General features: G+C 69.1%; 108 protein-coding genes, 1 tRNA gene and 1 pseudogene (1 of these 110 running past the window's edge). 67 read left to right on the forward strand and 43 right to left on the reverse strand.

What is annotated here, in order from left to right; translation table 11 throughout:
• From FHS55_RS06870 to FHS55_RS06885, 4 genes and pseudogenes are all read left to right on the forward strand, one after another.
• Positions 1-1,531: the 3' portion of a hypothetical protein gene (locus FHS55_RS06870; RefSeq protein ID WP_183188954.1), read on the forward strand. Its footprint begins 590 nt before the window's first position; only the last 1,531 of its 2,121 coding nucleotides appear in the window; its start codon lies off the left edge, out of view; its stop codon occupies positions 1,529-1,531.
• A gap of 144 nt (positions 1,532-1,675) precedes the next feature.
• Entirely contained in the window at positions 1,676-2,809 is a 1,134-nt protein-coding gene (gene rffA, locus FHS55_RS06875) for a dTDP-4-amino-4,6-dideoxygalactose transaminase (protein ID WP_183188955.1), read from the forward strand.
• A gap of 61 nt (positions 2,810-2,870) precedes the next feature.
• Positions 2,871-3,590 carry a WbqC family protein gene (locus tag FHS55_RS06880; protein ID WP_183188956.1) on the forward strand — a complete coding sequence of 240 codons (720 nt, stop codon included), beginning with the start codon at positions 2,871-2,873 and terminating at the stop codon, positions 3,588-3,590.
• A gap of 69 nt (positions 3,591-3,659) precedes the next feature.
• A pseudogene (locus FHS55_RS06885) lies at positions 3,660-4,418 on the forward strand (IS5 family transposase).
• 110 nt (positions 4,419-4,528) lie between these two features.
• Here FHS55_RS06885 and FHS55_RS06890 read toward each other — a convergent pair.
• Positions 4,529-5,209 (reverse strand): class I SAM-dependent methyltransferase, encoded by a 681-nt coding sequence (locus tag FHS55_RS06890; protein WP_183188957.1) that lies wholly within the window; start codon positions 5,207-5,209, stop codon positions 4,529-4,531.
• A 49-nt stretch (positions 5,210-5,258) separates the two neighbouring features.
• A complete protein-coding gene (locus tag FHS55_RS06895) occupies positions 5,259-6,257 on the reverse strand; it encodes a glycosyltransferase family 2 protein (RefSeq protein ID WP_246339908.1) in 999 nt (332 codons plus the stop codon).
• A gap of 169 nt (positions 6,258-6,426) precedes the next feature.
• Between FHS55_RS06895 and FHS55_RS06900 the strand changes: the two genes are divergently transcribed.
• Positions 6,427-6,855: an EamA family transporter gene (locus FHS55_RS06900; protein WP_183188959.1), complete on the forward strand. Its 429-nt coding sequence runs from the start codon at positions 6,427-6,429 to the stop codon at positions 6,853-6,855.
• A 21-nt stretch (positions 6,856-6,876) separates the two neighbouring features.
• On the opposite strand, the gene FHS55_RS06905 is transcribed toward FHS55_RS06900, so the two are convergent.
• The gene (locus FHS55_RS06905; protein ID WP_183188960.1) at positions 6,877-7,023 is read right to left on the reverse strand and encodes a hypothetical protein; all 147 of its coding nucleotides are present in this window, start codon (positions 7,021-7,023) and stop codon (positions 6,877-6,879) included.
• A 612-nt stretch (positions 7,024-7,635) separates the two neighbouring features.
• Here FHS55_RS06905 and FHS55_RS06910 point away from each other — a divergent pair.
• Positions 7,636-7,860: a DUF2093 domain-containing protein gene (locus tag FHS55_RS06910; RefSeq protein ID WP_183188961.1), complete on the forward strand. Its 225-nt coding sequence runs from the start codon at positions 7,636-7,638 to the stop codon at positions 7,858-7,860.
• Between the two features lie 33 nt (positions 7,861-7,893).
• Here FHS55_RS06910 and lpxK read toward each other — a convergent pair whose 3' ends face one another.
• Genes lpxK through FHS55_RS06935 form a run of 5 tightly spaced genes read right to left on the reverse strand, consistent with a single transcriptional unit; the run spans position 7,894 to position 12,174 of the window.
• A complete protein-coding gene (lpxK, locus tag FHS55_RS06915) occupies positions 7,894-8,898 on the reverse strand; it encodes a tetraacyldisaccharide 4'-kinase (protein ID WP_183188962.1) in 1,005 nt (334 codons plus the stop codon).
• Between the two features lie 5 nt (positions 8,899-8,903).
• The gene (locus tag FHS55_RS06920) at positions 8,904-10,199 is read right to left on the reverse strand and encodes a 3-deoxy-D-manno-octulosonic acid transferase (protein WP_183188963.1); all 1,296 of its coding nucleotides are present in this window, start codon (positions 10,197-10,199) and stop codon (positions 8,904-8,906) included.
• Positions 10,192-10,905 (reverse strand): lysophospholipid acyltransferase family protein, encoded by a 714-nt coding sequence (locus FHS55_RS06925; protein ID WP_183188964.1) that lies wholly within the window; start codon positions 10,903-10,905, stop codon positions 10,192-10,194. Before FHS55_RS06925 ends, FHS55_RS06920 begins: the two co-directional genes overlap by 8 nt.
• An 18-nt stretch (positions 10,906-10,923) precedes the next feature.
• Entirely contained in the window at positions 10,924-11,160 is a 237-nt protein-coding gene (locus FHS55_RS06930; RefSeq protein WP_183188965.1) for a DUF4170 domain-containing protein, read from the reverse strand.
• 57 nt (positions 11,161-11,217) lie between these two features.
• The gene (locus FHS55_RS06935; protein ID WP_246339910.1) at positions 11,218-12,174 is read right to left on the reverse strand and encodes a 3'(2'),5'-bisphosphate nucleotidase CysQ; all 957 of its coding nucleotides are present in this window, start codon (positions 12,172-12,174) and stop codon (positions 11,218-11,220) included.
• 147 nt (positions 12,175-12,321) lie between these two features.
• Here FHS55_RS06935 and FHS55_RS06940 point away from each other — a divergent pair, with 147 nt between their 5' ends.
• On the forward strand, positions 12,322-12,921 hold the full coding sequence (locus FHS55_RS06940) for a DUF6101 family protein (RefSeq protein ID WP_246339912.1): 600 nt from the start codon (positions 12,322-12,324) through the stop codon (positions 12,919-12,921).
• Between the two features lie 144 nt (positions 12,922-13,065).
• Entirely contained in the window at positions 13,066-13,416 is a 351-nt protein-coding gene (locus tag FHS55_RS06945) for a hypothetical protein (protein ID WP_183188966.1), read from the forward strand.
• A 167-nt stretch (positions 13,417-13,583) separates the two neighbouring features.
• Here the strand turns inward: FHS55_RS06945 and FHS55_RS06950 are convergent, their stop codons facing one another.
• Both FHS55_RS06950 and FHS55_RS06955 read right to left on the reverse strand, forming a co-directional pair.
• The gene (locus tag FHS55_RS06950; RefSeq protein ID WP_183188967.1) at positions 13,584-14,264 is read right to left on the reverse strand and encodes a YoaK family protein; all 681 of its coding nucleotides are present in this window, start codon (positions 14,262-14,264) and stop codon (positions 13,584-13,586) included.
• Positions 14,265-14,381: 117 nt separating this feature from the next.
• Positions 14,382-14,756 (reverse strand): hypothetical protein, encoded by a 375-nt coding sequence (locus tag FHS55_RS06955; RefSeq protein ID WP_246339914.1) that lies wholly within the window; start codon positions 14,754-14,756, stop codon positions 14,382-14,384.
• Positions 14,757-14,944: 188 nt separating this feature from the next.
• Here FHS55_RS06955 and FHS55_RS06960 point away from each other — a divergent pair, with 188 nt between their 5' ends.
• Both FHS55_RS06960 and FHS55_RS06965 read left to right on the forward strand, forming a co-directional pair.
• Positions 14,945-15,646, forward strand: coding sequence for an AIM24 family protein (locus tag FHS55_RS06960; protein ID WP_183188968.1), 702 nt, complete (start codon positions 14,945-14,947; stop codon positions 15,644-15,646).
• Positions 15,643-16,302, forward strand: coding sequence for a glutathione S-transferase N-terminal domain-containing protein (locus FHS55_RS06965; protein ID WP_183188969.1), 660 nt, complete (start codon positions 15,643-15,645; stop codon positions 16,300-16,302). Before FHS55_RS06960 ends, FHS55_RS06965 begins: the two co-directional genes overlap by 4 nt.
• Before the next feature lie 13 nt (positions 16,303-16,315).
• On the opposite strand, the gene FHS55_RS06970 is transcribed toward FHS55_RS06965, so the two are convergent.
• From FHS55_RS06970 to FHS55_RS06980, 3 genes are read right to left on the reverse strand one after another with little or no spacing between them, the layout of a single operon-like run.
• Positions 16,316-16,861, reverse strand: a complete 546-nt coding sequence (locus FHS55_RS06970) for a chromate transporter (RefSeq protein ID WP_183188970.1) — start codon at positions 16,859-16,861, stop codon at positions 16,316-16,318.
• Positions 16,858-17,514, reverse strand: coding sequence for a chromate transporter (locus FHS55_RS06975; RefSeq protein ID WP_183188971.1), 657 nt, complete (start codon positions 17,512-17,514; stop codon positions 16,858-16,860). Before FHS55_RS06975 ends, FHS55_RS06970 begins: the two co-directional genes overlap by 4 nt.
• 10 nt (positions 17,515-17,524) lie before the next feature.
• A complete protein-coding gene (locus FHS55_RS06980; RefSeq protein ID WP_183188972.1) occupies positions 17,525-18,364 on the reverse strand; it encodes a hypothetical protein in 840 nt (279 codons plus the stop codon).
• Positions 18,365-18,555: 191 nt separating this feature from the next.
• Between FHS55_RS06980 and tal the strand changes: the two genes are divergently transcribed.
• Positions 18,556-19,521, forward strand: a complete 966-nt coding sequence (tal, locus tag FHS55_RS06985) for a transaldolase (RefSeq protein ID WP_183188973.1) — start codon at positions 18,556-18,558, stop codon at positions 19,519-19,521.
• 39 nt (positions 19,522-19,560) lie between these two features.
• Positions 19,561-20,316 (forward strand): sulfite exporter TauE/SafE family protein, encoded by a 756-nt coding sequence (locus tag FHS55_RS06990; RefSeq protein ID WP_183188974.1) that lies wholly within the window; start codon positions 19,561-19,563, stop codon positions 20,314-20,316.
• On the opposite strand, the gene FHS55_RS06995 is transcribed toward FHS55_RS06990, so the two are convergent.
• Both FHS55_RS06995 and FHS55_RS07000 read right to left on the reverse strand, forming a co-directional pair.
• Positions 20,317-21,558 carry an MFS transporter gene (locus FHS55_RS06995; protein WP_183188975.1) on the reverse strand — a complete coding sequence of 414 codons (1,242 nt, stop codon included), beginning with the start codon at positions 21,556-21,558 and terminating at the stop codon, positions 20,317-20,319.
• Between the two features lie 14 nt (positions 21,559-21,572).
• Positions 21,573-22,730 (reverse strand): M20 aminoacylase family protein, encoded by a 1,158-nt coding sequence (locus FHS55_RS07000; protein ID WP_210286903.1) that lies wholly within the window; start codon positions 22,728-22,730, stop codon positions 21,573-21,575.
• Positions 22,731-23,035: 305 nt separating this feature from the next.
• Here FHS55_RS07000 and FHS55_RS07005 point away from each other — a divergent pair, with 305 nt between their 5' ends.
• From FHS55_RS07005 to FHS55_RS07015, 3 genes are all read left to right on the forward strand, one after another.
• Positions 23,036-23,542, forward strand: a complete 507-nt coding sequence (locus tag FHS55_RS07005) for a YciE/YciF ferroxidase family protein (protein WP_183188977.1) — start codon at positions 23,036-23,038, stop codon at positions 23,540-23,542.
• Positions 23,543-23,716: 174 nt separating this feature from the next.
• Entirely contained in the window at positions 23,717-23,923 is a 207-nt protein-coding gene (locus FHS55_RS07010; RefSeq protein WP_183188978.1) for a DUF3008 family protein, read from the forward strand.
• Between the two features lie 51 nt (positions 23,924-23,974).
• On the forward strand, positions 23,975-24,445 hold the full coding sequence (locus FHS55_RS07015) for a low affinity iron permease family protein (protein WP_183188979.1): 471 nt from the start codon (positions 23,975-23,977) through the stop codon (positions 24,443-24,445).
• Here FHS55_RS07015 and FHS55_RS07020 read toward each other — a convergent pair.
• A complete protein-coding gene (locus FHS55_RS07020; RefSeq protein WP_183188980.1) occupies positions 24,442-25,650 on the reverse strand; it encodes an ROK family protein in 1,209 nt (402 codons plus the stop codon). The two genes, FHS55_RS07015 and FHS55_RS07020, sit on opposite strands and share 4 nt — an antisense overlap.
• Positions 25,651-25,822: 172 nt before the next feature.
• Between FHS55_RS07020 and FHS55_RS07025 the strand changes: the two genes are divergently transcribed.
• The 5 genes from FHS55_RS07025 (at position 25,823) to FHS55_RS07045 (ending at position 31,958) form a co-directional block, all read left to right on the forward strand.
• Positions 25,823-26,434, forward strand: a complete 612-nt coding sequence (locus FHS55_RS07025; RefSeq protein ID WP_183188981.1) for a sigma-70 family RNA polymerase sigma factor — start codon at positions 25,823-25,825, stop codon at positions 26,432-26,434.
• Positions 26,418-27,206, forward strand: a complete 789-nt coding sequence (locus FHS55_RS07030; RefSeq protein WP_183188982.1) for an anti-sigma factor family protein — start codon at positions 26,418-26,420, stop codon at positions 27,204-27,206. The genes FHS55_RS07025 and FHS55_RS07030 overlap by 17 nt, the downstream gene beginning before the upstream one ends.
• Before the next feature lie 87 nt (positions 27,207-27,293).
• Complete coding sequence (locus FHS55_RS07035; protein WP_183188983.1) at positions 27,294-28,016, forward strand: Bax inhibitor-1/YccA family protein; 723 nt, start codon at positions 27,294-27,296, stop codon at positions 28,014-28,016.
• 51 nt (positions 28,017-28,067) lie between these two features.
• Positions 28,068-28,922, forward strand: a complete 855-nt coding sequence (locus FHS55_RS07040; protein WP_183188984.1) for a DUF2076 domain-containing protein — start codon at positions 28,068-28,070, stop codon at positions 28,920-28,922.
• Between the two features lie 252 nt (positions 28,923-29,174).
• Complete coding sequence (locus FHS55_RS07045) at positions 29,175-31,958, forward strand: HAD-IC family P-type ATPase (protein ID WP_183188985.1); 2,784 nt, start codon at positions 29,175-29,177, stop codon at positions 31,956-31,958.
• An 18-nt stretch (positions 31,959-31,976) separates the two neighbouring features.
• Here FHS55_RS07045 and FHS55_RS07050 read toward each other — a convergent pair whose 3' ends face one another.
• Complete coding sequence (locus tag FHS55_RS07050) at positions 31,977-32,972, reverse strand: AraC family transcriptional regulator (RefSeq protein ID WP_183188986.1); 996 nt, start codon at positions 32,970-32,972, stop codon at positions 31,977-31,979.
• Between the two features lie 81 nt (positions 32,973-33,053).
• Between FHS55_RS07050 and FHS55_RS07055 the strand changes: the two genes are divergently transcribed.
• Positions 33,054-34,298 carry an MFS transporter gene (locus FHS55_RS07055; protein ID WP_183188987.1) on the forward strand — a complete coding sequence of 415 codons (1,245 nt, stop codon included), beginning with the start codon at positions 33,054-33,056 and terminating at the stop codon, positions 34,296-34,298.
• Positions 34,299-34,342: 44 nt separating this feature from the next.
• Here the strand turns inward: FHS55_RS07055 and FHS55_RS07060 are convergent, their stop codons facing one another.
• Both FHS55_RS07060 and FHS55_RS07065 read right to left on the reverse strand, forming a co-directional pair.
• The gene (locus FHS55_RS07060) at positions 34,343-35,014 is read right to left on the reverse strand and encodes a DedA family protein (RefSeq protein WP_183188988.1); all 672 of its coding nucleotides are present in this window, start codon (positions 35,012-35,014) and stop codon (positions 34,343-34,345) included.
• A gap of 212 nt (positions 35,015-35,226) precedes the next feature.
• Positions 35,227-35,303 (reverse strand) — tRNA-Arg (locus FHS55_RS07065).
• Positions 35,304-35,570: 267 nt separating this feature from the next.
• Here FHS55_RS07065 and FHS55_RS23700 point away from each other — a divergent pair.
• Complete coding sequence (locus FHS55_RS23700; RefSeq protein ID WP_183188989.1) at positions 35,571-36,425, forward strand: thermonuclease family protein; 855 nt, start codon at positions 35,571-35,573, stop codon at positions 36,423-36,425.
• 50 nt (positions 36,426-36,475) lie between these two features.
• Entirely contained in the window at positions 36,476-37,939 is a 1,464-nt protein-coding gene (locus FHS55_RS07075; RefSeq protein ID WP_425485799.1) for a M48 family metalloprotease, read from the forward strand.
• 240 nt (positions 37,940-38,179) lie between these two features.
• Here FHS55_RS07075 and FHS55_RS07080 read toward each other — a convergent pair whose 3' ends face one another.
• From FHS55_RS07080 to FHS55_RS07095, 4 genes are all read right to left on the reverse strand, one after another.
• A complete protein-coding gene (locus FHS55_RS07080; RefSeq protein WP_183188990.1) occupies positions 38,180-39,061 on the reverse strand; it encodes an RNA polymerase factor sigma-32 in 882 nt (293 codons plus the stop codon).
• Between the two features lie 219 nt (positions 39,062-39,280).
• Entirely contained in the window at positions 39,281-39,883 is a 603-nt protein-coding gene (locus tag FHS55_RS07085; RefSeq protein ID WP_183188991.1) for a CarD family transcriptional regulator, read from the reverse strand.
• Positions 39,884-40,278: 395 nt separating this feature from the next.
• Positions 40,279-40,614, reverse strand: a complete 336-nt coding sequence (gene fdxA, locus FHS55_RS07090) for a ferredoxin FdxA (protein ID WP_183188992.1) — start codon at positions 40,612-40,614, stop codon at positions 40,279-40,281.
• A gap of 146 nt (positions 40,615-40,760) precedes the next feature.
• On the reverse strand, positions 40,761-42,002 hold the full coding sequence (locus tag FHS55_RS07095; protein WP_246339962.1) for a glutamate-5-semialdehyde dehydrogenase: 1,242 nt from the start codon (positions 42,000-42,002) through the stop codon (positions 40,761-40,763).
• A gap of 396 nt (positions 42,003-42,398) precedes the next feature.
• On the opposite strand from FHS55_RS07095, the gene FHS55_RS07100 reads away from it, so the two are divergent.
• From FHS55_RS07100 to FHS55_RS07145, 10 genes are all read left to right on the forward strand, one after another.
• Positions 42,399-43,232, forward strand: coding sequence for a YhjD/YihY/BrkB family envelope integrity protein (locus FHS55_RS07100; protein ID WP_183188993.1), 834 nt, complete (start codon positions 42,399-42,401; stop codon positions 43,230-43,232).
• 145 nt (positions 43,233-43,377) lie between these two features.
• Positions 43,378-43,833 (forward strand): host attachment protein, encoded by a 456-nt coding sequence (locus FHS55_RS07105; protein WP_183188994.1) that lies wholly within the window; start codon positions 43,378-43,380, stop codon positions 43,831-43,833.
• A gap of 128 nt (positions 43,834-43,961) precedes the next feature.
• The gene (locus tag FHS55_RS07110) at positions 43,962-44,906 is read left to right on the forward strand and encodes a hypothetical protein (RefSeq protein WP_183188995.1); all 945 of its coding nucleotides are present in this window, start codon (positions 43,962-43,964) and stop codon (positions 44,904-44,906) included.
• Positions 44,907-45,023: 117 nt separating this feature from the next.
• The gene (locus tag FHS55_RS07115) at positions 45,024-45,500 is read left to right on the forward strand and encodes a TspO/MBR family protein (protein ID WP_183188996.1); all 477 of its coding nucleotides are present in this window, start codon (positions 45,024-45,026) and stop codon (positions 45,498-45,500) included.
• A gap of 36 nt (positions 45,501-45,536) precedes the next feature.
• Positions 45,537-45,740: a twin transmembrane helix small protein gene (locus tag FHS55_RS07120; RefSeq protein ID WP_183188997.1), complete on the forward strand. Its 204-nt coding sequence runs from the start codon at positions 45,537-45,539 to the stop codon at positions 45,738-45,740.
• A gap of 24 nt (positions 45,741-45,764) precedes the next feature.
• The gene (locus tag FHS55_RS07125; RefSeq protein ID WP_183188998.1) at positions 45,765-46,352 is read left to right on the forward strand and encodes a cob(I)yrinic acid a,c-diamide adenosyltransferase; all 588 of its coding nucleotides are present in this window, start codon (positions 45,765-45,767) and stop codon (positions 46,350-46,352) included.
• 9 nt (positions 46,353-46,361) lie between these two features.
• Entirely contained in the window at positions 46,362-47,081 is a 720-nt protein-coding gene (locus tag FHS55_RS07130; protein ID WP_183188999.1) for a rhomboid family intramembrane serine protease, read from the forward strand.
• A gap of 232 nt (positions 47,082-47,313) precedes the next feature.
• Positions 47,314-48,063: an electron transfer flavoprotein subunit beta/FixA family protein gene (locus FHS55_RS07135; protein ID WP_183189000.1), complete on the forward strand. Its 750-nt coding sequence runs from the start codon at positions 47,314-47,316 to the stop codon at positions 48,061-48,063.
• A 2-nt stretch (positions 48,064-48,065) separates the two neighbouring features.
• Entirely contained in the window at positions 48,066-49,010 is a 945-nt protein-coding gene (locus tag FHS55_RS07140; RefSeq protein WP_183189001.1) for an electron transfer flavoprotein subunit alpha/FixB family protein, read from the forward strand.
• Between the two features lie 51 nt (positions 49,011-49,061).
• Complete coding sequence (locus FHS55_RS07145; RefSeq protein ID WP_183189002.1) at positions 49,062-49,943, forward strand: 3-hydroxybutyryl-CoA dehydrogenase; 882 nt, start codon at positions 49,062-49,064, stop codon at positions 49,941-49,943.
• 11 nt (positions 49,944-49,954) lie between these two features.
• Here the strand turns inward: FHS55_RS07145 and FHS55_RS07150 are convergent, their stop codons facing one another.
• From FHS55_RS07150 to tlpA, 4 genes are all read right to left on the reverse strand, one after another.
• Entirely contained in the window at positions 49,955-50,362 is a 408-nt protein-coding gene (locus FHS55_RS07150) for an OsmC family protein (protein WP_183189003.1), read from the reverse strand.
• 95 nt (positions 50,363-50,457) lie between these two features.
• Entirely contained in the window at positions 50,458-51,426 is a 969-nt protein-coding gene (locus FHS55_RS07155; protein ID WP_183189004.1) for a DMT family transporter, read from the reverse strand.
• A 156-nt stretch (positions 51,427-51,582) separates the two neighbouring features.
• Positions 51,583-52,536 (reverse strand): alpha/beta hydrolase, encoded by a 954-nt coding sequence (locus tag FHS55_RS07160; RefSeq protein ID WP_183189005.1) that lies wholly within the window; start codon positions 52,534-52,536, stop codon positions 51,583-51,585.
• Positions 52,537-52,580: 44 nt separating this feature from the next.
• Complete coding sequence (tlpA, locus tag FHS55_RS07165) at positions 52,581-53,375, reverse strand: thiol:disulfide interchange protein TlpA (RefSeq protein WP_183189006.1); 795 nt, start codon at positions 53,373-53,375, stop codon at positions 52,581-52,583.
• Between the two features lie 26 nt (positions 53,376-53,401).
• Here tlpA and argH point away from each other — a divergent pair, with 26 nt between their 5' ends.
• Together argH and FHS55_RS07175 are read left to right on the forward strand one after the other, a co-directional pair.
• Positions 53,402-54,790 carry an argininosuccinate lyase gene (gene argH, locus FHS55_RS07170; RefSeq protein WP_183189007.1) on the forward strand — a complete coding sequence of 463 codons (1,389 nt, stop codon included), beginning with the start codon at positions 53,402-53,404 and terminating at the stop codon, positions 54,788-54,790.
• Between the two features lie 41 nt (positions 54,791-54,831).
• Positions 54,832-55,476, forward strand: coding sequence for a septation protein A (locus tag FHS55_RS07175; protein WP_183189008.1), 645 nt, complete (start codon positions 54,832-54,834; stop codon positions 55,474-55,476).
• A gap of 77 nt (positions 55,477-55,553) precedes the next feature.
• Here the strand turns inward: FHS55_RS07175 and FHS55_RS07180 are convergent, their stop codons facing one another.
• The 3 genes from FHS55_RS07180 to FHS55_RS07190 form a co-directional block, all read right to left on the reverse strand.
• Entirely contained in the window at positions 55,554-56,600 is a 1,047-nt protein-coding gene (locus FHS55_RS07180) for an aldo/keto reductase (RefSeq protein WP_183189009.1), read from the reverse strand.
• Positions 56,601-56,723: 123 nt separating this feature from the next.
• Entirely contained in the window at positions 56,724-58,778 is a 2,055-nt protein-coding gene (locus tag FHS55_RS07185; protein ID WP_183189010.1) for an acyltransferase family protein, read from the reverse strand.
• A gap of 116 nt (positions 58,779-58,894) precedes the next feature.
• On the reverse strand, positions 58,895-59,629 hold the full coding sequence (locus FHS55_RS07190; RefSeq protein ID WP_183189011.1) for an arylesterase: 735 nt from the start codon (positions 59,627-59,629) through the stop codon (positions 58,895-58,897).
• Between FHS55_RS07190 and FHS55_RS07195 the strand changes: the two genes are divergently transcribed.
• The 3 genes from FHS55_RS07195 to FHS55_RS07205 all read left to right on the forward strand — a co-directional run bounded on the left by FHS55_RS07195 (position 59,628) and on the right by FHS55_RS07205 (position 63,920).
• Positions 59,628-60,380 carry an ABC transporter ATP-binding protein gene (locus tag FHS55_RS07195; RefSeq protein ID WP_183189012.1) on the forward strand — a complete coding sequence of 251 codons (753 nt, stop codon included), beginning with the start codon at positions 59,628-59,630 and terminating at the stop codon, positions 60,378-60,380. The two genes, FHS55_RS07190 and FHS55_RS07195, sit on opposite strands and share 2 nt — an antisense overlap.
• Complete coding sequence (locus FHS55_RS07200; RefSeq protein ID WP_183189013.1) at positions 60,377-62,974, forward strand: ABC transporter permease; 2,598 nt, start codon at positions 60,377-60,379, stop codon at positions 62,972-62,974. Before FHS55_RS07195 ends, FHS55_RS07200 begins: the two co-directional genes overlap by 4 nt.
• Before the next feature lie 163 nt (positions 62,975-63,137).
• Positions 63,138-63,920 carry a Bax inhibitor-1/YccA family protein gene (locus FHS55_RS07205; RefSeq protein WP_183189014.1) on the forward strand — a complete coding sequence of 261 codons (783 nt, stop codon included), beginning with the start codon at positions 63,138-63,140 and terminating at the stop codon, positions 63,918-63,920.
• A gap of 88 nt (positions 63,921-64,008) precedes the next feature.
• Here FHS55_RS07205 and FHS55_RS07210 read toward each other — a convergent pair whose 3' ends face one another.
• Complete coding sequence (locus tag FHS55_RS07210; RefSeq protein WP_183189015.1) at positions 64,009-64,275, reverse strand: hypothetical protein; 267 nt, start codon at positions 64,273-64,275, stop codon at positions 64,009-64,011.
• A 222-nt stretch (positions 64,276-64,497) separates the two neighbouring features.
• On the opposite strand from FHS55_RS07210, the gene FHS55_RS07215 reads away from it, so the two are divergent.
• From FHS55_RS07215 to FHS55_RS07225, 3 genes are all read left to right on the forward strand, one after another.
• A complete protein-coding gene (locus tag FHS55_RS07215) occupies positions 64,498-65,004 on the forward strand; it encodes a VOC family protein (protein ID WP_246339915.1) in 507 nt (168 codons plus the stop codon).
• A gap of 44 nt (positions 65,005-65,048) precedes the next feature.
• Positions 65,049-65,408 carry a DUF1428 domain-containing protein gene (locus FHS55_RS07220; RefSeq protein WP_183189016.1) on the forward strand — a complete coding sequence of 120 codons (360 nt, stop codon included), beginning with the start codon at positions 65,049-65,051 and terminating at the stop codon, positions 65,406-65,408.
• A gap of 202 nt (positions 65,409-65,610) precedes the next feature.
• The gene (locus FHS55_RS07225) at positions 65,611-67,053 is read left to right on the forward strand and encodes an NAD-dependent succinate-semialdehyde dehydrogenase (protein ID WP_183189017.1); all 1,443 of its coding nucleotides are present in this window, start codon (positions 65,611-65,613) and stop codon (positions 67,051-67,053) included.
• A 90-nt stretch (positions 67,054-67,143) separates the two neighbouring features.
• Here FHS55_RS07225 and FHS55_RS07230 read toward each other — a convergent pair whose 3' ends face one another.
• Both FHS55_RS07230 and rutR read right to left on the reverse strand, forming a co-directional pair.
• Entirely contained in the window at positions 67,144-67,779 is a 636-nt protein-coding gene (locus FHS55_RS07230; RefSeq protein ID WP_183189018.1) for a DsbA family protein, read from the reverse strand.
• A gap of 25 nt (positions 67,780-67,804) precedes the next feature.
• The gene (rutR, locus tag FHS55_RS07235) at positions 67,805-68,536 is read right to left on the reverse strand and encodes an HTH-type transcriptional regulator RutR (protein ID WP_425485790.1); all 732 of its coding nucleotides are present in this window, start codon (positions 68,534-68,536) and stop codon (positions 67,805-67,807) included.
• A gap of 191 nt (positions 68,537-68,727) precedes the next feature.
• On the opposite strand from rutR, the gene FHS55_RS07240 reads away from it, so the two are divergent.
• Positions 68,728-69,195: a cytochrome b gene (locus FHS55_RS07240; RefSeq protein ID WP_183189019.1), complete on the forward strand. Its 468-nt coding sequence runs from the start codon at positions 68,728-68,730 to the stop codon at positions 69,193-69,195.
• 22 nt (positions 69,196-69,217) lie between these two features.
• Positions 69,218-70,219: an esterase-like activity of phytase family protein gene (locus tag FHS55_RS07245; protein WP_183189020.1), complete on the forward strand. Its 1,002-nt coding sequence runs from the start codon at positions 69,218-69,220 to the stop codon at positions 70,217-70,219.
• Between the two features lie 84 nt (positions 70,220-70,303).
• Here the strand turns inward: FHS55_RS07245 and FHS55_RS07250 are convergent, their stop codons facing one another.
• Together FHS55_RS07250 and rpmB are read right to left on the reverse strand one after the other, a co-directional pair.
• Entirely contained in the window at positions 70,304-70,930 is a 627-nt protein-coding gene (locus FHS55_RS07250; protein WP_183189021.1) for a queuosine precursor transporter, read from the reverse strand.
• A gap of 5 nt (positions 70,931-70,935) precedes the next feature.
• Positions 70,936-71,229 (reverse strand): 50S ribosomal protein L28, encoded by a 294-nt coding sequence (gene rpmB, locus FHS55_RS07255; RefSeq protein WP_183189022.1) that lies wholly within the window; start codon positions 71,227-71,229, stop codon positions 70,936-70,938.
• Between the two features lie 284 nt (positions 71,230-71,513).
• On the opposite strand from rpmB, the gene FHS55_RS07260 reads away from it, so the two are divergent.
• The 12 genes from FHS55_RS07260 to FHS55_RS07315 all read left to right on the forward strand — a co-directional run bounded on the left by FHS55_RS07260 (position 71,514) and on the right by FHS55_RS07315 (position 87,371).
• Positions 71,514-72,356 carry a DUF3108 domain-containing protein gene (locus FHS55_RS07260; protein ID WP_183189023.1) on the forward strand — a complete coding sequence of 281 codons (843 nt, stop codon included), beginning with the start codon at positions 71,514-71,516 and terminating at the stop codon, positions 72,354-72,356.
• A gap of 151 nt (positions 72,357-72,507) precedes the next feature.
• Positions 72,508-76,107 (forward strand): helicase-related protein, encoded by a 3,600-nt coding sequence (locus tag FHS55_RS07265; RefSeq protein WP_183189024.1) that lies wholly within the window; start codon positions 72,508-72,510, stop codon positions 76,105-76,107.
• Positions 76,108-76,215: 108 nt separating this feature from the next.
• On the forward strand, positions 76,216-76,857 hold the full coding sequence (locus FHS55_RS07270; protein ID WP_183189260.1) for a nicotinate-nucleotide adenylyltransferase: 642 nt from the start codon (positions 76,216-76,218) through the stop codon (positions 76,855-76,857).
• A 131-nt stretch (positions 76,858-76,988) separates the two neighbouring features.
• Entirely contained in the window at positions 76,989-77,399 is a 411-nt protein-coding gene (gene rsfS / locus FHS55_RS07275; RefSeq protein ID WP_183189025.1) for a ribosome silencing factor, read from the forward strand.
• Positions 77,400-77,415: 16 nt separating this feature from the next.
• A complete protein-coding gene (rlmH, locus tag FHS55_RS07280; RefSeq protein WP_210286904.1) occupies positions 77,416-77,889 on the forward strand; it encodes a 23S rRNA (pseudouridine(1915)-N(3))-methyltransferase RlmH in 474 nt (157 codons plus the stop codon).
• A gap of 103 nt (positions 77,890-77,992) precedes the next feature.
• Positions 77,993-79,387, forward strand: a complete 1,395-nt coding sequence (locus FHS55_RS07285; protein WP_343056038.1) for a murein hydrolase activator EnvC family protein — start codon at positions 77,993-77,995, stop codon at positions 79,385-79,387.
• Complete coding sequence (locus FHS55_RS07290; RefSeq protein ID WP_183189028.1) at positions 79,384-80,733, forward strand: S41 family peptidase; 1,350 nt, start codon at positions 79,384-79,386, stop codon at positions 80,731-80,733. Before FHS55_RS07285 ends, FHS55_RS07290 begins: the two co-directional genes overlap by 4 nt.
• A gap of 162 nt (positions 80,734-80,895) precedes the next feature.
• Positions 80,896-81,291: a hypothetical protein gene (locus FHS55_RS07295; RefSeq protein ID WP_183189029.1), complete on the forward strand. Its 396-nt coding sequence runs from the start codon at positions 80,896-80,898 to the stop codon at positions 81,289-81,291.
• 235 nt (positions 81,292-81,526) lie between these two features.
• Entirely contained in the window at positions 81,527-82,039 is a 513-nt protein-coding gene (locus FHS55_RS07300; protein WP_183189030.1) for an RNA pyrophosphohydrolase, read from the forward strand.
• A gap of 117 nt (positions 82,040-82,156) precedes the next feature.
• Positions 82,157-82,873 (forward strand): TetR/AcrR family transcriptional regulator, encoded by a 717-nt coding sequence (locus FHS55_RS07305; RefSeq protein ID WP_246339916.1) that lies wholly within the window; start codon positions 82,157-82,159, stop codon positions 82,871-82,873.
• Positions 82,870-84,135: an efflux RND transporter periplasmic adaptor subunit gene (locus FHS55_RS07310; RefSeq protein WP_183189031.1), complete on the forward strand. Its 1,266-nt coding sequence runs from the start codon at positions 82,870-82,872 to the stop codon at positions 84,133-84,135. Before FHS55_RS07305 ends, FHS55_RS07310 begins: the two co-directional genes overlap by 4 nt.
• Positions 84,135-87,371, forward strand: a complete 3,237-nt coding sequence (locus FHS55_RS07315) for an efflux RND transporter permease subunit (RefSeq protein ID WP_183189032.1) — start codon at positions 84,135-84,137, stop codon at positions 87,369-87,371. The genes FHS55_RS07310 and FHS55_RS07315 overlap by 1 nt, the downstream gene beginning before the upstream one ends.
• A gap of 162 nt (positions 87,372-87,533) precedes the next feature.
• On the opposite strand, the gene FHS55_RS07320 is transcribed toward FHS55_RS07315, so the two are convergent.
• From FHS55_RS07320 to FHS55_RS07340, 5 genes are all read right to left on the reverse strand, one after another.
• Positions 87,534-88,211 (reverse strand): LON peptidase substrate-binding domain-containing protein, encoded by a 678-nt coding sequence (locus FHS55_RS07320; protein ID WP_183189033.1) that lies wholly within the window; start codon positions 88,209-88,211, stop codon positions 87,534-87,536.
• A 257-nt stretch (positions 88,212-88,468) separates the two neighbouring features.
• Positions 88,469-89,395 carry a thioredoxin gene (gene trxA, locus FHS55_RS07325; protein ID WP_183189034.1) on the reverse strand — a complete coding sequence of 309 codons (927 nt, stop codon included), beginning with the start codon at positions 89,393-89,395 and terminating at the stop codon, positions 88,469-88,471.
• 97 nt (positions 89,396-89,492) lie between these two features.
• A complete protein-coding gene (locus tag FHS55_RS07330) occupies positions 89,493-90,053 on the reverse strand; it encodes a prolyl-tRNA synthetase associated domain-containing protein (protein ID WP_183189035.1) in 561 nt (186 codons plus the stop codon).
• Positions 90,054-90,142: 89 nt separating this feature from the next.
• Positions 90,143-91,267 carry an alginate O-acetyltransferase AlgX-related protein gene (locus FHS55_RS07335; protein WP_183189036.1) on the reverse strand — a complete coding sequence of 375 codons (1,125 nt, stop codon included), beginning with the start codon at positions 91,265-91,267 and terminating at the stop codon, positions 90,143-90,145.
• A 13-nt stretch (positions 91,268-91,280) separates the two neighbouring features.
• Complete coding sequence (locus FHS55_RS07340; RefSeq protein WP_183189037.1) at positions 91,281-92,699, reverse strand: MBOAT family O-acyltransferase; 1,419 nt, start codon at positions 92,697-92,699, stop codon at positions 91,281-91,283.
• Between the two features lie 298 nt (positions 92,700-92,997).
• On the opposite strand from FHS55_RS07340, the gene FHS55_RS07345 reads away from it, so the two are divergent.
• Positions 92,998-93,801, forward strand: a complete 804-nt coding sequence (locus FHS55_RS07345; protein ID WP_183189038.1) for a gamma-glutamyl-gamma-aminobutyrate hydrolase family protein — start codon at positions 92,998-93,000, stop codon at positions 93,799-93,801.
• 36 nt (positions 93,802-93,837) lie between these two features.
• Here the strand turns inward: FHS55_RS07345 and FHS55_RS07350 are convergent, their stop codons facing one another.
• Positions 93,838-94,512 (reverse strand): GntR family transcriptional regulator, encoded by a 675-nt coding sequence (locus FHS55_RS07350; RefSeq protein WP_183189039.1) that lies wholly within the window; start codon positions 94,510-94,512, stop codon positions 93,838-93,840.
• 178 nt (positions 94,513-94,690) lie between these two features.
• Between FHS55_RS07350 and FHS55_RS07355 the strand changes: the two genes are divergently transcribed.
• Positions 94,691-94,921, forward strand: coding sequence for a Trm112 family protein (locus tag FHS55_RS07355; RefSeq protein ID WP_183189040.1), 231 nt, complete (start codon positions 94,691-94,693; stop codon positions 94,919-94,921).
• A 38-nt stretch (positions 94,922-94,959) separates the two neighbouring features.
• On the opposite strand, the gene FHS55_RS07360 is transcribed toward FHS55_RS07355, so the two are convergent.
• Entirely contained in the window at positions 94,960-96,180 is a 1,221-nt protein-coding gene (locus FHS55_RS07360) for a ubiquinone biosynthesis hydroxylase (RefSeq protein ID WP_183189041.1), read from the reverse strand.
• A gap of 184 nt (positions 96,181-96,364) precedes the next feature.
• Between FHS55_RS07360 and FHS55_RS07365 the strand changes: the two genes are divergently transcribed.
• The 10 genes from FHS55_RS07365 to FHS55_RS07410 all read left to right on the forward strand — a co-directional run bounded on the left by FHS55_RS07365 (position 96,365) and on the right by FHS55_RS07410 (position 110,144).
• Positions 96,365-97,258, forward strand: coding sequence for an acyl-CoA thioesterase (locus tag FHS55_RS07365; protein ID WP_183189042.1), 894 nt, complete (start codon positions 96,365-96,367; stop codon positions 97,256-97,258).
• A 303-nt stretch (positions 97,259-97,561) separates the two neighbouring features.
• The gene (locus tag FHS55_RS07370; protein ID WP_183189043.1) at positions 97,562-97,900 is read left to right on the forward strand and encodes a P-II family nitrogen regulator; all 339 of its coding nucleotides are present in this window, start codon (positions 97,562-97,564) and stop codon (positions 97,898-97,900) included.
• 51 nt (positions 97,901-97,951) lie between these two features.
• Positions 97,952-99,316 carry an ammonium transporter gene (locus FHS55_RS07375; protein ID WP_183189044.1) on the forward strand — a complete coding sequence of 455 codons (1,365 nt, stop codon included), beginning with the start codon at positions 97,952-97,954 and terminating at the stop codon, positions 99,314-99,316.
• Between the two features lie 305 nt (positions 99,317-99,621).
• Positions 99,622-100,866 carry an aminotransferase class I/II-fold pyridoxal phosphate-dependent enzyme gene (locus FHS55_RS07380; protein WP_425485791.1) on the forward strand — a complete coding sequence of 415 codons (1,245 nt, stop codon included), beginning with the start codon at positions 99,622-99,624 and terminating at the stop codon, positions 100,864-100,866.
• Positions 100,867-101,045: 179 nt separating this feature from the next.
• Positions 101,046-103,538 carry a DNA translocase FtsK gene (locus FHS55_RS07385; RefSeq protein ID WP_246339968.1) on the forward strand — a complete coding sequence of 831 codons (2,493 nt, stop codon included), beginning with the start codon at positions 101,046-101,048 and terminating at the stop codon, positions 103,536-103,538.
• A gap of 306 nt (positions 103,539-103,844) precedes the next feature.
• The gene (locus FHS55_RS07390) at positions 103,845-104,582 is read left to right on the forward strand and encodes an outer-membrane lipoprotein carrier protein LolA (protein ID WP_183189046.1); all 738 of its coding nucleotides are present in this window, start codon (positions 103,845-103,847) and stop codon (positions 104,580-104,582) included.
• Between the two features lie 172 nt (positions 104,583-104,754).
• On the forward strand, positions 104,755-105,573 hold the full coding sequence (locus tag FHS55_RS07395) for an exodeoxyribonuclease III (RefSeq protein ID WP_183189047.1): 819 nt from the start codon (positions 104,755-104,757) through the stop codon (positions 105,571-105,573).
• A gap of 82 nt (positions 105,574-105,655) precedes the next feature.
• A complete protein-coding gene (lptM, locus tag FHS55_RS07400; protein WP_183189048.1) occupies positions 105,656-105,868 on the forward strand; it encodes an LPS translocon maturation chaperone LptM in 213 nt (70 codons plus the stop codon).
• A gap of 52 nt (positions 105,869-105,920) precedes the next feature.
• Positions 105,921-107,189 (forward strand): diaminopimelate decarboxylase, encoded by a 1,269-nt coding sequence (gene lysA, locus FHS55_RS07405; protein ID WP_183189049.1) that lies wholly within the window; start codon positions 105,921-105,923, stop codon positions 107,187-107,189.
• Positions 107,190-107,372: 183 nt separating this feature from the next.
• A complete protein-coding gene (locus FHS55_RS07410; RefSeq protein WP_183189263.1) occupies positions 107,373-110,144 on the forward strand; it encodes a TIGR02302 family protein in 2,772 nt (923 codons plus the stop codon).
• A 168-nt stretch (positions 110,145-110,312) separates the two neighbouring features.
• On the opposite strand, the gene hpt is transcribed toward FHS55_RS07410, so the two are convergent.
• A complete protein-coding gene (gene hpt / locus FHS55_RS07415) occupies positions 110,313-110,933 on the reverse strand; it encodes a hypoxanthine phosphoribosyltransferase (protein WP_246339917.1) in 621 nt (206 codons plus the stop codon).
• Positions 110,934-110,968: the final 35 nt, after the last annotated feature.

A 110,968-nucleotide genomic window follows, 5' to 3' on the forward strand; every position in this document is an offset into this window, starting at 1 on the left:
GTTCGCCGATCCGCTCGCCCTGCATCGCTGGCCGATGCTGTTCTCCGACACCGGCCTGCCGCTATATCATTATGGCTTCTACATGCCCGCGGCCGCGATGATGCGGCTTTTCGATCTGCCGCCGCTGGTCGCCGAGGCGGCGATCCTGGTGCCGTTCGGGGCGTTCATCGCGGCCTGCGCCGGCTACGCCCTTGCCGCGACGCTCGGCGGGCGGCTCGCGGGGGTCTTGGCGCTGGCACTGCTCTTCGCCCTGCCGGATGGGGGGCATTATGGCGTTAGAAACATCTTCTTCGGTTTTCACAGCGTCATGCTGTACGGTCCGGGAGCGGGTTACGCCATTGCCGCCGCCGCGGCGGCTCTGGTCAGCCTGTCGCGGTGTCGCGCGGAAGGCGTCAGCTTGCGTTGGGCTTTCCTCTGCCTTGTCATGACGGCCGCGATATTCCAGCTGCGCGTCCACGTGCTCCTCCTGTTCCTGCCGTCGATCGTGCTGTCGAGCCTGTGCTACATGCCCGTGGTCCGCCGTAAAGCCAGCTTGCTGGCGGTGGCCGGTACCGCAACCCTCGTCGCCCTCGGTGCCGCCTTCTGGCTCGTGCCCGCGCTCGGCGACGCGCTGGCGCGATTCTCGATCGTCACGAAGTTCCTTACGGTATCGCTGGACGTACTCGGACCTACCTTCTACCCGGGATTCTTCCAGTCGCTGTTGTCGGCGACATCGCCGCGCGTGGCGGTCATCCTGGGGACAGCCATTGTCATCGTCGCGATATTGGGTGTGTTCGTTCTGATTTACCCGGCAGCCTTCATCGCCAATCGTATGATGAACGGCGAGAGCGGTCTCGATTTATTTCCTTTAGTGATGTTGTTTGTCTATGTTTTTATGATTATTTTGTCACCATCCATGCCGTTCGCGGATCCATATACGGAACTGCAGCATCGCCCCATGGTTCTCGTGTATTTTATCTTCGCAGTATTCATCGCCGTCCTGTCGATCCGGCTCCTCCATCTCGGAGCGGCCTATAATGACGATTTCGTCCTAATCTCGCTGGGCACGATGCTCGTCGCCGGGCTGTCGATAGGCCTCAGCCTCGCCACCGGCTATCGGCCCGACATTCCGCCGGCGGCACTGGCGAGCTTCGTCGGCCGTCCGACCAATCCGGACATAGTACCGATGTCGCTGGAACTGCGCCGCCTGTCCCGCCCTGGGCAGACGCTGGCCGTATCCGGGGTCGAGCGGACCGACGGGGTGATCGACAGCTGCGCCGAGATTGCCAGCATCAGCGGCGTCCCGTGCTATCTTTCCCGACCCGCCGCGGAATCGACCGCTGGCGCGGCGGCGGCGGCCGTGGTGCGCGCGCGCCTCGATGAACTCGACCGGCTTGCCGCGAGCCCGATCCTCGCCGACCTGCACCGGACCATGCGCGAGGTCGGCATCGACTGGTATATCTTCCCGGGCCCTCAGGCGCCCCCCTTCGACCCCGACGGATCGAATGCGCGCATGCGCAATTCCGTCGGCTTCCTCTATGCTGTGGAATGACGGGCGGCTCCGGAGCGGATCGGCGCGCCCTGCCGATGCGTCATGCCGCCGATGTGTTATGGAGACATTGCGCGAACCGGCGGCCCGGAGAAATTTTCTCCCCGCCGCCTGTGGGCCGGGCTTGCGCAGGAGGCTTTTTGTCGCATGTCGGTGCCGTTCAATAAGGTCGTTCTTGCCGGTCGGGAATTCGACTACATCAGGCAGTCCATTGACGACAGCATCGCCGGAAACGGCCGCTTCACGCAGCTCTGCCAGGCTTCGCTCGAACAGCGGTTCGCCCCCGCCAGAGTGCTGCTGACGACCTCGTGCACCACTGCGCTCGAAATGTCAGCCCTGCTGACGTCGATCGGGCCCGGCGACGAAGTCATCATGCCGTCCTTCACCTTCACCAGCACCGCCAATGCCTTCGTGCTGCGCGGCGCTGTCCCGGTCTTCGTCGACATCCGGCCGGACACGCAGAACATCGACGAAGCGCTGATCGAGGCGGCGATCACGCCGCGCACCCGCGCCATCTGCGTTGTGCATTATGCCGGCGTCGCGTGCGAGATGGATGCGACCCTTGACATCGCGTCGCGCCATGGGCTGGCGGTCATCGAGGACGCCGCGCAGGCGATCGGCTCGACCTATCGCGGCAAGGCGCTGGGCACCTTCGGCAACCTGGCGGCGCTGAGCTTCCACGAGACGAAGAACATCGTCGCCGGCGAGGGCGGGGCGCTCATCATCAACGACCTCGCGCTCGCCGAGCGGGCCGAGATCATCTGGGAGAAGGGTACCAACCGGGTCGCGTTCAAGCGTGGCATGGTGGACAAGTATACGTGGGTGGATATCGGCTCCTCGTTCCTGCCGAGCGATATCACCGCAGCCTTCCTGTATTCGCAGCTCGAATCGATGGACGCGATCATCGCCGACCGCCGGCGGATATGGGACCGCTACCAGGCGGGCCTCGCCCGGCTCGAGGCGAGCGGCCAGCTGCAGCGCCCGGTGATCCCGCCGCACTGCGAGGGCAACGGGCACATCTACTACATCCTGCTGGAGAATCTGGACGCCCGGCGGCACTGGGCCAAAGAGTTGGCCGCCGCCGGCGTCGACGCCTTCATGCACTACGTGCCGCTCCACAGCTCGCCCGCGGGACGACGGCTGGGCCGGACCGCCGGCCCGATGCCGGTCACCGACGCCACCTCCGACCGCCTATTGCGGCTGCCGCTGTTTCCCGGCCTGACCGACGCGCAGGTCGATCATGTGGTAGATGCGCTGGATACCATCGCCCGGCGCACCTAGATCGCGTAGAGGGCATCCGGAGGGCCACGTCCTTTGCGCCGTCCGCCCGTGGAAAATCGCCATGCCCAAGAAGATCGCCATCGTGCAGTCGAACTATATTCCGTGGCGGGGTTATTTCGACATGATCCGCCAGTGCGACGAATTCGTGCTGTACGACAATGTCCAGTACACGGTGCGGGACTGGCGGAATCGCAACAGGATCAAGACGCCGTCCGGGCTGACATGGCTTACCATCCCGGTCGAGAACAGCCATTTCCAGACCAGCGGGCAGCGGATCGACGAGACGCGGACGGTCGACGGCCGCTGGGCGCGCAAGCACCTCGCCACGCTGCAACACGCCTATGGCAAGGCGCCGTATTTCCGTTCGGTAATGGATTGGCTGCGGCCGCTCTACCAAGAGCTGGAGGACGAGCCGATGCTCTCGCGCATCAATGAGCGCCTGCTTCGGGCCCTCGCGCGCGAACTCGGAATTCTCACGCGCTTCACCCGGTCGACGGATTATCTGTGCCACGAGCCAATGTTGGCGCTGGAGAAGACCGAGCGCCTGCTTGCTTTATGCCAGGCGGCGACAGCAACGCATTATCTCTCCGGCCCCGCCGCTCGGGACTATCTCGACGAGGCGGTGATGAATGCCGGCGGCGTCACGGTCGAGTGGATGGATTATTCGCGTTATCCGGACTACCCGCAGCTCTCTCCGCCTTTCGAGCCGGGCGTCTCGATCCTCGACCTGCTGTTCTGTGTCGGCGGCGAGGCGCGCGCCTTTGTCGGGCGCCCCGCCTAGGTTGTGGCCCTATAAGTTGGCGCATCTAAGCGTACCGTGATCCAAGCTCTCGAACTGGGAGCCCAAGAGATGCGCCGTCACGAACTGGCCGAGACGAGGAATGGGCGATCATCGCGCCGCTTCTGCCGAACAAGGTGCGCGGTGTTGTACGGGTGGTTGACCGCCGGATGATCAACGGCATCCTCTGGCGCTTCCGCACCGGTGCGCCGTGGCGGGGTGTGCCGGAACGCTATGGTCCCGCACAACCCTCTACAACCGCTTCGTGCGCTGGCGGGGCGCCGGGGTCTGGGACCGGCTGTCGGAAGCGGTCTCGGCCGCCTATGACAGCGACATCGTGATGATCGACAGCTCCTGCGTTCGGGTGCACCAGCACGGCGCCGCGATCAAAAAGGGGGCGACGACGATCGTTGCATGGGGCGCTGCCGGGGCGGCCTGACCACCAAGATCCATGCCCTGGTCGATGCTGAAGGCAGGCCCATCCATCTCGCCCTGACCGCCGGACAGGCGGGTGATGCACCTACGGGGCGGGAACGGCTGGCCCACCTCGCCCCGGGCGGCATCCTTCTCGCCGACAAGGCCTACGACACCGACGCCATCCGCGCCGAGACGGCGGAACGCGACGCCTTCGCCAAAGCGCCGCCTCGCACGATCCGCAAGCGGACCTTTGCCTTCACGTCATGTCTCTATCGCCAAAGGAACCAAATCGAGCGGTTCTTCAACCGCATCAAGCAGAGGCGGGGCCTCGCCGCCCGCTACGATCGCCACCCGGAAGACTTCCTTGCAGCCCTCAAGCTCGCCGCGACGCGCATCTGGAGCAAGACGCCGTGAGTCCGCTCCCTGGACCCTTCCAGCGTTCACGGAAACGCTGGAAGGGTCCACACCTTTGTCACATCGCGTTTTCTTCACGCGAGTCGGTACCCACTTCGCTCGAAACGCACCTAGAGCGGCGAGGCGTAGAAGGGCAGCCCAGGCTGTGTCGCCGAATCGAGCCGGACCTTCATCAGGAACTCGAACGGCATATAGGTGTGGTCGATCAGCACCCGGCGGCTGTGGCGCAGGCCGATGCGCAGCGCGTCCGCCGGCTCGGTGAAAAACAGATCGTCGCGGCGGCGGTCCGATGTCGCGCTCAGGAAGTCGACGATGACCGTTGTGGAAGCGAGGAAGGCCGCGCGGCTCACCAACTCCTCGATGAAGCCCATGGTCCCCGCCACGCGCTGGTAGTTGCAGAGCCCGAGAGAGACGCAGGCGTCATGGCCCTTCTCCGGCAGATCGACGCTCATGACGTCTGCGACGTGGAAATTCGCGCGCCCGTCATCGCGGAAACGGCGATTGGCCGCCTCGACGAACTGTGCGGTGAAGTCGATGCCGGTATAGCGGCCTTGCCAGCCCAGCGCCCGGAAATGGGCTAGCAAGTCGCCGAAGCCGCATCCCAGGTCGACGATCGAATCGGGCAGGCGCCCGCCGAATGCCGCGGCGACAGCGGCGAAGCGCACCGGCTGCGAGGCGGGGCGCCCGTCGAGCGCCTCGCTGCGGTCGCCATGCTCGATATGCAGCCGCTCATAGAGCTCGCGGATCTGATCGTTGCTCATCGGCCCGTCGATGCGGTCGAAGCCGGTCATAGGCAGCCTCCTCTTCTGTGTGGCCAACGCTGCGGGCGCTTGCAGAAGGCTATGGCCCGTCCGGCGATTTCAGACGCGGCACGCTCACGGTGCCGGGCGTTGCCGTGCCGCTGTGCCAGATTTCCTGGATGATCGCGTTGGGTCGCCTTTTGACCTCGACGAAGATGTAGCCGAGATAGGCCGCGCAGAAGCCGACACAGGTCAGCAGCAGGCCGTTGAAGAACGAGAACAGCAACGCGAGCGACGTCCAGCCTTCCACCTGTCGACCAGCGGTCACATAGTTGATCAAGACGTAGAAAGCGTAAAGCGCGGCGACGAAGGCAGTGCCGATGCCGGTGGCGGTGATAAGCAGCGGCAGCTTCGAGCTGAACACCAGCAGGTATCGTATGAACACGCCGGCCCGCTTCAAACCGCTATAGGTCGTGTAGCCCTTATAGTGTTTGTCGACCAGCAGTGGCACCTGCGTGAAGCCTGTCAGCGAAAAGACGCCGAACAGGGCCAGCGTGCGCTCCTCGTGCAGGAGCAGGGCATCGACATAGCGGCGTGTCATCAGCCGCACCGTCAGCACGTCGGCTGGCATCTCGACATCGGACAGCGCGCCGAACAGGCGATAGAAGGCGGTGGCGAAGAAGGTGTGCTGGATCGTGCCGTTGCGCGTCTTCTGCACGCCATAGACGACGTCGGGCGCGGGCGCCCCCCGTCCCATCACCTCCAGCATTTCAATCAGCGTCGCCGGCGGTTCCTCCAGATCCGAATCGATCAGGAAGACGAAATCGCCACGTGCCAGCTTGAGGCCCTGAACCATCGCCGGCTCATGGCCGAAATTGCGCGACAGCTTGGCGAGGGTGATACCCGGGTGCTCGGCGATGTACTGCAGGCAGATCTCGACCGTGCGATCGGCGCTGCCGTCGTCGACGATGACGATTTCAGACAGGCAGTCGATCTGGTCGAGGACATCGCGCATCGCCTTCAGGAAGCGGACGATGTGGCGTTCCGAATTGTACGCCGTCGCCACAACCGATATCGTGGGCGTGTGATTTTCCCTCATGGAGATCGGATAGAGACTCCATCAGGGATTGACAAGGGGAGCCGATCCGTCCGTGAACACCGGGGAAAGGCGCGCATGTGGTCGCTGACGCGCCGCCGGTGCGCCCTCTCCCGGCATCAGGCGGGGATACCGCCGCCCGATCGGCGGCCGCATCGTGGCGAGGGCGGGAATGAGCATGTCGGGATACATCTATCTGGCGGCGAACGTGATGCTGTCGCTGCTGGGTGCGCTGGCGATGAAGTGGCGTGCCGAATCGCATTCGCCCACCGCCGAGCATACCGGGCGCATCGCCTATCTCGTCGCGATGATGCTCGATCCCTGGGTCATCCTGTCACTCGCTCTGGCCGCGCTGGCCATGCTCGCCTGGATGAGTGCGCTCGAACGGGTTGAACTGTCGCGGGCCTTCGCCTTCACCGCGCTGATCTATGTCCTTGTGCCGGTCTGTTCCTGGCTGATCTTCCGCGAGCGGATCACCGCGCTGCAGATGCTCGGCGTCGTCATCATCGCGGTCGGCGTCGTTGTCGCCGAGGTCGGGCGGGCGCGGGAAGGCACGACCGTGCAGCAGCCCCCGCAGGATAGCACCACCGCCCCGTCCTGATCGCCTCGTGGCGGCGGCGCGTCACTCCATGACGACGGCGCGGTCGGCCGGCGTCGGGGTGCGGGGCGCGCGCAGCAGCAGCAGCCGCGGCATGGCGACCCGCGTCACGATCATCACGAACTTGAAGTCGTCGAGATAGGCGATGATGGTCGCCTGCAGGGTGACCATCTGGTCTAGCGCGGCCCGCTCGCCGCCAGCGGGTTGAGGTGCCGGTGGATGGCGGGGCGTTGTCGCTCATTCTCGAAGCCGGGGGCCCTTGTCTCCCATCCCATCGTCGGCCGCGAGTCGGGCGACAGGACCGGAGTGTATCTCAGCTGCAAGAGCTTCTGGCGGACAGGCATGGCCTTGACGCCATGAGCCGTGCGCACCGCCAGATTCTGCGCCAATTACGATTGCTCAGCCGAATGACTGACGCGCCAGGGTCGATCCTCAATATGTCGGGCGCGGGTCGACGGCGCCGGTTCAAGGTTCCGAGAAGGAGCCTTGGAGATGGCAAAACGGTTGAACATCTCCGGCTTTTCAGCGCTGATTTGTTTGATAGCCTCAATTGGATCTTAAAGCGAAGGGTCTTGAGCTGCTTGGAGTCGTTGCCCGAAGCGCCGTTCGTGTTCCGCGATTGAAGCTTGCGATCGGTGTAACTCCGCTCGAACGGCGTGCGCGGTCGTGGCGCCACCTTCTCCCGCTTGCCTCGCCTCCGCCGAAAGAGGCGCGGCCCGCCCTTGCCGGAACGGGTCCCCGCTCATTATGTTGAGGCGTCAACCAACAAGGAGTAGCGGCATCATGAACCGCTTCGAGCGTTTCTCCGCCTCCGGCGAAGCCGAGGTGCGTTATCTCGACGGCGACTTCCGGGTCGTGCGTCCCGGCACCTTCGTGCGCTGCGCGGTGACCGGCCAGCCGATCCCGCTCGACGAACTGCGCTACTGGAGCGTCGATCTGCAGGAAGCCTATGCGACCCCGCAGGCCGTGCTCGCCCGGATGCACCCCAGCCGCGTGCGTCCGGCCTGACGGCTGCGCTGAACGCCCGCGCGTCGGGCCGGTTCAGCCGAGGATACCGGACAGCATGTGATCGAGCGCCTTGACGCTCTGTGGTTCGAGCGCGAGGCGCACCGGCAGCACTTCCGAGGCGTCCAGCAGCTTCTCCCCCACCTCCGTGCCGGCGAGACGGACCGCGTCCTTCTCGGTCGTCACCAGCGTGAGGTCGTGGGACCTGGCCTCGGCCAGCAGGCCGGCCACCTCGGCCATCGTGTAGACATGGTGGTCGGGAAAGGGGCGGGTGAGGATAGGCAGCACGCCGAGCGCGCGCAGCGTCTCGAAGAACTTGGCCGGCCGGCCGATACCCGCATAGGCCAGAACGCGCCGGCCGAACAGCCGGGCCACCGCCTGGGCATCCGGGGCGAGCCGCCCGCGCAGCACCACAACGCCCGCGCCATAGCCATCGCGCGCCACACGCTCGCCGGGCGGGCCCTCACCGACCACGAGCAGCGCCTGCGCGTGCTCCAGCTGGGGGCCGAGCGGGGCGCGCAACGGGCCGGCGGGCACGCACAGGCCATTGCCCACGCCGACCCCGGCATCGACCACGAGAATGGACAGCGCCTTGGCCAGCGCCGGGTTCTGGAACCCGTCATCCATCACGAGCACATCGGCGCCGTCCTGCGCGGCGAACAGGGCGCCGGCGAGGCGGTCGCGCGCCACATAGGTCGGCGCGACGCGCGCGATCAGCAGCGGCTCGTCGCCGACATCGCTCGCCTGGTGCAGCAGCGGATCCACCTGCACCGGGCCACGCTCGCGCCCGCCATAGCCCCGCGTGAGCACGCAGGGGCGGTGCTTGGCGGCGATCAGGCGGCGGGCGAGATGGATCACGGTCGGCGTCTTGCCGGCGCCGCCCACGGTCGGGTTGCCGATGCAGATGACGGGAATGCCGACTTCCGAGCCCGGCGCCTTCAGGCGCGCCAGGGTCACCGCGCCCAGCGCGGCGCCGAGCGGCGCCAGCAGCCGGGCCGCGGTGCTCGGCTCGCGTCGCCACCAGAAATCGGGCGCGTGCATGTTCCTCAGCGCCTCTCCAGTCGTATCTGCACCAGATAGGGATCGATGGCGGCGAGGGACCGGTCCAGGGCGCCGCCGAAGCTCTCGATGGTCGCCTGCGCGGCCTCCACCATGTGCTGACGCGCCGCGCCATCCGTCAACAGCGTGAAGCTCGCGGCGGCGAGCGATGGCGCGTCGATCACCGTGGCGGCGCCCTCGTCGGCGTCCAGCGCGCGGTAAAGATCGTCGAAATTGGTGGTGTGCGGCCCGTGCAGGATGGCGAGGTCGAGCTTGATCGGCTCGATCGGGTTCTGCCCACCCTTGCGCGCCAGCGAGCCGCCGAGCAGCGCTACCCGGCCCAGCCGGTAGAACAGGCCGAGCTCGCCGATCGTGTCGGCGATGTAGATGGCGGTTCCCCGGTCCGGCAGGTAGCCGTCGCTGCGCAGCACGGCCGGACAGCCCGCCTCGTTGGCGAGCCGCGCCACCTCGGGCCCGCGCTCGGGATGGCGCGGCGCGATGACGGTGATGAGGCCCGGCACGCGTTCGGCGAGCTGCCGATGCGCCTCGATGACGATTTCCTCCTCGCCCGGGTGGGTGGAGGCGGCCACCAGCGCGGTGCGCCCGGCCGTGGCATAGCGCAGCCTGTCGAAGGCGATGATGTCGACCGGCGGCGGCGGGGAATCGAATTTCAGGTTGCCGGTGACGATCACGCGGGGGGCGCCCAGCTGCTTCAACCGGGCGCCGTCGTCGGGCGCCTGGGCAAGGCACAGATCCACCCGACCGAGCAGCGCGCCCGCGCTCGACCCGACCCTCTGCCAGCTGGCGAAGGATTTCGGCGACATGCGCGCATTGACCAGCACCAGCGGAATGTGGCGGGCATTCACCTCCAGGATGAGGTTGGGCCACAGCTCGGATTCGACGAGCAGCACCAGGTCCGGCCGCCAGTGCTTGAGGAAGCGGCGCACGAACAGGGGCGAATCCAGCGGCACGAACTGGTGCACCACATCCGGCGGCAGCCGTGTGGTGGCGAGCCGGGCCGAGGTGACGGTGCCGGAGGTGAGCAGCACCTTGAAGCCGCGCCCGCGCAGCCGGTCGATCAGCGGCAGCACCGCCAGCATCTCGCCGACGCTGGCCCCGTGCAGCCAGATGAGCGGTCCCTTCGGTCGCGCCGCGCTGGCCCGTCCGTAGCGCTCGCGCAGGCGCCCCCGCTCCTCCTTGCCGCGCGTCAGCCGGCGCCACAGCAGCAGCCCGATGAACGGCGTCGCCAGCCAGGTCGCGAAACGGTAGAGGCGGATGAGCAGGGTGGTCGGCGCCCTAGCCATGCGTATGGCCACCGGGCGCAGCGGGACGGCCGACCAGTTCCTCGGCGCGGGCCGTGGCGGCTTCGAGCTGGCGCTGCACCTCGCGGCGATGGGTCTCCAGCTCATCGGTGCCCGCATCGAACGGCACGCGCACCCCGTCGCCGGCCACGACGGCGGCGCGGCCGAAGGGCAGGTGGATGGCGGCGCGGTCCCAGCTGCGGGCAAGAATCCGGTTCGAGGTCGCGATCGCCACCGGATAGATCGGCCGGCCGGAATGCTTGGCAAGGGTGACGACGCCAAGGCCGGCAATGCGGGAGATCTTCGGAACGTCGGCGGTCATCGCGACATTGGTGCCCTCGGAGAGGTGCCGCAGCATCTCAACCGTCGCGTTCAGGCCCCCTTTGGTGCGGAAATCGCGGCCCTGCGCGCCCGAGCCGCGCACGGCGCCGATGCCGAGCGCCTCGGCGGCGATGGCGTTCACATCCGCATCGGCACTGCGCGAGATCATCACGCGCGCCTTGTGGTGCGGCTTGATCAGGAACGGGGTGAGGAAATGCTGGCCATGCCAGAAGGTGAGGATCATCGGCACCTGCACGTCGGCGCGCGCGTACAGGTCGAAGGGCTCCATCACCACATCTTGGGTCCGCCAGACGAAACGCAGATAGGAGGCCATGCCGCGCCCGAGCACGGTTCGCACTGCCTGCGAGGAACGCAGCTTACGCCACATATGTCTGATGCCGGTGCGTCAGCTGGCAGGGGTGCTGGATTCCGGGTCCAGCAGCCGATGCAGGTGAACGACGAAATAGCGCATCTGGGCGTTGTCGACGGTCTGCTGCGCCTTCGCCTTCCAGGCGGCGTGGGCGGTCGCATAGTTCGGGAAGATCCCGACCAGGTCGAGCTTGTCGAGATCCTTGAAGGTCACGCCGTCGAGCTTTTCAAGTTCGCCGCCGAAGACAAGGTGAAGGAGCTGGGGGTTCGTCATGGTCTCGATTTGCTGCCGTTGTTTGCGATCCGCGTGGCTCGCCCTGCGCATCCGCCGTTAGCGCGCCGCGTCCAGAAGGGACGGGTACAGCCGGGGCCCTGCCGAGACCAGTGCCCCGTGCCGCGGAACCGGTGCATTATAGGCGAGGGCCAGGCCGTCGAGCGTCGTCAGGCGCCCACCCGCTTCGTGCACCAAAAGGTCGGCGGCGGCAAGATCCCAGTCATGTCCGTTGGGGGAAGCGAAGGCGGCATCCAACTCGCCGGTGGCCACGCGCGCGATGCGCAAGGCCAGCGAACGGATGCGCATGACCCGGCGCAGCGGCGCAAGCGGGGCGATCCGCCCGTCAATATGGTTGAGCCAGGGGGCAGGGCCGTCGGCCAGCGCGCCCGATACCGCGCCGGCCTGCGAGGCCGCGATCGGCTGGCCGTTGCACGTCGCCCCGCCGCCGCGCACGGCGATGAACAGTTCCTCGGTGAGGGGGGCGAACAGTGCGCCGGCGATCGGTCGCCCGTCCTCCACCAGTGCCGCCTCGACGCACCAGTCGGAACCGCCGGCCATGTAGGCGCGCGTCCCGTCGATCGGGTCGACGATCCACACCCGACGGCACGCCAGCCGCGAGGGCTCGTCCACCGTCTCCTCGGACAGCCAGCCATAGGTGGGGGAGAGCCGGCCGAGGCGCTCGCGCAGCATCCGGTCGACGGCGATATCCGCTTCCGTGACCGGCGAATCATTGTGCTTCGACCAGGATTTGACGCCCGCGCGAAACATCTCCACCGCCACCGCCCCGGCAGCCACCACGGCTTCCGCGAGGTGCCGCGCCGCCACGGCCGGATCGGCGAGCGGGTCGGCCGCCGGCGGGTGGGGCGGGTGCGGCGGCGCGGAGACGGGCGCGCGGCGATCGGCGGGGGAGAGGTCGGGGCTGTCGGTCATGGCCGGGGCATAAGCGCTGAGGCTGGTGGCGGCAATGGGGCATATCGTCGGGCAGCCGCGCGGCGACAAGGTTTCGTCAAGCATGGCAGCGGAAAGCCCGTCGCGACCCGCCCGCCAAGATTCGTCAACCATGTCCCTTAAGCGGGCGGGGGGAGGGCCGCGCCTAGGGTTCGTCCAGTGACCGGGGCCGTCAGAGCCTGAAAACCGGCAGGGATGAACATGATGCGTCAGATGAGAGCGGAGGCGCGCTCCGCGTGCCCGACCGAACCACGTCCGGCCTATCCCTTTGTTGCGCTGGAGCGTCCGTCCGGCGCCGGGGAGTGGCCCATCGCCTTCCAGTCGCTCGATCCGGGAGCCGACAATGGCGTGCGCCTGATCGAACTGCACCGCGACCACCTCGTGCTGCGCCGACGCGTGGCGGGCATGCCGATGAAGCTGCGGCTGGACCTCTCCACCTATGAGGGCCTCGCGGTGGCCCTGCTCGATCCGGAGGGCGACGGCGAGGGTGTCGCCATCGTGCTCGTGCATGCCGATCCCGGCTTGTGCGTGACGCTCTATTCCGCCCCGCATATCGACGACGTGGTCGCCGAATGGCGGCGCTGGACCGCCGATCTCGGCCTGCCCATGCTGGTGACGGAGGAGGACGGCACGCGCCACCCCGCCTATGCGATGATCGGGCGGTTGTCGGTCGGCACGAGCGGCGCGCGCCGCCGCCGCCGCGGCGCTTTGAAGCACCGCCGCCCGACCGTTTTCCGCCGTCGCGCCCCGGGCCGGCCCGTGGCCGGGCTGGCCGTGCATCGCGGCGAGCGCGAACTGATCGCCCGCGAATGAGCCGGCCGGCAGGTTGTGCTCGCAATGTCATGCTGCACACGTCATGCTCGATGCGCCGGGCTCGAAACGAGGCGGCGCTTCCTGTTAGACTGACTTGGCGTTATCCCTGATTTCCCCGCGACCGACCGTGTCCAGAGAGGCACCATGAAGCACACGCTGTCCATCACCCTGACCCTTCTCCTGCTGGGCGCGGCACCGGCCGCCATGGCGGGGCCCTGCGAGCAGGCGGTCAAGGATACCCAGGCGGCCCTGGATCGCGTGATTGCCGACATCGCGGCGCTCTCGCCGACGGCGCCGGAGAGCGAAGGCGCGCTGCTCAGCCACGACCCCTCGCCGGAGGGCATTGCCAAGGAAGAGGCCGAGCTTGGCGACGGCGTGGCGCCCGAGAAGGCGCTGGAAGAGCTGGAGCGCGCCCGCACCGCGGCCGCGGCCGGCGACGAGGATGGCTGTCAGAAATACGTTGCCGCCGCGCGCGACGCGATCGGTCTTCAGTAGCGCCTGACGCCCGGAGCGGGCGCCCGCATTTGTACGCGTTCAAACTCGGCCTTCCCGGGAGGCTCTCTCTGTGACGGACCGGTGAAGGCCGGCCCTTGCGGGTGGGAGCCCTTGCGCGCGGGGTGCGTTCGCGTGCGGGCTGTCTTCGCACGCGGGGATAGCGGGGCTCAGTCGCCCCCTTGCGCGGCGAATGGCTGGAAGAGGTGGTCGTGAAAGGCATAGGCGGTCAGCGCCAGCGCCGCCAGCAGCAGGCAGGCGCCGCCGACCGCCGGGCTGAGGCCCACCCAATGCAGCATGACCGCCCCGAGCGCGGCGCCGCCGACGAAAATGGCCCACGAGAACGCGTAGAGCGAGGCCTCTTTCGGGCCCTCCTTGCCGGCCATCATGCGCGCCAGCGCCTGCCCGCAGCTGACCAGCGCGCCGGTGACGAAGCTCTTGCCGATATCGGCGCCGGCGATCACCTGATGCACGTTGTTCTGCATGCCCATGGCGGTGGCGATCGGCAGCAGGGCAAGGAAGCCGACGCCCGCGAGCGTCAGCACCGTCGCCAGCGCGAACAGCGCCACCTCGGTGGAGAGCACCGCCACCAGCTTCCAGTCGCCGACGGCGTCGCAGACCACGGCGCCCAGAAAGGCGCCGCCGAGGAAACTCCCGATGACACCGAGCGTGAAGGCGACATGGGCCCAGTCCGCCCCCGCGATCTGGATGCCGAGCCGCGTGCTGTTGCCGCTCATGAACGACACGTAGAGCCCGCCGAGCTGGGCATAGCCGACCGCGTCGACGAAACCGGCGATCAGCGTCGCGAAGGTGGCGAAGATGAACGGGCGGATGCTGACGGGCTTGGACATGGGCAAAAATCCGGGCAAAAAACCGGACACGTGTCCGTGGCGCGGGGCTGTGGATGGCGGGAGAAGAAAGGGCGCCTCGCGGCGCCCTTCATAGGTTCGACGCTGGCACGGGCGGGTTCAGGGGCAGGTGTGCACCCAGGCGCCACCCCAGTTGCGGTGCCAGTAGCAGTTCGGCCGCACCGGCGGGCCCCAGGCGCGGGCATAGGGGGGCACGTACCAGGTGGTGTTGTTGGGCCGCCACGCGCAGCGCCACGGACCGCAGACCCACCGCACGTTCTCGGTGAGCGGGGCGGCGGCCGGCAGGGCGGTGCCCAGCGCCGGACCGGCGACGGCGGCCTGGGCCGACGAGCCGGCCATGCCCGTCACGCCAAGCGTGGCGACGGCCAGAGCGGCGGCGAACAGCGCCTTGCGCAGGCCGGTTGCGCGAGCGAGGGAAGGCGCGACAGAGGCGCCAGCAGAAGATGTATCGCAAGTCACGGCGACGGTGGTCATGGATCACTCCCGAGCGATTTAACCTGACACCCGACGATATCACGCCCCAAATCCGACGCCACGTCTAAGCCCCTGCGGCAATGGAAATATTTCGGCGGCAGACTGGATTGTAGCGCCTCCCTTGCCCTAAGCTTTCGCATTCGCCGCTCCATGCCACCTGCCTGCCCCGGCCGCTTCAGGAGACCCTCATGCGCTCGAAGATCATCGGCACCGTGCTGCCCGTCCTGGAGATCGGCCTGGAGCCGGGAGAATCGGTTGTCGGCGTGCCCGACCAGCTCTCCTGGATGTCGGGCGACGTGACGCTGACGACATCGACCTCCGGCGCGGGCGCCAGCGGGGGCGGCCTGTTCGGGCTGGTGAGCCGCGCCGTCTCCGGCGGCGGGCTGTTCATGACCGAGTTCGCCGCCCAGCGCGGCCCGGGCAATGTCGCCTTCGCCGCCAAGCTGCCGGGCAGCATCGTCGAGGTCGAGGTGAGCCCCGGGCGCGGCTATCTCGTGCACCGCCACGGTTTCGTCTGCGGCACGCCGGGTATCGAGGTGGCCAGTGCGTTCCAGCAATCGCTGGGCGGGGCGGTGTTCGGCGGCGAGGGCTTCATCCTGCAGAAGCTCTCCGGCAGCGCCAAGGCGTGGATCGAGGTGGGCGGCGAGATCGTGACCTATGATCTCCAGCCCGGCCAGTTCCTGCTGGTGCATCCCGGCCATGTCGGCTTCTTCGAGGAGAGCGTGTCCTTCGAACTCACCGCCCTGCGCGGCATCAAGAATGCGCTGTTCGGCGGTGACGGGCTGTTCCTGGTGAAGCTGTCCGGCCCCGGCAAGGTGTGGCTGCAGACGCTGACAGCCCCCGGCCTCGCCCACACGATCAGCCCCTATCTGCCGCCGAGGCAGGGGTGACGGCCGACCCCCTCGCTGCTTCCGACCGCCCGCGTGTCTTCGGCGCGGCCTACAGCGTCTATGTCCGCATCGTGCGGCTGGCGCTGGCGGAGAAGGGGGTCGAGCATGAACTCGTTCCCGTCGATGTCTTCGCCGCCGAAGGAGTGCCGCCCGGCTATCTCGACCGGCAGCCCTTCGGCCGCATTCCGGCCTTCGAGCACGGCGATTTCACCCTCTACGAGACCGCGGCCATTGTCCGCTATATCGACGAGGCCTTTGACGGCCCGCCGCTCCAGCCGGTGGACCTGCGCCAGCGCGCCCGCTGCAACCAGATCCTCAGCATCGCCGATGCCTATGCCTATCGCAGCCTCGTCTGGGGAATCTATGTGGAGCGCGTGGAGCGGCCGGCCGAGGGCCGTGCCGCCGATGAGGCGCGGATCGCCGCCGCCCTTCCGTGCGCGCGGACCTGCCTCGCGGCGATGTCCGATCTCATGGGCGGGAATGTCTGGCTCGCGGGCGCCACGCTGTCGCTGGCCGATCTCTATCTCGCGGCGATGGTCGATTATTTCGTGCAGGCGCCGGAGGGGCGGGCGATGCTCGCCGAATACGGGCGGCTGGCCGCGTGGTGGTCCCGCATGGCCGCGCGTCCGTCGATGGCGGCGACCCGGCCGGACTAGCCGGCAGCGGGCCTCACGGCATACCGGCGCCGGTGCCGCTCAGCAGGATGAGGCCGACCACCCCGCCGCCGAGCACGAAGAATGCCGGGTTCACCTTCTTGATGAAATACACCCCGATGAACGCGCCGATGGCGATGGCGACCGTGAGCGAGCCGTCGATCGCGGTGCGGGCGATGGAGATGGCGCCGGCAGCCATCAGGCCGATCACCATCGGCGCCATGCCGAGCTGCAGCGAGCGCCGCCAGGGCGAGCCCTCGAAATGGTCCCACACCCGCGAGGCGCCCCAGGAGATGACGCCCGAGGGCACGAAGAAGCCGAGATAGGCGAGCAGCGCGCCGAGATAGCCGGTGACGTGATAGCCGATCACCAGCACCATCAGCATGTTCGGCCCGGGCACCACCTGGCCGAGGCCGTAAATGTCGCGGAACTGGTCGTCGGTCAGCCAGTGATGGGTGCCCACCACCAGCATCTTGGTCTCGGGCAGCACGGCCGCGCCCCCGCCCACCGCCAGCACGGACAGCAGCGAGAAGACGCCGAGGACGGAGAGATTTTCGCTCATGCCGAAGGGCCCGCCGGGTGGGAGGGGGCGGCGCCGTCGTCGCGCCGGGGGCGGTATATAAGAACCGCTGCCGGCCCGACGGTGAGCAGCACCCAGAGCAGCGAGATGTGCAGGAAGCTCACCATGGTGATGGTGATGAGGATGATGGCGGCGTCGATCAGCCCGCCGAACTGCTTGCGGCCGATCTGCAGCGTCACCGCCGTGAGCATGCCGACCGCCGCCGCCCCGACCCCCACCAGCGTCGCGTTGACATAGGGGTTGGCGGAATTGGCCGCATAGGCGACGCCGAGAATCATCACCAGGCTCGCGCCCGGCAGGGTGACGCCGAGAAAAGCGATGACCGCGCCCGCCACCCCACGCAGCCGGTCGCCGACGATGATGCTCATGTTGGTGGCGTTGAGGCCCGGCAGCGCCTGGGAGATTTCCAGCGCCGACATGAAGTGCTCCTCGTCGAGCCAGCGCTTGCGGATGACCAGGCCGGCCCTGAGATAGGCCACCACGCCACCGCCGAAGCTGGTGGCGCCGATGAGCAGAAAGGTGAGGAAGATCTCCCACAGCGGCACGCCGCGCGGAAGGACGTAGGCGGCCTCGCCCGCCGCCTCGCCGGCTCCCGTGGCGGGCCGGCCGCCTGCCTCATCCGCGGTCGAGTTCATGATGCGCGGTTCATTCGTGGCTGGAGACGAACTGCTTGCCGAAATTATAGACCAGCGCCGTCTTGGTGGCGCCTAGCTTCACCCATTCCGGCGCGCGGGTCTGGATCGCCTTGAAGAATTCCTCCGAGCGGGCGCGGGCCTTGGCATGCACCGTGTCATAGCGGTCGAACTTCGCCTGGAAGGCGAACTCGCCGATGATCGAGGTCTCGGTCGCGCGGTCGCGCCACACCGCGATGGTGGCCTTGGCGACGAATTCGTGGCCGAAATCGAAGGAGCCGACATTCACCTGCACCTCCTCGACCGGCAGGTTGTTGACCAGCGAGACCTTCTCGTCCGAATGCGCGGGGCAATGCTCGCGCAGCACCGGGAACACGGTGGAAATGCGCTCCAGCCCCTCGTCCAGCACCAGGCCGGGGGTCAGCAGCACGCAATTATGCGAATAGAGCGAGCGCATGCCGCCGAGACTGTCCTTCAGCGGCAGCAGCTCTTCCTTGAACTTGATATTGGCCGAGCCGCTCAGATGCGGCGTCACGTCGATCGCCGCCGCGGCCTCGAGGTCGGGATGGCGGAACTTGAAGGTCAGCTCGTGCTCGGGCTCGGGCCAGCCATCGGTATAAAAGGTGCGTTTGCGCAGAATGAAGGCGTTGCGATAGAGGTCGCTGTCGGGCGTGTCGTAGAACAAGACCTCGCGAACCTGGCGCTTGAAGCCGTCCTTGGCGGTGGTGACGCCCACCTTGAATTCAGGGGCGATCAGGCACAGCTTGTGCCAGAAGACCTCGAACTGATGGGGATCAAAGAACCGCTCCGGACGGAGCAGGATCTTGTACTCACGATAGTGAATATCGTCCATGGATGTCTCGAAGGCACCTGTCACGAGGCTGTATTAGGGTTTACGCTTACTGCGAAATCGCCACAAGGGCATCTTCACGCTTGAGGCCGAGGCGGGCGGTCGCGGCGTGACGGCACAGGATGCCGGCGCCGCGGAATCGTCCCGCCGGCGGGGCCAGGGGCCGGGATGTCCGCAAGAAGAGAGGCCGCACCATGCCGTCCAAGCTCGACCAACTGCGTTCCATGACCGTCGTCGTCTCCGATACCGGCGACATCGAAACCGTCCGGCGGCTCAAGCCGCAGGATTGTACCACCAATCCGACCCTGCTGCTCAAGGCGGCCGAGATGCCGGCCTATGCCCATCTGGTCGACGAGGCGATCGAGTGGGGCCGCGCGCAGGGCGGCAGCGGCGCGGTCCATGCGACCTGCGACCGGCTGGCGCTGAATTTTGGTGCCGAGCTTTCCAAGATCGTGCCCGGCCGCGTCTCCACCGAGGTCGATGCCGACCTGTCCTTCGACACCGCCGCGACGCTGGACAAGGCCCGCGCCTTCATCAAGGCCTATGAGGCGCGCGGCGTGGGCCGCGAGCGCATCCTCATCAAGGTGGCCTCCACCTGGGAGGGCATCCGCGCCGCCGAAGTGCTGCAGAAGGAAGGTATCGACTGCAATCTCACACTGCTCTTCTCGCTCACCCAGGCGGTGGCGGCGGCCGATGCGGGCGCCTTCCTCATCTCGCCCTTCGTCGGGCGTATTCTCGACTGGCACGTCAAGGCCGGCGAGGGGCCGTTCACCGCCGAGACCGATCCGGGCGTGACCTCGGTGCGGCAGATCTACGCCTACTACAAGAAGTACGGCATCTCGACCGTGGTGATGGGCGCCTCCTTCCGCAACACGGCCGAGATCGAGGCGCTGGCGGGCTGCGACCGGCTCACCATCGGCCCGGCGCTGCTCGACCAGCTCGCCGCCGACGAGGGCGTGCTGGAGCGCAAGCTCGACGCGTCCAATGTCGCCGAGGCTCCGGCCCGGATCGAGCTTGACGAGAAGGCGTTCCGCTTCGCCCTCAACGAGGACCAGATGGCGACGGAGAAGCTCTCCGAGGGCATTCGCCTGTTCGTGAAGGACCTGCGCACCCTGCGCGGGCTCGTCGCCCGGCGGCTGGAAGGCGCGCAGGCGGCCTGATAGAGGAGGGCGCCCGCCCTCCTCACACGCCTGGCTGCGATGACTCCCGAACTCGCCTTCCTGCTGGCCGCCGGCCTTGCCGCCTTCTGCGTCGGCATGGGCAAGGGCGGTGTTCCCATGATCGGCACGCTCGCCGTGCCGATCATGTCGCTCGTGATGCCGCCCATCGCCGCCGCCGGCCTGTTGCTGCCGGTCTATGTCGTCAGCGACATGTTCGGCGTCTGGGCCTACCGGCGTGAATTCTCCACGCGGGTGCTTGCCATCATCATTCCCGCCGCGGCGTTCGGCATCGGCATCGGCTGGGCAACGGCTTCCTTCGTCACCGACGCCATGGTCGAGGTGATCATCGGGGTGATCGGCATCGCCTTCTGCCTGGTGCGCTGGTTCGGCACGGCGGGCGCGGTGGCTCGGCCGGCAGATGTGCCGCGCGGGCTGTTCTGGGGTGCCGTCTCGGGCTTCACCAGCTTTGTCACCCATGGCGGGGCGCCGCCCTACCAGATGTATGCGCTGCCGCTGAAACTCCCGAAGATGGTCTATGCCGGAACCACGACCATCGCCTTCGCCGCCATCAACGCGATCAAGCTCGTGCCCTACTGGGCGCTCGGCCAGCTCAACCCGGCCAATCTGAAGGCCACCGCCCTTCTCATGCCGGTGGCCATCCTCGCCACCTTCGTCGGCGTGCAGGTCACGCGCCGTCTGCCGGAGGCGCTGTTCTACCGGCTGATCGTCATCGCCCTGTTCCTGCTCTCGCTGAAGCTGCTGCAGGGCGGACTGTTCACTTTGCTCGGGCTCTGATCAGGCGTCGTCCGTCACCGGCCGGCCGATGGCGGTGGCGGTCCAGAACCCGGCCGCCACCACCAGCGAGGCGGCGATGATCGCCACCAGCACGGCGTCGTAGCCGCCCGTGGCGGTCCACAGCACGGCGAGGCCGGCGGGAGCCGCCGCGCGGGCGATCAGCGCGGGGAAAGCCAGCGCGCCGTTGACCGCGCCATAGGCGCGCCGGGTCAGCAGTTCCGGCACGATCAGGCCGCGCACGATGGTGATGATGCCGTTGACCGCGCCGAAAGCGAGCGCGAACAGCGCCACGCCGGTGAAGGCGGGCGGCATCAGTTCCAGCGCGAGGAAGGCGAGCGGAAACACCGCGACGATGAGCGAGCCGATCACCCGCACCGGCGCGCGCGGCGCCAGCACGGTGATGGCGATCCGCCCGGCGACCTGCGCCGGCCCGATGATGGCGATGGCACCCACCACGGCGTGGGTGTCGAAGCCGCGCTCGATCAGCAGCGGGTAGAGGTGGAAGGTGAAGCCGGAGAACATCGCGGCATAGGCGGTGAAGGCGACGGCCAGCGCCCAGAACACGGGCTGGCGCAGCGCCTCGCCCACCGCCGAGCGCCGTCCCTCTTCCGGCGCCGCACTGGCAGGCAGGCGGGCGAGATCGCGGGAGGGGTCGATGGCGAGGAAATTCGCCGTGCCGCAGATCGCGATGTTGATCGCCGCCATCACCAGAAGCGTCTCGCGCCAGCCGATGCCCTCGATGAGCAGCTGGATCAGCGGAATGAACACCGTGGAGGCGAAGCCGCCCCACATGGTGAGAGTGGTGATGCCGGAACGCGCCTGCATCGGCCCGGTTCGCCGCGCCACCACCGCAAAGGCGGGGTCATACAGAGTGGCCGCCTGCATCGCGCCGATGCCGGCGGCGGCGAGATAAAACAGCGCCATGCTGCCGACCTGCGACCACAGCACGAAGAGCAGCCCGGCCAGAAGGGAGCCGCCGGCCATGATCGCGCGGCCATGGCCCCGGTCGATCCACACGCCCACGGGATAGGCGGCAAGGCCGGCCAGCGCGAGGCCGAGCGTGGCGGCGCCGTAGAGCTGGGCCTTCGACCAGCCGAGATCCGTGCTCATCGCCTGCGCGATGAGCGGGAAGCTGTAATAGAGCGTGCCCCACGAGCAGACCTGCCCGATGCCGAGCCCGGAGAGGAACAGGCCGCGCGCGCCGGGCAGCGGCTCGGGCGCCGCGGGGGAGGGGACGCCCATGATCGGCCTCGGGCTCAGGCCGCGGGCCGCAGCAGGGAATGAACCAGATGGACCCAGTAGCTGGCCCCGACCGGAATCAGCGCGTCGTTGAAATCATACTGGGCATTGTGCAGGTTCGCGCCCGGCCCGCTGGCGAGGCACAGATAGGCGCCCGGCGCCTTCTCCAGCATATAGGCGAAATCCTCCGCCGCCATGATCGGCTCGAAATCCGCCACCACCGCCCCGGCGCCGGCGGTGAGGCGGGCGGCATCGAGCGCGTGGGCGAATTCCGCGCCGTGATTGACCAGCGCCGGATAGCGCCGCTCGTAGCGGATCTCCGCCCGGGCCCCCTGCGCGGCGCACACGCCTTCCACCACCGCGCGGAAGCGCTGCTCGACAAGGTCGCGCACCTCGCTCGTGAAGGTGCGCACCGTGCCGCGCAGCAGCACCTCGTCGGGGATCACGTTCCAGGTGTCGCCGCCATGGATCTGCGTGACGGTGACGACCGCCGCCTCCTGCGGGCTCACCGCGCGGGCCACGATGGACTGGAGCTGCGCCACGATCAGCGATGCCGTGAGCACCGGATCGATGCCGCGCTGGGGCATGGCGGCATGGGCGCCGCGCCCGATCACCCTCACCTCGAAAATGTCGAAGGCGGCGAACATCGGGCCCGGGCGGCCGAGAAAGGTGCCGAACGGCGCGTTCGGCCAGTTATGCAGGCCATAGACCGCCTGCATCGGGAAATGCTCGAACAGGCCTTGCTCGACCATCACCCGCGCACCGCCCTCGTTCTCCTCGGCGGGCTGGAAGACGAAGTGCACCGTGCCGGCGAAATCCGGGTCCGCGCTCAGGTGCCGGGCGGCGGCGAGCAGCATGGTCATGTGCCCGTCATGGCCGCAGGCGTGCATCTTGCCGGGCGTGTCGGAGCGCCAGGGCAGGTTGGTCGCCTCGTGAATGTCAAGCGCGTCCATGTCGGCGCGCAGCCCGATGGCCGGCCCCTCGCCGCGCGCGCCCTTCAGAGTCGCCACCAGCCCGGTGCCGGCGAGGCCGCGATGGACGGGCAGGCCGAAGCTCGTGAGCCGCGCCGCCACGAAGGCGCTGGTGCGCTGCTCCTCGAAAGCTGTCTCGGGCATGGCGTGCAGCGTGCGTCGCCAGGAGGTGAATTCCTCCGCCGCCTGCGCGAGGGCGGGCAGGACGCCCTGGGCGATGTCGTCGTCGGTTTCATGCTGCACGTGCGGCCGCCTGACGCTGCGCTGGAGCTGGCGCGCTGTATAGGCACCCCCGCAGCTCGGAGGCAAGGGGCGCCGAAAGAGGCGCTCCACCGGGTGCACCAAAGAAAGTGGTAAGCGCGTGCTGCGCCTCTATTTCGGGGAAATGGTGAAGGAACGTTGTCCGCCGGTAGGTGTTCTACCTTCCGTGGGCCGCGCCGCAACGGCAGATGGGGCCCTCAATATAGACATTACGTACATGACGTACGCTCCATCAGGAGGAAATTACCATGTCAGTGTTCTCGAAAGACATCAAGACCTTCGACGACCTCTTCCTGCATACGCTGCAGGACATCTATTACGCGGAGAAAAAGATCTCCAAGGCTCTGCCGACCATGATCGAGAAGGCGAGCAACAAGCAGCTCAAGGCCGACTTCAAGCATCATCTCGGCGAGACCGAGAACCATATCAAGCGCGTGGAGAAGGTGTTCGAGCTTTACGGCGCCAAGCCGAAGACCACCAAGTGCCCGGCCATTGACGGCATTCTGGAAGAGGCCCACGAGGTCGCCGGCGAGGTGGCCGATCCCGAAGTGCTCGACGCCGCGCTGATCGCCGCCGCCCAGGCGGTGGAGCATTACGAGATCACCCGCTACGGCACGCTCGCCGCTTGGGCCAAGCAGCTCGACCGGGCGGATTGCGCCAGCGTGCTGGAAGAGAACCTCGCCGAAGAGAAGAAAGCCGATGCCAAGCTGACCAAGCTGGCGGAATCTAAGATCAATCTGCAGGCCGCCGAATAGGCTGGCCGGCGGGTGGCCGGTGCCGGTGGCGAGGTCTCCCCCTCCGCCGGCGCCGGCCTGCAGCCTTTCCGGTGAGCCCCCGCTCATCGGAGGGGCTGCCGAGCCATGTCGGTACGCCTCGTCATGAGCGAGCCGCGCTTCACGCGACACGTTCCGTGACGTGGCAAGGACGAGATGTCCGCGAAATCGAAAGCCCAGCAGAAAGCTGCCGGAGCGGCGCTCGCCGCCACGCGTGGCGAGACGGCATCGAGTGCGCTCAAGGGTGCCTCGAAGCCGATGGCGCGATCCATGAGCGTCGACGAACGGGCCGAGCTCGCCGCCACGCCGCGCAAGGGCAAGCCCGAGCGCGTCGGCGCCAGGGGGGCGGGGAGCCGCCCTTGACCGGAACGAAGCCGGCCGCGCCACGTTGAAGCTCCGCATAGCGGGGTTCCCATGGCGACGACACGCAAGCCGGCTTCAACGTCTTCTCGCAAATCCCTTTCCGAGCCCTCCGGCGCGGCGTCCGGCGCGTCTGGCGGCGGCGGTGGGCGACCCAAACGCTCCTTCTTCACCCGCTTCTCGCAATGGGTATCGACGCAGGCGGGCAAGCCGACGACCTTCATCGGCGCCATGGGCCTGATCGTGCTGTGGGGCGTCAGCGGGCCCCTGTTCGGCTTCGGCGATACCTGGCAACTGGTGATCAACACTTCGACCACCATCATCACCTTCCTGATGGTGTTCGTGATCCAGAACAGCCAGAACCGCGACACCGCCGCCCTGCACATCAAGCTCGACGAACTGATCGCCAGCGGCACGAGCGCCCGGCGGATCCTGCTCGACCTCGAGGAGTTGGATGAGAGCGCGATCGAGAAGATCCGTTCCGAATACGAGGAACTCGCCCGCCGCGCGCGGGAAGGGCGCTAGCCCTTCTTCTTCTCCTTCTCGTCCTTGTCTTTCTTGGTCGTTTCCTTGACGCTCTTGTCTTTTCCACCCTTCTCCTTGCCGTCCTTGCGCTCCCGCACCGCCGTCTCCTCGGCATTGGGGTGGGAGCGGTTGGTGAAGCGCGCATTGCCAAGGCCGGTGCCGATGGTGATGACGCCCCAGCGCTCGACATCGCCCATGAACGGCACCTCGCTCAGGCCCTGCACCACCGCGTCATTGTGCATGACGAGTGTCGTCTCGCGCCCGCCAATGGCCGGGATCGCCTCCCACAGCGCGGTCGGCAGGTTGAAGCGGCGGCTCTCCCAATTGCCCGGCAGGTTCTGTGCGCCGGTCTCGATGGCGCCGTCCGGGGCGATCGCACCGGGGCAGCCGATGCCGATGAAGGGGGCGAGGTTGAAGCCTTCCGCTTCGGCATGCTCGATGAGCGTGCCCAGCATGCCGGCCAGCCGGTCGACGGCCGCGTCGCGGGTCAGCTTTTCCTCCGCGTGGCGCCACAGATCCATCTCGGCGACGCGCGCCCTGGAGAGGTCCTGCGCCTTGTCGAGGTTGAGCTTGACGATGCCGGCGCGGATATTGGTGCCGCCGATATCGACGCCGAGAATGTGATCGAAACTGGCGAACATCCAGCTGGGGGCGAGATGGACGGCGCCGATCAGCCCTGCCTCGTCGGGCTCGGCGCGGATGGGCACCAGTTCGATCTCGATGCCGTCGGCGCGGGCGATCAGTTCGGCGCGGGCGATGGCGATCTCGGCGAAGCGTCCCCCTTTCAGCCCGCCGCCCACCACGATGCGCTGGGTATCGCGCCATTCCCGGGTGCGCAGCAGGCGGCGGATGACGGTGATGAGCTCGCTGGCATAGTCCTCCACGGCGCTGAAGATCAGCGCCTGCTCGTGCGGCTTGCCCGCGACGAGCAGTTCGTCCAGCAGCGTTTTGGAGAGTTCCGCCGTCGGCGTGTCGCCCAGCGCCTTGGCGGGACGGCGGGCGAGATTGCGCCAGCGGTCGAGTATGTCGAAGAAGGCGGCGCGGCGGGCGCGGTCGCCGACAAAGCCGTCCTCCTCGCGCAGCTGGCTGTTGCACGCATCCACGCTTACGGCCGCCAGCACCGGCGCGCCGTGCACGGTGACAGAGGGTGGGGCGGGCTCGCTCCTGGATTTGTCGGCGGCGGTCTGCGGGCGGGGGGAGGCCATGGGTGCCGGGGCTCGCTGTTCCTGCGTCGGGTGGAGGGAAACGGATGAAGCCGCCTGTGCGTTCCCTCCCATCGTGGTTTGCGATGGCGCGGCCCGCCCGCCGGAAGGAAGCGATGATGAAAAATCGGCGGGCGCCGGGGAATAGGGCGGCGGGCGGCTCCGTATACGGGTCATGAAGCGCGAGAGTTCCACCTTCGACGTGCCGGCCGAGCTGCCCGTCCTGCGGCGCTATGCGCGCGCGTTGACGCGCGGCGACGACGGCGACGCGGAAGATCTGGTGCACGACGCGCTGGTGCGTGCCTATGAGCGGCGCCGCACCTTTCAGGACGAGCGGACCCTTCCCGGCCGGGCCGGCGGCGGCGCCTCCGGCAACCGGCTGCGCGGCTGGCTGCTCTCCATCCTGCACAATGTGTTCGTCGACCGCCGCCGTTCGCGCCATGCCGAGCAGCGGCGCGAGGCGCAGGCGGTGGAACTGGCCGAGACCACCACGCCGCCCGCTCAGGAGCATCACCTGCGCCTGTCGCAGGTCCGCGAGGCCTTCATGGGCCTGCCGGAGGAACAGCGCGCCGCGCTGCATCTCGTGAGCATCGAGGGGCTCGGCTATGCCGAGGCCGCCGCCGCGCTCGGCATTCCGCAGGGCACGCTGATGTCCCGGCTTGCGCGCGCCCGGGCGGCGCTGCGCGCGCTCGACGAGGGCGGGGACGCGGCGCGTGCCGCTCGCCTCGCGGCCCCGTCCGCGTCTCATCTTCGCATCGTAGGAGGTCCGGATGACCCGACCCGTTGATCCCGTCTCCGACACCGACCTGCAGGCCTATGTCGACGACGCGCTCCCCGTGGAGCGACGCATCGATGTCGAGGCCCATCTCAGCGCCAACCCGACGGAAGCCTCGCGGGTGATGGCGGATCTGCGCATTCGCGACGAATTGCGCCTCGCCTTGGCCGATGCCCCGCGCTCGGTGATGAACGCCCCCGCGCGGGTGGCGACGGTGGAGGCGGCGCGCCGGCTGGAGCGGGCGCTCTCGCGCGAGAGCTGGATGCGCCCGCTGCGCATCGCCGCGTCGGTGGCGCTGCTGCTGGGCGCCGGCTGGCTGGCCCATGCCCAGTTCGGCCCGCTCGGGGTCAGCCGCGTCGTCGCCTCCGACCTGCCGCCGGCCTATCTGGAGGAAGCGGTGCGCGCCCACCGCACCGCCGAGCTGCGCGCCGGGCTCGGGGCGCCCGCCGGCCCGGCCGGCTACCAGCCGGCGGATATCCGCGCCGCCACTGCCATCATCATGCCCTCCCTGCCGGAGGACTGGCAGGTGGCCGACGTGCAGATCTTCCCCTCGGCTTTCGGCCCCAGCGTCGAAATGTCGGTGAAGACCAAGGATTTCGGCGCGGTGTCGCTGTTCGCCGTCCGTCCGGGGAGCTTCGACGTGGTGCCGGCGACCAGCGTGCCGAAGGACGGGCTCAATGCCGCCTACTGGCAGGTGGGCGAGGTGGCCTATGCGCTCGTGGCCCATGGCGACGCCCGCGAACTCGACCGCGCCGCCGCCGGGCTGGCGCGCTCGCTTTACTAGACCCTTTCCCGGCCGCGGGGCGCGCATTCGCCAGGCGCCACGCGGCTGACATCCCCTTGTGCTCATATCCCCTGACAGGAGACCGACATGAATATGCCGAATTCCGGCTTCCAGTGGCAGACCGGCGCTCGCGGCGTCGATCAGGCCGTCTTTGATGAAGGCCTGCGCCGCCACATGCTGCGCGTCTATAATTACATGGCGATCGGCCTCGTCCTGACCGGCGCCGTGGCCTTCTTCGTCGGCACCACGCCGGCGCTCTACGTGCCGATCTTCTCCACCCCGCTCAAATGGGTGGTGATGCTCGCCCCGCTCGCCTTCGTGCTGCTGTTCTCGTTCCGCATGCAGTCGATGTCGGCGGGCGCGGCGCAGATGATGTTCTGGGCGTTCTGCGGCGTGATGGGGCTTTCCATGGCCTCCATCTTCCTCGTCTTCACCGGCACCTCGATTGCCCGCACCTTCTTCATCGCCGCCACCATGTTCGGCGCGACGAGCCTGTATGGCTACACCACCAAGCGCGACCTGTCGCAGTTCGGCTCCTTCCTGATGATGGGCCTGATCGGCGTCGTCATCGCCAGCGTGGTGAACATCTTCCTCGGCTCGACCATGCTGCAGTTCATCGTTTCGGTGGTCGGTATCCTGGTCTTCGTCGGTCTGACCGCCTGGGACACGCAGTCGATCAAGGAACAGTACGCGGAAAATTTTGATGCGGAATCGCAACAGAAGCTCGCTGTTTTCGGCGCATTCTCCCTCTATCTGAACTTCGTGAACATCTTCCAGCTGCTGCTGAACCTCACCGGCGAGCGGGAGTGATGCGAGCGACGCTGTTTCCGCAGTGATATCCCCGACAGGAGGGATTTCGAGATGAACGACCAGGACCGTCAGGCCATCGATGGCCTTTTTGCCAAGCTCGGCGAGGTCGAGAGCCGCACGGGCCCGCGCGATGGCGACGCGGAGGGCTACATCGCCCGCCGCATCGCCGCGCAGCCGGCTGCGCCCTATCTGATGGCGCAGACCATCGTGATGCAGGATTATGCGCTGAAACAGGCGCAGGCGCGTATCGAGGACCTGGAGCGCCAGGCGCAGCAGGCGGCGAGGGACGCTCAGGAGGCGCAGGAAGCGGCCCGGCAGGCGGCCCAGCGCCCGGCCGGCGGCGGCGGGATCTTCGGCGGCCTGTTCGGCTCCGGCGAGCCGCCGGCGCGGACGGGTTCCGTGCCATCGGTTCCGCGCGCGGGCACGTCCTTCGGCGCGCCGGCGGCGGGTTCCCAGCCGTCGGGCGCCGTGCCGCCGGATGCCGCGTCCGTCTGGCAGTCCGGCGGGCCGCAGGGCGGGGCCTATGGCGCCCCGCAATATGCCCAGCAGCCGCCCGGCGCGCCTCAGGCCCAGCCCGGCGGTTTCGGCCGGTCGGGATTCGGCGGCGGCGGCGGTTTCGGGGGTGGCGGCTTTCTGGCCGGCGCCGCGCAGACCGCGCTCGGCGTCGCCGGTGGCGTGATGCTCGGCAACGCCCTTGGCGGCCTGTTCGGCGGGCACACCGCGCAGGCCGCCCCGGTCACCGAGATCATCGAGGAGAAGGCACCCGCCAGCGATTCCGATCAGCGCGATCCGCGCGCCGACGACAGTGCCGCCAATGACGACACGTCTTCCGGCGACACGTCCTCCGGCGACGATGGCGGCTGGTTTGATGGCGGCGACTGGTTCGGCGGCGACGACCAGCTCTGAGCGAAGCCCACCCCGGCAAACGTGCAGATCGCGCATCCGTGCGCGCTGTTTCAGGCGCGGGAAGACGCCTTTTTGCCCACCTCTGCGGGGCCGGCCTCCGGGTCGGCCCTGTCTCATGACGGAACGCCGGCGCCACGATTCCGGCGGGTGGCGCGATGTCGTAAGGGAAACTCCGGTTGCCGCGGGCTCGCGGGCCGGTAGCGTGTGTGGCACCGTGTCTCCCACCTGCCGAACCCGAGCGCCCCCGGAACGATGATAGATGCCGCCCCGCCTCCCGGCTCCTCCGCCCCGTCCCGGTCCGCCCCGCGCACCCCGCCTGCCCAACACCCGGCCCGCCCGCCCGACTGGCACGCCCTGCCGCATGAGGCGGTGGCGGACCATCTCGATGCGTCCCCTCAAGGGCTCAGCCCCGCGGAGGCGCAGGCCCGGCTGCAGCGCCACGGCGCCAACGCCCTGCCCGAGCCGCCGGGCCGCCATCCGCTGCTGCGCTTCCTCTCCCAGTTCAATAATGCGCTGATCTATTTCCTGCTGGCGGGTGCGCTCGCGGCGTTGCTGCTGGGCCACCATGTCGATGCCGGGGTGATCGTCGCGGTCGTGCTGGTCAACGCCATTGTCGGCTTCGTGCAGGAGGGCAAGGCCGAGCAGGCGCTGAAGGCGATCGGCAACATGATCTCGCCGCAGGCCAGCGCGCTGCGCGGCAACCGGCGCGTCAGCGTCGCCGCGCGCGATCTGGTGCCGGGCGACCTCGTCATCCTGGAGGCGGGCGACCGGGTGCCGGCCGATACGCGGCTGGTGCGGGCGCGCGGGATGCGGATCGACGAATCGATCCTGACCGGCGAATCCCTCGCCGCCTCCAAGCGCGAGGATCCCGCCCCGCGCGACGCGGCGCTCGGCGACCGTTACTCCATGGCATTCTCGGGCACCACGGTCGCGGCCGGGCAGGGGGCCGGCATCGTCGTCTCCACGGGGCGCCATACCGAGATCGGACGAATCGGCACGCTGATCGCCGGGGTGGAGCCGCTGGCGACGCCGCTGCTCCGGCAGATCGACGCCTTCGCCCACCGCTTCACCTGGGCGGTGCTGATCGCCGGGGCGGGGCTGTTCCTGTTCGCGGTCGCGGTGCGCGGCTATGGCTGGACCGAGGCGCTGATGGCGGTGGTGGCGCTCGCCGTCGGCGTTGTGCCCGAAGGACTGCCGGCGGTGATCACCATCACCCTGGCCATCGGCGTGCGCCGCATGGCGGCGCGCCATGCCATCATCCGGCGCCTGCCGGCGGTGGAAACGCTGGGAGCCACCTCGATCATCTGTTCGGACAAGACCGGCACGCTCACCCGCAACGAGATGACGGTGCGCCGGCTGTTCCTCCCCGCCAGCGGGCCGGACACGGGCGAGGTCGAGGTGTCCGGCGCCGGCTATGGGCCGGAGGGCCGCCTTTCCTGGCCGGCGGGATCCGAGGCCGAGGGCGATCCGGCGGCGGCGGCCGAGGCGCTGCTGCGCTGCGGCCTGCTGTGCAACGACGCCCATCTTTCCGCCAGCGCGGGGCACTGGCACGCCGAGGGCGACCCGATGGAGGGCGCGCTGGTGGCGCTGGCGATGAAGGCCGGTATCAAACCGGAGGTGGAGCGCGCCCGCTGGGTGCGGCGCGACGAGATTCCCTTCGATGCCGCCCATCGCTTCATGGCGGTGCTGGCACAGGGACCGCACGGCACGTGCATCGCCTTCATCAAGGGCGCGCCGGAGGCGGTGCTGGCCATGTGCGACGCGCCGGACATGGCGCGCTGGGACGCGGCCATCGAGAGCGCCGCGCGGCAGGGCGAGCGCGTGCTCGGCTTCGCGATGATGCGCTTCGAGACCGCGCCGGCGCGGCTGACGGCCGAAGCCCTGACCGGGCCCGGCGCTTCGCCCGGCGCGATCTTCCTCGGCCTTGCCGGCTTCATCGATCCGCCGCGCCCCGAGGCGGTGGCGGCGATCGCCGAGTGTCGCACCGCCGGCATCGGCGTGAAGATGATCACCGGCGACCATGGCGCCACCGCGAAGGCGATCGCCCGCCAGCTCGGCATCGCGCCAAACCCGGCGGTCATCACCGGTGCGCAGGTGGATGACGCATCCGACGCGGCGCTCATTGCCATGGCCCGCGAGACTGCCGTGTTCGCCCGCACCAGCCCGGAGAACAAGCTGCGCATCGTGCGTGCGCTGCAATCCAGCGGCGCGGTGGTGGCGATGACCGGTGACGGGGTGAATGACGCGCCCGCGCTGCGGCAGGCGGATGTCGGCATCGCCATGGGCAGGAAGGGCACGGAAGCGGCCAAGCAGGCGGCGGAAGTGGTGCTGGTGGACGACAATTTCGCCACCATCGTCGCCGCGGTGCAGGAAGGCCGCACCGTCTACGACAATATCCGCAAGATGATCGCCTGGACGCTGCCGACCAATGGCGGCGAGGTGCTGGCGGTCATCATCGCCATCCTGGTCGGCGTCGCCCTGCCGGTCTCGCCGGCGCAGATCCTCTGGATGAACCTTCTGCTCTCCGCCACGCTGGGCCTCGCTCTGGCCTTCGAGCCGACCGAGCCGGGCGTCATGCGCCGCCCGCCGCGCGCCGCCGATGCCGGGCTGATGACGCCCTTCATGCTCTGGCGCGTGGTGCTGGTCTCGCTGCTGTTCATGGCCGTGACCTTCGCCATGCAGGCACTGGCCTTCGCGCGTGGGCATGACGAGGCGATGGCGCGCACCATCGTGGTCAACACCATCGTGGTGATGGAAATCTTCTACCTGTTCAACGTGCGGTTCCTGCACATGACCTCGGTCACGTGGCGCGGCGCGCTGGGCACGCCGGCGGTGCTCATGGCCATTGCCGCCGTGACGCTGGGACAGGTCGCCTTCACCTATCTGCCGGTCCTGCAGTGGATCTTCGACACCCGCCCGGTCGGCCTTGTCGACGGGCTGATCATCCTCGGCGCCGGCGTAGCGCTGATGGGGGTGCTGGAGGGGGAGAAGGCGCTGCTGCGGCGCCTGCGCCTCTTCGCTGCCCAGGACATGTGACGACGGGGAGCGGGGCGCCTAGCCGAGCTTTGTTTCCCCCCGCGCGGCGCGCATGGCGCCGGGCGCGTGGCCGGTGATGCGCTTGAAGGCGCGGCTGAAGGCTGCCTGCGAGCCATAGCCAAGCCGGTGCGCGGCGATGTCGATCGGCACCCGGTCGCGGCTGATCCATTGCGCGGCCAGCCGCATGCGCAGATCGGTGAGGTAGCGTACCGGCGTCATGCCGGTGACGGCGAGGAAGCGCTCGGCGAAGACCGAACGTGAGGCGCCCATCTGCGCCGCCAGTTCCGCCACCGTCCAGTCGCGGCCGGGATCGCGGTGCAGGGCGGCGATGACGCGCCCGAGGCGCGGGTCGCGCAGCGCCGCCACCCAGCCATTGGCATCGCCGCAGCCGCATTCCACCCAGGCGCGCACGATGAACGCCGAGACCACATCGGCAAGCCGCGCGAGGATGCCGGCAAAGCCGGCCCGGTCTCCGCGCGTCTCGCGCTCCATCGCCTCCAGCATCGGCAGGATCTCGGGATAGCGCGCCAGCAGCGTGCCGACGAACATCTGCTCGGGCATCAGGCTGACAAGCGGGCTCATGCTGCCGAGGTCGAATTCCATCGAGCCGCTGAAGATCAGCGCGCGAGTGGAGGGGCAGCCCTCGGGGGCGGTGATGTCGCCGACGCTGTCGCAGATCGGCTGCACCGCGCAGCTGCGCACGTCCCGGCAGGGCAGGTCGGGCGCCGAGAGGAGGTCGTGCAGGCCGCCGCGCGGCAGCAGCACGGCATCCCCGGTCTGCATCGCATCGAGGCCTCCGGCGGGACGGCGCAGGAAGACCGGGCCGCGCGCGATGAAGTGGAACTGCGCGCGGCCTTCCTCCTGCCCGAAGCGCAGGCCGAACGGCGGCGCCAGTTCGATGCGGCGATAGTCGATGCCGACCAGGCGCATGCCCATCAGCATGTCGCTGACCAGATCGAGCGCCCCTCCGGCCGGGTCGCCCAGCCCCGCTGTTCCGGACGAACGATCAATCATATGAGAGTTATTGGCATATATCGTCCGGTATTTCCAGCCTAGGACTGGGGCAACCATTCTCCCGCTTCGAAGGGAATTTCGATGAGCGATACTCTGCCCTGGCCCGAGGAGGCTTCCGCCGCCGGGCTCGACATTGACAGCATCACCGCCCTCGCCCCGCCCGCCGCCGCCGCGCCCGCCTGGGCGGCGGTCGGCTCGATGACGCTGGGCGTGTTCGGCCTCGTGACCGCCGAGTTTCTCCCCGCCAGCCTGCTGACGCCGATGGCGGCGGACCTGCGCATCAGCGAGGGCACCGCCGGACAGGCCGTGACGGCGACCGCCATCGTCGCGCTGGTGGCCAGCCTTCTCGTCGCCACGGTGACGCGGCGCATCGACCGGCGCATCGTGCTGCTGGTCTTCACCGTGCTGCTGATCGTCTCCAACCTGATCGTCGCTTTCGCCCCCGATCTCGGCTCGCTGCTGGTCGGCCGCGTGCTGCTGGGCATCGCGCTGGGCGGGTTCTGGGCGATGTCGGCCGCGCTCGCCATGCGCCTGGTGCCGGAGGAGATGGTGCCGCGCGCTCTGTCGATCATTTTCAGCGGCGTCTCGGCGGCCACCATCTTCGCCGCGCCGGTGGGCAGCTATCTCGGCCATCTCTTGGGCTGGCGGGCGGTGTTCCTCATCGCCGCGGTGCTGGCGGTGGCCACGCTGATCGCGCAGGTCGCGACGCTGCCGCGCATGGCGCCGAGCGGTTCGGCCAGCCTGCGCACGCTGATCGACGTGCTGCGCCGGCCGGGCATCGGCATCGGCATGTTCGCCGCGATGCTGGTTTTCTCCGGCCATTTCGCCGTCTTCACCTATATTCGCCCCTTCCTGGAAACGGTGACGGGCGTGGGGATCAGCGCGGTGTCGGGCATATTGCTCGGCTTCGGCGTCGCCAATTTCGTCGGTACGCTTGTGGCGGGGCGGCTCTTGCAGCGTAGCCTCGGCGTCTCGCTGGTCTGCGCCCCGGTGCTGATGGGCGTGCTCGGGCTTGGGCTGGTCACGCTCGCCAATACGCCGGCGGGGGATGCGCTGATGGTGGCGCTGTGGGGCTTCGCCTTCGGCATCGTGCCGGTGGCGTGGTCCACCTGGCTGACCCGCACCGTGCCCGATCAGGCGGAAAGCGCCGGCGGCCTGCTGGTCGCGGCGGTGCAGTTCGCCATCTCCGTCGGCGCGGCCGGGGGCGGGATGATCTTCGATCGCGAGGGCGCGGCCGGCGTGTTCGGTGCCGCCAGCCTCGTCCTGCTGGCGGCTGCCGTGATCATCCTGGCCGGCGTGCGTCCGCGCCTGCGGCAGGGTGGGTGAAGTCTCACGTCCCGCGCGCCCGGGGGCGGGACCGGCCGGCTGCGTCAGGAGCGCGCGGCCGGCTGCACGGCACGCCGTGGCGTGCGCGGGCGCCGCATGATGCGCGACTGGACGAACTTGAGCACCACGCCGGTGGCCAGCAGCATCACCAGGGTCAGTCCGCCCATCCACATCAGCCACGAGCCCTCGCTCTGCGCGCCGATGAGCGAGGCGCTCTCGGCGGCGAGCCAGCCGGGCGCCAGCATCACCGGCGCCCACACCACCGCCGAGGAGACGTTGGCGAACTGGAAGCGGCGCTGGTCCATGCGCATCATGCCGGCCACCATCGGCATGGTGGCGCGCACCGGGCCGAAGAAACGGCCGACGAAGATGGACGCGAAGCCGAAGCGGCGGAAGAACAGCCGCGCCTGCGCCACCTGCGAGCGATAGCCGATCAGCGGCCAGCGATGCACCACGCGCGGGCCCACCCAGCGGCCGAACCAGTAGGACACGATGTCGCCCGCCACGGCGCCGACGATGGCGCCGGCAATGACCGGGACCGGCTGCACCAGCCCCGAGCCGATCAGCCCGCCGATCGCCAGCATCAGCGCGGTGGCCGGAATGACGAGGCCGAGCAGGACGAGCGATTCGCCGAAGGCGATGATGCCGACCACGACGGGCACGAGATAGTCGTGGCTCTGCATGAGCTGAGCCAGATACGCGCTGATGCTTTCCATTGTCCTCTGCCGTTGGGATGCCCGCCGCGCCGGCCGCCACACGGGCGGCCACGGCCGGGGACACACCGGAAGTTCGTGTCCCCCATGTTGGACAGGAACATGGCAGCCGCAAGACAGGACTGCCGTAAGGGAAGCGACGAAATCCGCCGTCCATGCGGCGATCCGGCCTCCTGCGACGATATGAGCGGGGGCCCGGGCGCCCGTCGGGCGGGTGGCCTCCCGGAAGGGAATCGAACCCCTGACCCCAGGTTTAGGAAACCTGTGCTCTATCCTGCTGAGCTACCGGGAGTGACCGCCGGTACATGACCTCAATCGGCGTTCCGGATCAAGAGGGCGGCCGCACCGGGAAGGGTCCGCGGCCAACGCGACGGCGGATATCGCCGCTCATCCGCGTGGATTAGCATGGGGAACCGGCCAGGGCGGCTTGATGCGAATGGAGTGCCGATTGTCACCATGGCAAGCTGCCGCCGGCCCGCGTGCGGACGAGGTTCACGAGCGCCCGTCCGCGGGGCGCTGGCGGCATGACGGTGCGGCGTCGCGGGGTGGTCTGTCATGCTTGAGCGCGGGCCCCGCCGGCTTCCTCGTCAGCTTCCTTGCCAGCTTCCTTGCCAGCCTCCTCGCGGCTGTCCTCCTGCTCGGCGCGCCGGCGTGGGCGGCGAAGGAGGAGGCGGCGCCCTGTCCGGCCGCGTTCGGCGCGCCGGTCGCCGTCACGGCCATCGACCGCTTCGGCGATGTCGTGCTGGCCGACGGCACGGTCGTTGCGCTGGCGGGTCTTGCCGTCGAGGACGGCGAGGCATCGCTGGCAGCCCGCCGCGCGTCGCTGGCGGCGCAGTTGAGCGGGCGGGAGGTGACGCTGGCGGGGACGGTCGCCACCGACCGCTACGGCCGCCGGCGCGCCGTGCTGCGGCTGGCGGCGCCCCGTGAGGAGGAGGGCAAGGATACCACCGTTCAGGCGGCGCTGCTGCGGCAGGGGCTGGCGCTGGCGCGGCCGGAGGCGGGGTTTCTCGGCTGCATGAACGAATTGCGCGCGGCGGAGGCGCCGGCCCGGCGGGCGAAGCGCGGCCTCTGGGTGGGGCTGCCGCTGCCCGCGCGCGACGAGAAGACCGTGACAGCGAAGGCCGGGCGGTTCACAATCCTTGCAGGACGTGTGCTTTCGGTTGGAAACGGCCGGCGGGTGGACTACCTCAATTTCGGCCCGGTTTGGCGGCAAGACACCACCGTCAGGCTGGAGAAACCGGTACGGGCGGCTCTGGAGCGCGCCGGCCTGTCGCTGGAGGCGCTGGCGGGGCGCTCGGTGGCGGTGCGCGGCGTGGTGTTCGAGGCGGACGGACCGGCAATCGACGTACGGTGGATCGAGCAGATCGAGTTCATCGACGGCAGGATGGGACAAGGGCAGGCGGGGAACTGGTGAGGACACCGGTGCATAGCGGGGCAGGGGGTCTGTCCAAGGGTACGGCGTCGGTGTGGCGGCGGCTGGGCGCGTTTGCCTGCCTGCTCGCGGCCGGGCTGCTGCTCGCCGCCTGTGCCGGGATGCAGGAGCCCTCCACGGCGGAATCGAAGGCGAGCACGCCCGCGCCCGCCGCCGAGGAGGCCATGACGCCGGCCCAGCGCAAGGAGCACGAGCGTCTCGTCACTTCCTATGGCGGCGCCTATAACGACCCCAAGCTACAGGCGCAGATCCAGCAGATCGTCACCCGGCTGGTGGCGGCGTCGGAGCGGCCGGACCAGAAATACCGCGTCACCATCCTCAATTCGCCGGCCATCAACGCTTTCGCGCTGCCCAACGGCTCGCTCTATGTGACGCGCGGCCTGTTGTCGCTGGCCTCCGACAATTCCGAGCTGGCCTCGGTCCTGGCGCATGAAATGGCCCATGTCATCGCCAACCACGCGGCCACCCGCGAGGACCAGATGAAGCAGGCGGTGCTGGTCAGCCGCGTGATCTCCGATGTGGTGAACGATTCCGACCTCGGCGCGCTGGCGCTGGCCAAGAGCCGCATTTCGCTCGCCAGCTTCTCGCGCGGGCAGGAACTGGAGGCGGATGCGATCGGGGTCGGCATCAGCGCCCGCGCGGGCTTCGATCCCTATGGCGCCGAGCGCTTCCTCACCACCATGGGCCAGCAGGCGAACCTGAAGTCCAGCTCGATGAACCAGAGCGCCAGCGGCGAGCAGGCGGATTTCCTCGCCACGCACCCGGCGACGCCCGAGCGCATTTCCATCGTCATGGCCAATGCGCGCGAATATGCCTCGCCCAAGAATCCGGGCGAGCGCGACCGGGCGCAATATCTCGCGGCGATCGACGGCCTCGTCTATGGCGACGATCCCAAGGAAGGCTTCATCCGCGGGCGGCGGTTCTTCCATCCCAAGCTCGGCTTCACCTTCACCGCGCCGGAAGGCTTCGCGCTGGAGAACACCTCGCAGGCGGTGCTCGGCGCCAGCACCACCGGCCGCGAGGCGCTGCGGCTCGATGCGGTGCGGGTCGGCGGCGACCAGTCGCTGGCGCAATATCTCTCCTCCGGCTGGATCGACGGGGTCGAGGTATCCTCGGTGGAGAGCCTTGTGCTCAACGGCTTTCCCGCCGCCACTGCCGTGGCGCGCGGCGAACAATGGTCGTTCCGCATGTTCGCCATCCGCTTCGGCAGCGATGTGTACCGGCTTATCTTCGCGGCGCGCGAGCTGACGCCGGAACTGGACGCCGGCTTCCGCGAGGCGGCGGAAACCTTCCGCCGCGTCTCCATCGAGGAATCGGACAACGTCAAGCCGCTGCGCATCCGCATCGTCACGGCCGGGCTCACCGATACGCCGGAAAAGCTGGCGGCCAAGATGGACGTGCAGGACCGACAGATGGAGCGATTCCTCATCCTCAACGGGCTGCAGCGCGGCGACAAACTGGCCTATGGCGAGCAATACAAGATCATCGCGGAATAGGGCCGGATGAGTGCCGGACCTAGCGGTCCGTCCGTCATTGCGGACGGCCGCAGGCGGATCCGCGATCTCCCGTTGGGAGAGGCGCGGCGGCTGTGAGGCTCGATCGCCGCTATCCCGTCGCCGCGGCGGGGAGACCGCCAGCCATGGGCGGGGCCGGCTTTCGCGATTTGACACAGTGCTCCCGCTTGTGGAAACGAGAGCCCTCAGCGATCACGTGATTCCGCCCGATCGATCCGGGCTTCAGATCGGTCCGAAGGCGCCGCGCGGCACATCGGAGCCTTGCGTCAGCGCGACGCGCAGCTTTTCCAGCGCCCGGCTCTCGATCTGCCGCACCCGCTCCTTGGAAATGCCAAGCCGCGCGCCGAGCGTTTCCAGCGTCTCGCTTTCCTCATTCAGGCGGCGGGCCTTGATGATGCGGATCTCGCGCTCGTTCAACGCCCCCAACGCGCGCCACAGCCAGCGACGGCGGCGCTCGCCGTCGATTTCCATCGAGGCCTGCTCGTCGGGCAGCGGATCGGCGGCGGCGAGCTGGTCGAGCCGCGCGCCTCCATCTTCCTCGCCGGCCTGAAGCGGGGCGTTGAGCGACAGGTCGGGCCCGCTGAGCCGGGCATCCATGCGCGCCACCTCGACCGGGTTCACGCCGAGGCTGCGGGCGATGGCGCCGTGCATCGCCTCGCGCGGGGGCGGTGTGGCGCCGCCGGCGCGCTCAAGCCGGGTCCGCATGCGGCGCAGGTTGAAGAACAGCGCCTTCTGGCCGGAGGAGGTTCCCCCGCGCACGATCGACCAGTTGCGCAGCACGTAATCCTGAATCGCCGCGCGGATCCACCAGGTGGCATAGGTGGAGAAGCGCACGTCATGGGCGGTCTGGAACCGCGCGGCGGCTTCCAGCAGGCCGATATTGGCCTCCTGCACAAGGTCCGACATGGGCAGGCCATAGCTGCGGAAGCGGCGGGCGATGGCGATGGCGAGGCGCATATGCGCATGCACCAGCTGGTGCATCGCGTGCTCGTCGCGCTGCTCGGTCCAGCGGCGGGCGAGCCCGTATTCCTCCTCGCGCCCCAGCAGGGGCGCCTTCATCGCGTCCCGCACCAGGACAATGTGACGCTCGGCCCTGTCGCTCATGCGCATCTCTTTGCTCGTTCAGACGGCGGCTGGACAACGTGTCAACGCGACCGGGCAAAGGATGGTTCCCGAGAGGATTCGAGCCGGGAATGCGGGCCCCGCTTGCGGGCCGAGATTTCCGCGAGGGAGCGGCCGACGCGGGGCAAGAAGAGGAGCTGAAAAAGAAAAGCCCGGCACGGAGCCGGGCTTTCATCGCGGTGTCTAGGGGGAAGCGGCGCCTCAGGCGGCGGCTTCCTCGGCTTCGTCGTCGGTGTGCTCGACTTCGGCCTCGGCCTCGACCTCTCCCTTGCCCAGGCGACGCGGGCCCTTGAGCAGGTTCTGCTCGATGGCCTTGATCGCCTCGGTCTCGGTCATGTTCTCGACGGCGGCGAGTTCGCGGGCCATGCGGTCGAGCGCGGCCTCGTAGAGCTGGCGCTCGCTATAGGACTGCTCGGGCTGCGCATCGGAGCGATAGAGGTCGCGCACCACCTCGGCGATGGCGACGAGATCGCCGGAATTGATCTTGGCCTCGTATTCCTGAGCGCGGCGGCTCCACATCGTGCGCTTCACGCGGGCGCGGCCCTTCAGGGTTTCCAGCGCCTTCTTGAGCACGATCGGATCGGAAAGCTTGCGCATGCCGACGGTCACGATCTTCGGCACGGGCACGCGCAGCGTCATCTTGTCCTTTTCGAAATGAATGACGAAAAGTTCAAGCTTGAAGCCGGCGACTTCCTGTTCCTCGATCGCCATGATGCGTCCGACGCCGTGCGACGGATAAACGATATGTTCGCCCGTCTTGAAACCCTGGCGGATGTTGTTGGACGGCTTCTTCGTCGACGTCATGCTGTATCTGCTCCTGGGTCTCGGTTCTTCCGGCGGAGTACCACCCTGGCACGCCGTCGCCTCGCGCGTTGCCGCGCGGGGGCAAGAAACACCGCAGCTCCAGCGGATGCCGGAGCCGTACGCTCAGCCGTCGACGGAAAACTCAGGGGAGCCTGATGCGCGGTTGCGCATTGGGCAAAGACCCGACATCAATTCCGGGAGGGGCGCTCCGGCCTGGGAGCGTTGCACCATGGCAAACCCAATCGACTGCACGGGTAAGCTTATAACACAAATTATGCCGAAATCAAAATACTGCTGCGCTGCAGCGCGCACGTGGCTGCGGCCGCGGTCCATGCCACGGCGTCGTGTCGGCGCGTCGACCATGTCCGGCCCGTCATCGGGCCGGCAGTCCAGAACTAGTCCTGCTTACCCGGTTCGGTCGAGAGATACTGTAGCTTGTCGGCTACACCGTCCCATTCCTTGGCGTCGGGCAGCGGGTCCTTGCGGTCGGTGATGTTGGGCCACGCCTTGGCATAGTCGGCGTTGATCGTCAGCCACTTGTCGAGGCCCGGTTCGGTGTCGGGCTTGATCGCCTCGGCCGGGCATTCCGGCTCGCACACGCCGCAGTCGATGCACTCGTCCGGATGGATGACGAGGAAGTTCTCACCCTCGTAGAAACAGTCGACAGGGCACACCGAGACGCAGTCGGTGTACTTGCACTTGATGCAATTCTCCGTGACGACGTAGGTCATTCATCCGGTCTCCGCGCGGGGCGTGTAGATTGGCCCGCGGCCCTCCCCTAGCGCACCGTCTCAAACGGCGCAAGGAACATGAACGCATAGGGCCGGCCCGGCGGGCTCATGGCCTGCCGGGCCGTGCCAGCCCTGTCGGAGGAGGATCAGGGGCGGATCTGGCCGGTGCCCCGCACCCGGTATTTGAACGAGGTCAACTGCTCGGCGCCCACCGGCCCGCGCGCATGCATGCGCCCGGTGGCGATGCCGATCTCGCCGCCGAAGCCGAATTCCCCGCCATCGGCGAACTGGGTCGAGGCATTGTGAACCACGATCGCGGAATCGACCTCGCGGAGGAAGGTTTCCGCCACCACGGCGTCTTCGGTCAGGATGGCGTCGGTGTGGTGCGAGCCGTAGGTCTCGATATGGTCGATCGCGGCATGGAGGCCGTCCACCAGCTTCACCGAGATGATGGCGTCGAGATATTCGGTGCGCCAGTCGCCTTCGCTGGCCGGCCGCACGCGCGGATCCACCGCCTGCGTCGCCGGATCACCGCGCACCTCGCAGCCCTCGTCGAGCAGCATGGTCACGAGCGGGGCCAGCAGCGTGCCCGCGCCGGCGCTGTCGACCAGCAGAGTCTCGGCCGCCCCGCACACGCTGGTGCGGCGCAGCTTGGCGTTCCGCACCACGGCCAGCGCCTTGGCGGGGTCCGCCGCCTTGTCGACATAGATGTGCACCAGCCCCTCGAGATGGGCGAAGACCGGCACGCGCGCCTCGCTCTGCACGCGGGCGACGAGGCTCTTGCCGCCGCGCGGCACGATGACGTCGATCGCGCCCGCGAGGCCCCCCAGCATTTCGCCCACCGCCGCGCGGTCGCGGGTCGGCACCAGCTGGATGGCGTCGGCCGGCAGTCCGGCGCTGGCAATGCCTTCGGCCATGGCGGCGTGGATGGCCCGGCTCGAATGGAAACTGTCCGAGCCGCCACGCAGGATCACCGCGTTGCCGGCCTTGAGGCAGAGGCTGCCGGCATCCGCCGTCACATTCGGCCGGCTCTCATAGATGACGCCGACCACGCCGAGCGGGGTGCGCACGCGCTCCATCCTCAGCCCGTTGGGCCGCTCCCAGCTGTCGATCACCGTGCCGACCGGATCGGGCAGGTCGGCGATCTCCTCGACGCCGCGCGCGGTCGCGTCCAGGCGGGCCGCGTTCAGGGTCAGCCGGTCGAGCATGGAGGCGCTCATGCCGGAAGCCTGCGCCGCCGCCACGTCCTGCGCATTGGCGACGAGAATGGCGGGGGCCTGGGCGCGGATGGCCTGGGCGGCGGCCTTCAGCCCGGCGCGCTTGGCCTCGGCCGGGGCGAGCGCCAGGGCGCGGGCGGCGGCCTGCGCGCGCCGTCCGATCTCCAGCATCAGCGCCGGCACGTCGTTCACCCGTTCCGGCTGCGGGACCGGCACGCCGAGACGGGTCTCGGGGGCGGAACCGGCACGCAGGGAGGCGGCGGACGAGGGGGCGGATGACGCGGCGGACATGGCGTTCACTCGGGCTTTCCCCGCGCATCCTTCACGCGGGGGTCATGAAACGGGCGCCCTATCTACCACTAGTCGGCCGCCGGCGCACCAAAGCGAATGCGCGCGGTGCCGGGCTCCGGCCGAGGGGATCTGGTGGGCGCGCCCGGGGCCGCGTCTTCCCGCGGGGCCATGAGGAATCGGGACGTCGAGGAATCGGGACGTTACGTCTTGCCATTTCCCGCGTGACGTCCGATGTCAGGTCACACCTTTAACGTCGAACAGGGGAGACCGGGCGACGTGTTGCGTGCTTTCGACATCGCCTGGGATGCCTTCTGGCGCTTCGTCGAAGATGACGGATGGGCGATTTCCAGCCATATCGCCCTGTCTGCGCTGATGTCGCTGTTCCCCTTCCTCATCTTCGTCACCGCACTGGCGGCGTTCTTCGATTTCAAGAACCTCGCCGACGAGACGGTGCAGCTGATTCTGGAGGCGTGGCCCAGCCAGGTCGCCGCGCCGATCGGCCGGGAAATCCGCAATGTGCTGACGCAGGTGCGCACCGATGTGCTGACCGTCGGCGTGGTGCTGGCGATTTACTTCTCCTCCAACGGCATCGAGAGCCTGCGCATCGGCCTCAACCGCGCCTATGGCGTGCGCGAGAAGCGGTCCTGGTACTGGCTGCGCCTCGAATCCATCGGCTATGTCGTGGTCGGGGCGGCGGGGCTGCTGGCGCTGTCCTTCCTGGTGGTGCTCGGGCCGGTGCTGTGGCTCACAGCCATACACTGGGTGCCCGCGCTCACGCCCTTCGGCTGGATGATCACCTTCCTGCGCTATGCCGCGACCTCGGCCATCCTCATCGTCGCGCTGGTGGTCGCGCATATGTGGCTGCCGGCGGGGCGGCGCACGCTGACCGAGGTCGCGCCGGGCATTCTGGTCACGCTGGCGCTGTGGCTGGCAGCCGGCGCCGCGTTCGGCCGCTATCTCGCCGAGTTCGCGAGTAACTACGTCACCACCTATGCCGGCCTCGCCTCGGTGATGATCGCTCTCATCTTCCTCTACACGACGGCCTCGATCTTCGTGTATGGCGGCGAACTCAACGCCGCCATCCGCCGTGCCCGCTCCGACGCCTTCTGAGCCGCGCGCCCGCGCTTGTTGACCCGCGTCAAGGCAGCTTGCCGGCCGCCATGCCCCTATGAGAACGCGCTCCCGCGCGGAGCATCCTCCGGGATGGCCGGTCGGGTCAGGGCCGCGCCGCGCCAGCGCGCGGGAGGAGGCGTGAATGAGCCGCACGGACACGATCAAGATCAAGGCCGGCGCGTGGGTCGTCGTGTGCGATGGCCAGAAGGCGCTCATCCTCGTCAATGAGGGCGGCGCGACCTTTCCCAAGCTGCGCACGCACGAGGTGCACGCGCAGGACAACCTGCCCAGCCGCGCGCAGGGCACCGATGCGCCAGGCCGGGTGCACCAGTCGTCCGGTTCGGCCCGCTCGTCGGTGGAGGCGACCGACTGGCACGAAGAGGCCGAGCGCGCCTTTTTGCGCAGGATCGCCGATCGACTGGAGGCGGCGGTTGTCGCCGGGGAGACGCGTTCGGTCGTGGTGGTGGCGCCCCCGCGCGCGCTCGGCGTGCTGCGCCCGCTTTATGGTCGCGCGCTGGCCGCAGCGGTGGAGGCGGAGATCGACCGCGATCTGGTGAAGCTGCTGCTCCACGCGATCGAGCAGCATCTCGCCGGCTGACAGGCCGCGGGCGGACCCGCCCACTCGCATCGGTTCCCGTCTTGTCCGGCGGCGCGGTCTGGCTGACGGTTGTCGTTGGCGATATCCCGGTGGCCGTCGCTGGGGGCGGGTGAGGTGAGGGCGCGCGGATGTGGGATTTCTCGATCGGAACCACGTTCGGGCTGGTGGCGCGTACCTGGCCCTTCGTGCTGCTGCGGCTCGCTGTCTACGCCGCGTCGGTGCTGGCCATCATCGCCGGCACCGGTCTTGGGGCGGGTGTCGGCTGGAGCCTCGGCAGGCTGTTCGGCCACGACGAGAGCCTGTTCGGCGCGATGATCGGCGGCGTCGGCGGTCTCAGCCTGATGCTCGGCCTGCTCTGGTGGGTGCGCCAGTATGTCGTCTATCTCGTCAAGGCCGCCCATGTCGCGGCGATGGACGCGCTGCTGCGCGGCGCCGCGCTTCCCGACGGGCGATCGCAGATCCGTTTTGCCACCGCGATGGTCCGCGCCCGCTTTCTGGAGGTGAACGTGCTGTTCGGCTTGGATCTGCTGATCCGCGGCACGGTGCGCGCCTTTGTCGGCGTCCTGGACGTGCTGACCGTCTGGATACCCGGCGCGGGGGCGCTCAACCGGTTCGTCGCCGCCGTGCTGCGGGTGGCGCTCGGCCTGGTCGACGAGATCATCCTCGCCTACATCATCCGCCGCGATGGCGTGCCGCCCGGCGACGCGGCGCGTGACGGACTGGTGCTTTACGCGCAGAATGCCGGCCCGCTGGCGCGCAACGCGGTGTGGATCGCGCTGTTCGACTATACGCTGAGCCTTCTCATCTTCCTCCTGCTGCTCGGGCCGGCGGTGGGGCTGGCCTATTGGCTGCCGGGAGCGCTCGGCGGCCTGGGTGTGGTGGTCGCCCTTGCCAGCGCCTGGGCGCTGCGGGCGGCGCTGATCGAGCCGCTGTCGATCGCGGCGCTGTTGCAGGCCTATGACATCGCGACGCGCGGGCAGGCGCCGAACCCGGCCTGGACCGCGCGGCTCGACGCGGCGTCCGCCGCCTTCCGCGATCTCGGTCATCGCCCGCCGGCGGCGCGCGGAGCATGAGAGGTACGGAATGAGGGGGGAATTCGCACCGGAGGTGATCCGACCGGACGCCTCGGCCACTATAAGCAGTCGAATCAGCTGCCGCAGCCGCGGCCCTGATCGCGCAGGGAGGCACCGATGAAGACCTTGTCCTTCTTCCGTCTCGTCGTCGCCGTCGGCGTGTGCCTGGCGGTCGGCGCGCTGGGCTCGCTCGCCACCACGCCGCAGATCCCGACCTGGTATGCGAGCCTTGCCAAGCCGTCCTTCACCCCGCCGGCCCCGGTCTTCCCCATCGTGTGGACCACGCTCTACGTGCTGATGGCGGTGGCGCTGTGGCGGCTGTGGCAGCTTCACGCCCCCTCGCCCGAACGGCGGACGGCGATCCTGTTGTGGATCGTCCAGCTTGCGCTCAATGCGGTGTGGTCGCCCGTTTTCTTCGGCATGGAGGCGATCGGGGCGGGGCTGGCCATTATCCTGGTTCTGTGGCTGGCCATTGCCGCCACGATCTGGGCGGCGGCGCGGATCGACCGTATCGCGGCCTGGCTGCTGGTGCCCTATCTGGTCTGGGTGTCCTATGCGACCGTGTTGAATGCTGCCATTGTCGTGATGAACTGAAGGCTGGCCTCGCGCCGCGCTCGCCGGAGATAAACGATGGATCTCGTCACCATCGCCAAATTCGTGGTCCTACCCATCGCGCTCGGCGCGGTCGCCGTCGTTCTGGTGTTGGGCCTCGCCAACATGGCGCGGGGCGGCTCGCCCCAGCGCTCGCAGAAGCTGATGCAGTGGCGCGTGCTGCTGCAGGCGGTGGCGCTCGGCTGTGTGCTCGTCACCATCTTCCTCATGAACCGGGGCTGAGGCCGCAGGGGACGCGCATCCGCCATGGTGGTGCTCAACCGCATCTATACCCGCACCGGCGACGACGGCACGACCGCGCTCGGCACCGGCGAGCGCCGCGTCAAGCACGACCTGCGGATTGCCGCCTATGGTACGGTGGACGAGACCAATGCCGCCATCGGCGTCGTACGCCTCCATACCGGCGGACTGGCCGATATCGATGGCGTGCTCGCGCGGGTGCAGAACGACCTGTTCGACCTCGGCGCCGACCTCGCCACCCCCGATGACGGCGTCGATCGCGGCTATGAGCCGCTGCGCATCGTCGCCGGCCAGGTCGACCGGCTGGAGCGCGACATCGACACGCTCAACAAGCCCTTGAAGCCGCTGCGCTCCTTCGTGTTGCCGGCCGGCACCCCGGCGGCGGCGCATCTGCACGTGGCGCGCACCGTGTGCCGGCGCGCGGAGCGGCTGGTGGTCGAGCTGTCGCAGGCGCCCGGCGAGATCGTCTCGGAGGCGGCGGTCCGTTACCTCAACCGGCTGTCCGACCTGCTCTTCGTCATGAGCCGCCTCGCCAATGCCCGTGAGGGCGGCGGCGACGTTCTGTGGGTGCCGGCGGCCGGGCGCGAGGGGTAGGGGCGCGCCATGCTGCTGCCCATCAATGACGACAATCCGCTCGAAGGCATCACCCACGCCTATGTCACCTGGGCGCTGATCGCCGCCAATGTGATCATCTTCGTCCTGGTCCAGCATGGCTACCGGGCGGAGATCGACATCGCCTCGGCCTTCGGCTTCGGCGCCATCCCGGCCGTCGTCACCCATGCCGCGGTGCTGCCGGCCGAATATGCGCGCCTGCCGGCCGAGCTGACCCTCGTCACCTACATGTTCCTGCACGGTAGCTGGATGCACCTGGCCGGCAACATGGCCTTCCTCTGGGTGTTCGGCGACAATGTCGAGGATGCGCTCGGCCATGCCCGGTTCCTCGCCTTCTATCTGATCTGCGGCGTGATCGGCGGGCTCGCCTATGCCTATGCGGTGCCGGATTCGGCGGCGCCGCTGGTGGGGGCTTCGGCGGGCATATCCGGGCTGGTCGGCGCCTATCTGATGCTGCATCCCAATGTGCGCATCTGGGTGCTGGTGTTCCTGCGCGTGCCGCTGCGCATTCCCGCGATCTGGCCGCTCGGCGCGTGGATCGCCTTCCAGCTCTGGAGCGTCATCCGCTCGGGCGATCAGGATACCGCCTGGTGGGCGCATATTGGCGGGCTTCTCGCGGGGGCGGTGCTCATCGTCGTCATGCGGCGCAAGGGCGTGCCGCTTTGGGTGCTGACGCGCGACGGCACCCCGGAGCAACACCCGCCGATCTGATGGCGCCGGCGCGTTTCCCCACGTTGACACGCCCTTGGGCGATCCATAGTTTCGCCCCGCTTTCCGCAGGCCGATGCCGGGCCGTGTCGTCCGTGCGGGGCGCTGAACCGTGGCGCCCGATCCGGGCGCCACGTGCAGTCCCCGCCGGTGCCCTCCGGCCCGATCGCATCGCCTTCCTCGACTTGCTGCTGTCGCGACGGCCCCGACATTCTGTCGGGCGGGAGATGTGGTGATGAAGATCCTTGTGCCCGTGAAGCGGGTGGTCGACTACAACGTCAAGATCCGCGTCAAGCCGGATGGCTCAGGCGTCGAGCTTGCCAACGTCAAGATGTCGATGAACCCGTTCGACGAGATCGCCATCGAGGAGGCGCTGCGGCTCAAGGAAGCCGGCAAGGCCACCGAGGTGATCGCCGTCTCCATCGGCCCGGTCAAGACCGACGAGACCATCCGCACCGCGCTCGCCATGGGTGCCGATCGCGGCATCTGGGTGAAGACGGACGAGGCCGGCATCGAGCCGCTCACCGTCGCCAAGATCCTGCGCAAGATCGTCGAGGCGGAAGGCCCCGGCCTCGTCATCCTCGGCAAGCAGGCGATCGACGACGACGCCAACCAGACCGGGCAGATGCTCTCCGCCCTGCTCGGCTGGCCGCAGGCGACCTTCGCTTCCAAGGTGGTGGTCGGCGAGGGCAAGATCGACGTGACGCGCGAGATCGATGGCGGCCTGCAGACGCTGGAGCTGGCGCTGCCGGCGGTGCTGACCACCGACCTGCGCCTCAACGAGCCGCGCTATGCCAGCCTGCCCAACATCATGAAGGCGAAGAAGAAGCCGATCGAGGAGAAGAGCGCGGCCGATCTCGGCATCGACCTCAGCCCCCGCCTCGAGGTGCTCTCCACGCTGGAGCCCGCCGGCCGCACCGCCGGCAAGAAGGTGGGCTCCGTGGCGGAGCTGGTTGGCGATCTCAAGCAGGCGGGAGTGATCTGACCATGGCGACGCTGCTTTTTGCCGAACATGACGACGCGAGCCTGAACCCGGTCACCGCCCGCGCGCTGACCGCGGCGCTCGCGCTGGGCGCGCCGGTGCATGTGCTCGTGGTGGGCGAGAATGCCCGCCCCGCCGCCGAGGCCGCTGCGAAGCTCGAGGGCGTGGCCGAGGTGCTGCTGGCCGATGCGCCGGTCTATGCGCACCGCCTCGCCGAGCCGGTCGCGAGCCTGGGTGTCGCGCTCGCGGCCCAGTATGACGCGCTGGTCGCGCCCTCCACCGCCGTGTGGAAGAGCGTGCTGCCGCGCATCGCCGCACTGATCGACGTGATGCAGGTGTCCGATGCCGTCGCCGTCATCGCGCCCGACATTTTCGAGCGGCCGATCTATGCCGGCAACGCCATCCAGCGCGTGCGCGTGCGCGACGCGAAGAAGGTAGTGACCATCCGCACCGCCGCCTTCGCCGCGACGGGTGAGGGCGGATCGGCGCCGATCCGCGCGATCACGCCGGCGGACGCTCCGGCCGGCACGCTGTTCGTCGGCGAGCAGATCGCCGCGAGCGAGCGTCCGGACCTGACCGCGGCGCGCATCATCGTTTCGGGCGGGCGGGCCGTCGGCTCGGCGGAGAATTTCGCCAAGGTCATCGAGCCGCTGGCCGATGCGCTGGGCGCGGCGGTCGGCGCCTCGCGTGCGGCGGTGGATGCCGGCTACGCGCCGAATGACTGGCAGGTCGGCCAGACCGGCAAGGTGGTGGCGCCCGATCTCTATGTCGCGGTGGGCATTTCCGGCGCCATCCAGCATCTGGCCGGCATGAAGGATTCCAAGGTCATCGTCGCCATCAACAAGGACGAGGACGCGCCGATCTTCTCGGTGGCCGATTTCGGCCTGGTCGGCGATCTGTTCCAGCTGGTGCCGGAACTGACGGCGGAAATTGCTAAGGCGAAAGCCTGAGAGCCTTTATACTGAGCAGCGAGCCGTCAGCAGGGGCAGGACAACGTGGCCATGGGTTTCGAGATCAAGCGCGTCGGCATTATCGGCGCCGGCCAGATGGGCAACGGCATCGCGCATGTGTGTGCGCTGGCCGGCTACGATGTCGTGCTCAACGACCTGGAGAAGGACCGCCTCAAGTCGAGCCTCGCCACCATCAACGGCAACATGTCCCGCCAGGTGGGCAAGGGGCTGTATTCCGATGAGGAAAAGCAGGCCGCGCTCGCGCGCATCCACGGCACCGACCAGACGGCCGACCTCTCCGAAGTCGACCTCGTGATCGAGGCGGCGGTGGAGAAGGAGGAGATCAAGCGCAAGATCTTCTCCACGGTCTGCCCCTTCCTCAAGCCCGAGGCGATCCTCGCCACCAACACCTCGTCCATCTCGATCACCCGGCTCGCCGCCTCCACCGACCGGCCGGAGCGGTTCATCGGCATCCATTTCATGAACCCCGTGCCGCTCATGCAGCTCGTCGAGCTGGTGCGCGGCATCGCCACCGAGGACGAGACCTTCGAGCTCTCCAAGGCCTTCGTCACACGGCTCGGCAAGACCTATGCGGTGTCGGAGGATTTCCCGGCCTTCATGGTCAATCGCATCCTTCTGCCGATGATCAACGAGGCGATCTACACGCTCTATGAGGGTGTCGGCTCGGTGGACGCCATCGACACCGCGATGCGGCTCGGGGCCAACCACCCGATGGGCCCGCTGCAGCTGGCCGATTTCATCGGCCTCGACACCTGCCTGTCCATCATGCAGGTGCTGCACGAGGGGCTAGCTGACAGCAAGTACCGCCCGTGCCCGCTCTTGGTGAAATATGTCGAGGCCGGCTGGCTGGGCCGCAAGACCCAGCGCGGCTTCTACGACTATCGCGGCGAGAAGCCGGTGCCGACGCGCTGAGGGTTTCCCTCTCAGGCCGTCAGGAAATCGACAGCTATCCCGCGCGCGACCGAATTGCTCACCGTGGAATCCTGCCGCGCCCGCTCGATCAGGGCGACGATATCGCTCGCCGGATCGACCGGCACCACCTCAACCCGCACCAGGGCGCGGGTCGCCAGCAGCGGCGCACCCTCAAGCGTCAGCTCGACGTCGACGCCGATCGATTCGATCGCGATCCCCATCGCCTGCGCGACATAGTGGAGGTCGTTGCAGAGGCATCCGCCGATGGCGAGCGCCAGCAACTCCCCGCCATTGAAGCCAAGCCCGGTGCCGCCGGCACGCCCCTCGGCCCGGTCGACCACCAGGGTATGCGCGCCGGCCCAACCCAGCGCCGCGCCCGTGCCGCCGATGCTGCGCAGCTGAACCTGCATCCTTGTCATCGCGAGGGGCCTCCGTGACGCGCGTGGATGCTCTCAGGGCCGTTGCGACTTTGCAAGCCCTCGCCATGCCGCCCTCACACCGCCCGCCCCCGCACTCACCGCCCTCTTACCCACCGCCCCGGCCGCCCGTCGATCGCCGCCAGCCCCAGCGCGATGAGGGCGAAGCCGGCGAGTTCGCGCGGCTCCAGCGCCTCGCCCAGGAACAGCGCGCCGAGCAGGATGGCGCTCACCGGCACGAGGAAGGTGACGAGCGAGATGTTGGTCGCCCCGTTGCGCGCGAGGATGCGGAAATACAGGATATAGGCGATGCCGGTGGAGAGCACGCCCAGCCCCATCAGCGCCGCCAGCACGTGCGGGGAGGGCAGCGGCCGCGTCCAGGGCTGGTCGAGCGCGAGCGCGAGCGGTGCGAGCAGCACGCTGGAGGCGGCGAGTTGCAGCATGGCGACGCCGATCGGCGGAAGGTGGCGGAAGCGCCGGCCATAGACCGCGGCAAAACCGTAGGACACGGTCGCGCCGATGGCCGCGAGCTGCGCCGGCAATTGATGGCCGCCAAGCTGGCCGATCAGCGCCGGCCCCATCATGACCGCCACGCCGGCAAAGCCCAGCACCACGCCGGCGAGCTTGCCGGCGGTGAACTTCTCGTCGCGGGTGAAGGCCTGCGCCACCAGCACGGTGAAGAGCGGCGTGGCGGCGTTGAGGATCGAGGACAATCCGCTGGGAATATGCTGCTGCGACCAGGCGATGAGGCCGAAAGGAATGATGTTGGCGATTACCGCCATGATCAGGAACTCGCCGATCAGGCGGCGGTTGAGCGGCACGTGCACACCGCCGATCCGCGCGATGACGAACAGCGCCGCGGTGCCGATCGAAACCCGTCCCAGCACCATGGTGAGCGGGGAAATCTCCTGCACCGCCACCTTGCCGAAGAAGAACGAGCCGCCCCAGATCAGCGACAGCAGCACCAGCGCCCCCCAGTCGCCGGCCGCCATCGGTAGTAAGGTCGATTTTGCCCCGGCCGCCTTGGGCGGGGAGCCGGGACGCGTGGCGGATGGGGTGGCGGACATGCAACGCTCCTGCGCGGCCCCCCCCCGCGCGGAAAGGGGGGAGCGGCCTTGAACCCGCTGGCCCGCCCCTGTCGGCCACGGGCCGCGGCAGGCGAGCCGGCTCGCGCAGGGTCATACGTCCTCGCGCGGCGTTCGCCTACCCGATTTCGCCCGCTCTCAGCCGTGCGGCATCGCGGGGTGCGCCAGCCAGTCGGCGTACCCGCGCGGCCAGTCGGCGCTGGGCGTGCCGGGCCGGCCCATGCCGAAGCCGTGCCCGCCGGAAGGGATCTCGTGCATTTCCACCGGAACGCCGGCGCGCTCGCAGGCGCGCGCCATCCATGGCGCCTGCCGGGGATCGCTGGTCGGGTCATCCTGCGCCTGCACCAGAAAGGTCGGGGGAAAGGCGGGCGTGACATAGGTCTCCGCCGACCAGCGCGCCGCTTCCTCGGGCGAAGGGTGGCGCCCCACCAGCACGCGCTGGGCCGAGGTCGGCGCGAGGTCCGGGGCGAGGCTCAGCACGGGATAGATGAAGGCGACGAAATCCGCCCCGCCTGCCGCCGCATCGGCCGCCGCATCCGAGGCATCCACCGGGGGATAGTCGCCCATCGGCGCGCCCCCGGCGGTGAGCGCCAGCAGATGCGCGCCGGCGGAGAAGCCGAGCAGGCCGACGCGGGCGTGCGTGGTCCCGCTGACGCCGGCCCGGATGAGCCGCAGCGCGCGGCGCGCATCCTGGAAGGGGGCAGCGGGGCCAGCGCCCCAGCCCTCGCCCGGCAGGCGATAATCGAGCACGGCGGCGGCGATGCCCCGTCCGGCCAGCCAGCTTGCGGCCGGCAGCGCCTCGTTGCCGTCCTCGATCCGCCGGTAGCCGCCGCCGGAGGCGATGAGGATCACCGTGTCGGCCGGGCGATCCGGGCGGAACAGCGTCAGGCTGGGGCGGGCGATGTTGCGCCGTGCGTCGCGCGGGCCGCGCGTCATCGCGCCCTGCGGCCCGCCGCCGCCGGGTGGCGGGCCGGGCCAGAGCGGGAGAACCGCGGGGGGCGCGCGGTCGGGCGCGGATGCCGGCGCGTCCGCCCGGCTCGTGCCGGCGGCAAGGGCTCCCGCAAGGGCGAGGAGGCTCCGGCGGGTCAGCATGGTCTCCCCTCGGCGCGGGACATCGCTCGACCCCCGCAGGCGCGCTATGGCCCCGCCGGCGCGCGGCGGGCGGCCTCGATGAGTGCCACCGCCTCCGGGCTCGCCCATTCGGCCGGCCCGGCAATATGGCCGATCTCGCAGCCCTGCGCATCGATCAGCATGGTGGTCGGCAGCCCGAAGCCGCGCCCCACCGCGCGCAGGTCCTGGAAAGCCTGCGCCTTGGGGTCGGTATAGAGCGCCAGATGCCGGATGCCGGTCTCGTCCATGAAGGTCTTGGGCTTTTCGGGATTGCGCTGGTCGATATTGATGGCGATCACCGCGAAACCGGGCAGCGCCGTTGCATCCTTGCCGGCCGCCGTCGTGGCGCCGAGCGTGCCCTGCAAGGCGTCGAGCGCCGGCATTTCCTTGCGGCAGGGCACGCACCAGGTGGCCCAGATGTTGACGAGTTTCAGCCCGTCGCCGCCCACGTTGGAAAGGCGGGTCGGCGTGCCGTCGGGGGCGAGGAAGGCGAGGTCGGGAATGCGGGTCGGCTTGAGCGTGGGAGCGAAGGCGGCCAGTTCGCCCTTGGCGAGATCGGCGATGCGGCGGCCGGTGTCGCTGGCGGCGGTGCAGGCGGCATCGCCCCCGAGCGCGGCGGTGGTGGCGGCCTCGTCCGGGGCTGCCGGCGCCTCGCGCTGCGCAACGGCGTTGCGCGCCCCACCCCCGATCCCGTATACGCCTGCCAGCCCGGCAGCGGCGCCGAGCACCAGCGCGGCCGCCACGATGAGGGCGAACCGGCCCTTGGCGCGCGCCGTGCCCCGCCCTTCGGGGGGCGTCGCATCCTCAGGTCGTTCGGTCATGGCCGTCCTCGCGGAGAAAAGTCAGCATGAGCAACAAGATGTGGGGCGGCCGCTTCGAGACCGGCCCCGACGCGATCATGGAGGAGATAAACGCCTCCATCGGTTTCGACCAGCGCCTCTATGCGCAGGACATTGCGGGGTCGAAGGCGCATGCCTCGATGCTCGCGGCGAAGGGGATCATCGACAAGGCTGATGCCGAAAAGATCGTCGCCGGTCTAGACACGATCCTGTCAGAGATCGACGCGGGCGATTTCACCTTCCAGCGCGCGCTGGAAGACATTCACATGAACATCGAATCGCGCCTCGCCACGCTGCTTGGTCCGGCGGCCGGCCGGCTGCACACCGCCCGCTCGCGCAACGACCAGGTGGCGACCGATTTCCGTCTCTATGTCCGCGACACGATCGACACGCTCGACGTGCAGTTCCGGGATCTGCAGAAGGCGCTGGTGGAGAAGGCGCTGGTCCATTCCGGCACGGTCATGCCGGGCTTCACCCATCTGCAGACCGCCCAGCCCGTGACCTTCGGCCACCACCTGCTCGCCTATGTCGAGATGCTCGGGCGCGATCGCGGCCGGTTCCGCGATGCCCGCGCGCGGCTGAACGAATGCCCGCTGGGCGCGGCGGCGCTGGCCGGCACCTCCTTCCCGATCGACCGATTCGCCACCGCGAAGGCGCTGGGATTCGACCGGCCGACCGCCAATTCGCTCGATTCGGTGTCCGATCGCGACTTCGTGCTGGAGACGCTGGCGGCCGCCTCGATCGCGGCCATGCACCTCTCGCGCTTCGCGGAGGAAATCGTCATCTGGACCTCGCCGCTCACCGGGCTGCTCAAGCTCTCGGATCGCTTCACCACCGGCTCCTCGATCATGCCGCAGAAGCGCAACCCGGATGCCGCTGAGCTGGTGCGCGCCAAGATCGGCCGCATCGCCGGCGCCTTTTCCGGGCTGCTGATGGTGATGAAGGGCCTCGCGCTGGCCTATGCCAAGGACATGCAGGAGGACAAGGAAGGCGCGTTCGACGCGCTCTCCACCCTTTCGCTGATGATCGCCGCCACGGCCGGCATGGTGCGCGACATGGTGCCGGACGAGAAGCGCATGAAGGACGCCGCGGGCTCGGGCTATTCCACCGCCACCGATCTCGCGGACTGGCTGGTGCGCGTGCTCGGCCTGCCGTTCCGCGAGGCGCACCATGTCACCGGCCGCATCGTCGCGCTGGCGGCGGGCCGCGACGTGGCGCTGCACAAGCTCTCGCTGGCCGACATGCAGGAGGTGGAGCCGCGCATCACGAATGAGGTGTTCGGCGTGCTCTCGGTGGCGAAATCCGTGGCGAGCCGCGTCTCCTATGGCGGCACCGCGCCGAAGAATGTCCGTGCGCAGGCCAAGCGCTGGCTGAAGCAGCTGGACAAGCACGCCTGAGCGGCGTCCCCTTGCGCCGATCCTTGAGGAGCCATGCCGCGATGACGAGCCCCGAGACGACGAAGCCGGACAGGAGAGGGACGGACAAGGTTCGGCCCGAGGCGGGCGATGCCGGAACCCGGGTCCTGCGCCGCCTGCACCCGGTGACGAAGTTCGCGCTGGAGATGGGCCCGCTCGCCGTGTTCTTCATCGCCAATGCGAAGGGCGGCATCTATGCCGCGACCGGCGCCTTCATGCTGGCGACGCTGATCGCGCTGGCGGCCATGTGGTATCTCGCGCGCAAGATCGCGGTGATGCCGCTGGTGTCGGCGGGGGTGGTGCTGGTGTTCGGCACGCTCACCCTGGTGCTGCAGGACGATCACTTCATCAAGATGAAGCCGACCATGGTCAACGCCCTGTTCGGCATCGCCCTGCTCGGCGGGCTCGCCTTCAACAAGCCGCTGCTGCCTTATGTGCTCGGCGACGTGTTCGAACTGACCGATGAGGGCTGGCGCATCCTCACCATACGCTGGGGCGTGTTCTTCCTCGTTATGGCCGTGGTGAACGAGATCGTCTGGCGCAGCGTGTCGACCGATGCCTGGGTGGCGTTCAAGACCTTCGGCTACCTGCCGCTGACCTTCATCTTCGCCATGGCGCAGATGCCGCTGATGACGCGCCATGGCCTCGAGCCGGGCGCCGAGAAATAGGCCCCAAGACATAGACCCGGGGCAATAGCCGGCGGGATGGGGCATCCCGCCGGAAATGCGTGCCGCCGGCTCCGGCGCTATGGGCAGGGATTGCCGCGCAGCTGGTGCACGGCATCGATCTTCGCCTCGATCTCCGGCGTGATCGCCACATCGATGGCGTCGATATCGGTGGCGAGCTGCTCCATCGAGGTGGCGCCGATGATGACCGAGGTCATGAACGGGCGCGACAGGCAGAAGGCGATGGCCATCTGCGCGGGATCGAGCCCCGCCTCGCGGGCAATGGCGAGATAGTCGTCGATCGCCTCTTCCGCGCCCGGCTTCTGGTAGCGCTGGCCGCGATCGAACAGCGTCGAGCGTGCGCCGGGCGGGCGGGCGCCCTTCTGGTACTTGCCGGTGAGAAAGCCCTGCGCGAGCGGGGAATAGGCGAGCAGCCCGACCTGCTCGCGCAGGCTTACCTCGGCGAGCGCGGTCTCGAAGGTGCGGTTCAGCAGGTGATAGGCGTTCTGGATCGAGGCGACGCGCGGCGCGCCGGTGCGCTCGGCCTCCGCGAGGTAGCGCATCGTGCCCCAGGCGCTCTCGTTGGAGAGACCGACATGGCGCACCTTGCCCTCCCGCACCAGTTCGGCGAAGGCGTCGAGCGTCTCGGAAATCGGCGTCTCCTCGCCCGGCGCCGCCTTCCAGCGGGTGGGGTTGGAGCCGAACTCCGCCATGGGCCGGCCGGGCCAGTGCAGCTGGTAGAGGTCGATATAGTCGGTCTGCAGGCGCCTCAGACTCTTCTCGACCGCCTCGCGGATCTGCCCGCGGGTCGGGCGGGCAGGCGCGCCGTCGTCGCGGAACCAGGTCATTTCGGACAGGCCGCAGACCTTGGTGGCAAGGATCACCTTGTCGCGGTTGCCGCGCGCCTTGAGCCAGGAGCCGATGACCCGCTCGGTGGAGCCCTGCGTCTCGGGCTTGGGCGGGATGGAGTAGAGTTCGGCGGTGTCGAGGAAGTTGATGCCGCGGTCCAGCGCATAGTCCAGCTGCGCATGGCCTTCGGCTTCGGTGTTCTGCTGGCCGAAGGTCATGGTGCCGAGACAGATGGCGCTGACCTCCAGGCCGGTGCGGCCGAGCGGGCGATAATGCATGGCGATGTATCGGGGTTTTTCGAGGGAGGGAGTTGAGTGAGGATAGGCGCCGCGCGCCGAGCGGGCAAGATGCCGGACAAGATGCCGGGCAAGCGGCATGCGTATATCACATAAAATAAACGTTCAATTCCGCGCCGTCGCCTGCTCGATCCGGGTGAAGGCCGCCGTCAGGCTGTTTTCGACGAAGCGCGCGCCATAGAGCGAGAGGTGGTTGTTGTCGAAATAATAGCTGCCGTTCCGGTCGCCCCAGAGATACACGCCGTTCTGCTGGAACAGGTCCTTGAACGACAGCACCCAGACATTGGCGCCGGCGAGCCGGGACAGCACGGCGGTGGCGAAGCCGTGCGCCGCCGTGTCCGCCGCCACGCTCTGCGACGTCTCCCGCACGGCCTGCTCGAACTGTTCGGGCGAGACCCCGCCGCTGCGGCCGAGATAGACCGCCTGGCGCAGCACTTTCTGCGGGAAGGCCGGCTGTTCGGGCATCTGGTCGATGAGGACGACGGTGATGCCGAGATCGGCATAGGCCCGCACGGTGCGCGGGATGAAGCGGGCGAACACCGCCTTCGAGCCGTTGGCCGCTCCGTCAATCGCCCCCCCGGCGTCGGCCGGCCCGGCTTCCGGCGGCAGCATGGACGCGCTGTCCGCCGGCCCCTCGCTCAGGCTGTTGAGGTAGTAGGACCAGGCCGAGACGAGCACCACCATGTCGTAGCCGCCGGCCTTGACCGTCTCATATTGCTGGCGGGCGAAGGGCTCGCACACCCCCGCCCCGAAGGCGGCGCCGCGCACCGTGACGCCGAGGAAAGGCGGGCAGCTGGCAAGGCCCATCCACGAGACGGCGTCGGTCTTGCCGATCTGCGCGAAGGCCGGCAGCAGGATATGCGCGTGGCTGTCGCCGATAATGAGGATGCGCCGCTTCGGGTTCTCCGGCGTGAAGATGGGGCACAGGATCGCCTTGCGCGGCGCCCCGGGCTTCAGCCCGTCCGGCCAGCAATCCTGGCCCAACTCGTTGCCCTTCAGCGTATCGAGCAGCATCGCCTCGCGGCTGCCGGGCGCGGGGATCGGGAAGCGCTCGGGCAGGCCGCCGCTGAGATTGCCATAGAGGCCGAGTGCGACGAACAGCGTTCCCACCGCGCAGGAGGCGACGAGCACGCGCCGGCCCGGCAGCCAGGGCCGCGGTCCGCGGCGGAACGGCTGCTCGACGAAGCGCCAGCTGAGATAGGCGAGGCCCAGCGACAGCACCGCCAGCCCCAGAAGCAGTTCTTCCGGCGGCGCCGCGAGCGCGCGGATGCGGGCGAAGGCGAAGAGCGGCTGGTGCCAGAGATAGGCGCTGTAGCTGATGAGGCCGATGCCGACCAGCGGCGGAAGCGAGAGCAGCCGCGCCGTCCATGTGCCCTGGCGGGCATAGAGGATGATCAGCGCCGCCCCGCCGACGGGCGCCAGCGCGTAGAGGCTGGGGAAGGGCGTCTTGCCGTCGAAGCCGAAGATCGAGAACAGGATGAGCGCCAGCCCGGCGGCGCCCAGCGCGTCATTGCCGCGCGGTGCCCGCCACGTCATCCGCATGGCGCAGAGCGAACCCGCCAGCAGTTCCCACACGCGGAACGGGGTGAGGTAGAAATTGGCGCTCGGCGCATGGCGCCAGCCCCATTCCGTCAAGGCGAGGCTGGCGAGCGCGGTCGCGACCGTCGCCCAGAACAGTGCCTTCTTGCCGAAGCGCCAGAGCAGGAACAGGCAGACCGGCGCGAACAGGTAATACTGCTCCTCGACGGCAAGGCTCCAGGTGTGCAGCAGCGGCTTGAGCTCGGCCGGCGCGGAGAAATAGCCGTCCTCGCGCCAGAACACGAAATTGGAGACGAAGAACACCACCGAGACGATGCTGCGGCCGAAATCGCGCAGCTCCAGCGGCCCCATCCAGACCCAGGCGAAGGGCAGGCAGGCCGCCATGACCAGGAACAGCGCCGGACAGATGCGCCGCGCCCGCCGCTCATAGAAGGTGAGGAGCGAGAACTGTCCGCGCTCGAGGTCGGCGACGAGCAGGCTGGTGATCAGATAGCCGGAAATGACGAAGAAGATGTCGACGCCGACGAAGCCGCCGCTGAACACGCCGACCCCGGCGTGGAACAGGATGACCGGCAGCACGGCCACGGCCCGGAGGCCGTCGATTTCGCTTCGGTACTTCATCGAATCCCAGGGGCGGGGAGCCGCGCTACGGCGGGCGCCATTGCGTCGCGCGAGCGATATCGGAGGCCTCCCGCCTTGTCGAGCGCGCGCAGGCCACGCGCGCCGGGGCGCCTGCCTCAGCCGTTCTTGCGCGCCTTGATCTGCGCGAGGAAAGCCTCGACCGCCGGCTGGATGCGCGTGACGATGACGTCCACCCCCTGGGCGGTGGGATGCAGGCCGTCCGGCTGGACGAGGTTGGGGTGGCCGGCGACGCCGTCGAGGAAGAACGGGTAGAGCGGCACGTCATAGGTGGCCGCCAGCCGGCCATAGATCCCGTTGAACCGCTCCCCATAGGCCTGCCCCAGATTGGGCGGCGCCAGCATGCCGGCCAGCAGCACGGGAATGCCGCGCGCCTTCAGCCGCGCCAAAAGGGCGTCGAGCGACTTCTCGGGGATGGACGGATCGAGGCCGCGCAGCGCGTCATTGGCGCCCAGTTCCAGGATCACCCCGTCGGTCCCCTCCGGCACCGACCAGTCGAGCCGGGCCAGCCCGGCGCTGGTCGTGTCGCCGGAAACCCCGGCATTCTCGATCAAAACATCGTGTCCCGCCTTGGTCAGCGCGGCCTGCAGCCGGGCCGGGAAGGACTGGTTGGCCGGCAGCCCATAGCCCGCCGTAAGGCTGTCGCCAAAGGCCACAAGCCGCAGCGGCGCGGCCAGCGCGGGTGCTGCGAGGGCGAACAGACCGAGGAGCGCGAGCGCGAGGAGCCTCGCCCAATGAGGCCGGGCGGCCTTTCCCGATCGCTGTGCACCGCCATATGGTGCGGGGACGGGGGGCCGTAGGGTCACGTTGCCGAGGAATGCACACAAAGACATGCAGCCGAACTCCAATCGCTTGCCGGCACCGGGCCCCGTGGCCAATTCATCCGCCATCCGCCTCGACAGGGTCGAACTATCCCTCGGCACGGGCGCGGCGCGTGTCCACATCCTCAAAAGCATATCTCTCGCCATTGGCCAAGGTGAGGCGGTGGGGCTGGTCGGTCCCTCGGGATCGGGCAAGTCGAGCCTGCTGATGGTGCTCGCGGGGCTGGAAAGGGCCGATTCCGGCTCGGTGCACGTGGCGGGCGAGGAACTCACCCGGCTCGACGAGGACGCGCTGGCGCGCTTTCGCGGCCGCCATGTCGGCATCGTCTTCCAAGCCTTCCATCTCATCCCGACCATGACGGCGATCGAGAACGTCGCCATCCCGCTGGAACTGGCCGGGCGCGCGGACGCCTTCGCACGCGCCGCCGCCGAACTCACCTCGGTCGGCCTCGGGCACCGGCAGGGTCACTATCCCGCCCAGCTCTCGGGCGGCGAGCAGCAGCGCGTGGCGGTGGCTCGCGCGCTGGCACCGGAGCCGCGCATCCTGGTCGCCGACGAGCCGACCGGCAATCTGGACGAGACGACGGGCAAGCAGATCATGGATCTCCTCTTCGCCGCCCAGGCGCGGCGGGGGGCGACGCTGGTCATCGTCACGCATGATCCGGCCCTGGCCCGGCGCTGCGACCGCACCGTGCGGCTGCGCTCCGGCCAGATCGAGCCGGATGACGCGCGGGTCGATGCGCTGGCGGGAGCCTCCGCATGACGCTGGCGGCGACGTCTTCCCCGGCCGGCGCGGGGCGTGCCGGTGCCGGACTGCGGTTCCGCCTGACGCTGGCCCTGCGTTTCGCCCTGCGTGAACTGCGCGGCGGGGTGCGCGGCTTCGGCGTGTTTCTCGGCTGCCTGGCACTGGGGGTGGCGGCGATTGCCGGCGTCGGCTCCTTCTCGCGTGCGCTCACCGACGGGCTTGCCCGCGAGGGCACGGCGCTGCTCGGCGGCGATGCCGCCTTTTCGCTGGTGCAGCGGCAGGCGAGCCCCGACGAATTGCGGCTGCTGGCCGCCGGCGGGCGGGTCTCCACCATCGCCACGCTGCGCGCCATGGCGCGGGCCGGCGAGGGGGACAAGCTCGAATCGACGCTGGTCGAGCTCAAGGCGGTGGACGGCGCCTACCCCATGGTCGGCGCGCTGGAGACGGCCCCGCCGCAGCCGCTGGACGAGGCGCTGGCCGAGCGGGACGGCGCCTATGGCGCGCTCGCCGACCCCGCGCTGGCCGACCGGCTGGGGCTGAAGCTGGGCGATCGCTTCCAGCTGGGGGAGGCGAATCTGCGGCTGGCCGGCCTGATCGAGCGCGAGCCGGACGCGCTCGCCACCGGCTTCGGCTTCGGCCCGCGCCTTATGGTTTCGCTCGCCGGGCTCGATGCGGCGAAGCTGATCCAGCCTGGCAGCCTGGCGCGCTGGACCTACCGCGTGAAGCTCGCCGATCCCGGCCGGCTCGCGACCTTCGTCGACGGGGTGAAGACCGCCGCGCCCGATGCCGGCTTCGAGGTGCGCACGCGCGAGGCGGCCGCGCCGCGTCTGGAAGACAACGTCAAGCGCTTCACCCAATACCTGACCCTTGTCGGCCTCACCGCCCTGCTGGTCGGCGGGGTGGGCGTCGCCAATGCGGTGAAGAGCCATCTCGACGCCAAGCGCGCGGTGATCGCCACCTTCAAGAGCCTCGGCGCGCCGGGCGGCACGGTATTCGCCATCTATCTCGTCGAGGTCGGGCTGATCGCCACTATGGGCATCGCCATCGGCCTCGCGGTGGGGGCGGTGCTGCCCTTCCTCATCGCCGGCGCCTTCGGCTACCTGCTGCCGGTGCCGATCGAGCCCGGCCTGCAGCCCGCGGCGCTGGCGCTGGCGCTCGGCTATGGCGGGCTGATCGCGCTGGCCTTCGCGCTCTGGCCGCTGGGCATGACCCATGACGTGCCGGTCTCGGCGCTGTTCCGCGACGATGTGGAGACCGCCCGCCGCCGGCCGCGTCGGATCTACGTGATCCTGACCGCGCTCGCCATCGCCGCGCTGGCGGGGCTGGCCATCGCCGCGTCGCAGGAGCGGCGGATCGGGCTCTATTACCTGATCGCCGCCGCCAGCGTGCTGGTGACGCTGCGCCTCGTCGGGCTCGGCATCATGGCGGTGGCGCGCCGGTTGCCGCGCCCGCGCTCCACCGTGGCGCGGCTGGCGCTCGCCAATATTCATCGCCCGGCGGCGCTGACGCCGACCGTCGTGCTCTCGCTCGGCCTGGGCCTTACCTTGCTGGTGACGCTGGCGCTGATCGACCGCAGCCTGACCCGCGAACTCACCGCCCGGCTGCCGGCGGCGGCGCCGAGCTTCTTCTTCCTCGACATCGACAGCGGCGCGAGCGAGCGCTTCGCGGATTTCCTGCACGCGCGGGCGCCCGAGGGCAAGGTCGAGATCGTGCCGATGCTGCGCGGCCGGCTGATCACGCTCGGCGACCGTCCGGTGGAGAGCATAACGCCGCCGCCGGAATTCGCCTGGGTGCTCTCCTCCGATCGCGGCATTACCTATTCGCCGACCCTGCCCGAGGGCTCCAGCGTCACCGCGGGCGCGTGGTGGCCGGCCGATTATGCCGGCCCGCCGCTGGTCTCCTTCGAGGGCGAGATCGCCGATGCGTTCGGGCTCAAGGTCGGCGACAGCGTCAGCGTCAATGTGCTGGGCCGGCCGATCACCGCGCGGATCGCCAATCTGCGCAAGGTCGAGTGGGATCGCCTCGCCATCAACTTCGTCATGGTGTTCTCGCCCAACACCTTCGCCGGCGCGCCGCACACCTCGCTCGCCACGCTCGCCTTTCCCGGCGGGGGCGATGCGGCCGGCGAGCGCACCATTGCCCGCGCGGTCGCCAGCGAATTTCCCGCGGTGACGGCGGTGCGGGTGAAGGAGGCGCTGGCGCAGTTCAGCGAGATCGCCTCCAAGCTGATCCTGGCGATCCGCGGCGCCAGCCTGGTCACGCTGCTATCCAGCGTGCTGGTGCTGGCGGGGGCGCTGGCGGCGGGCCAGCACCACCGGGTCTATGACGCGGTGATCCTGAAGACGCTCGGCGCCACCCGCGCGCGGCTGATCGGCGCCTATGCGCTGGAATATGCCGCGCTGGGGCTGGTGACGGCGCTGGTGGCGGTGGGGGCGGGGGCGATTGCGGCCTTCGTGGTCGTCACCCGCGTGATGAACCTTCCCTTCGCCTGGTCCTCCGGCGCGGCGCTGGGGGCGGTGGCGGCCGCGCTGGTGCTGACCGTCGGCTTCGGGCTGATCGGCACCTGGCGGGCGCTGGGGCAGAAGCCGGCGCGCATCCTGCGCAACCTTTAAGGGCCGGTTCGGCTCGGTCCCGGCGCGGGCGCCGCGTGGATCCTGTCGCAAACTTCACTTGCGGCGGGGCGGGGCGGCCCTCATATTCCAGGTGAAATTCCGTTTGCCGCCGCGCCTTCCGGCCGGTGGGGGAATGCGGGAAACCGGGGAAAAGGGTTCGACCATGTCCGACTTCAACCGCAACGCTTCCGTGCCGCGCTTCGGAGCCGGCGCGGCACGGTCGCAGGCCGAGCTCGACCAGGGCCTGCGCACCTACATGCTGCGCGTGTACAATTACATGACGCTCGGCCTCGCCATCACCGGCGCGGCGGCGCTGGGCATCTACATGCTCGCCGTCTCCAGCGTGCCGACCGCGGCCGCCATCGCGCCCGGCCTCTACCTCACCGATCTCGGCGTGGCGCTGTTCATGAGCCCGCTGCGCTGGGTGGTGATCTTCGCCCCCTTCGCGGCGCTGCTCTTCCTCAATTTCCGCGTCGACCGCATGAGCGTGGGCGCCGCGCAGGGCGTGTTCTGGATCTATGCCGCGCTGATCGGCGTGTCGCTGTCGTCCATCTTCCTCGTCTACACCCATGACAGCGTCGTGCGGGTGTTCTTCATCACCGCCGCCGCTTTCGGCGCGCTCAGCCTCTACGGCTACACGACCACGCGCAGCCTCTCGGCGATGGGCTCGTTCCTGGTCATGGGCCTGTTCGGCCTGATCATCGCGATGGTGGTGAACATCTTCCTCGCCTCGACCATGATGCAGTTCGTCATCTCGGTCGCCGGCGTGCTGATCTTCTCGGGCCTCACCGCCTATGACACGCAGCGCATCAAGGAAATGTACTTCGCCGGCGACGACGACGTGGTGGCCGGTCGCAAGGCGATCATGGGCGCGCTGACCCTCTATCTCGACTTCATCAACCTCTTCGTCATGCTGCTGCAGCTGTTCGGCAACCGCAACAACTGAGCGGCCCGACGAAACGACGAGACGGACAAGCCCTGGCGTGAGCCGGGGCTTTTCTTTGGGCCGGCGGCCCCACTCCGCGTGGTGCCGCCTACCAGCGCAGGTTCTGCTCCAGCCAGTAGTTCACCTCCCGGAACCCCGTGCCGCGATAGGGCTTGCGTAGCAGCACGACGTAGAGGCTCTCCCCGTTCTCGACCAGTTCGCGCAGCCGGAAGAACAGCTCCTCGTCGGTCTCGTCCGTCATGACGGCATAGGCCGCTGGCCCGAGCTGGGTCCACGACATCTGTCGAAGCTCCGCGATCAGCCGTTCCGTACGCCGGGGATCGGCCAGTTCGAAGGTTACGAGATAGGCTGCCATGCGCTTCCCTTGGCGTGGTTGGCAATCCGGGTGGCCTTTGCGCGCGGCGCCCGCCACCGCGCCGTTGTAGCCGCTACGTCATTTTCATCGCGCGACGGCTTGTCCCCGCCCGCCAGCGCCCTTTATCGCCACAAAGGGCCCGGAGCGAAAGAGGCGCGCCGGCAAAACGAACGGGCATCGAGACGGGCGGCCGAGCAAACCAGACGCGGAGGAAGGGATGCCATGAGCGCTTCGACACGGATGATCTTCGTCAACCTGCCGGTGGCCGACTTATCCCGCTCGGTGGCCTTCTACGAGGCGATGGGCGCGACGCGGAACCCGCATTTCTCCGATGAAAGCGCCGCCTGCATGGTGCTGTCGGAGGCAATCTACGTGATGCTGCTCACCCATCCGCGTTTCGCCCAGTTCACCCCCCGGCCGGTCGCCGACGCGCGCGCCGCCAGTCAGGTGCTGCTCGCGCTCTCGCAGGAGAGCCGCGCGGCGGTGGACGCCCTCGTCTCCCGGGCGGTGGCCGCCGGCGGCACGGCCGATCCCGCGCCGAAGGAGGATTTCGGCTTCATGTACAGCCGCAGCATCGAGGATCCCGACGGCCATATCTGGGAGCCGGTCTGGATGGACCCGGAAGCCGCCGCCCGGGGTGCTTTCCAGGCCGGTGCGGAAGGCGCGGCCAGCGCGGTCGCGAACGGGGATGGTATCGGAAAACCGTCCGGCTACGACGCTGCCTCGTGACGCGTGGCGTAACATCGCGCATGGCTGACCGACAGGAGCACAGGATGAGCTATATCGACGGATTCATCGTCGCCGTGCCCACCGCCAACCAGGAGGCCTACCGCCTCATGGCGGAAAGGGCCGCCGTCATTTTCCACGACCACGGGGCGCTGCGTCTGGTCGAATGCTGGGGCGATGACGTGCCCGACGGCGACGTCACCGATTTCCGCCGCGCCGTGCAGGCGACGCCGGAGGAGACGGTGGTGTTTTCCTGGATCGTCTGGCCTTCCAGGCAGGTGCGCGATACCGGCATGAAGGCGTTCATGGACGACCCGCGCATGAAGGAAATGACCGACATGCCGTTCGATGGCCAGCGCATGATCTTCGGCGGCTTCACCCCGCTTCTCGATAGCGGGGCGGAATAGGCAGGGGGCCCGCTCGGCGCCTTTCCGGGGTTCGACGGGAGGGCGGCAGGTGCTGCGCGCTTCCATCTCCGCGGCGACCGACAGCTCGAGCGGGCGACGTGGCGTGTGATCACATTGGCGTTGTCGCCCCCCTGCGCGGGCGGTAGATAGCCTTCACGCGGCATCGGCCATGAGGGCCGGCGCCGAAGAAGGAGCAGGGCTCATGAGCTGGTCGGATTTCAAGCGCGAGGCGAATTTCATCGGCGGCGAATGGCAGGGCGCCGATAGCGGCGCCGCCATCGACGTCACCAATCCCGCGACGGGCGAGGTGATCGGCACCGTGCCCAATGCCGGCCGGGCCGAGACCATGCGCGCCATCGCGGCGGCCGACCGGGCGTTCGAGAGCTTCTCCCGCACCACGGCGGACGAGCGCGCCAAGCTGCTGCGCCGCCTGCATGCCGCCATCATGGATAACCAGCGCGCGCTGGCCGAGTTGCTCACCATCGAGCAGGGCAAGGCTCTGGCCGAATCCATGGGCGAAGTCGGTGCCAGCGCGGCCTATGTGCTGTGGTTCGCCGAGGAAGCCCGCCGGGCCTATGGCGATGTCATCCCCTCGCCCTGGGGCGAACGGCGCATCCTCGCCATCAAGCAGCCGGTCGGCGTGGTCGCCGCCATCACGCCGTGGAACTTCCCGTCCTCCATGCTGGCGCGCAAGATCGGCCCGGCGCTCGCCACCGGCTGCACCTCGGTGGTGAAGCCGGCGACGCAGACCCCCTATTCGGGCCTCGCCTGGGGCGTGCTGGCCGAGCAGGCCGGCTACCCCGCCGGCGTCGTCAACATCCTCACCGGCTCGGCGTCCGAGATCGGCGGGGAGATGACGGCGAACCCGATCGTGCGCAAGATCACCTTCACCGGCTCCACGCCGATCGGCAAGATCCTGCTGAAGCAGGCCGCCGACACGGTCAAGCGCGTGTCGATGGAGCTGGGCGGCAACGCACCCTTCATCGTCTTCGACGACGCCGACCTCGACAAGGCGGTGGAAGGCGCGCTCGCCTCCAAGTACCGCAATTCCGGCCAGACCTGCGTCTGCGCCAACCGCTTCTATGCGCAGGCGGGCATCTATGACGCCTTCGTCGAGAAACTCGCCGCGGCCTCCGCCACGCTCAAGGTGGGCTCCGGCCTTGAGGAGGGTGTCACCCAGGGCCCGCTGATCGACGACAAGGCGGTCGCCAAGACCGAGAGCTTCATCGCCGACGCGCTCGCCAAGGGCGGCCGGGTTGTCGCCGGTGGCAAGCGCCACGCGCTCGGCGGCCAGTTCTTCGAGCCGACCGTGATCGCCGACGCGACACCTGAGATGAACTTCGCCCGCGAGGAAATCTTCGGCCCCGTCGCCCCGGTGTTCCGCTTCGAGACCGAGGACGAGGCGGTGCGCTACGCCAACGACACCGAGTTCGGCCTCGCCTGCTATTTCTACACAAGCAACCTCGCCCGCGCTTTCCGCGTCACCGAGGCGCTGCGCTACGGCCAGGTCGGGGTGAATGCCGGCGTCATCACCACCGAGGTCGCCCCGTTCGGCGGCGTCAAGGAATCCGGCGTCGGCCGCGAGGGCTCGAAATACGGGCTCGATGAATATCTCGACATCAAATATGTCTGCCTCGGTCTCTGACCGACGCTGACGCATCCGCCGTCGCGGGGTTGGTCCCTGCGGCGGCCTTGCGGCTGGGCCGCGAGCCGGATTTTCCGCCGCCGGAGGGGGCTACTTGTCCGCCGCGCGCTGGCGGGCATCCGACACGACGTCCTTGAACCCTTGCAGGTCGAGCGCCGCGGCCACCTTGAACGGGCCGATCAGATAGACCGGTGTGCCCGGCAGTTCCAGCGCCAGCGCCTGTTCGTTGTTGCGCTTGAGCAGCCCGCCAATATCGCCGGCATGGGCCTTGAGATCGATGGAAAGGCGCTTGCGGTCGAGGCCGGCGCCCGCCAGCGCCGTCATCATCCGCTCTGTCGACGAGCGCCCGGGCAGTTCCATCAGCGTCCGGTGGGCGGTCTCGTATTTGTCCTGGTAGCGCGCGGCGAGCGCCAGCTGGGCGGCGACGACCGAGGCTTCCGACAGGATCGGCCAGTCCTTGTAGACGAGGCGGATATTGCCATCCTCGCGCAGCAGCCGCGCGAGCGCGGGCGAGGCCTTGCGGCAATAGCCGCAATTATAGTCGAAGAAGGCGACGATGGTGACGTCGCCCTTTGGATTGCCGCCATTCGGCGCGTCGGGATCGAACAGCAGCGCCTCGACATCGAGCGTGCGGGTGCCGAGCTGCTGGGTGTTGACGGCCGGCACGGCAAACAATGTCGCCAGCGACACGCCGGCGGCGGAACGCAGAAAGCCTCGGCGGTGCATGAGCGTGCGTCCCCTGAACGGCGCCTCAGTCGGGCGAGCGTACACGCAGGCCGTCGAGGATGATGCGCTGGATATTACATACAGCCTCCTCGGCAAAGGCCTCGTCGTCCAGCCCTGTTTCCAGCAGCGCGTCGATCTGGGCCGCGAAATCCGCATAATGCTGGGTAGTCGCCCAGATGGCGAAGATCAGGTGGCGCGGATCGACCGGGGCGAGCCGACCGGATTCGCTCCAGGCGCGGATCACCTCCGCCTTGGCGTCGACCAGTTGCTTGAGCGAGGTCTCCAACTCCCGGCGCAGCAGCGGGGCGCCGCGCACGATCTCCAGGCAGAACAGCCGCGAGGCTTCCGGGTGGGCGCGCGAGAACATGATCTTGCGCCTTATATACTCGCCAATGGCCCTCGCCGGGTCGCTGTCGCGCTCCAGCGCGCGCAACGGTGCCAGCCACTCGTCCAGCAGCCGGCGCAGCACCGCGACATAGACCTCCTCCTTGGAGGCGAAATAATAGAACAGGTTGGTCTTGGAGACGGCCGCCTGTTCGGCGATCTGCTCGACCGTGGTGCCGTGCAGGCCGAGCCGCGAGAACAGGCCGAGCGCGGCATCGAGGATGGCGGTGCGCTTGGCCTCCACCTGCCGGGCCCGGCGCGGCGTGCGCGGTGTGGCCGAGCGCGAGCTTTTCCGGCCGACGGGCGGTTCGGGGGTGCCCTCCGGCGGCGGGGGCGCCGCCGCCATGCGGTCCGATGATGCAGCGCGCGCCACAAGCGTCTCCTGACCCGTCACGTTTCGATGACGTCCCGCGCGGCATCAGGGCCGGCGCGGGTGCATGAATTTTGGCCATGCCCGAAACCGGTACATGCCGCGTCACATGCACCGTGACATGGCACGGAAGTCGTTTGCACCGCAATATGCCGCGCCAACCCTGCCACGATTCGCCGAGCCGGAGCCTTCCCATGACCGATCGCTATGACCGCATCGCCCGCGGGCTGCACTGGGCCGTCGCCGGGCTGGTACTGGTGCAGTTCGCGACCGGCTGGAGCTGGGGCTTTTTCGATCGCGGAACGGAGCCGCGCTTCTATCTGTTCCGCCTCCATCTCTATTCTGGCTATGGGGTTCTGGCGCTGGCCGTGCTGCGCATCGCCTGGCGCCTGACCCACCGCGCCCCGGCGCTCCCCGAAGGTCTGTCGCGCGTCACGCGGATCGCCGCCCATGCCACGCATGGCCTGCTCTATCTCGCCATTCTGGTGCAGCCCATTCTCGGTGCCATCACCGTGACCGCGCTCGGCAAGCAGCTGGGCACCGGGCCGGTGCATGTCGTGCTGGCCTATCTCATCGCCGGCCTCGTCGCGCTGCATGTGGGGGCCGCGCTGTGGCACCACTTCGTCCGCCGCGACGGGCTCGTGCGGCGCATGCTCCCCTGACGGACGCGAAGCGACATCCGACATGCCGATCCCCTGCCGCCGTTCCCTCGCCATTCTCCTTCTGCTCGCCGCGCCGGCCGCCGCTCGCGCGCAGGCGGTGCCGATCAAGATCAATGCCACGCCGATCCAGCGCTTCCTGCCGACCGGCTCCAACCGCATCGGGCCGCTGGAATTTCGCGGCGGGCTGGTGCTGGCTTCCCCCGCGCGCGAGTTCGGCGGGCTGTCAGGCCTCGTTCTGGACGCGGACGGGCAGGGACTGGTCGCCGTCACCGATCGCGGCTTCTGGCTGACGGGGCGGATCGAGGCGGAGGGCGACCGGCCGACCGGCATCCGCGCGGCGTTCATGGCGCCGCTCCGGGCGGACGGCGGGGGCGAATTGCGGCAGCAGGGGCGCGGCGACATCGAATCGCTCGCGCGCCTTCCCGGCGGCTTCCTCGTCGGCATCGAGCATGCCCAGGAAGTCTGGTCGTTCTCAGGGGACGATCCGCTGCACGCGACCGGCCGGCGCCTTCTCGCCGATCCGCAACTGGCCAGGCTCGGCGGCAATGAAAGCCTGGAGGCGCTGCTCGCCCCGCCGCCGGGAACGCCCGGCGCGCCGGCTCCGCTCATCGTCATCGCCGAGGAAAGCCCGAGCGATCCCGCCGTGCTGCCGGGCTTCCTGTTCGGGCCGCTGGACCGGCCCGCCCCGCTCGGTGCGTTCGCGGTGGAGCGCATCGACGGCTTCTCCGCCACCGATGCCGCGCTCTCCGATGATGGGCGGGTCTATCTGCTGGAGCGCCGCTTCGACATGCTGCGCGGCGTGTTCATGCGCATCCGCCGCTTTCCGCTCGCCGATATCCGGCCCGGCGCGTTGATTCGCGGCGAGGTGCTGATCGAGGCCAGCGGCACCGCGGCGATCGACAATATGGAGGGGATCGCGCTGCACCGGAACGCGGCGGGCGAACTGATCCTCACCCTGTTGTCCGACGACAATTTCTCCCCGCTCCAGCGCACTTTGCTGCTGCGCTTCGCGGTGATGCCGTGATCGGACGAATATCGGCGCGAGAATGTCGGGGGAGACGGGGCGGGAAGACGCGGGCAGATCGGCGCAGGGGGCGGCGTCGGAAGGTCAGCGCGCCGAACCCGGGGCGCTCGCGCCGTTCCACGGCTTCAGCCAGCCCATCAAGGCGCCATAGGGCACGAGGGCAAGAAGCGCGCAGCCGGCCTTCACCAGGAAATCGAAGAAGGCGAGGCCCACCCACAGCGGCACGGTGATGCCGGTGGAAGCGTAGGTGACGGAGAAGGACATATCCGCGTCGCCGGCGAAGGCGAGGGAGAAGAACAGCACGGTGTCGAGCGCCGAGCCGAACAGGCTGCCGGCGAGCGGCGCCTGCCACCAGCTGAGGCGGCGCAGCCGGTTGAACACCGTGATGTCGAGCAGCTGGCCGACCAGGAAGGCCGAGCCCGAGGCCAGCGCGATGCGCGGCGTCGCCAGCGCGATCGACAGCACCACGGCGAGCGCGAACCCGAAATACACCACCTTCCGCGCCACGGCAGGGCCGAAGCGGCGGTTGGTCAGGTCATTGACGAGAAAGGCGATCGGATAGGTGAACGCGCCCCAGGTCAGCACCTCGGCAAGGCCGAACTGCTGAACCGGGTATTGCACCAGCACGTTGGAAGCCGCCACCACCGTCATCATGGCGATGACGGGAGCGACCAGCCGGGAAACCGGGGGCTTCGTGCCAGAGACGTTCATCGCACTCAGGCGGCGGCGGCGACGGTCGCCTTGGCCACGGCGCGCTTCAGATCGGCGGCCTTGGGCGACAGGTCGTCCATGCTGGCCTTGATCAGGAACGCATCGAGCCCGCCGCGATGATCGACGGTCTTGAGGGCATTGGCGCTCACGCGCAGCTTCACCGACCGCTTCAACAGATCGCTGGTGAGCGTAACCTTCACCAGGTTCGGCAGAAACCGCCGACGGGTCTTGCGGTTGGAGTGGCTCACGAGATTGCCGGTCAGAACCGCCTTCCCGGTAAGTTCGCACCGACGCGACATCGTGGACTTCCTTCACGTTTCATGCCGTTGCGCCGCAGGCCACGAGGGCAGCCTGACGATCCCGCATGCGGCATCTGTCAAATTAGGAGTGCGCTCCTATAAGGGCACCCCCAAGCCCCGTCAAGCTCGCCGTCACACCGCCGCGCCGCTTTGCGCCGCCGGCTATCGGCTTCGTGAGCGCGCGAGTCACAGTTCCGCCGACTTCCGCCGCCATCGAAAGGTGCGATAAAGGCGGTTCGGATGCAATCCGGGCGATTCGCCGTCCGCATCGGGATTCACGTTCAATGCATCGCTTCTGCGTCTCGGCGGTTCTCGCGCTGGCCGGCGTCGGCACCCTCGCCACCGGGGCGCTCGCCGACGGCCGTCTCGAGGCACGCTACAAGCTTTCCCTTGCCGGCCTGGAACTCGGCCGCGCCGCCTTCGTGCTGGAGGTGGACGACAAGGCCTATACCGCTTCCGGCAGCGCCCGGCTGACCGGCGTCGTTCAGGCGGTGTCCTCGGCCAAGGGCACGGCCGGCGCGCGCGGCCAGATCGAACGCGGCCTGCTCGCCCCGCGCGCCTTCGCCATGGAAGCCGAATCCGACCGCAAGTCGGAGGCCATCCGGATGGTGATGAGCGGCTCGGCGGTGACGGAGGCCAATGTCGTTCCCCCGGTGATGCCGACGCCGGACCGCATCCCGCTGACCGACAAGGACAAGAAGGGCGTGCTCGACCCGATGTCGGCCGCGCTCATCCTGGTGCCCGGCGCCGAGGAGCCGCTCTCCGCCAAGGCCTGCGAGCGCACGCTGTCAATCTTCGACGGCCGCCAGCGCTACGATCTCACGCTCAGCTTCGAGCGTATGGAGGATGTGAAGGCCGAGAAGGGTTATGCCGGCCCCTCGGTGGTGTGCCGCATTTCCTACCGCCCCGTGGCCGGCCACAAGCCGAACCGCGTGGGGGTCAAGTACATGATGAACAACAAGGAAATCTACGTGTGGCTGGCGCCCGTCGCCGGCACGCGCATGCTGGTGCCATTCCGGGCGGCGGTGACGACCGCCATCGGCGTCGCCGAGCTGGAGGCGCAGAGCTTCGTCACCGAGCCGATGGTCGGCAAGCGGGCGACCCCCACCCGGGCGGCCATTCCCTGAGCCGTCGGCATAGGTTACGCACCGGGCCTCACGCGGGGCAAGCCGAGGCGCCGCCGGCGCTGGCGCCCGCCAGGGGCTGCGGGTCTTCCCTCTTCGGCGGTTTCCTGTGCTACAAGGACCGCCCTGCCGGCGCGACGGACTGAACGGCTCCATGAACATCGCCCCTCCAGCCTCGACGCATCTCGCCCCGAGGCTCGACCGGACCAAGCCGCTGCCGCCTTCCCTGCGCGCGCGCGGCGTGACCGCGGTGCTGGGGCCGACCAATACCGGCAAGACCACCCTCGCCATCGACCGCATGATCGGCCATTCCTCCGGGCTGATCGGCCTGCCGCTGCGCCTGCTGGCGCGCGAGGTCTATACCCGCCTCGTCGAGCGCGTGGGGGCCGGGCAGGTCGCGCTCATCACCGGCGAGGAACGCATCAAGCCGGACAATCCGCGCTTCTGGGTGGCGACGGTGGAGGCGATGCCGCGCGACCTCGACGTCGCCTTCGTGGCGCTCGACGAGATCCAGATTTCCGCCGACCTCGACCGTGGCCATGTGTTCACCGACCGGCTGCTCAACCGGCGCGGGCGGGAGGAGACGCTGCTGCTGGGCGCCGCCACCATGCGCCCGCTGGTGGAGAAGCTGCTGCCCGGCGCCTCCATCCTGGTGCGGCCGCGCCTGTCCAACCTCACCTTCGCCGGCGAGAAGAAGATCACCCGCCTGCCGCGCCGCTCGGCCATCGTCGCCTTCTCGGCGGATGAGGTCTATGCCATCGCCGAGCTGATCCGCCGCCAGCGCGGCGGCGCGGCGGTGGTGCTGGGCGCTCTCTCCCCGCGCACGCGCAACGCGCAGGTCGAGATGTACCAGAATGGCGACGTGGACTATCTCATCGCCACCGACGCCATCGGCATGGGGCTCAATCTCGATGTCGACCATGTCGCCTTTGCCGGCGACGTGAAATTCGACGGCTGGCAGTTCCGCAAGCTGAACCCGGGCGAACTCGCCCAGATCGCCGGCCGCGCCGGGCGCGCCCAGCGCGACGGCACCTTCGGCACGACGGGGCGCTGCACCCCGTTCGACGCCGAGCTGGTCGAGCGGCTGGAAGCGCACAGTTTCGATGCGCACCGGGTGCTGCAATGGCGCAACAGCGCGCTGGACTTCGCCTCCGTCGAGGCGCTGAATCGTTCGCTGGCGCAGGTTCCGCGCGAGGAAGGCCTGACCCGCGCGCCCACCGCCGAGGACGTGCTGGTGCTGGAGGCGCTGATGCGCGACCCTGCCATCCGCCGCCATGCGGTGGGGGCGGATGCGGTCGAGCGGCTGTGGGAGGCCTGCCAGCTGCCGGACTACCGGAAGGTGTCTCCGGCCTCGCATTCCGACCTCGTTTCGACCGTCTACGACGATCTGATGCGCCATGGGCGCATCTCCACCGACTGGTTCGCCAAACAAGTGGCCTTGGCGGACCGAGCGGAAGGTGACATAGACACGCTGTCGGGACGAATTGCGCAGGTTCGCACGTGGACCTTCGCGGCGAACCGGCCGGATTGGCTTGATGACCCGGAACACTGGCGGGGTGTCACACGGCGTGTGGAGGACAGGCTTTCCGATGCTCTCCACGAGCGGTTGACCCACCGCTTTGTTGATCGTCGGACCAGCGTGCTGATGCGGCGCCTGCGAGAGAACGCAATGCTCGAAACTGAAATCACCAAGACCGGCGACGTCGTCGTGGAAGGCCATGTGATCGGCCACCTGCTCGGCTTCCAGTTCGCCGCCGATGCCTCTGCTGCCGGCCCCGAGGCCAAGGCCTTGCGCACGACCGCCCAGAAAGCCCTCGCGGGCGAGATCGAGGCGCGCGCCGCGCGCCTGGCGGAAGGCGCGGACGATGCCTTCGTGCTTTCCTCGGATGGCACGCTGCGCTGGGTCGGCGAGCCCGTGGCCAAGCTGATCCCCGGCGACGAGGTGCTGGGCCCGCGCCTCAAGGTCATCGCCGACGAGCATCTGACCGGTCCGGCGCGCGACGCCGTGCAGGCCCGCATCGAGCTGTGGCTGAAGGCGCATATCGAGAAGCTGCTCGGCCCGCTCATCGTGCTCGGCAAGGCCGAGGACGTGGCCGGCATCGGCCGGGGCATCGCCTTCCAGCTGGTCGAGACGCTCGGCGTGCTGGAGCGCCACAAGGTCGCCGAGGAGATGAAGGGTCTCGCCCAGGAGGCGCGCGCGGTGCTGCGCGGCCACGGGGTGCGCTTCGGTGCCCACCACATCTACATTCCCACCCTGCTGAAGCCGGCGCCGCGCGCGCTCGCCGCCCAGCTCTGGGCGCTCAAGCATGGCGGCCTGCAGCAGAAGGGGCTCGACGAGCTGCCGCATCTGGCGGCCTCCGGGCGCACCTCGATCCCGGTCGATCCGGAAATCCAGAAGGGTCTCTACCGCGCGGTCGGCTTCCGCGTGGCCGGCGAGCGGGCGGTGCGCGTCGACATTCTGGAGCGCCTGGCCGATCTCATCCGCCCGGCGCTGGCCTGGCGGCCGGGCACGTCCGGCGAGAAGCCGGCCGGTGCGTTCGACGGCGGCGGCTTTGTCGCCACCGTCGCCATGACATCGCTGGCCGGCTGCGCGGGCGAGGATTTCGCCTCGATCCTGCGCTCGCTTGGCTATCGCATGGAGCGTCGCCCGGCACCGGTCGAAGCGGCGCCTGTCGAAGCGGCACTGGTCGAGGCGGCGCCTGTTGAGGCAGTGCCTGCTGAAGCCGTTCCTGCGGTCGAAGACGCGGCAACCGATCATACGGCCGCCGATCTCGCCGAAGCCGAGGCCCCCGTCGTCGGGACATCGCCGGACGAGGCTTCTGTCCCGGCGGGTGCCGACGTCGCGTTCGACCACACGGTCGAGCCGGCGCTGGAGCCCGAGGCTGTCGCCGAAATCGTTGCCGCACGCGCCGAACCTGCCCCTGAGGCGGCGGTGGCCGATGCCGCCGGGGTGAGCGGGGAGGTCTTCACCGATCCGGTGTTCGACCAGACCGTGGAGCCGGCTCTTGAGGCCGAACCCGCGGCCGATTCCCCGTCCGCCGCGCCGGCGGAAGCCGCTTCGGAAGACGGGCCCGCGCAAGAAGTGGCCGTGGACGAAGCGATTGTTGACGTAGCCGCCGCGCCGGACGCGGTTGCGCAGCCGGCGGTTCCGGCCGAGCCGGCCATGATCGAGGTGTGGCGTCCCGGTCGTCCGCCGGGACAGCACCGTCCCGCGCAGCACCGCAAGGGCGGCCAGCAGGGCCGGCCAGGTCCGCGTGCGGAGAATAACGCGCGCGCCGAGAATGCCCCGCGCGGGGAGGCCGCACCGGCTGCCGCAGCGGGCGAGGAGGGCGCGCGGCGCGAGCGGCCGGAAGGCGAGCGCGGTCGTCGGCCGCCGCGCGACGACCGGCGGACCGAGGGACGTGGCGAGCCGCGTTCCGAGGCGCGCACGGATGGCCGCGAGCGTCGTCCCGAGGGTGGCGATGCCGGCCGTCCCGCCCGCGAGCCGCGCCCTGAGGGCGGCAAGCGCGATGACAACCGCCGCGACGACAACCGGCGCAATGACGGGCGCAAGGAATTTGGCAACCGCGAGCAAGGCAATCGCGACCATGCCAATCGCGACCATGCCAACCGTTCCAGCCGCCCGGCGCCGGATCGCTTCACCTCCGGCCCGCGTCCCGACACCCGTCGCGACAAGCCGGTGGATCCCGATTCGCCCTTCGCCAAGCTGCTGGCACTGAAGGCCCGCATGGAGGCGGAGAAGAATGGCGGCTGATTGCGCCGCCCTCCGCTGATGCCGGACGACGGGGCCGAGCGCCCCGCGCCGGACGAGGGGCCGGGAAGGCGCGCGGCGGGAGAACCGCTTGCGGGTGCCGGGTCCGGCATGGCGGCGTGGACGGCGGCGCGGGATGTCCGCATCCCGCCGCTCGCGCCCGGCATGCGCATCGGCCTGTATGGCGGCAGCTTCAACCCGCCGCATGCCGCCCATCGCGCGGTCAGCCTGCTGGCGCTCAAGCGCCTCCGGCTGGACAAGGTGTGGTGGCTGGTCACGCCGGGCAACCCCTTGAAGGACAATGGCCGGCTTCCCCCGCTCGGCGTGCGGCTGGCGCAGGCGCGGGCGATCGCCAACCATCCCGCGCTGGTGCCGACCGGGCTGGAGGCGGGGCTCGGCACGCGCTACAGCTTCGACACGGTGGCGGCGCTGGTGGCGCGGTTTCCGCAGGTGCATTTCGTGTGGCTGATGGGGGCGGACAATCTTGCCTCCTTCCATCGCTGGCAGCGCTGGCGTGATATTGCCGCGCGCGTGCCGATCTGCGTGGTGGACCGGCAGGGCTGCACCTTTCCCGCCATGGCCGCGCCGGCGGCGCTGGCGCTGGCGCCGTGGCGGCGCGAGGAGCACGAGGCGGCCCGGCTGGCGGGGATGAAGCCGCCCGCCTGGCTGTTCCTGCACGGGCTCAAATCGCCGCTTTCCTCAACCCAGTTGCGGGCAAAGCGGGACAATTCGGCCGCCCTATCGCCCTCTTGATCGCGATAACGGCAGCCGCCGGTTGAAAAACAGGCGGTTTTCGACATATCTTGAGATGGCATTAACGGCAGGGGGGCTCCCTGACCGTGTTTCCTGCCAAAATGACGAGAGGATCTGGACCCCTGTCCAACATGGCGCTCTCCGCAGCCGCCCCCAGCCCGGCAGCTGCACCGGTTTCCGAGGCGTTCGACGCCGAGGAGATGCTGGCCCTCGTTCTGGCCCGTCTCGACGACGACAAGGCCGAGGACATCGTTCCCATTGAACTGCGCGGCAAGACCACCATCGCCGATTACATGGTGGTGGCGTCGGGCCGTTCCCAGCGCCATGTCGGCGCCATCGCCGATCACCTGGTCGAGGCGCTCAAGGAGCGCGGCGTCAAGGGTGTCCGGGTCGAAGGCATGCCCGCCTGCGACTGGGTGCTGATCGATGCGAGCGATGTGATCGTCCACGTCTTCCAGCCGGAAGTGCGAGGCTTCTACAACATCGAGAAGATGTGGTCGGGTGCGCTGCCCGCCGCCGCGCCGAAGCTGACGCGCGGCTGATCCGCGCGTGCGCCTCATGATCGTCGCCGTGGGCCGGCTCAAGGCCGGGCCCGAGCGCGAGCTGTGCGCACGCTATGTCGACCGCACCGGCAAGAGCGGGCGCGCGCTGGGCCTTTCCGGGCCCGACATGCACGAGACGCCCGAGAGCGCGGCGCGCCGGCCCGAGGACCGCATGAGCGAGGAAGGCGCGGCGCTCATCGCCGCCCTGCCCGAGGCGGCGACCGTCATCGCGCTCGACCCGCGTGGCCGCGAAGCCACGAGCGAGGAGATCGCCGCCGACATCGCCGCGCTGCGCGACCGGGGCGTTCGCGCGCTGGCCTTCCTGATCGGCGGGGCCGATGGTCTCAGCGACGCGGCGCGCGCGCGAGCCGATCGGCTCATCGCCTTCGGACGCGCCACCTTCCCCCATCAGCTGGTTCGGGTGATGATGGCCGAACAGCTTTACCGCGCGACCACGATTCTCTCGGGCCATCCCTACCACAAGGCCTGAGGACAGACCGGGCGACGGTAACCCAACCTTAATGATGCCGGCGTTCCCTCTCCCGATGCGCTTCCCACGCCCTGCCGCCCGTTGCCTGCCTCCCAGATCACCCGTGCGGTCGCGCCGGCGCCGCGGGCTCGCCGTGCTGTGCGCCGCCGGGCTCGGCCTGCTCGTCGCGCTGCCGGCCTGGCCGCAAGCGCCGGAATCCGGCTCGACGCCCGCGCCGGATTCCGCGCCTGCCCCGGCGCAGGGCCAGGCGCAGGGCCAGACGGAGGGCCAGGCGGATGGCGATGCCGCGGGGAACGGTGCCGCGCCGCAGCAGCGCATCCATGAGCTCGACGCGGCGATGAAGGGCAGCGCCGCCGAGCAGGCGCGCCTGGCCGGCGAGATCGCCTCGCTGAAGGGGGATCGCGCCAAGCTGAATACCGCGCTGATCGACACCGCGCAGAAGGTGCGCGGGGTGGAGGGCAAGCTCGATGCCAGCGAGCAGCGCCTGGTCGAGCTCGGCCGCGAGGAGGCCGATATCCGCGAATCGCTCGATTCGCGCCGGGGCCAGCTGGCCGAGGTGCTCGGCGGCCTCGCGCGGCTCGGCCGTCGCCCCCCGCCCGCGCTGCTGGTGCGCCCGGACGATGCCCTGCAGTCGGTGCGTTCCGCCATTCTGCTCGGCGCCGTGTTGCCGGAGCTGAAATCGGAGACCGATCTGCTCGCCGGCGAGTTGCAGGCGCTGCAGCGCGTGACGCACGAGGCGGCCAGCGAGCGCGACGCTCTCGCAGAATTGAAAGCCTCGCTGGCGGAGGAGCGCCGGCGCACCAGCGCGCTGATCGAGCAACGCCAGGCCTCGCTGGAGGCGGGGGAAGCCGCCCTCAAGGACGAAGAGGCGCGCGCGGCCACGCTGGCGGCCGAGGCCGGCAATGTGCGCGAGCTTGTCGCCCGGATCGAGACCGAGGTGAGCGCCGCGCGCAAGGCCGCCGAAGCGGCCCGTGCGAGCGTGCCGAGCAAGGCGGATCAAGGCCCGGCGGCCCGGCTGGCGGCGCTGCAGAACCCGAGCCGCCTCTCCCCGGGCATAGCCTTCGACGAGGCCAAGGGGCTTCTGCCCATGCCCACCGCGGGCCAGGTGCTGAAGGCGTTCGGCGCGGGAGACGCCTATGGCGGGCAGGAAAAGGGCATGACCTTCGGCACCCGGGCGGAGGCGCAGGTGTCCTCGCCGAGCGATGGCTGGGTGGTCTATGCCGGACCCTTCCGCTCTTACGGACAACTATTGATCATCAATGCCGGCGGCGGCTACCATATCCTTTTGGCGGGAATGGATAAGATAACGGTGGAACTGGGTCAGTTCGTGCTCTCGGGCGAACCGGTGGCGGTCATGGGACAGGGGCCGCAACTCGTCTCGTCGGTTGGCCTTGGAACCGCCCAACCCATTCTCTATGTCGAGTTCCGCAAGGATGGAAACTCGATCGATCCAGCGCCATGGTGGGCGACGAGCGAGAGCGAGAAGGCACGCGGATGATGCGTAAGACGTCAGTATTTCTCTTGGGCGCAGCTGTCGGCGCGCTGGTCGCGGTCGGCGCCGCTCAGCCGCGGCTGCTGCTGCAGCCCGGCCAGGCCATGGCGGCGGCGTCGGACACCTACCGCCAGCTGAATCTGTTCGGCGACGTATTCGAGCGCGTTCGCGCCGACTATGTCGAGAAGCCGGACGATTCCAAGCTTGTCGAGGCGGCCATCAACGGCATGCTCTCCTCGCTGGACCCGCATTCCACCTACATGGACGCGAAGGAATTTCGCGACATGCAGGTGCAGACGCGCGGCCAGTTCGGCGGCCTCGGCATCGAGGTCACGATGGAGGACGGCCTGGTCAAGGTTGTCACCCCGATCGACGACACCCCCGCCGCCAAGGCCGGCGTGCTGGCTGGCGACCTTATCATCAAGCTGGATGACGAGGATGTGAAGGGTCTCACACTGCAGCAGGCGGTCGACAAGATGCGCGGCGCGGTGGCCACTCCGATCCGGCTCACCATCGTCCGCAAGGGCCAGGACAAGCCGCTGGTGCTGACGCTGACCCGCGACATCATCAACATCAAGTCGGTGCGTTCGCGCGTCGAGGATGGCGACATCGGCTATATCCGCGTCACCTCCTTCAGCGAGCAGACCGGCGAGGGCGTGAAGAAGGCGGTCGAGGACCTGACCAAGCAGATCGGCGAGGACAAGCTCAAGGGCTTCATCGTCGACCTGCGCAACAATCCGGGCGGCCTGCTCGACCAGGCCATCGACGTCTCCGACACCTTCCTCGACCGCGGCGAGATCGTCTCCACCCGCGGGCGCAACCCGGAAGAGACCGAGCGCCGCAATGCCCGGCCGGGCGACCTGGCCAAGGGCAAGCCGGTGATCGTGCTGGTCAATGGCGGTTCGGCCTCGGCCTCCGAGATCGTCGCCGGTGCGCTGCAGGACCACAAGCGCGCCACCATTCTCGGCTCGCTCTCCTTCGGCAAGGGCTCGGTGCAGACGGTCATCCCGGTTTCGGGCAATGCCGCGATCAAGCTGACCACCGCGCGCTACTACACGCCGTCGGGCCGCTCCATCCAGGCGAAGGGCATCTCGCCCGATATCGAACTGGTGCAGGACGTGCCCCAGGACGTGAAGGAGAAGGCCGAGGCGGCGGGCGTCGAGACCACGCGCGGCGAAGCCTCGCTCAAGGGCCACCTGAAGAATGGCGAGGACGAGAAGACCGGCTCGCCGGCCTATGTCCCGCCGGATCCGAAGGACGACACCCAGCTGAAGCTGGCCATCGACCTGATGCAGGGTGTGCAGAAGAACGCCGCCTATCCGGCCGACCCCAAGGCCGCCGTTCCGAACTGATGCGGGCCGACGGCGGTTCCCGCCGTCTCTCCTTCATCCTGTATGTGATAAAAATACCACGGGCTCCGTTCTTTCGCAGGAACGGGGCCCTTTTCCTGTCCTGTCGTCTTTGTTGCCCAATCTTGCCCCGATCCCGCCTAGGTCCGATCCGACAAGGGCATCATGTCCAGTATCGAACCGCTGCCGATCATGCCGCTGATGAACGAGACGGACGCTCCGCTGGGGCGTGACACCGGGCGGGACAATGCCTGCTTCTGGGCGGCGGTGGCGATGTTCAGCCTGACCGGCGTCGCGGTCATCGCCGTGGCCGGTGCCTGGCTGGCCCTGCGGGAGCGGCCGGAGACGCAGGTGCGCAACCTGTTCGAGCGCGAAAATACGGCCGTCGTCGTCGATATGCCGACGCTGCGTCCCCGTTACGATGATGGCGACGATGAGGGCCCGGGCCCGGGTTCCTTCACCTTTCTCGACGAAGCCAATGGCGTGCACGAATTGGTGGAAGTCGTGCCGCCGGCGCGCCTGGGCGCGGCCGCGTCCGGCACGCCGACTTTCGCGCGCTGAGCGCCAGCCCGGATCTGTGGATGGGGCTTTCGTCCCGAACCCTTGATCCCGCCGCCTTTGAGGCTGGCTGACGGCGCACGTGTCGCCGCGGGATCGCCGTTCCGCGATGCATCATGCTGGCACCGGCGGCTCGCCATTAAGCATGTTTTAACGTGGCGCTCGCCCGGTTCCGGGGCCGGCTCTAGAATGACGCGCGGTTCCTTGGCCGCCTCCCTCGACGTGCGGACCCATCGCGATGATCCCGTTCGACCAGCTGCCCTATCGTCCGTGTGTCGGCGTCGTCCTCGTCAATCGCGAGGGTCTGGTCTTCCTCGGCCAGCGCATGGGCGGGGCTGAACATGTCGACGCGCTGCATTCCTGGCAGATGCCGCAGGGCGGCATCGACGAGGGCGAGAGCCCGCAGGACGCGGCGCTGCGCGAGCTTTACGAGGAAACCAATGTCCGCTCGGTGGAGCCGCTGGCGGAGGCGCCCGACTGGTTCGCCTATGATCTGCCCGAGCCGGTCGCCCGCGAGGCCTGGAAGGGCCGCTATCGCGGCCAGACGCAGAAATGGATCGCGCTGCGCTTTACCGGCGACGATCGCGAGATCGATGTCATCCGTCCCGGCGGCGGCAAGCACAAGCCGGAATTCCTCGCCTGGCGCTGGGAGCAGCTGGAGGCGACGCCGTCGCTGATCATTCCGTTCAAGCGCTCGGTCTATCTCAAGGTGGTCGAGGCGTTTGCGCCGGTGCTGGCCGCCCGGGGCTGAGCGGCGGGACGCGCGCGGACGCCCGGTCGGCATTTGGAGAACGAACGTTCGTTCTTGACGCCGTGCGCTTTTGCAACCTTAATGCCGCTGCGGGGAAGACTAAAGTCTGGGGGGGCGATGACGGTCGCAGTTCGTGCCGGTGCCGAGGCATCGTCTGACGTGCCGGACACTGGCGGCGGCCGCCGTGGCCCGACACGTATCGACGCGCGCCGCCGCGTGCTGGACGGCGCCATCGCCTGCTTCACCCGTTCCGGCTTTCACGGCACCTCGATGCACGAGATCTGTGCCGAGGCCGGCATGAGCCCGGGGGCGCTCTACCGCTATTTTCCTTCCAAGGAGGCGATCATCATCGCCATCGTCGAGGAGGAGCGCGCGCTCAGGGCCGGTCTCGTCGAGACGCTGGAGAGCGCGCCCACCTTCATCGAGGGGCTGCTGCGCATGGGGCATGCGCTGTTTTCCGGCGAATTGTCGATGATCTGCCTTGAGCTTGGCCCGGAAATCTACGCCGAGGCCTCGCGCAACCCGGCGCTGAAGCCGACCTTCCAGGCGGTCGAGGACGAGATGAACGTGGCGCTCCGCCGCGCCTTTCTTGCCGCCCGCGCTCGCGGCGAGGTCGATCCGACGATCGATCCAGATGTCGCCCTTCTGCTCATCAACGCCATTGGCGACGGCCTCGTGCTGCGCAACCGGTTCGATCCGGAACTGACCCTCGAACGTGCCGCGCCGGCTTTCGCGATGCTGATCGCGCGCATGCTGGCCCCTGCCTCTGTCTTTGCTGCGTCGGCTGCCGCAGCGTCTGTTCCTGGCGCCGCCCATTCGGACATTACGCCATGATCCTCAAGCTTCCTCCCTCCTTCGGCGGGCGCGTCGCGCTCGCCTTCGTCGCGACCGTGGTGATGGTCGGCGTGGTCGGTCTCGCCTTCCGCGACCGCTTCAGCTCCAGCCTCCAGCTCACCGATGCGGCCCAGGCCGACGACGTGGCCGTGCCGGATCCGAATTCGGTGCGCGCCATTTCCATCTCCGTCGTGCCGGCGGCGCGGCGCGAGGTGGTCGAGCGGCTGTCGGTGACCGGTACGCTGGTGGCGCGCGAGGAGATCATGGTCGGGGCGGAGATCGACGGTTTCCGCATCACCGACATTCTGGTCGAAGAGGGGGATCGCGTCAGCAAGGGTCAGGTGCTGGCTCGCCTCTCGCGCGATACGCTGGAGACGCTGCTGGCGCAGAACACCGCGACCGCCGCCAAGGCGCGGGCGGCAATCGCCCAGCAGAAGGCGGCGCTGCAGCAGGCCATGGCCGAGCAGACCGAGGCGGAATCCTCGGTCGAGCGCGCGCGCACGCTGATCAAGACCGGCGCCACCTCGCAGGAAATGCTGGATGCCCGCGAGCGGGCCGCCAAGGTGGCCGCGGCTCAGGTGGCCGCCGCCGAGGAATCGATTACCGCGTCGGAAGCCGAATCGGCGCAGATCCGCGCCAATCGCGATGAAATCGACGTTCGCATCGACCGTACCGACATTCGCGCGCCCGAGTCGGGCATCGTTTCCGCCCGCTCGGCGCGCATCGGCGCCATCGGGCTGGCGTCCAATCCCGAACCGCTGTTCCGCATCGTCAAGGATGGTGCCATCGACCTTGAGGCGGAAGTGCCGGAATCGGCGCTGCCGCGGGTGACGCTGGGCCAGCCGGTCGCGGTGACGCCGGCCGGCTTCAACGAGCCGGTGCAGGCCAGCGTGCGGCTGATCGGCGCCAAGGTCGATCCCACCAGCCGCCTCGCCCATGTGGCGGTGGCGCTGCCCGACGACGAGCGCCTGCGCCCCGGCGCCTATGGGCGCGGCGTGATCGAGATTGCCCGCCGCGTCGGCATCGCCCTGCCGCAGGCCTCGCTGCAATTCACCCCCGAGGGCGTGTTCGTCTTCGTCGTCGAGAACGACATCGTGCGTCGGCGCGCCGTCACCACAGGCCTCAAGGGCGACGGCTATGTCGAGATCCTGCAGGGCGTAACGGAAGGCGACAGCGTCGTCGCCAAGGCCGGCGGCTTCCTGCGCGAGGGCGACCGCGTCACACCCATTCCGCTCACCTCCCAGGAGAAGGAGGGGGTCTGATGGCTCTCAACATCTCCGCCTGGGCGATCCGCAAACCCGTTCCATCCATCGTCCTGTTCGTCGTGCTGACGGTGGTCGGCCTCTACACGTTCGGCCGGCTGCCGATCACGCGCATGCCGAATATCGACGTGCCTATCGTCGCGGTCACCATTATCCAGCCGGGCGCCGCGCCCAGTGAGCTGGAGACGCAGGTTACGAAACGCGTCGAGACGGCGATTTCCGGCGTGCCGGGGGTGAAGCACCTCACATCCAGCGTCACCGAGGGCCAGTCCTTCACCGTCGTCGAGTTCCAGCTGGAGACGCAGGTCGACCGCGCGGTGAACGATATCCGCGACGCCGTTACCAATATCCGCACCGAACTGCCGCAGGACATCCAGGAACCGCTGGTGCAGCGGATCGACGTCGAAGGCATGGCCATCGCCACCTATGCCGCCTCGGCGCCGAGCATGACGCCGGAGGAACTGTCCTGGTTCGTCGATGACACCGTCATCCGCTCGATGCAGGGTGTGCGCGGCATCGCCCAGGTGAAGCGCGAGGGCGGCGTGGATCGCGAGGTCCGTATCTCGCTCGACCCCGACCGGCTGTCCGCGCTGGGCGTGACGGCGGCGGACGTGAACCACCAGGTCGCCGCCACCAATGTCGACCTCGCGGGCGGCCGCGGCCGCATCGGCACGCAGGAGCAGTCCGTGCGCACGCTCGGTGGTGCCACCACCGTGGCCCAGCTCGCCGAGACCCGCATCGCGCTGCCGGGCGGGCGACATGTGCGCCTCGCCGACCTCGGCACCGTGACCGACGGTGCGGCCGAGCCACGCCTGTTCGCCCGGCTGGACGGCAAGCCGGTCGTCGCCTTCGGCATCTACCGCGCCAAGGGCTATTCGGACGTGGTGGTGGCGGAATCGGCCGAGCAGGAGCTGCGCAAGCTCGAGGCCGCCTATCCCGAGATCCGCATCACGCTGATCGATTCCACGGTGAAATACACCAAGGCGGACTACGAATCCGCCATGCATACCCTCATCGAGGGTGCGGTGCTCGCGGTCATCGTGGTGTTCCTGTTCCTGCGCGACTGGCGCGCCACCGTGGTCTCCGCCCTCGCGATCCCGCTCTCCATCCTGCCCACCTTCTGGGTGATGGACATGCTGGGCTTCTCGCTGAACGGCGTGAGCCTTCTGGCCGTGACGCTGGTGACGGGCATCTTGGTCGACGACGCCATCGTCGAGATCGAGAATATCGTGCGCCATATGCGCATGGGCAAGTCGGCCTATCGCGCCTCCATCGAGGCCGCCGACGAGATCGGCCTCGCGGTGGTGGCGACGACGCTCACCATCGTCGCGGTGTTCCTGCCGGTCAGCTTCATGGGCGGCATCGCCGGCCAGTATTTCCGGCAGTTCGGCATCACGGTCGCGGTGGCCGTCCTGTTCTCGCTGCTGGTGGCGCGCCTGCTGACGCCCATGCTGGCCGCCTATTTCATGCGTGACGAGGGTCACCGGGAAACCGACGACACCCGGCTGATGCGCTGGTACGTGCAGGTGCTGCGCGATTCGGTCCGCCACCGCTATCTCACCGTGGCGGGGGGCATCGTGCTGTTCATCGCCTCGATGTGGCTGTCCACGCTATTGCCCTCCGGCTTCATCCCGAGTTCGGACGTCTCGCGCTCGGTGCTCGCTCTGGAACTCCCCCCCGGCGATACCCTGGACCAGACCCGCGACATGGTGGACGAGGTCTCCACCCGCCTGAAGGCCCAGCCCGAGGTGGCGAGCGTCTATGCCACCGGCGGTTCGAGCTCGGCCGGCGGCCCGTTCGGCGACGGCGGCGAGGTGAACAAGGCGACCGTCATCATCAACCTCGTGCCGCGCGACAAGCGCGACGAGACGCAGAAGCAGTTCGAGCACCGCATGGTGCGCGAACTGGCGCCCATCCCCGACCTGCGGTTCAGCTTCGGGGCCTCGGGCGGCGTCGGGCCGGGCGGGCGCGAGTTCACGCTGGTTCTGTCCGGCTCGGACGGCGCTACCGTGGACAAGGCGGCGCTGGAGCTGGAGCGCGAGATCCGCGCCAATGTGAAGGGCCTGTCCAACGTGGTGTCCACCGTCGCGCTGGAGCGACCGGAACTGCGCGTGGTGCCCAAGCTCGCCGAGGCGGCCGAACTCGGCGTCTCGGTGGCCGACATCGCCCAGACGGTGCGCATCGCCACCATTGGCGACATTGCGCAGAATCTCGCCAAATTCTCCGCCGGCGACCGGCAGGTGCCGATCCGCGTGCAGCTGGACGAGCGGGCGCGCGCCGATATCTCCACCTTCGAGATGCTGCGGGTGCGGACCGGAACGGGCGCCTCGGTGCCGCTCTCGGCGGTCGCCGACATCTCGTTCGGCACCGGCCCCTCCAGCCTCGATCGCTATGACCGCGCCCGGCGTGTGGCCATCGAAGGCGACCTTGCCGGCTATACCCAGCTCGGCGAGGCGCTGGAGGAGGTCTATGCCCTGCCGGCGGCGCGCAACTTGCCGGCCGGCGTGGTGCTGAAGGAGACCGGCGACGCCGAGATCATGGGCGAGGTCTTCTCGGGCTTCACGACAGCCATGAGCGCGGGCATCCTCATGGTGTTCGCCGTGCTGGTGCTGCTCTTCGCCAATGTGCTGCAGCCCATCACCATCCTCATCGCGCTGCCGCTGTCGGTGGGCGGCGCCTTCGTCGCCCTGCTGCTGACCAACAACGCACTGACACTGCCGGTGGTGATCGGCTTCCTGATGCTGATGGGCATCGTGACCAAGAACACCATCCTGTTGGTCGATTTCGCCATCGAGGCGATCAATGCGGGCGAGGATCGCGGGGCGGCCCTGATCGAGGCCGGCCGCAAGCGCGCACAGCCCATCATCATGACCACCATCGCCATGGTGGCCGGCATGATGCCCTCGGCCCTGGGCATCGGTGAGGGCGGCGACTTCCGCTCGCCCATGGCGATCGCGGTGATCGGCGGGCTGCTGGCTTCCACCGCGCTCTCGCTTGTCTTCGTGCCGGCAGTGTTCACGCTGATCGATGATCTCGGCGTCTATCTCGGGGGCCTGCTCAGCCGGTTCGTCGGCGAGACGGACGAGCCGCCGGGCTATGATGCCGGGACGCAGACACCCACCGCCGCGCATCCGGCGCCCCATCCGGTCGGCCCGCCTATGTCTGGCCCTGCCGCCGGCCCGCGTGCCGTCGGCTCACTGCCGGTACCGCCCCGCCCGCCCATAGCCGCGGAGTAGCTGGCCGAGCGGGCGCCCGAGCGGGCGCCATTGCCGTGCACGAATCCCCTCCGCCCCCCGGAGGGGTCAGGTGAGGAACCGGCCACCACGCCCCCCTTAGGTGACCGGTTCCTCACCGCCCATGCAGGGCGCACGGCGGATGGGCGGCAAGGGCGCCCGGGGTCACTGCAGTGGAGTGTCGCCGTCGCCGGCGGTGCGCGCCATGCTCATCTGCGTGACGGCGATCAGCATTTCCGCGCGCGCCGCGAGGGTCGCCGCCTCCAGCAGGGCCTGCTTCTCGCGCGGGCCGAACGGCGCCATCATGGCGAGCGCGTTGACCAGTGCTTCATTGGGCGCATTCTTGATGCCCTCCCAATCCGCTTCCAGCTCATTGGCGTCGAGATAGTCGGCCAGCGTGCGCAGCAGTGCGCCGCGGTCCACTGCCTCGGCGCCGAAGCCGGGGGTGAAGTCGTCGCGGAAGGCCTCGAAATCGACCTCGCCCTGCCGGAACGGGGTGTCGACCTCAAGCTCCTTCACGAGGCGGAAGCGGGCGATACCGGTCAGCGCCAGCAAATAGCGCCCGTCGCCGCTCTCGGCGATCTCGGTGATGCGCCCCACGCAGCCGACGCCGGCCAGCGCCTTGCCGCCCTCGAGCGGCCGCCCGGCCAGATCGAAGGCCGGCTGGATCATGCCGATGAGCCGGCCGCCGGCCAGCGCCGCGTCGATCATCTCGACATAGCGGGGCTCGAAGACATTGAGCGGCAGCTGGCTGTGCGGCAGCAGCAGAACTCCTTCCAGCGGAAAGAGCGGGATGAGGCTCGGCAGTTCCGATGGACTGCCATAGGGCCGGTTGATGGGCATCGGCACTCCTGAAAGAAACACGCACGAAGAGGCTCGCCGGCAGCGCGGGATAGCTCTACCGGCCGGCGCCTGCGACAGGATCATGCCCGCGCACCTGCGCTTTTGCATGTCCCGACGTTTGAATCCACAACGCTGTCGGGCCCGTTGCGGGAAATTGCGCGGCGCCGGGACGAGGACGGCGTGGCGCGCCTCGACGGCGAGCGGCCTCGTGAGCCCGCCGCCGGCCGCTGCCGGGATAAGGCCGGGGAGGCCCCCGTTCAGGCGAACAGGATGGATGACAGGCGTCGCCGGCCGGCGATGGTGTGCTCGTCGGTCGGTCCCCAGGCCTCGAACAGCTGGACCAGCTGCTTGCGCGCGCCGTCCTCGTTCCAGGTGCGGTCCTTGCGCACGATGGCGAGCAGGTGGTCGGCCGCCTCCTCGCGCAGGCCGCGCGCATTGAGCGCCAGCGCCAGATCGAACCGCGCCTGATGGTCGAGCGCATTGGCGGCGACACGGGCCTCCAGCTCGCGCACGTCGCCGAGCCCGGCCGCGGCCTCTTCCAGCTCAATGGCGGCGCGCACGGCGGCGATGCCGGCATCGTTCGCCGCGGTCTCGGGCGCCAGAGCAAGCGTCGCCTTGGCGTCCTCGACATTTCCGCCGGAAAGCTGGGTGCGCGCGAGGCCGGCAATGGCTTTCACGTTGGCGGGCTCCTCGGCGAGCACGGCGGTGAAGATCTCCGCTGCGCCGGCAAGGTCGCCCTCCGCCAGCGCGGCTTCGCCCGAGGCGACCACTTCGGCGATGTCGCCACCGCCGGCGGCGGCCACCAGCCGGTCGACCAGCGCCTGGACCTGCGTCTCCGGCTGCGCGCCCATGAAGCCGTCAATGGGCTGGCCGTTGACGAAGGCATAGACGGTGGGCAGCGACTGGATGCCGAGCTGCTGGGCGACCGCGGGATGCTCGTCGGTGTTCATCTTGGCGAGGCGGATCTTGCCCTTGGCCGCGCGCACCACCTTCTCGATGATCGGGGTGAGCTGCTTGCACGGGCCGCACCAGGGCGCCCAGAAATCGACCAGCACCGGCCGCTGGCGCGATTCCTCGACCACGTCCTTCATGAAGCTCCGGGTGGTGACGTCGATCACGACATCGTCGCCAGCCGGAGAGGCGGCCCCGTTCTCGGCCGGGTTGGCGGGCTGGTTCAGCAACATGGGACAGTCCTCGCAGTGCTTGTCGTGTTGACCGCTTGTTTGCCGCTTAACATGGTCCGTCGTGCCGGGAATGCAACTGTCGCAACCGCGCGCGGCATCAGGCTTGTTCCACCGTATCGGCCCGGCGCGGCACCGCCATGACGACCGGCTCATGCCCGGTCGCGCGCAGGAAGCGGACCAGGTCGTCGCGGCCGATCGTGGTGGTCGCGGTATTGACCAGCGGATGGCAGTTGATGTCGGCGAAGGCCATCAATTCGGTGTCGAGCACCACCGTCACGCGGCCCTGCCGATCGTTGATCGGAGCGAAGGCGGTCACAGCCCCGGGCTTCACGCCCAGCACCTCCTCCAGCAGTTCGGCGCTGCCGAAGGAGAGCTTGCTCGCGGCGCCCAGCGGGCCGTGCAGGTTCTTGAGATCGACGCGCGCCTCCTCCTCGACCACGACGAGGAAGAGGTTGCCCTTCTTGTCCTTGAGAAACAGGTTCTTGGTGTGCCCGCCGGGAATGTCGCCGCGCAGCGTCTGCGAATCCTCCACCGTGAAGAGCGGGGGATGCGTGATGGTGCGTGTGTCGATGCCGAGTTCCGCCAGACGGGCGAATAATTGCTCCGGCGTGAGCGGCGGCGAGGCGGGAGCGTCAGCGGAGGCGTCGAAGGAAGACATGGGCGGGATCCTTTCGCCCGCCTTCTAATGCCGCGAGCCCTGTGGCGGCAAGCACGGGCGCGCCTCGGGCGTGGCGCCGCCCGCCCGGCTCAGCGCCGCACCTCGCTCTCGGCCCATTCGGGCACCTTGAGCGGGCAGGGGAACAGACGTTCCGCCGCCGCCACGATCAGGATCTCCGGCTTGAACCGGGCGATCGGCGCCGGGTCGCCGCGGCAGAACAGGTGGTGCGTCCACACGAAGGCGGAGCTGCGATAGGCGAGGTAGTCCTTCCACAGCCCATAGGTGAAGGAATCGCCGATCACCATGATGCGCGGGCCGGGATGGCCGGTCTCGAAAGCGAGCGGGGGGAAGGGAAAGCGCGGCGAGCGCGCCTGAGTGATGCCGGGAAGTGGTGTGAGGCTCGCCGCGCCAACGGCGACGGGCGGCTTCACCGGATATTGCACGTCCGCCGGCTCGGTGGTGCCATTGCCCGTGAGCCGCACCAGATCGCCATCGGTGCGCGGCTCCGGCGGGCCGAGCGCCTCGTCCGGGTTGATTTCCAGGTCGGCGCGCCCGACAGCCGCCAGCGCCGCGTTGAAGCCGATCAGCGCGCCGCGCTGGTTCCAGTGCGTGTCGAAGCGCCAGTAGACCGGGCCAGCGGCCTTCGCCGCCAGCAGCGGCGGACGCAGGTCCGCATGGGCGATGCCGGCCTTGGCGAGGTCCGCATCGAGCAGGTCATACTCGGTCGGCCGCTTCATCTGCCGGCGCGCATAATCGGGCAGGTGGTCGAACTGGATCGTCTGGGCGTTGGGAGCGATGACCACGACCAGCCGGCCGCCCCACGGCTCGATCTCCCGCTTGAGGCTTATCACCCAGTCGACGAACTCGCCCACCAGCGCCGGACGCAGCAACTGGCCGACGCTCTGCTCCAGCGCGTGGTCGCCGGTGTAGAACAGCGAGCCATCCGTGCCGCGCAGCACCGAGGGACCGCGCGGTGCGCCGATGAAGCGCACATAGGCGCCATGCGCGGCCAGCACCGCGCCGCGAAAGCCGAACGTGTTGTTGAGATAAGGGTCCATGCGCTTGTTGGCCTCTTCCCACCAGCGCGCCTCGGGCGCCACCACGGTGCGCATCGGCGCCGGCAGGTCGGGCAGGAAATGGCCGATCGCCGGCAGGCTCAGCACCGCCACGAACAGGATGGCCCACCAGCGGCGGAAGGCGAGCAGCAGGGACATCGCGGCTTCCCCCTCAGAACCGGAAATACAGGAACGGCGAATAGGTCGCCGCCGCGACCGAGAGCACGCACAGCGCGAATAGCAGCGCCACCGTGGCGGTGTCGGTGACGGCGTAGAGCGCCTGCCGGAGCCGCGGCGCCATCCACCTCGCCCCCGGCTGGGGCAGGCCGAACATGGAGAGCGGCCATCCCAGGATCAGCATCGCGATGGTGAGCGGTGCCAGCAGCGCGGAGGTGGAGACCGCCAGCGGCCCGGTGCCGTTGAGCCCCACCAGCCCGGCGAACAGCGCACCGGCCTCGTTGAGCCCGTTGGCGCGGAACCACACCCAGCCGGACAGCACGACCAGCAGCACATAGGCATGGCCGACAAGGCGCGGGCCGGCCTTCAGCAGCGCGCCCAGCCGGGTGCGCTCCAGCACCAGGAACGTGCCGTGATGCACGCCCCAGATAATGAAGGTCCAGCTCGCCCCGTGCCAGAGGCCGCAGAGCAGGAACACCGCCCACAGGTTGAGCGCGGTGTGCATATGGCCATGCCGGTTGCCGCCGAGCGGGATGTAGAGATAGTCGCGGAACCAGCTGGACAGGCTCATGTGCCAGCGGCGCCAGAAATCGGTGATCGACAGCGCGCCATAGGGCAGGTTGAAATTGCGCGGGAATTTCACCCCCATGGCCAGCGCGAGGCCGATCGCCATGTTGGAATAGCCGCCGAAGTCGAAATAGATCTGCAGCGCATAGGCGCTGACCCCGAGCCACGCCTCCGCGAGATTGGGCGCGGGCGTGTTGTCGAACACCGCCGCGACCACCGGCGCCACCTGATCGGCGATCAGCACCTTCCACGACAGGCCGATGACGAAGATGCGCAGGCCCGCCGACACCCGCCCCAGCGTGGTCCGCCGCGCGCGGATGCGGTGCGCGATGGTGGAGTAGCGCACGATCGGGCCCGCCACGAGCTGCGGGAACATGGTGATATAGACGGCGATTTCCTCGAACCGGCCATTGGCCCGCGCCTTCCCGCGATACACGTCGACGAGGTAGGAAATGGCGTGGAAGGTGAAGAACGAGATGCCGAGCGGCAGCGCGAGGTGAACCACCGGCAGCGCGAGGCCGGTCGGCTCCAGCAGGACGTTGAGGTTCTCGGCGAGGAAGCCGGCATATTTGAAGGCGATCAGCCCGCCCAGATTCGCGGCCACCGCAAGGCCGAGCATGCGCAGCCGCCAGGGTTGCGAGCGGGTGTCGATGACCAGCGCGAAGACGTAGTTGGCCAGGATCGAGACGGCCAGCACCGCCACGTTGGCCAGCCCGCCCCACGCGTAGAACACCAGCGAGAACGCCAGCAGCACGAGGTTCTTGGCACGAACGCCGGGCACCGCGAAATAGCAGATCAGGAAGGCCGGCAGGAAATAGAAGAGAAACGTAACGGAGGAAAAGACCATGAAACCCCTGCGGACGGGAGGCACCGAACCGTCGGCATGAAGTCGGCTTTCTGACATGTTCGGCGTCGTTTGGAAATCTTCGGGAAAAATTCCTCACCGCACGAGCGCGAGCAAAGGGAGGCCTGCGGCAACGCGCCGCCGCCGCGCCGCCGCCGCGCCTTGGCCAACGGGCGCCGCGCATGGCCGTGCGTCAGCCAGGGTCTTCACACGAGCCAGGGCCTTCACACGAGCAAGGGCGTTGACAGCGGCCGGGGTGCCGCCCCACATCGGCAGGATCGGTTTTCAGGATCAAGACATCATGCGTCCAGTCATCGGCGTGATCAGCGACGTCAAGGCCAGGGATGGCCATGTCGTGCACGGCGTCACCGAGAAGTACATCTACGCGGTCGCGCGCGGCGCGCAGGCCATGCCCGTGCTCATTCCCGGCACGATCTCCTCGGTCGATGCGGCGATGGCGCCCGTGCGCATGGTGGTGGAGGACGTGCTGGCAGCGGTCGACGCCATCTTCCTGCCGGGCAGCCCATCCAATGTGGGCCCGCATCATTATGGCGATGCGCCCCACGAACCGCCGCTGCCGGCCGATCCGTATCGCGACGATATCTCGCTGCCGCTGATTCGCGCGGCGCTGGAGCGTGGCGTGCCGCTGTTCGGCGTGTGCCGCGGCTTCCAGGAAATGAACGTCGCGCTCGGCGGCACGTTGTTCCAGAAGCTCTATGAGCAGCCGGGCCGCTTCGACCATCGCGAGGATTCGGCCCTCGACATCGACGGCCAGTACGCGCCGGTGCACGACGTGGCGCTGGAGCCGGGCGGACTGCTGGAAAGTCTGGCCGGCGCGCCGAGCTGGCGGGTCAATTCGCTGCACGGGCAGGGTGTCGCCCGGCTCGCCGCGAGCGTCGCGATAGAGGCGCGGGCCCCGGACGGCACCATCGAGGCCTTCCGCGTGCCGGATGCGCCGGGCTTCAACATGGCCATCCAGTGGCATCCCGAATGGCGTTTCTGGGAGGACCGGCTCTCCTCCGGCATCTTCACCGCCTTCGGCGCCGCCGCCCGGCTACATGCCGAGACGCGCCGCGCGGCGCCGCGCTTCGCCGCCGCCATGTGAGGGGAGATGGCTGCGCCGCCGGTGGTGCCGGTGGCGCTAGCCCAGCTTTTCCAGGAGATGGCCGATGCCGTCGCGAATATCGGCTTCGATGGCGCGGCGCAGCGCCGCCTCGTCCTTCGCCGCCAGCGCGGCCAGCGCTTCGGCGTGGCGATCGACCGGGTAGTAGCGCTCGAGGTCGGCCAGCGCCATGCGCATGAACGGGCCGATCTGCAGCCAGACCGATTCGATCAGCGGCATCAGGACATTGTCCGCCCGCCCGCCATAAAGCGCGGCATGGAAGGCGAGGTTGGTCTCGATCATCGCTTCGGTATCATTGGCCTCCACCGCCGCATCGGAGGCGCGGTCGAGCGCCACCAGCCGCCGGCGGAAGGGCGCATCGGCGATCTTGAGCGCGCGCGCGGCGGCCTCGCATTCCAGCAGCGTGCGCGCCGTCACCAGTTCCTCGAAGCGGCGCGCGGTCATTTCCGGCACCCGCACGCGGCGATTGTCCAGCAGCACCAGCGCCCGCTCGGCCACTAGGCGCCGCAGCGCCTCGCGCACCGGCATGGCCGAGACGCCCAGCGCCTCGGCGAGCCCGCGGATCGTCACCGCCTGCCCGGGCGGGAAGCGCCCGCTCATCACCGAGCGGCGCAGCCGGCGGAACACCCATTGCTGGACGGTCTCGCCATGCAGGCGCGGTTCGAACACGAGATCGAGCGGGGAGGCATCCATCGGGGCGGTTCGCGGGGACTGGTTCATGCGGCCGGGCGGGTGCGGGGTGAGCGGGCGTGACGTGAGCGGGCGTGACGTGAGAATGTCAGCTCGCTGGGCTATATAGCGGAAATTGCCGAATCCCGGTGCCGGCCGCCTGTACAGGTGGCGCCGGGGACAGAAGGAGCTGATCACCGCCATGGCCGAGAAACACCCGCACGCGCATTCCCGCTCCGGCTATGAGCTCGATCCCAAGCTGCTGGAAATTCTGGTGTGCCCGGTGACCAAGGGCACGCTGGAATATGATCGAGCGGCGCGCGAACTGGTGTCGCGCGCGGCGCGGCTCGCCTATCCCATCCGCGACGGCATCCCGATCATGCTGGCGGACGAGGCGCGCCCGCTGACCGAGGACGAACTGGCCGGCCGCTGAGGGTCGGCGCGTCCGCCATCCTCGCCGCTCGAAGACGCTCAGAGGGCCTCGCCGCGCAGCAGCTTCGGCGCGGCGCCGACAATGCCGGCGGCGTCGCGGATGAAGAAGGATTTCAGGCCCGGCAGCCGCTCCACGATGCCGAGGCCGACATCGCGCACCAGCCGCGCCGCATCGTTGCGCACGCCGAACAGCCGGTTCAGCCCGTCCGTTGCCGCGCCCATGGTGAGCGTGTCGAAGCGCCGCCAGCGCTGGTAGCGTGCCAGCATGTCGGGCCCGCCAATGTCGAGGCCGAGGCGGCCGGTATCGGTGACCACCTCGGCCAGCGCCGCGACGTCGCGCAGGCCCATGTTGATGCCCTGCCCGGCAATGGGGTGGATGGTGTGGGCGGCGTCGCCCACCAGCGCGAGGCGCTCGCCGACGAAGGAGCGGGCCATCTGGAAGCCGAGCGGGAAGGCCTGCGGCTCGTCGAGGATTTCCAGCGCCCCCAGCTGCAGCCCGAAGCGCCGCTCCAGCTCGTCCAGCAGCAGCACGCGCGGAAGCTTGAGGAGGCTTTTGGCGGTCTCGGTCGCCTCCGTCCAGACGATGGACGAGCGGTTGCCGGTCAGCGGCAGGATGGCGAAGGGGCCGGCGGGCAGGAAATGCTCGACGGCCTTGCCCTCGTGCGGGCGCTCATGGCCCACCGTCATCACGATGGCCGACTGGTGATAGGACCAGCCCACCACGCCGATGCCGGCGAGCGCGCGCAGCTTCGAGCGCCCGCCATCGCAGGCGCAGAGCAGCCGCGCCGTCGCCGGGGTGCCGTCGGTGAGGTCGATCCGGCTCACTGTCGGGCCGGCGGCGAAGCTGGCGACGCCGGCCGGCAGCAGGGCGATGCCGCGCTCGCGCGCCAGATCGGTCATCGCGTCCTGCAGCACGGCGTTTGGCACCATGTGCGCGAAGGGCTCGCCCGGCGCGACATCGCCCTCGAAGGACAGGAATACCGGGCGGGCGGCATCGCCGAGCTTGGAATCGGTGATTTCCATGGCGAGCATGGGCTGCGCCGCGTCGGCCACGCGCTCCCACACGCCCAGCGTCTCGAACAGCCGCCGCGCCCCGGCGGCGAAGGCGGAGGCGCGCATGTCGGCGCTGCGCGGCGCGGGAGCGGCGAAGGTGGGATCGGCCACGGCGAGGCGGGCGCCGCCAAGGCCGCGCTCCAGCGCGAGGGCGAGCGACAGGCCGGCAAGTCCGCCGCCGGCGATGAGTGCATCCGTGTCCGTCATTGGCTCAGATCCCCTGTCCGCCCGCCCGCTGCGCCGCCGCTCGGGCATGGCCCGCGCCTCCGCGTCGCGCCCGGGCGAGATCGCGCTGCGGCGCATTGTCTGCCGGGCATCATATGCCTTAGCTACGGACAAGGAACAATGCGGCGCGCCGGCCTGCCCTGCGCGCCAGGAAGGCGGAGCCACGATGTCGACCACTGCCGAACTCGTCCAGCTGCTCGATCTGGAGACGCTGGAGGACAACCTGTTCCGTGGCAAGAACCCTCCCGAATCCTGGCCCTTCCGCACGCGCGTGTTCGGCGGGCAGGTGCTGGCGCAGGCGCTGGTGGCGGCCCAGCGCACCGTCGATCTCGCGGCGCATTCGCTGCATGCCTATTTCCTGCTCGCCGGCGACCCGAGCGTGCCCATCCTCTATGAGGTCGAGCGCGTGCGCGACGGGCGCAGCTTCGCCACCCGGCGGACCGTCGCCATCCAGCATGGCCGGCCGATCTTCATCATGTCGGTGTCGTTCCACCGCGAGGAGCCGGGCCTCGACCACCAGATCGACCTGGAGGCCGCGGTGGAGGGCGAGGTGGAGGGCGAGGTGCCCGCGCCGCAGGACGTTCCGGGCCTCGACGCGCTGGCGGCGGATGTGCTGGAGCGCCTTCCCGCGCCGGTGCGCGATTACTGGCTGCGCCCGCGGCCCATCGAGCTGAAGCCGATCGGGCTCGGCCAGACGCACAGCGTGCCGCGCCGCATGGTCTGGTTCCGGGCCGCCGCGCCCCTGCCGGATGCGCCCGAGCTGCACCGCGCCGTGCTGGCCTATGCCAGCGACATGACGCTTCTGGAGGCCACCACGCTGGTTCATGGCACCAGCGTGCTCGGCGCAGGGATTCAGGCCGCGAGCCTCGATCACGCGCTGTGGATCCATCGGCCGTTCCGCGCCGATGGCTGGCTGCTCTATGTACAGGACAGTCCCAGCGCCTCCGGCGCGCGCGGGCTGGCGCGGGGCCTGATCTATGACGAGCGCCGCCGGCTGGTCGCTTCGGTCGCCCAGGAAGGGCTTATTCGCCCGATCCGCAAGGCTTCCGGCAGTGAATGACTAAAAATTAATCGGTGTGTGCCACTTTTTTAGCGGCGCGTAAGGTTGACCGAGGGTGCCGACCAAGAAATGGGCAGTGCGCTGCCGCCGGGGCGGGCCGAATTGGAGCCGGCTGCTGAAGCGGCGCCTCCGCCTCACGGGGTGCGGCAATGTAAATTTGCCTCACCCATCTGGGTTGGCACGCGAATTGATTCCTACCGCCCGGCTTGACCGCAAGGGTTTCACTGACCTGCCTGGCCGAGTCCGACATGAAACGCCCGGAACCGGCTGTGCAGGGTTCGGGGCCAAGCGGGGACAGGAACCATGAAGATCGTCATGGCTATCATCAAGCCTTTCAAGCTTGAGGAAGTCCGGGATGCGCTCACTGGCATTGGTGTGCACGGACTGACCGTCACGGAGGTCAAGGGCTACGGGCGCCAGAAGGGCCACACCGAGATCTATCGCGGCGCCGAATACGCGGTGAGCTTCCTGCCGAAGCTCAAGATCGAGGTGGCCGTGGCCTCCGACCAGGTCGCCAAGGTCATCGACGCCATCACCTCCTCGGCCAAGACCGGCCAGATCGGCGACGGCAAGATCTTCGTCTACGCGATCGACCAGGCCGTGCGCATCCGTACCGGCGAAACCGACGCCGACGCGCTCTGAGCCAGTGCTTTTGATCCCGATATTTTCCGAACGCGACGGAGCTTTGAACCCATGACGATGAAGAAGTGGATACGTGCGGGGCTTCCCGTGCTGGCGACCACGGCGCTGGTGGCAGCCGCCGCCTTCGCGCAGGACGCGCCACAGGTCGGCGCCGAGGCCACTGCCGAGGCTGCCGCCGTGGTCGCGACCGTGGACAAGGGCGACATCACCTGGATGATGCTCTCCACCATCCTGGTCCTGTTCATGACCGTGCCGGGCCTCGCGCTGTTCTATGGCGGCCTCGTGCGCGCCAAGAACATGCTCTCGGTGCTGATGCAGGTGACCGTCATCGCCGCGGTGATGATGCTGCTGTGGGTGTTCTACGGCTACTCGCTCGCCTTCACCTCGGGCAACGCCTTCATCGGCGGCTTCGAGAAGGCCTTCCTCGCCGGCGTGACGACCGAAAGCCTGGCCGACACCTTCTCGAAGGGCGTGAAGATCCCGGAATACGTCTTCATGGCGTTCCAGATGACCTTCTCGGCCATCACCCCGGCGCTCATCATCGGTGCCTTCGCGGAGCGCTTCAAGTTCTCGGCGATCGTGCTGTTCTGCATCCTCTGGGTGACCTTCGTCTATTACCCCATCGCCCACATGGTGTGGTTCTCCGAGGGCTACCTGTTCGGCCTCGGCGCGCTCGACTTCGCCGGCGGCACCGTCGTGCACATCAATGCCGGCATCGCCGGCCTGATCGGCTGCATCATCGTCGGCAAGCGCACCGGCTATGGCAAGGAGCTGATGCCCCCCCACTCGCTGCCCTTCGCGATGGTCGGCGCCAGCGTCCTGTGGGTCGGCTGGTTCGGCTTCAACGCCGGCTCCAACCTGGAGGCCAATGCCGGCACCACGCTGGCCCTGGTGAACACCTTCGTCGCCACCGCCGGCGCCATTGTCGGCTGGACGCTCATCGAGTGGCTGGCCAAGGGCAAGCCGAGCATGCTGGGCGCGATCTCCGGCATGGTCGCCGGCCTCGTCGCCATCACCCCGGCCGCCGGCCTCTCGGGCCCGATCGGCGCGATCGTGCTCGGCTTCGTCGCCTCCATCGTCTGCTTCTTCTTCGTCACCACGGTGAAGAACGCGCTGGGCTATGACGACAGCCTCGACGTGTTCGGCGTCCATGGCGTGGGCGGCATCATCGGCGCCATCGGCACCGGCATCGTCGTCTCCCCCTCGCTCGGCGGCCCCGGCATCGCCGACTACGAGATGGGCCACCAGGTGTGGGTGCAGGTCCAGGCCGTCGCGACCACCATCGTGTGGTGCGGTGTGATCTCCGCGATCCTGTACTTCATCGTGAATGTCATCGTCGGCCTGCGCCCGTCGGTGGAGAAGGAGCGCGAGGGTCTCGACATCGTCGAGCACGGCGAGCGCGCCTATCACAGCTGAGGCGATCGGCGCGGTTCGTCCGCGCCGTCCCGTCGCCGCCTGAAACCCGACCCCGGCGCCCGCGCCGGGGTTTTTTCATGAGCCCCGCGGCTCGGGGTGAGCGCGGGGGCCGGGCGGCTCGTTTCCGCCCCCCGGCGCGCCCGCGCCGGGTTTTCATGGGCCGGGACTCCTTTTCCCCGCCCCGCGCCAATGCGTCGCGCCCGATCCTGCGCTCGCGGCGCCTGCATGGTTAAGAACGCCTTTACCGCACGCGGCCTATTGTGAGCGAACGCCCGTAGTCCGCACTCTGTGGTGAGACGTTCCACGTGTCCGATTTCCGTCCTGAGGGTAAAGTGCCGCTGGCACGCGATCCGGCCGTCGATGCCGGTCCCGCGGCCCGCTCGCCCTTTATCCGTCTCAATGAGCTGCTGGCGAACATCGCGCCGGGCAAGCCGCCGCTGAGCCTTGCGGTGGGCGAGCCGCGCCATGCTATGCCTGATTTCGTCGGCAGCGTGCTGGCGGGCCATCTCGACGGTTTCGGCCGCTACCCCGCCGGCCGGGGCCTGCCGGAATTTCGCCGCGCCGCCGCCGACTGGTTCGGCCGGCGCTACGCGCTCACGCGCCCGCTGGACCCCGAGCGCGAGGTGCTGGTGCTCAACGGCTCGCGTGAGGGCCTGTTCTTCGCCGCGCTGCAGGCCCGTGCGCGCCTCTCGCCGCGCAAGCGGGCGATGATCGGCGACGCGGCGCCGGCCGTGCTGCTGCCCAATCCCTTCTATGCCGCCTATGGCGCCGGCGCCGAGGCGGCCGGCTGCGAGAGCGTGGCGCTGCCGGCGGGCGCGGACTGGCTACCCGTGCTGGAACGGCTCGATGCCGGCCTGCTCGACCGCACCGTCGCGCTCTATTTCGCCTCGCCGGCCAATCCGCAGGGCACCATCGCCCCGCGCGCCTATCTGGAAAGGCTGGTCGCGCTGGCCCGCGCCCATGAGGTGATGATCTTCGCCGACGAGTGCTATTCCGAGATCTGGCTCGGCGATGAGCCGCCGACCGGCATCCTCGAAGTGGCGGGGCCCGATTTCGCCAATGTCGTCGCCTTCAATTCGCTGTCGAAGCGCTCCAGCCTGCCGGGGCTGCGCTGCGGCTTCTGCGCGGGCGACGCCGGCTTCATCGAGGCTTTCGCCGATTTCCGCAACGTCGCCGCGCCGCAGGTGCCCGAGCCGCTGCAGCATGTGGCCATCGCCGCGCTGGCCGACGAGGCGCATGTGAGTGCCAGCCGCGCGCTCTACCGCGCCAAGGTCGACGTGGCCGACGCGGTGTTCACGGGGCTCTTTGGCTATCGCCGGCCCGATGGCGGCTTTTTCCTCTGGCTCGATGTCGGCGCGCTCGGCGGCGGCGAGGCGGCGGCACGGCGTCTGTGGGAGCGGGAAGGGCTGCGCACCGTGCCCGGCGGTTATCTGTGCCGCAGCGGGCCGGACGGCGGCAATCCCGGACAGGACTTTCTGCGCATCGCGCTCGTGCAGGACCTCGCCACCACGCAGGCCGCCTTGCCGCGCCTGCTGGCGGGGCTGTCCTGAAAGGACCAGGGGGCAGGCGACACATGGGCCGGCAGACACAGACGACGATGCGCACCCCGCGGCTCGATGCCGAATCGCTGCGCGCGCCCAAGCGCCCCCCGCGCACCGGCGCCGCCGCGGCCGGGCCGAAGGGAACGGAGGCGCCCGGCGCCGGCCGTGGCGCCGCGCGCCGCCGCAAGATGCAGCCCGGCCTGCTGCCGGACGAATTGAAGGGCGCGCTCGGCCGCCGCATGGAGGAGGGGATCGGCCTCGCCGTGCTGGCGGTCTGCGCGCTCATGATCGTGGCGCTGGCGAGCTGGTCGGCCGATGATCCCAGCCTCAGCCGCTCCAGCGACGCCCCGCCGATGAACCTGCTGGGCCGGCCCGGAGCCGCGCTGGCGGATCTGCTGATGCAGCTGTTCGGCGTTGCCTCGCTCGCCGTGGTGCTGCCGATCGGCGTGTGGGGGTGGCTCACCCTCACCCATCGTCGCCCCGGTCGCGGGCGGGCCCGGCTGATGGCCTGGGTGGCGGGAACGGTGTTCGCATCGGGCTTTGCCGCCTGCCTGCCGCATTTCGGCGCCTGGCCGCTGCCGCGCGGGCTCGGCGGTGTGCTCGGCGACAGCGTGCTGCTGGTGCCCGATGCGTTTCGTACCGCCTGGCTCGGGGCGTTCGACTATGCCGTCGTCGGTGCGCTCTGCCTGTTCGGCGCGGTGCTCACCCTGCCGCTCGCCGTCGGGATGGGCCTGAAGGTGCCCGGCGAGGCGAATGGCGAGGAGGATGACGGCCTCGCCGTCGACGACGAGCCGAGCACGTTCGGCATCCTCATCGGCATGTTCACCCACGCCTTCCTCTCGTTCCGCGCCCGCCTCTCGGCCCGGCCGGTGCGCCGGCCGGTGCGCGACGAGCCCCCGCCCGGGCTGCTGGGCCGGCTGCGCGGCCTTGTCGCTCCGGTCGAGGAGGACGGCTTCGTGCGCAAGGACCGCCTGGAGCCCAATTTCAACCCGGACACGGTCGATCCCGATTTCGGTGTCGCCGGGTTCGAGAGCCATGCCGGCGACCCGGAAGAGGAAATCGAGATTCCCGCCCCGCGCCCCACGCGCGGCGTGCGCCGTCCGCCGCTGCGCTCCATCAAAGGCGGGCGCGCGGCCGAGGAGGAGCAGCGCCGGCGCTACCAGACGCCGCCGCTCGATCTGCTCTCGCCCCCGCCGCCGCGCGGCGGCCCGGCACTTTCCAAGGACGTGCTGGAGGAGAATGCGCGCGACCTCGAAGGCGTGCTGGATGATTTCGGCGTGCGCGGCGCCATCGTCAACGCGCGTCCCGGCCCGGTGGTGACGCTGTATGAACTGGAGCCGGCCCCCGGCATCAAGTCCAGCCGCGTCATCGGCCTCGCCGATGACATCGCCCGCTCGATGAGCGCCATTTCCGCCCGCGTGGCGGTGATTCCGGGCAAGAACGCCATCGGCATCGAGCTGCCCAATCCCAAGCGCGACAAGGTGCTGCTGCGGGAAATCCTCGCCGCCAAGGATTTCGGCGAGACCGCCTACAAGCTCGCCATCGCGCTCGGCAAGACCATTGGCGGGGAGCCCGTCGTGGTCGACCTCGCCCGCATGCCGCATTTGCTGGTCGCCGGCACCACCGGCTCGGGCAAGTCGGTCGCCATCAACACCATGATCCTGAGCCTGCTCTACCGGCACCGCCCGGACCAGTGCCGGCTGATCATGATCGATCCGAAAATGCTGGAACTCTCGGTCTATGACGGCATTCCGCACCTGCTCACGCCCGTCGTCACCGACCCCAAGAAGGCGGTGGTCGCCCTCAAATGGGCGGTGCGCGAGATGGAGGAGCGCTACAAGAAGATGTCGAAGGTCGGCGTGCGCAACATCGATGGGTTCAATGCCCGCGTGAGCGAGGCCATGGCCAAGGGCGAGCAGATCGTGCGCACCGTGCAGACCGGCTTCGACAAGGAGACGGGCGAGGCGATCTATGAGCGCGAGGAGATGGACCTCTCGCCGATCCCCTATATCGTCATCGTGGTGGACGAGATGGCCGACCTGATGATGGTCGCCGGTAAGGACATCGAAGGCGCCATCCAGCGCCTCGCGCAGATGGCCCGCGCCGCCGGCATCCACCTCATCATGGCGACCCAGCGCCCGAGCGTCGACGTCATCACCGGCACGATCAAGGCGAATTTCCCGACCCGCATCTCCTTCCAGGTCACATCCAAGATCGATTCGCGCACCATCCTCGGCGAAATGGGCGCCGAGCAGCTGCTGGGCCAGGGCGACATGCTCTACATGGCCGGCGGCGGGCGCATCTCGCGCGTGCACGGCCCCTTCGTCTCCGACCAGGAGGTGGAGCGCATCGTCGAGCACCTGAAGACGCAGGGCGCGCCCTCCTATCTCGAGGAGGTCACGGCCGATCTCGAGGGCGAAGACGGCGCGGTGTTCGACAAGAGCGCCGTGGGCGGGGGCGGGGGCGGCGCGGAAGGCGGCGGCGATCTCTATTCGCAGGCGGTGGCGGTGGTGATGCGCGACAAGAAGTGCTCCACCTCCTATATCCAGCGCCGGCTGCAGATCGGCTATAACCGCGCGGCCTCGCTGGTCGAGCGCATGGAGCGCGAGGGGCTGGTGGGCCCCGCCAACCATGCCGGCAAGCGCGAGATCCTCACCGAGGGGGATGGCGACGACTATTGAGCGGACGTCGCGTCCGTGAGGGTTCCGGGCGGGGGAACCCGTGCCGGGACACAGGATCGCCACAGCGCCCGGCTAGTGCCACCCCGTCGGATCGGCGCCCGAATCGATCGCGCGGCGTGCCGTCGGGCGGCTCGGGACAGGCCGGCCCTGCGACAATGTTCCCGGCCCGATCGGGGAACACTTTTGGCGGATCGGTCTTGAGCTGCCATGATCGATGACGAGATAAGCCTCGGGCGCGCGTGTCTGCCGCTGCCGCCCGGATGTCGTGCCGACTATCGCGCCGAGTATCGCGCTACGAGAGGCCCCATGCGCCGTTTCCTTGCTGCCTGCGCCGCTTCCGCCTTCCTTGCCGCCGGTCTCGGCAGCGCGCTCGCGCAGGTGCCGCCGCCGCCCTTCGCGCCGCCCAAGAAACCGGCCGCTGCGTCATCCGCGCCTTCGTCCTCCGCGCCTGCCCCTTCCGCCGCCGCGCCGGGCAGTACGCCCGGTGTGCAGATGTCGGCCGCCTCCAATCAGCGTGCCGCGGCCGCGACGGTTCAGCGCATCAATGATTACTTCAACAGCTTCAAGGCGATGAGCGGCAATTTCGTGCAGCTGGACCCGGACGGGACGCGGCGCGAGGGCGAGTTCTTTATCCTCAAGCCCGGCCGCGTGCGGTTCGAATACGCCCCGCCGAGCCCGATCGAGCTGGTGGCCGACGGGCGTTCGGTGGCGGTGCGCGACAAGCGGCTGAAGACGCAGGACATCACCCCCCTTTCCGCGACCCCGCTGCGCTTCCTGTTGGCGGAGAATTTCGACCTCGCGCGCAACGCCAACGTCACCGGCGTGTTTCAGGACGACGTGTTCGCGACCGTGGTGATCGAGGAAAAGCAGCCCATGGTCGGCACCTACCGGCTGATGATCATGTTCGACGCCAGGACCATGCAGCTGAAGCAGTGGACCGTGACCGACCCGCAGGGCTTCGACACGACCGTGGCGGTGGCCAACCTCAACACCTCCGAGCGCCCGGACCCGATGCTGTTCGTCATCAACCGGAACGACCGCTAGAGCCCGCGCCGATCCGATTGCCGCGCAAACGGATCGGGTCACGCGTTCTCTATCGGGCTCCAAGGCGGGCGGCGTGACGGCACGTCCGTTCGCCGGGCTGGATTCGCCGGGCCGATCCGTTAGGGTGGCCCGCTCATCCCGTCCGGTTCCCTTGTCCCGCTAGGTTCTTTTTGTGCCGCTGACCATCGCCACCTGGAATATCAATTCGGTGCGCCTGCGCATCGGCCTCGTCGAAAAGCTCGCCGCCGAGTACCAGCCCGACGTCATCTGCCTGCAGGAGACGAAGACGCCGGATGACCGCTTTCCGCTGAAGGAGGCGGCCAAGTTCGGCTATCCCCACGCCGCTATCCACGGGCAGAAGGGCTATCACGGTGTCGCGATCCTCTCGAAACATCCGTTCGAGGACGTGAGCCGGCAGGGCTTCTGCGACATGGGCGATGCCCGCCACATCTCCGTGGTGCTGGGGCGCGAGGCGGGGCTGGCCGCGCCGCTGACCATCCATAATTTCTACATCCCCGCCGGCGGCGACATTCCCGACCCCGAGCTGAACGACAAATTCCGCCACAAGCTGGCCTTTCTCGACGAGGCCATCGCCTGGGAGCATCTGCACCCGATCGATCCCGCGGCGCGCTCGGTGCTGGTCGGCGATCTCAACATCGCCCCGCTGGAGACCGACGTGTGGAGCCACAAGCAGCTGCTCGACGTGGTCAGCCACACGCCCATCGAGGTGGAGCGGCTCGCCCGGCTGCAGGCGGCGGGCGGCTGGGTGGACGTGATGCGTCATTTCGTGCCCCCGCAGGAGAAGCTCTATACCTGGTGGAGCTACCGCGCGGCGGACTGGTCGGCCTCCAACAAGGGCCGCCGGCTCGACCATGTGTGGGCGACGCCCGCCCTCGCGCCCACCGCGCGCGCCATGACCGTGCTGCGCGACGCCCGCGGCTGGGAGCGCCCGTCCGATCATGTGCCGGTCGTGGTCACGTTCGATGCGTAACGCATTGGCCGGCACTCGCGTTTCGCGGCAACGCGATATAAGTATGCGCATACGCATCGTTGCTGCAGCCGAGGACGTCTCCTTGACCCGCCGAAACGTCATCCGCCCATCCCGAAAGATCGCGCTCGCCCTCGTGCTGGGCGGCGCCCTGGCGCTTGGCGGCTGTGGCGTCAAGGGCCCGCTGGAGCCGCCGCCCAATTCGCCGATGGCGCAGCCCGGCCCGGATGGAAAGAAACCGAAGGACACCGGCCCCATCCGGCCCGACAAGCCCTTCATCCTCGACGGCCTGCTCTGACGCGGCGCCCCGTCCCCGGGGCGCGCCGACCGGCCTCTCCAAGGCGCCCGCCATGCATCATTTCGCCTATCGCGACGGCATCCTCCATGCGGAGGATGTCAGCCTCGCCGACATCGCCCGCGACGTCGGCACGCCGACCTATGTCTATGCCACCGCCACGCTGGAGCGGCACCACCGCGTGTTCACGCAGGCCTTCGCCGAGATGAACACCACGCTGTGCTACGCGCTGAAGGCCAATTCCAACCAGGCGGTGATCGCCACCTTCGCCCGGCTCGGGGCGGGCGCGGACATCGTGTCGGGCGGCGAGCTGAAGCGGGCGCTGGCCGCCGGCATCGAGCCGCACAAGATCGTGTTCTCCGGCGTCGGCAAGACCCGCGAGGAAATGGCCGCCGCGCTCGACGCCGGCATCAAGTGCTTCAATGTCGAGAGCGAGCCCGAGCTGCTGACGCTTTCGGAAGTGGCGGTCAGCCACGGCGTCGCCGCCCCGGTCTCGATCCGCATCAATCCGGATGTCGACGCCAAGACCCACCACAAGATCTCCACCGGCAAGTCCGAGAACAAGTTCGGCATTCCCGTCTCTCGCGCGCGCGAGGTCTATGCCCACGCGGCCGCGCTGCCGGGCATCCGCATCACCGGCGTCGACATGCATATCGGCAGCCAGATCACCGATCTCGAACCGTTCGACAACGCCACCGCGCTGCTCGTGGAACTGGCGCGCGACCTGATGGCGGATGGGCACCGGCTGACCCATCTCGACCTCGGCGGCGGGCTCGGCGTGCCCTATGTCGCCGGCGAGCCGGAGCCGCCGCTGCCCTCCGCCTACGCGGCGCTGGTGAAGCGGCACACGCATAATCTCGGCCTCGGCCTGGTGTTCGAGATCGGTCGCATGCTGGTCGCCAATGCCGGCATCCTGCTGACCCGCGTGCTCTATGTGAAGGAAGGCGAGGGCAAGCGCTTCGTCATCGTCGACGCGGCGATGAACGACCTGATCCGCCCGACCCTCTATGAGGCTCATCACGAGATTTTGCCCGTGCATGAGGCGCGGCCGGGCGGAGAGCGGATCGTTGCGGATATTGTCGGCCCGGTCTGCGAATCCGGCGATTTCCTGGCGCTGGGGCGGCACATGGCGCCGCTGCGCGCCGGCGATCTGGTCGCCGTGATGACCGCCGGGGCCTATGGCGCGGTGCAGGCCTCCACCTACAATACCCGCCCGCTGGTGCCGGAAGTGCTGGTGAAAGGCGGCGAATTCGCCGTGGTGCGTCCGCGCGTCGATGCCGATGCGCTGATCGCGCTGGACCGGATTCCCGGCTGGCTTGGCTGAGCGCGGCGGGCTCTCGACCGGCCACATTTCGCGCGCGCGCGGCTTCACGATGTGATGATGAAACGGGCGCGCCCAGCGAATCGGCAGGGCTGGCGCCGGCTGGTTGCCATGTTAAGGTGACGCTGGGGCTGGTGCGGAGCTAATCGGAGGCTCGATGGCGTGACGGCGGCACCGGAAGGCAACATGGACGGCGGGGCGGGCGATCCGCGCGCGGAAGCCGAGCGGGCGCGCCAGAGCGCCCGGCAGGCGGACGACCGGCACACCGCTCATCGCATGGCGGCGGCCCTGCAACGCGCCGGGGCGGCGCTGCTGTGGGAGCGCAGCTGGCCGGCGATCGTCGCGGTCGCCTGCGCCTTCGGCCTCTTCCTCATCGTCTCCTGGCTCGGTCTGTGGGTAGCTCTGCCGCCTTATGGCAGGGCGGCCGGCCTGTTCCTGTTCTCCGTGCTGCTGGTCGTCGCGCTGCTGCCGGCGCTGCGCATCCGTCGTCCGTCCCCGGTCGAGGCGCTCACCCGGCTGGATCGCGAGAGCCACCTGCCGCATCGCCCCGTCACCGCGCTCGCCGACCAGCTGGCGAGCCGTCCCGACGACCCGGTCGCCGCTGCGCTGTGGCGCGCGCATGTCGCCCGCGCGTCGGCCCAGCTTGGCCGGCTGCGGGTCGGGCTGCCCTCGCCGCGCCTCGCCGCCATCGACCGGCGGGCGGTGCGCGCGCTGGTGCTGCTCGGCGTCATCGCCACCTTCTTCATGGCCCCCGGCGATCATCTGCGCCGCATCGGCGCGGCGTTCGACTGGCACGCCTTCGCCCCGCCCGCGCCCTACCGCATCGATGCCTGGGTGACACCGCCCGCCTATACCGGCCGGCCGCCGGTCATGCTGCCGGGGCTGCGCTCGCAGGAAGCCGCGCAGAACGGGGCCGCGACGCCGCCGGGCGAGGCGGGCGACATGCCGTCCTTCGATGCCGCCGCGCTCACCGTGCCGGCCGGCAGCGAACTGGTGGTGCGCATCATCGGCCTCGACCATGCGAAGCTCGCGATCGAGGGCGGCATCACCGCCGCGCCCGTGCCGGAGGCGCCGGCCGCCGATGGCAAGGGACCCTCCGCCGCTGAGGCCCCCGCCGCCACCCCGTCGGCGCCTCCGGCCCGCGACAAGGCAGCCGGCGAGGAGCAGCGCTACCTCATCACCGCCGATGGCGCCGCGCGCATCGAGGGGCCGGACGGGCGGACCGCGGCCTGGCATTTCCGAGCCCAGCCGGACCAGCCCCCGACCATCGAGCTGACCAAGGAGCCGCAGGCTTCCGGCCGCACGGCGCTGGCGCTCAGCTACAAGGCCGAGGACGATTACGGCATTGTCGGTGCGCAGGCGACCTTCGCAGCCGTCCCCCCCGCGCCGCCGCTGCACGCGCTGAAGAATGCGCCGCCCCGGCCGCCCGCGCGTGTGCTGGTCGAGGCGCCGAATTTCCCGCTGCCGCTCTCGGGTGCGCGCGGCCGGGCCGCGACCGGCCAGACCACCAAGGACCTCACCGAGAGCCCCTGGGCCGGCACGCGCGTGACGCTGGTGCTGACCGCGCGCGACGATGCGGGCCAGACCGGCCAATCCCGCCCGCGCAGCGTCATTCTGCCCGCCCGCACCTTCGCCAACCCGCTGGCGCGCGCGTTGATCGAGCAGCGGCGCCTTCTGGCGCTGGACGCCAATGAGCGCGAGGACGTGGAGGCCGCGCTCGACGCTCTCGCCATCGCGCCCGAGAAATTCACCCCCAACGCCGCGCATTACATGGGCCTGCGCTCCGCCTATTGGCGGCTGGCCAATGCCCGCAGCGACGACGATCTGCGCGGCGTGGTCGATTATCTCTGGGATATCGCGATCCGCATCGAGGATGGCGATCTCTCGGATGTCGAGAAGCGGCTGCGCGACGCCCAGCAGGCGCTGCAGAACGCGCTGGAGAACGGTGCCAGCGACGAGGAGATCAAGCGTCTGGCGCAGGAACTGCGCGAGGCGATGCAGGAGTTCATGCAGGCACTGGCCGAACAGGCGCAGCGCAACGGTCAGCAGGCCGACAACAATCAGCCGGCCGACCCCAATACCCGCTTCGTGCGTCCGCAGGACCTGCAGAAGATGCTCGACCGCATCGAGGACATGGCGCGCACCGGTTCGCGCGATGCGGCGCGGCAGATGCTGAGCGAACTCCAGAACATGCTCAACGGCCTGCAGGCGGGCCGCCAGCAGCAGCGCCGGCAAGGCCAGAGCCAGATGTCGCAGTCGCTCGACCAGCTTGGCGACATGATCCGCCGCCAGCAGCAGCTGCGCGACAAGACGTTCAAGCAGGGGCAGGACGGGCAGCAGCAGGATCAGGCGTTCAACGACCTGAAGCAGAACCAGCAGCAACTGCGCGACCAGCTCCGCCAGCTGCGCGAGAAGATGCAGCAGGCCATGCGCGGCCGTCAGCAGGGGCAACCCGGCGAGCAGGGTCAGCAGGGCGAACAGGGGCAGGGCCAGCAGGGTCAGAACGGCGAGGGCCAGCAGGGGCAAGGCCAGCAAGGTCAAGGCCAGCAGGGGCAAGGCATGCCCGGCGAGGGCGGCCTCGGCGAGGCGGAGCAGGCCATGCGCGAGGCCGAAGGGGCGCTTGGGCAGGGCGACGGCACCGGCGCCGTCGACGCGCAGAGCGAGGCCTTGCAGGCGCTGCGGCGTGGCGCCCAGCAGATGGCCGAGGCGATGCAGCAGGAAGGCGGGCAGGGCGAAGGGCCGGGCGGTCCGTCCGGCGAGACCGCCGAGCGCAACGATCCGCTGGGTCGGCCGCTGCGCTCGCGCGATTATGGCGACGACGTCACGGTGAAGGTGCCCGACGAAATGGACATGCAGCGCGCCCGCCGCGTGCTGGAGGAACTGCGCCGCCGCTTCGGCGAGCCGGAGCGCCCGCGCCTCGAACTCGACTATCTCGAGCGCCTGCTGCGCGATTTCTGAGCGGGCGTTTCCCCGCCCGCCCGCGCGACCCGGATGGTTCACCCGGCACTGGCGGCTCCCCGAGCCCGCGCCGGGTTTTCCGTGCCACGGCTCCCGGCCCCCGTGCCACGGTTCTCCACCCCGGCGCGGCGGGATGCTGCGGGGGAGGGGGCGTCGGCGGCGTGCCGCTCAGCCTTCCAGGTCGGGGATGTAGCCGATGAAGGGCAACTGCCGGTAGGCGTGCGACACGTCCATGCCGTAGCCCACCACGAAATAGTCCGGGCACTTGAAGCCGACGAAGTCGGCGTCGATCTGCACCGCCCGCTTGTGTGGCTTCTCCAGCAGCACGCAGACCATGACGCGCCGGGCGCCGCGCGCCGCCAGCAGGTCCTTCGCGAAGGCGAGGGTGCGGCCGGATTCGAGAATATCGTCGACCAGCAGCACATCGCGTCCGCGCACATCGGAATCGATGTCGCGCAGCACCGCCACCTGACCGGAGGACACCCGCGCATCGCGATAGCTGGACAGGGTGATGAACTCCACCTCCGGCGCCAGCCCGGCCGCGTGCATGGCGCGGATGAGATCGGCGGCGAACACGAAGCTGCCCTTCAGCACGGCGATGACGACGAGCTTGGAGGGTTTGGCGGCGACGATCTGCTCGACCAGTTCGCGGTTGCGCGCGGCGATGGTCTCGGCGTCGAAGAGCACCTCGACATGGGGCGCCACATAGCTGTCCACGGTGTCGACGGCGCCCGGCGCCGTCTCCTGCGGCGGGGTGGGCGCGCGGTCCTGTTCGCTCGGCTTGGTCATCCCTGTCCTCTTCTGGGGGCCCGCGTCCCCCGGGC

The organism is Ancylobacter tetraedralis, assembly GCF_014195655.1.
GTDB lineage: Bacteria > Pseudomonadota > Alphaproteobacteria > Rhizobiales > Xanthobacteraceae > Ancylobacter > Ancylobacter tetraedralis.

Coding starts and splice junctions, on each gene's coding strand:
- FHS55_RS07025 (WP_183188981.1), top strand. CDS start 25,823: ATGAAGCGCGAGAGTTCCACCTTCGACGTGCCGGCCGAGCTGCCCGTC.
- FHS55_RS06900 (WP_183188959.1), top strand. CDS start 6,427: ATGAGCATGTCGGGATACATCTATCTGGCGGCGAACGTGATGCTGTCG.
- FHS55_RS07015 (WP_183188979.1), top strand. CDS start 23,975: ATGGCGACGACACGCAAGCCGGCTTCAACGTCTTCTCGCAAATCCCTT.
- FHS55_RS07365 (WP_183189042.1), top strand. CDS start 96,365: ATGTCGACCACTGCCGAACTCGTCCAGCTGCTCGATCTGGAGACGCTG.
- FHS55_RS06940 (WP_246339912.1), top strand. CDS start 12,322: ATGAGAGCGGAGGCGCGCTCCGCGTGCCCGACCGAACCACGTCCGGCC.
- tal (WP_183188973.1), top strand. CDS start 18,556: ATGCCGTCCAAGCTCGACCAACTGCGTTCCATGACCGTCGTCGTCTCC.
- FHS55_RS06895 (WP_246339908.1), bottom strand. CDS start 6,257: ATGAGGGAAAATCACACGCCCACGATATCGGTTGTGGCGACGGCGTAC.
- FHS55_RS06975 (WP_183188971.1), bottom strand. CDS start 17,514: ATGAACTCGACCGCGGATGAGGCAGGCGGCCGGCCCGCCACGGGAGCC.
- FHS55_RS07175 (WP_183189008.1), top strand. CDS start 54,832: ATGACGAGCCCCGAGACGACGAAGCCGGACAGGAGAGGGACGGACAAG.
- FHS55_RS07220 (WP_183189016.1), top strand. CDS start 65,049: ATGAGCTATATCGACGGATTCATCGTCGCCGTGCCCACCGCCAACCAG.
- FHS55_RS07215 (WP_246339915.1), top strand. CDS start 64,498: ATGAGCGCTTCGACACGGATGATCTTCGTCAACCTGCCGGTGGCCGAC.
- FHS55_RS06905 (WP_183188960.1), bottom strand. CDS start 7,023: ATGGTCACCCTGCAGGCGACCATCATCGCCTATCTCGACGACTTCAAG.
- FHS55_RS06880 (WP_183188956.1), top strand. CDS start 2,871: ATGCCCAAGAAGATCGCCATCGTGCAGTCGAACTATATTCCGTGGCGG.
- FHS55_RS07140 (WP_183189001.1), top strand. CDS start 48,066: ATGGCGACGCTGCTTTTTGCCGAACATGACGACGCGAGCCTGAACCCG.
- FHS55_RS07375 (WP_183189044.1), top strand. CDS start 97,952: ATGACGATGAAGAAGTGGATACGTGCGGGGCTTCCCGTGCTGGCGACC.
- hpt (WP_246339917.1), bottom strand. CDS start 110,933: ATGACCAAGCCGAGCGAACAGGACCGCGCGCCCACCCCGCCGCAGGAG.
- rffA (WP_183188955.1), top strand. CDS start 1,676: ATGTCGGTGCCGTTCAATAAGGTCGTTCTTGCCGGTCGGGAATTCGAC.
- FHS55_RS07035 (WP_183188983.1), top strand. CDS start 27,294: ATGAATATGCCGAATTCCGGCTTCCAGTGGCAGACCGGCGCTCGCGGC.
- FHS55_RS07230 (WP_183189018.1), bottom strand. CDS start 67,779: ATGCACCGCCGAGGCTTTCTGCGTTCCGCCGCCGGCGTGTCGCTGGCG.
- FHS55_RS07370 (WP_183189043.1), top strand. CDS start 97,562: ATGAAGATCGTCATGGCTATCATCAAGCCTTTCAAGCTTGAGGAAGTC.
- lpxK (WP_183188962.1), bottom strand. CDS start 8,898: ATGCACGCGCCCGATTTCTGGTGGCGACGCGAGCCGAGCACCGCGGCC.
- FHS55_RS06935 (WP_246339910.1), bottom strand. CDS start 12,174: ATGCTTGACGAAACCTTGTCGCCGCGCGGCTGCCCGACGATATGCCCC.
- FHS55_RS07345 (WP_183189038.1), top strand. CDS start 92,998: ATGCGTCCAGTCATCGGCGTGATCAGCGACGTCAAGGCCAGGGATGGC.
- FHS55_RS07360 (WP_183189041.1), bottom strand. CDS start 96,180: ATGACGGACACGGATGCACTCATCGCCGGCGGCGGACTTGCCGGCCTG.
- FHS55_RS07180 (WP_183189009.1), bottom strand. CDS start 56,600: ATGCATTATCGCCCGCTCGGCCGCACCGGCCTGGAGGTCAGCGCCATC.
- fdxA (WP_183188992.1), bottom strand. CDS start 40,614: ATGACCTACGTCGTCACGGAGAATTGCATCAAGTGCAAGTACACCGAC.
- FHS55_RS06890 (WP_183188957.1), bottom strand. CDS start 5,209: ATGACCGGCTTCGACCGCATCGACGGGCCGATGAGCAACGATCAGATC.
- FHS55_RS07105 (WP_183188994.1), top strand. CDS start 43,378: ATGAGCCGCACGGACACGATCAAGATCAAGGCCGGCGCGTGGGTCGTC.
- rlmH (WP_210286904.1), top strand. CDS start 77,416: ATGATCGTCGCCGTGGGCCGGCTCAAGGCCGGGCCCGAGCGCGAGCTG.
- FHS55_RS07080 (WP_183188990.1), bottom strand. CDS start 39,061: ATGAGCGACAGGGCCGAGCGTCACATTGTCCTGGTGCGGGACGCGATG.
- FHS55_RS07010 (WP_183188978.1), top strand. CDS start 23,717: ATGTCCGCGAAATCGAAAGCCCAGCAGAAAGCTGCCGGAGCGGCGCTC.
- FHS55_RS07295 (WP_183189029.1), top strand. CDS start 80,896: ATGTCCAGTATCGAACCGCTGCCGATCATGCCGCTGATGAACGAGACG.
- FHS55_RS07410 (WP_183189263.1), top strand. CDS start 107,373: ATGGACGGCGGGGCGGGCGATCCGCGCGCGGAAGCCGAGCGGGCGCGC.
- FHS55_RS07145 (WP_183189002.1), top strand. CDS start 49,062: ATGGGTTTCGAGATCAAGCGCGTCGGCATTATCGGCGCCGGCCAGATG.
- FHS55_RS07200 (WP_183189013.1), top strand. CDS start 60,377: ATGACGCTGGCGGCGACGTCTTCCCCGGCCGGCGCGGGGCGTGCCGGT.
- rsfS (WP_183189025.1), top strand. CDS start 76,989: ATGGCGCTCTCCGCAGCCGCCCCCAGCCCGGCAGCTGCACCGGTTTCC.
- lysA (WP_183189049.1), top strand. CDS start 105,921: ATGCATCATTTCGCCTATCGCGACGGCATCCTCCATGCGGAGGATGTC.
- FHS55_RS07315 (WP_183189032.1), top strand. CDS start 84,135: ATGGCTCTCAACATCTCCGCCTGGGCGATCCGCAAACCCGTTCCATCC.
- FHS55_RS07005 (WP_183188977.1), top strand. CDS start 23,036: ATGTCAGTGTTCTCGAAAGACATCAAGACCTTCGACGACCTCTTCCTG.
- FHS55_RS07340 (WP_183189037.1), bottom strand. CDS start 92,699: ATGGTCTTTTCCTCCGTTACGTTTCTCTTCTATTTCCTGCCGGCCTTC.
- FHS55_RS06945 (WP_183188966.1), top strand. CDS start 13,066: ATGAAGCACACGCTGTCCATCACCCTGACCCTTCTCCTGCTGGGCGCG.
- FHS55_RS07060 (WP_183188988.1), bottom strand. CDS start 35,014: ATGGAAAGCATCAGCGCGTATCTGGCTCAGCTCATGCAGAGCCACGAC.
- FHS55_RS07310 (WP_183189031.1), top strand. CDS start 82,870: ATGATCCTCAAGCTTCCTCCCTCCTTCGGCGGGCGCGTCGCGCTCGCC.
- rpmB (WP_183189022.1), bottom strand. CDS start 71,229: ATGTCGCGTCGGTGCGAACTTACCGGGAAGGCGGTTCTGACCGGCAAT.
- FHS55_RS06960 (WP_183188968.1), top strand. CDS start 14,945: ATGCGCTCGAAGATCATCGGCACCGTGCTGCCCGTCCTGGAGATCGGC.
- FHS55_RS07115 (WP_183188996.1), top strand. CDS start 45,024: ATGAAGACCTTGTCCTTCTTCCGTCTCGTCGTCGCCGTCGGCGTGTGC.
- FHS55_RS06920 (WP_183188963.1), bottom strand. CDS start 10,199: ATGGCTAGGGCGCCGACCACCCTGCTCATCCGCCTCTACCGTTTCGCG.
- FHS55_RS06990 (WP_183188974.1), top strand. CDS start 19,561: ATGACTCCCGAACTCGCCTTCCTGCTGGCCGCCGGCCTTGCCGCCTTC.
- FHS55_RS07030 (WP_183188982.1), top strand. CDS start 26,418: ATGACCCGACCCGTTGATCCCGTCTCCGACACCGACCTGCAGGCCTAT.
- FHS55_RS07320 (WP_183189033.1), bottom strand. CDS start 88,211: ATGCCCATCAACCGGCCCTATGGCAGTCCATCGGAACTGCCGAGCCTC.
- FHS55_RS07305 (WP_246339916.1), top strand. CDS start 82,157: ATGACGGTCGCAGTTCGTGCCGGTGCCGAGGCATCGTCTGACGTGCCG.
- FHS55_RS07045 (WP_183188985.1), top strand. CDS start 29,175: ATGATAGATGCCGCCCCGCCTCCCGGCTCCTCCGCCCCGTCCCGGTCC.
- FHS55_RS07260 (WP_183189023.1), top strand. CDS start 71,514: ATGCATCGCTTCTGCGTCTCGGCGGTTCTCGCGCTGGCCGGCGTCGGC.
- FHS55_RS07040 (WP_183188984.1), top strand. CDS start 28,068: ATGAACGACCAGGACCGTCAGGCCATCGATGGCCTTTTTGCCAAGCTC.
- FHS55_RS06925 (WP_183188964.1), bottom strand. CDS start 10,905: ATGTGGCGTAAGCTGCGTTCCTCGCAGGCAGTGCGAACCGTGCTCGGG.
- FHS55_RS07020 (WP_183188980.1), bottom strand. CDS start 25,650: ATGGCCTCCCCCCGCCCGCAGACCGCCGCCGACAAATCCAGGAGCGAG.
- FHS55_RS07265 (WP_183189024.1), top strand. CDS start 72,508: ATGAACATCGCCCCTCCAGCCTCGACGCATCTCGCCCCGAGGCTCGAC.
- FHS55_RS07355 (WP_183189040.1), top strand. CDS start 94,691: ATGGCCGAGAAACACCCGCACGCGCATTCCCGCTCCGGCTATGAGCTC.
- FHS55_RS07205 (WP_183189014.1), top strand. CDS start 63,138: ATGTCCGACTTCAACCGCAACGCTTCCGTGCCGCGCTTCGGAGCCGGC.
- FHS55_RS07095 (WP_246339962.1), bottom strand. CDS start 42,002: ATGCTGGAGATCGGACGGCGCGCGCAGGCCGCCGCCCGCGCCCTGGCG.
- FHS55_RS07330 (WP_183189035.1), bottom strand. CDS start 90,053: ATGTCTTCCTTCGACGCCTCCGCTGACGCTCCCGCCTCGCCGCCGCTC.
- FHS55_RS06950 (WP_183188967.1), bottom strand. CDS start 14,264: ATGTCCAAGCCCGTCAGCATCCGCCCGTTCATCTTCGCCACCTTCGCG.
- FHS55_RS07300 (WP_183189030.1), top strand. CDS start 81,527: ATGATCCCGTTCGACCAGCTGCCCTATCGTCCGTGTGTCGGCGTCGTC.
- FHS55_RS07110 (WP_183188995.1), top strand. CDS start 43,962: ATGTGGGATTTCTCGATCGGAACCACGTTCGGGCTGGTGGCGCGTACC.
- tlpA (WP_183189006.1), bottom strand. CDS start 53,375: ATGACCGAACGACCTGAGGATGCGACGCCCCCCGAAGGGCGGGGCACG.
- FHS55_RS06970 (WP_183188970.1), bottom strand. CDS start 16,861: ATGAGCGAAAATCTCTCCGTCCTCGGCGTCTTCTCGCTGCTGTCCGTG.
- FHS55_RS06980 (WP_183188972.1), bottom strand. CDS start 18,364: ATGGACGATATTCACTATCGTGAGTACAAGATCCTGCTCCGTCCGGAG.
- FHS55_RS07185 (WP_183189010.1), bottom strand. CDS start 58,778: ATGAAGTACCGAAGCGAAATCGACGGCCTCCGGGCCGTGGCCGTGCTG.
- FHS55_RS07155 (WP_183189004.1), bottom strand. CDS start 51,426: ATGTCCGCCACCCCATCCGCCACGCGTCCCGGCTCCCCGCCCAAGGCG.
- FHS55_RS07290 (WP_183189028.1), top strand. CDS start 79,384: ATGATGCGTAAGACGTCAGTATTTCTCTTGGGCGCAGCTGTCGGCGCG.
- FHS55_RS07150 (WP_183189003.1), bottom strand. CDS start 50,362: ATGACAAGGATGCAGGTTCAGCTGCGCAGCATCGGCGGCACGGGCGCG.
- FHS55_RS07385 (WP_246339968.1), top strand. CDS start 101,046: ATGCAGCCCGGCCTGCTGCCGGACGAATTGAAGGGCGCGCTCGGCCGC.
- FHS55_RS06955 (WP_246339914.1), bottom strand. CDS start 14,756: ATGACCACCGTCGCCGTGACTTGCGATACATCTTCTGCTGGCGCCTCT.
- FHS55_RS06930 (WP_183188965.1), bottom strand. CDS start 11,160: ATGACGAACCCCCAGCTCCTTCACCTTGTCTTCGGCGGCGAACTTGAA.
- FHS55_RS07050 (WP_183188986.1), bottom strand. CDS start 32,972: ATGATTGATCGTTCGTCCGGAACAGCGGGGCTGGGCGACCCGGCCGGA.
- argH (WP_183189007.1), top strand. CDS start 53,402: ATGAGCAACAAGATGTGGGGCGGCCGCTTCGAGACCGGCCCCGACGCG.
- FHS55_RS07350 (WP_183189039.1), bottom strand. CDS start 94,512: ATGGATGCCTCCCCGCTCGATCTCGTGTTCGAACCGCGCCTGCATGGC.
- FHS55_RS07245 (WP_183189020.1), top strand. CDS start 69,218: ATGCCGATCCCCTGCCGCCGTTCCCTCGCCATTCTCCTTCTGCTCGCC.
- FHS55_RS07055 (WP_183188987.1), top strand. CDS start 33,054: ATGAGCGATACTCTGCCCTGGCCCGAGGAGGCTTCCGCCGCCGGGCTC.
- FHS55_RS07240 (WP_183189019.1), top strand. CDS start 68,728: ATGACCGATCGCTATGACCGCATCGCCCGCGGGCTGCACTGGGCCGTC.
- FHS55_RS07335 (WP_183189036.1), bottom strand. CDS start 91,267: ATGTCCCTGCTGCTCGCCTTCCGCCGCTGGTGGGCCATCCTGTTCGTG.
- FHS55_RS07085 (WP_183188991.1), bottom strand. CDS start 39,883: ATGACGTCGACGAAGAAGCCGTCCAACAACATCCGCCAGGGTTTCAAG.
- FHS55_RS07210 (WP_183189015.1), bottom strand. CDS start 64,275: ATGGCAGCCTATCTCGTAACCTTCGAACTGGCCGATCCCCGGCGTACG.
- FHS55_RS07130 (WP_183188999.1), top strand. CDS start 46,362: ATGCTGCTGCCCATCAATGACGACAATCCGCTCGAAGGCATCACCCAC.
- FHS55_RS07120 (WP_183188997.1), top strand. CDS start 45,537: ATGGATCTCGTCACCATCGCCAAATTCGTGGTCCTACCCATCGCGCTC.
- FHS55_RS06910 (WP_183188961.1), top strand. CDS start 7,636: ATGAACCGCTTCGAGCGTTTCTCCGCCTCCGGCGAAGCCGAGGTGCGT.
- trxA (WP_183189034.1), bottom strand. CDS start 89,395: ATGTTGCTGAACCAGCCCGCCAACCCGGCCGAGAACGGGGCCGCCTCT.
- FHS55_RS07135 (WP_183189000.1), top strand. CDS start 47,314: ATGAAGATCCTTGTGCCCGTGAAGCGGGTGGTCGACTACAACGTCAAG.
- FHS55_RS07195 (WP_183189012.1), top strand. CDS start 59,628: ATGCAGCCGAACTCCAATCGCTTGCCGGCACCGGGCCCCGTGGCCAAT.
- FHS55_RS07160 (WP_183189005.1), bottom strand. CDS start 52,536: ATGCTGACCCGCCGGAGCCTCCTCGCCCTTGCGGGAGCCCTTGCCGCC.
- FHS55_RS06995 (WP_183188975.1), bottom strand. CDS start 21,558: ATGGGCGTCCCCTCCCCCGCGGCGCCCGAGCCGCTGCCCGGCGCGCGC.
- FHS55_RS07190 (WP_183189011.1), bottom strand. CDS start 59,629: ATGTCTTTGTGTGCATTCCTCGGCAACGTGACCCTACGGCCCCCCGTC.
- FHS55_RS07250 (WP_183189021.1), bottom strand. CDS start 70,930: ATGAACGTCTCTGGCACGAAGCCCCCGGTTTCCCGGCTGGTCGCTCCC.
- FHS55_RS07125 (WP_183188998.1), top strand. CDS start 45,765: ATGGTGGTGCTCAACCGCATCTATACCCGCACCGGCGACGACGGCACG.
- FHS55_RS07390 (WP_183189046.1), top strand. CDS start 103,845: ATGCGCCGTTTCCTTGCTGCCTGCGCCGCTTCCGCCTTCCTTGCCGCC.
- FHS55_RS07270 (WP_183189260.1), top strand. CDS start 76,216: ATGGCGGCGTGGACGGCGGCGCGGGATGTCCGCATCCCGCCGCTCGCG.
- FHS55_RS07225 (WP_183189017.1), top strand. CDS start 65,611: ATGAGCTGGTCGGATTTCAAGCGCGAGGCGAATTTCATCGGCGGCGAA.